Below are 115,343 nucleotides of genomic sequence, written 5' to 3' on the forward strand. Positions count from 1 at the left end.
TTACACGAAAAAGGGGGATGAAACCCGTGGGGAAGACCGCGATATGCCCGGGCAGCTTTGATCCGATTACAAACGGGCATCTGGATATTATTAAAAGAGGGGCAAAAGTATTTGACAAAGTTTATGTGGCAGTGCTGAATAATATTTCAAAACAGCCGCTGTTCGATATTGAAGAAAGAAAAGCGCTGATCCGGGAAGTGACAAAAGATATCCCGAATGTGGAAGTCGATTCCTTCCAGGGGCTTTTAATGGAATATGCGGAATCCAAAAAAGCGGATGTAATTATCCGGGGCTTACGGGCTGTTTCGGATTTTGAATATGAATTGCAGCTGACGTCCATGAACCGTGTGCTGAATGACAGAATTGAAACCTTTTTTATCATGACAAACAACCAATATTCTTTTCTCAGCTCAAGCATTGTGAAAGAAATCGCCAAATACCACGGCAATATTGCTGAACTTGTACCACCGGTTGTGCATGAAGCATTGAAAAAGAAATTTCAGGGGCAATAGAAAAGCGGGCGGAACCGGACATGCCGGAAGAGCTGGAAGAACACAGAAGTGTTGATACAATAGAAAAAGCAATGGGAACCGGACATACCGGCTGTACATAAAGTGCCGGAAAATCCCGGGCTGGGCCGGATGTACATTTTAAACCGGCTCCCCAAAACCGGACATGCCGTTTATACACCGCACTAAAAACTTTAAAAACAGGCCCAGTTTATTTATTGAAGAATTTGCAAAAGCATCAGAAAAAGCGGGAATGCTCCCCGCTTTTTTGCGCTTTTTTCAGGCCCGGTCTGCCCGGCAGGATCGGTAATAAAGGAAAATGTACAGCACAAGACAGGACAGGGTAAATAACGGCCCGTAAATTCCAAGCCAATCCGTCACGCGCGCGTACAAGCTGCGGCCTCCACCCGGCATGCTGAAAGCTTCCTGCCACGCGCTTTTTTCGGCAAAAAAGCGTAAGTAGACCGGATTCCAAACGAGCCGGATGATCATAGCTGACAGAAAGCCGTGCAGCACGCGGGCAAGAAAAAACGGCCGGAAACGGATATCCGTCTGGGCAAGAATACTGGCCACCTGCGCCTGGATGCTGAACCCGCCAAAGCCGAGGATAAAGCTTGCGGCGATGACCTGCTGAAGCAGGGGGGATTCCTGGACTTCACTGATCATTTGGATCCCGAGCGTCACTTCGAAAAGGCCGGAAATGAGCGGGATGCTCAGTTTTTCCGAAAAATGCGCGAGGTGAAGCAGCTGGGAGACAAGCGTGCCTAATACGGATGTGACATGCATATACAGAAGCAATTTATTAAAGACTGAAAACAGGATGATAAATCCGCCGATCATTAAGAGCGTCTGGATGGCGGACATTACCGCGTCCCCGAGCAGCTTCCCGATCGGCTTGCTGTTTTTAATTCTTGTCGCATGCAAAACGATAAGCGCTTCTTTTAAAAGAAAGGTATGTTTCTTTTTCGGCCTTTTTGTATCCTCGCCAGTTCCGTAAAAACGCATCACCAGGCCGACAATAATATTGCCCGCATAATGCGCCGCGGCAAACAAAATGCCGAGAGAAGGATTATGGAAAAAGCCGACAGCGACCGCTCCAAAAATAAAAAGGGGGCTGGAAGAACTGGTAAACGCTACAAGCCGTTCTGCTTCAATCCGGTCAATCTGTTTTTCCTGGCGGAGACGTGCGGTCAATTTTGCCCCTGAAGGATTGCCGGAAGCAAGCCCCATGGCCCAGGTAAACCCGCCAACACCCGGAACACGGAACAATGGCCGCATTAAAGGCTCCAGGAGGACACCGACGAAGCGGACAACTCCGAAGCCGATCAGCAGTTCGGAAATGACAAAAAAAGGAAAAAGTGAAGGGAAAACGACTTCCCACCACATATTCAAACCCTGAATGGAGGCTTTAAAAGATTCATCCGGCAATACAATCATGGAAATCGCCATTATCGAAACGCTGAAGGCCAAAATGGCGCTTTTGAGTTTAGACTGGTACAATCTGTGTTCCTCCCCTGTCTTTCAATCCGCAGCACTTGCTCGCTTGTCCTTATAAATCAAATATACTCATAGGTCTGTAAATTAGACCATAAACTGTACGAAAGAAGGACACGAGGAGGGGGACGATGGCGGGCCGCCCGAAAATCGGATTGGCGCTCGGCTCGGGAGGCGCCAGAGGTTTTGCGCATATCGGTGTATTGAAAGTTTTCGAAGAGGAAGGCATTCCGGTGGATATGATTTCCGGCAGCAGCATCGGGGCGCTGGTTGCGGCGCTGTATGGGGCGGGGCGGACTGTCCGCGAGATGGAGCTGCTTTCCGGCGCATTTAAACGCAAATATTATTTGGACTTTAAAATTGGCAAGATGGGCCTGATTTCAGGAAAAAGAATTGAAGATCTGATCCGCTTGCTCGTTCACGGGAAAAAACTTGAAGAATTGAACCCGCCTGTCGCCGTTGTCGCCGCAAATCTTTCAAACGGCGAAAAAACGGTGTTCAGAAAAGGGCCGGTTGCAGAAGCGGTACGCGCCAGCATTTCCATCCCCGGCATTTTTGTCCCGAAAAAAATCAAGGGCCATCTCTTTGTGGACGGCGGCGTGGCGGACCGCGTCCCGGTGTCTGTTGTAAAGGAAATGGGGGCGGAGCTTTTGGTCGGGGTGGATGTTTCCGCCATGAAAAAAGAAGCGGAAATCCGCCATATTTATGATGTTATTATGCAAAGCATCGATATCATGCAGATGGAACTGGCCGAAAGCCGGAAAACGGAAGCCCATGTTTCGATCCGCCCCGATGTCTCGATGTACAGTTCAATGGCTTTTACAAATGCCGGACAAATCATTAAGATAGGGGAAGAAGCCGCAAAACAATCCGTAATTGAAATACAGCAATTGCTGGAAAAATGGAAGGAGCCCGACAAATGAAACACCGAAACATCCGGCGGCGCATACTGATTGCGGCAGTGCTGATCCTTGCCCTCCTGTCGTTTGTGCCGCTGCCTTATTATATTGAAATGCCGGGGAGCGCCATGCAGCTTGCCCCGCTGATCAAAGTAAAAGGCGGCTATCCTGAAAAAGGCCAGTTGATGCTGACGACTGTCCGTATGGGCCGCGCGAATCCGTATACGTATCTTTGGGCAAAAGTGAGAAAACACGAGGATGTCGTGCCGGTTCGTGAAATTATGGATAAAAATATGACGGACGAGGAATACAATGTCTATCAGCTTTATTTAATGGAATCAGCAAAACATAATGCTATCCAGGCTGCTTTTAAGAAGGCGAAAAGGCCGTTTAGCTCCCGTTATGAAGGGATTTATGTCCTGAATGTATATGACGGGATGCCGGCCGCAAAAGTGCTCAAAGCCGGAGACAGAATTACAAAAGTGGATGGCCATGCATTCAAGTCTTCCAAACAGTTTATGCACTATGTCGCAAAGAAAAAAGCCGGGGACAAAGTGGAATTGACCTATGTGCGCCAGAAAAAGGCGAAGACGGCAACCGTTGCGCTTGCAAAATTTAAGGAAAACCACCATAAAACGGGAATCGGGATCAGCCTTGTCGATGACCGGACCATCAAATCCGACCCGGCCGTGAAAATGGATACTGAAAAAATCGGCGGCCCTTCCGCCGGGCTGATGTTCACATTGGAAATCTACAACCAGCTGACCAAACAGGACATTACAAAAGGCTATAAAATTGCCGGAACCGGAACCATTTCGCCAAACGGGGAGGTTGGCCGCATCGGCGGAATTGATAAAAAAGTGATTGCAGCGGATAAAGCGGGGGCGGACATTTTCTTTGCCCCGGATGATACGATTCCACCCGAAATGAAAAAAGCCGACCCTGGCATCAAGCCGAATGACGAAGAGGCAAGAGCGGCCGCGAAAGAAATCGGGACGAACATGAAAATTGTACCGGTCAAAACACTGGATGATGCACTCGCCTATTTAAACGCCCTGAAACAGAAATAACCGGAAAGCCGCTTGTTTTAGCGGCTTTTCCCTAATAAGGGGAAGGTCGTCACGCATTCCGGGTTTTACCTATAAGCCGGCATGTAATGTGTGATCCGGCTTGTTCGCTTTCAAAAAAGGTGCCAGCCTGCACGCATGCAGCTTTTTCCCCTGCAAAAAGCCGTCCTCATCATCTTGCGTTTCATCCGGTTATTCCCAGCCCCATGCCCGAAGCTTTCCGCCTGTAAAAAGGCAGCCTGCAGATTCACGCGCCATCCGTTTTTTCGTCTGCGAAAAAAGGCGGCTTGCTGAATTCCCGCGCCATCAGGCTTTCTCGTTCATTTGCCGGAAGCGGGAGGGCATATATCCGCGCGGCCTTTATGTCCGGTGCAAGCAGCGGGGCAGTTTGCAGCGAAAACTTTGAAATAACGGGAACCGGTACCGTTTTTTTCACGCTGTTCAAATAGCGCCTTCCCGTTTCGTTCATGGCGAGCAGCCGGATATACGCCGGTTTTGCCGCATGCCTTTTGATTTCTGTTTTTTTGGCATTGGTTAACAAATGGGTGCAAATTCGCTGTAGCCTTGTCCATGTGTATCGTTTTGTTTTCACTTTTCTCATGAAATCGGGAAAACTGTTGGCGGATACCGCGGCTTTTTTTAAACGGTATTCAATGCCTTCTTCCACTTCGTAAATGTCGCGCAGTTCCTCTTCAGAAGAGGAAAGCAGCCGGTAGTGCAAAAAAGGCCAGTAAAGCGCCCAATGCAGGAAGTGCCCGTTTCCGTTCCGGTGCCGGTTCAGCATAGTAAACGCTGATTCCGGCAGCGCCGGGCGGGCAGCGTTCAGATCTTCGGTTTGCATGATGGTTCTTCTGATGGCGCTCGCACTTGCAATTTCACCGGTTATCGCGGCGTCATGATGCCCGGCTGCTTTTCTTTGGACGGTAAAAGCCTCCATAGCCGGGTTTTGCCTGGCTGCCGCGAGCATATAATGAAAGCCGAGAATATTATTGGGCGAACGTAAATCGAGCGCACTGCCTGGGGCGAGCTTTTGAAAGCTGTTTGATAGCGCAGCCGGATAGCTGATGCCTTTTTTGACCTCGCGCTTGACGGATGCGTTAAATGCCGCCTCGTTTTGAAGCAGGGCGGCGGCCGCCTGGCGGAATGCTTCGATGTCGCCGGATTCGCTGCCGAAGCAGAAGCTTTTGCACTGCAAAGCGTCCAAAACGGCAATCCCGCCTGCCGCAAATGTTTCGGCAGGCTGCACGGCAAATGCATACGGCAGTTCGACAACGAGATCCGCGCCCGATAATACGGCCATCTCCGCCCGCGTCCATTTTGAAACAAGCGCCGGCTCGCCCCGCTGCGTAAAATAGCCGCTCATAACGGCAATGATGCACTCTGCGCCTGTCATCCGCCGCGTCTCGCTAAGATGGTGCAGATGGCCATTATGAAAAGGATTGTACTCCACAATGATGCCGGTACTTTTCAAATTGTGATTCCCCTTTCCGGAAGATTTGAATGTTTAAAGAAATCCGTTTGGGATAAGTTATTTTTAACATAACCGGCAAAAAAAGCAATCCTGCCGGCTGCAAAATTTTTTGAAAAAAACGGGGAGACTTGAGACGAAAGCGTAAAAAGGATGCGCCTAAAAAGCTTAGGCCGGTTTCTGTTTTGAAGAAAAATTTTCGTTTTGGACATAATGGTTGTAAAGCAAAAAATATTGACAAAAGGTATGAAGGAAGCTATAATTACCTTTGTTGTCTTGGGGTGATGAAAGTGAAATGGTCTGCCATTCAATTGCAAAAATTTCGGGACAAGCGCTTTGAGATAGATGAATCGGTTGATATTACAAAAGATTTAATGGAAACTGATTCCGAGATCCGCGGGGCCTCGCCTTTCCACGTAACGGGAACGGGGAGCGTTGCGCGGGGCAGGGTGACGTTTGACCTTCACGTTGAAGGGACGCTTGTGCTGCCTTGTGCCCGGACGCTTGTTGATGTACATTACCCGGTAGACTTGAAATCGACAGAAACGTTTCTTCTTGAGCCTTCCGATTATGAAGGCGCTGAAGATGAAGAAGTGCATGTTGCCGAAAATGAGGTCATTGATTTGATACCGGTTATGAAAGAATTGATTTTGCTCGACATTCCCATGCAAGTTTTCAGCGAGGAAGCTAAAAAAGGCGAACTGCCGCATACGGACAACTGGCAGGTGCTGACGGAGGACGAGTATTTGGAAATGGAGCAGAAGGCGGAAAAAGCGGTAGACCCGCGTATGGCCGGCCTTGCGAAATTTTTTGACCAGGATTCTGAATAACCGCCATCTTCGGCTAAAATGATATGCTGATCTCTTATAAGGAGGTGGGAAGAATGGCTGTACCTTTTAGAAGAACTTCTAAAACGGCAAAAAGAAAACGCCGCACACATTTTAAATTGCAAGTTCCCGGCATGGTTGAATGCCCGAGATGCGGTGAAATGAAAATGGCGCACCGCGTATGCCCATCTTGCGGTTTTTACAAAGACAAAGTTGTGGTAAATAAATAATAAAAGAGCACGGCGCAAACCCGTGCTTTTTTATTTGCCTAAAAAACGCGATCCCTTCCCGCCATAAGCCCCTGCCTGTTCTTCCCTTTTTCCTCGAAATTTTGCAGCGGCTTTTCGTCTATCTTTTCTATTAACGGCATATGAATAGTATTAAAAAGGATGGGGGGAAAGATATGCCGGCAGTCAGACAGGATGCCTGGACACAGGAAGAAGATTTGTTGCTATCGGACATTGTGTTGCGCCATATCCGCGAAGGCAGCACGCAGCTCCGGGCGTTTGAAGAGGCAGGGAAGCGGATGAACCGGACCGCAGCGGCATGCGGGTTTAGGTGGAATTCTTATGTGAGAAAGCAGTACGCCTCCGAAATTGAGGCCGCAAAAAAAGAAAGAAAGGAAAGAAAACAGCTTGTCCGGGATTCCGGGAGAGCGCCTGCTGAAGAAGGGCCGCAGGCAGAAGCGACGCTGTTTGATGCCATCCGTATCCTTCAGCAGCTTGCGGAAAAAAGCAGGCACGAGAACGGGCAGTTGTCCGCATCCCGGCGCGGTACAGAGGAATGGAAAACCAAATATGAGGCACTGCTTCAAAAGTATCTTGAAGAAAAGGAAAAGCATGAAGAGCTGCAAAAAGAATACAGTGCGCTTCTTTCCATTATGGAAAAAGCACGGCAGCTGGCTGAACAGGATTAAAGCGGCGGACATCCCCTGGACCTTAAAAGGCAGGGGACATTTTTTGTTCGTAAAAGGCAAAAAAAGAACCGGAATCCGGTTCTTTAAGAAGAGGTCGTTTTTTTGTCCTGTTTTGCGTCTTTCAGCTTCACGCCGTGCGGCAACCAGACAAACGGGTTTTCACTCAAATCGCGTTCGACATTATAAGGAACAGGTTTGAACCCCATTTTTTCCCAAAATCCCCGCGACTTCAGGCGGGCGTTTGTTTTAATCGGCAGCCCGAAGCTTTTGGCAAAATCAACAAGCGCCCGGCCGTAATTCTTATATTGATAGTTCGGGAGCACTTCCAGTTTCCAAAGTTCCAAAAATGTTTGCGGAGGGTCAAAATAGAGATCATATTTTGCATCCCGTTCGTAAAGGCTCATGCGCGCAACGAGTTTATCGGCAAAATAGATGCCGTAAAATGGCGAGTCGGCGTTGTCTTCAATAATATTGTCTTGCAAATCTTCGAGCATGGACAGTTCCTGCTGCCCGTACTCTTTAAACTGTTTGAATTCTTCGAGCGTTTTGTAGTTCACTTTCAGCCTTTCCACTTGATAAGCCATATCAATTCCCCCATCCCTCTTTATAGTGCTGTGTCGCGGCAGCATGGCGGCGATTCTTGCATAAAACCGGTTGATATTATCATTATATAACAAACAATTGGAAGAATGAAAGAAATACGTGTAAGCGGTCGCACCTCATTTTTTGTCCGGAATTTTCTTTTCCATTCCCTTATTGCCTGTTAAAATGGAGCAAAGAAAATGGAAAGGGGCGGGCAAAATGAAAATCGGGATTATTGGCGCTGGCGCGATCGGTTTATTATACGGGGGCTGGCTTGGAAAGTTGCATGAAGTGACCCTGTTTCCGAGGACGAAGGCACAGGCCGGGCAGCTGAATGAAAAAGGGATTACCGTAAAAGACAGCGCATCTTCGTTCAGGACGATTGTCAAAGCGGATGGCACGTTCTCTTCACTTTCCTCCCAGGATTTGGTGATTGTTGCCGTCAAGCAATATGACCTTCCCGCTGTTGCAGCCGTTTTAAAACACGAAGATGGCGGGGTGCCGGCCTTGTTTTTGCAAAACGGCATGGGCCATCTGGCTCTTCTTGAAAAATTGCCGCAAAAAACGATCCTTGTTGGCACGGTGGAGCACGGTGCATCCCGGCTTGACGGCACAACGGTGAAGCATAACGGGCACGGCAAAACGAATATCGCCGTCTACCACGGAAAATGGGATGAAAACGTGCAGCTGCATACAGATGCATTCCCGTTCACGATGCAGCCGGATTATGAGCTGATGCTTTTGCGCAAATGTTTTGCCAATGCCGTCATCAATCCGCTCACAGCCGTTTTAAAGGCAAAGAACGGGGAACTTGTCAGCAACCCGCATTATGCCCGTGTGTTCCGCGCGGTATTTGAAGAACTGGTGGCGCTATTCCCGAAACTTTCGCGGGAAAAGATGTGGGAGGAAGCCACCGGCATTTGCAAAAATACATGCGAAAATGAATCATCCATGCTGAAAGATGTGAAAAAAGGAGCACGGACCGAGATTGACGCGATTCTCGGTTACATGCTGGAAACGGCTGCCCGTCAAAACAGTCGGGTTCCGCTTGCGTCCGCCCTTTATGAAATGGTGAAAGGGATGGAAGAAAAGGGGTGAGGCGCGTTCCCGGTGCTGCCGCCGTGCCCGCAGCGGCCGGAAACATGGCTTCTGTTTTTGAAACGGGCAGCCTTGAAACGAGCAGGCAGGCTTTTTTTCTTTTTTTCACAAAAATGCTATACTCAATGAGAAAATCAATGAAAACGAGAAAGGAAGAATCATTTGATGGAACTGGAAAACTTTTCAATTCCAGCAACGAATCGGTTCGCTTCCCTCTATCTTGCGCAAAAATCTCCTGTAAAGGATTTTTTTCATTATGATATAACGGATGCTTCTGTTTTCCATAAAAGAGTGGAAGATTTAAAAAAACGGGCTTTTAACCGGGAAGGGCTGGCAGATTGTATCGGGCATTATATGGAAAAATTCGGAATCTACCCGGAGACGGCTCGTTCTTTAGAAAAATTAAGGCAGCCGAACGCTGCTGTTGTGATCGGCGGCCAGCAGGCGGGACTATTAACAGGGCCGCTTTATACCATCCATAAACTGATTTCCATTATCCGGCTTGCCAGTGAGCAGGAAGAAGCCCTGCAAATTCCGGTTGTGCCTGTCTTCTGGATCGCGGGCGAAGACCATGACTATTTGGAAGTGAACCATATTTATGCCGAACAGGAAAGACGTTTAAAAAAATTCAGTTATGCTGAAGGGCCGCTTGAGAAAAAAATGATCTCTGACACCAAACCGGATCCTGCCCATTTAAAAAAATGGATACATAAAGTTTTTGAAGCATTTGGCGAAACCGAACATACCAATGCCCTTCTTTCACAGCTGGAGGCGTTTGCAGACAGGGCACAAAGCCTTTCTGACCTGTTTGCCTGCATGATTCACGATCTTTTCAAGGCGTACGGGGTGCTGCTCATCGATTCGGCTGATGCACACTTGCGAAAGATCGAGGCGCCGTTTTTTGAACGGATGATCCGGGATTATGGCACGATTACGGAAGCGGTCCTCTGGCAGCAGCAGGAAATCGCGCGGTTTGAGTTTCCAAAAGCGATTGATATTTCCAGGCGGGCGCTGAATCTTTTTTATTATGACGGGAAGGAACGGATTTTGCTGGAGTACAGTCCGGAGCGCGGCGGATTTATCGGGAAAGGCGGCAGCCCTTTTTTTACGGAGGAAGCGTTGCGCGCGCTTTGTGCGAAAAGCCCTGAACGGCTGAGCAATAATGTTGTCACAAGGCCGCTTATGCAGGAATGGCTCTTCCCAACCCTTGCGTTTATCGGCGGGCCGGGCGAAATTGCGTACTGGGCCGAGCTGAAGCGGGTGTTTGAAGAAATGGGGATTCTGATGCCGCCTCTTGTGCCGCGGCTCAATATCACGCTGCTTGAGCGAGCGGTCCAAAGGGATATCGAGGAACTGGGACTCGATATCGGGCATGTATTAAAATACGGGACCCGGAAAGAGCGGGAAAAATATTGGAATGACGCAAAAGATGAGAATATGGACGCACTCATTGCAGAAACGGAAAACATGCTGAAAATGCAATACGATAAAATTTTTGCCGCAATTGGAAAGGGGGTGGAACCGCTTGCCCGCAAAAATCTCGATTTTCACCTCGGGCAGCTTGCGTTTTTGCAGCGGAAAGTGGATGAAGAGATTGCGGGAAAACATGATGTCGTCCTTGAAAAATACGCGCGGATCGAACGTGCCTTGCGCCCGGACGGCAATCCCCAGGAAAGGGTCTGGAACCTTTTTTATTTCCTTAACAAATACGGGACAGACTTTATCCACACCCTTGCCGCCCTGCCGTTCACATTTGACGGCACCCATAAACTCGTCAAAATTTAACCGGCTGACAGCGGCCGGCTTTTTTTATGCAAAAAAACAGGGGAGAAGGGGCGTTGGTTTGCGAAGTGAAAAAGCGGGCTGCCGGGGTCTGGCCATGCTGGAATCGGGTTTTACGGCCGGCAAGTTTTCAATTGATTTTTTCTTGCAAAAAGCAGGAAATCAAGCGCGCGGGGAGAATATAAAAATTAAAGTGGTGAAAGGTGGGGGATTGTGGTAAATTATTAATATGAAGTGGGAAGCGGGGGGCACGCGCCAATGTTCATGGGAGAATACCGGCACAATATCGATGTAAAAGGCCGTTTGATTGTACCGGCCAAATTCCGTGAACAGCTTGGCGATACGTTTGTCATTACCCGTGGGCTGGACCGTTGCATTTTCGGTTACCCTGCGGATGAATGGAAACAGGTGGAAGAAAAACTGAAGTCCCTTCCGTTAACGAAAAAAGATGCCCGCGCATTCACACGTTTTTTCTTTTCGGGGGCGACCGAATGCGAGCGGGATAAGCAAGGGCGCATTCTGATTCCCGCACCGCTCCTTTCCTACGCGAAACTCGAAAAAGAATGCGTGGTGCTCGGCGTTTCCAATCGAATTGAGATTTGGAGCAAAGATTTATGGGAAGAATATTTTCAGGAATCGGAGGCCTCTTTTGCCGATATTGCGGAAAACCTCATCGATTTTGACCTTTAACATGTTCGATTGGATAGGAGATTCAGTATGTTTGCACACAAGACCGTTTTGCTGAAAGAAACCGTTGACGGGCTACATATCAAACCGGACGGGATTTATGTTGACTGCACGCTCGGCGGCGGGGGTCACAGCGCTTATTTGCTTAAGCAGCTTACCGGCGGGCATTTATACGCTTTTGACCAGGATGAAACGGCGATTCAGCATGCCAAAGAAAAGCTTGCCCATGACCAAAACAGGATCACTTTTATTAAAAGCAATTTCCGCTATTTAAAATCTGAACTGAAAGCGCGCGGTGTGCAGGCTGTCGACGGCATCTTGTATGATTTGGGCGTCTCATCCCCGCAGCTGGATACACCGGAACGGGGATTCAGCTACCAGCATGATGCGCCGCTCGATATGCGGATGGACCTCGATGCCCCGCTTACCGCATATGAAGTCGTCAATGAATGGCCGTATGAAAAACTGGTCCGGATCTTTTTCCGTTACGGGGAAGAAAAGTTTTCAAAACAAATCGCCCGCAAAATCGAGGCGTCCCGTGCCAAAAAACCGATAGAAACAACCGGTGAACTGGCCGATCTAATTAAAGAAGCGATTCCCGCACCCGCACGAAGAAAAGGCGGGCATCCGGCAAAAAGGGTCTTTCAGGCGATCCGGATTGCCGTGAATGATGAATTATCCGCTTTTGAAACTTCTTTAACGGATGCCATTTCGCTTTTAAAACCGGGCGGGCGTGTCTCTGTCATTACCTTTCATTCCCTGGAAGACCGCATTTGTAAAAATATATTGAAAGAATTCAGCAGTGCAGGAGATTTGCCGCATGGGCTGCCTGTCATCCCAAAAGAATACGAGCCCGTATTAAAACTCATTACGAAAAAACCCATTATCCCGGATGATGAGGAAGTGGGCTGGAACAACCGGTCAAGGTCGGCTAAACTGCGCATTGCGGAAAAACGCTAAGAAAATAGAGGAGGGAGTTTTTTGAGTAATTTAGCAAGGCAGCCGAAACGTGCGCCGGAACAACAGCAACAGGTTGAAAAAAGAGTAGCCCCGGTCACAAGACGCGCGCAGATCACTTTAGGGGAAAAGATTATCGCAAGCCTTTTTGCTTTGTTCGTTCTGATTATGGCCGTGAAGATCGTATCAACGGAAGCTGCGATTTATAATGCCAACCGGTCGATTGAAGATACGAAAACCGCGATCCAGAACAAAAACAAGGTGACCGATGATTTGAAAATGCAAGTAAGCGAATTAAGCCGCTACGACCGTATTTACGAAAAGGCAAAAAAACTCGGCTTGAAATTGGACGAGAATAATGTCAAGGTTGTTGAAAATAAATGAAGTCTAGAAAACTGAATACAAACAGGGGGGCAGCGATATTATTTATCATATTCGGTCTGTCCTTTTTTATTATCGCCGTAAGGTTTTTGACGATTGAAATCACAGGGCAGGCAGACGGGAAAGTGCTCGCGGCAAAAGCGGCGAAAAAGTATTTGCGGACAAGCACCATTCCCGCTTCCCGCGGCAATATTTACGATGCAAGCGGGGAAGTGATCGCCGAAAATGTTGTTTCGTACAATCTGGTTGCTATTTTGGACCCGAAAGCCACGATTGATCCGGAACATCCGAAACATGTTGTCAACCCCCGGAAAACCGCCCAGGCCCTTGCAAAATATATTGACATGCCCGAATCAAAAATCTATTCGCTTCTGACACAAAAAGGGCGGTTTCAAGTGGAATTCGGGAAAGCGGGGCAGGATATTCCCTATCAAACAAAAAATGAAATTCAAAAACTGAACCTGCCGGGCATCCAGTTCGAAGCGGTGCCGAAACGCACGTATCCGAACGGTTCGTTTGCCTCCCATCTGGTCGGTTATGCGCAGAAAAATGAGACGGGCGGCCAAATGGCAGGCGTAATGGGAATCGAAAAAAGCATGAATGCCGCTTTGGAAGGGAAAGACGGAAAAATCAGTTATGAAGGCGACTTTTGGGGGTATATTCTGCCAAACGCGCATAAAAAAGTCACCAAACCGAAAAACGGGGAAAATGTCTATTTAACGATTGACAAGAAAATCCAGTCTTTCGTTGAAGATGCGCTTGGCAAAGTCCAGAAGCAATACAATCCGAAAAAAGCGTTTGTTGTCGTGGCAGATCCGAAAACGGGTAGGATACTGGCGATGGGGCAGCGACCGACATTTGACCCGGAAACGCGGAAAGGTTTGAGCGTCTGGCAGAACGAAGCAGTCGAAACCGCTTATGAACCGGGCTCGACGATGAAAATTTTTACCTTGGCGGCGGCCGTCCAGGAAGGCGCTTTTCACCCGTATGCGACCTATAAGTCAGGGGAATTCCATGTAAAAAATGTGCCAAACCCGATTAAAGACCATAACGGCGGGGTCGGCTGGGGCAGGATCACCTTTCTGGAAGGGCTGCAGCGTTCTTCGAATGTCGCATTTGCCACATTGCTTGATTATATTAAGCAGGATAAACTTAAGCAATATTTGGAAGCGTTCGGGTTCGGGAAAAAGACGAAAGTCGGCTTGCCAAATGAAGCTTCCGGCAAAATTTTATACGATTATCCGGTCGAACGGTATACGACGACATTCGGTCAGGGCACAACCGTGACCGCAATGCAGATGATTCAGGCGGCAACAGCGGTTGCCAATGACGGGAAAATGATGAAGCCGTATGTAGTCGACAAAGTGGTCAATCCCACAACCGGAAAAACGGAAAAAACAAAACCAACCGTTGCCGGCAACCCGATCAGCGCGGACACCGCGAAAAAAGTCCGGGATTATTTGCGGACGGTTGTGACGAATAAAAAAACCGGGACCGGCACGGCCTATAACATTCCGGGCTATGAGGTGACCGGCAAAACCGGTACCGCCCAGATCCCGAATCCGAACGGCGGCGGTTATTTAACCGGTACCGATAACTATATCTTTTCTTTTCTCGGCATGGCGCCGAAAGACAATCCGAAATTAATCGTTTACGCCGTTGTCCAGCAGCCGCATTTAAAAGCAGGCGAGCTTGGTGGCGAACCGGTTAAAGCGCTGTTTAACCCGATTATGAGGAACAGCCTGCAATATTTAAATATTAAACCGGCAAAAGGGAAGGCCGTACGCCTTGCCAAGCTTCCTGATTTTACGGGTGACAGCCGGACAGAAGCATCATCTGCCGTAAGAGCACTGGGGCTTACCCCTGTTGTGCTCGGCGATGGCGATACCGTGACAGCCCAGGAACCCGAGGCACAGGAAAAACTACTGCCGGGCGCAAAAGTATTTTTGAAAACAAATGGCAATAGGGTAATGCCGGATATACGCGGCTTTTCGAAACGTGACGTGGCGGGCGCTGCCAAACTGCTCGGCCTCCGCCTGGCCATAAGCGGGGAAGGCTATGCCGTATCACAAAGCATTCCGGCAAAGTCAAAGGTGAAATCCGGGCAGGCCCTTACTGTAAAATTTAAGAATCCATAGGCGGGCGACAGAAGGGATGCCGAAAAAAAGCAAGCACAAGGCTTGCTTTTTTTCATGCGCGTGAAAAGGTACTAGCCGGATGCGTACAAGCATATAAATGGGTGTAAAGACAACAAAGGGCTTGTTTCGCCCGGAGCGGATTTGCAGGATTTCAGAAAGCCTGCAGGGGTGAAACTTTTCATATTTCCTGCGCCGTGGAGTCTGCTGCTTTGAGATTTAAATAAAGGAGGCGCGCTCGTGAAACGTGTATCCAATGTTACGGTGAGAAAGCGGCTTGTTTTTATATTGCTTTGCGGGATTGTCATTTTCAGCATTATAGATGTGCGGCTCGGTTATGTCCAGTTCGGGCTCGGGGATATGCTGACGGACAGGGCAAAAGCGCTATGGAGTAGAAGTATCCCTTTTGAAGGGGAGCGGGGAAAAATCGAAGACAGAAACGGCGTGCCGATCGCCTCCAACCAAAGCGCCCCGACGATTTTCATCATTCCGAGGCAGGTCAAGGACCCGGCGAAAACGGCAGAAAAACTGGGGAACGCCCTTGATGCAGACAAAGAAAAGATCTATAAAGAGATTACACAGGTCAGATCGATTGTCAGAATAAAAGAAGGGCGGAAAATCAGCAATGAAAAGGCAAATGACGTACGCCGCCTCGGGCTTTCGGGGGTCTATATCGCGGAAGATTCCAAGCGGTATTATCCGTTCGGCCGCTACCTTTCGCATGTACTCGGATTCACCGGCGCCGACAATCAGGGGCTGACCGGGCTCGAACTGTATTATGATGATGCGCTGAGCGGAAAAAAAGGGGCAGTCGAGTTTTATACGGACGCAAAAGGGAAGAAAAAGATGAAGGATATGGCGGATGAATATGAAGCGCCAAAAAACGGGCTTGACCTGAAGCTAACGGTTGATACAAAAGTCCAGACGGTCATTGAGCGCGAACTCGATAATGCTGAAAAAAAATATCATCCGGACGGGCTGATTGCGATCGCCATGGACCCGGACACCGGGGAAATTCTCGGGATGTCAAGCAGGCCGAGCTATACGCCTGACAATTATAAAAATGTGCCGCAGGAAGTGTATAACCGGAACCTGCCGATCTGGAGCACATACGAACCGGGATCGACATTTAAAATTATCACACTTGCCGCCGCCCTTGAAGAAAAGAAAGTGAATTTGACAAAAGACAAATTTTACGATTCCGGCGCGGTTGAAGTCGGAGGTTCGACGCTGCACTGCTGGAAAAGGGGCGGGCACGGCAGCGAAACGTTCCTTGAGGTTGTCCAAAAATCATGCAACCCGGGTTTTGTCGAACTCGGTGAAAGGCTCGGGAAAAATACATTGTTCAAATACATCCGCAATTTCGGGTTTGGCACAAAAACCGGCGTGGATCTATCCGGCGAAGCTTCCGGCATTTTGTTCAACCTTGATCGCGTCGGGCCGGTTGAACTAGCGACAACGGCTTTCGGGCAGGGGGTTTCTGTTACGCCGATCCAGCAGGTGGCGGCGGTCTCGGCTGCCGTAAACGGCGGGATCCTCTACAAACCGTATATTGCAAAGGAACTCGTCGACCCCGAAACTGGGGAAACGGTCATGCGAAAAAACCCGGTTGCCAAAAGAAGGGTGATCTCGGAAAACACGTCAAAACAAATCCGCCATGCGCTTGAAACAGTTGTCACACAGGGGAGCGGAAAAAATGCTTATGTGGACGGTTATCCGGTCGGCGGGAAAACCGGGACGGCGCAAAAAGCAAAAAACGGCCGCTATCTCGAAAACAATTATGTTTTATCCTTTATCGGTTTCGCCCCGGCCAATGATCCAAAAATCGTCGTCTACTTGGCGGTCGATAATCCGAAAAATACGATCCAATTCGGCGGCCAGGTGGCAGCCCCGATCGCGGGCACGATCATCGGCGACAGCCTGCGTGCCATGGGCGTCAAGCCGGTGAAAAACCAGGCGGAAAAAGAAAAAAGTTATTTTGAAACGCCAACGGTGAAAGTGCCGAATTTAATCGGGGAGACGAAAAAAGAGATGATGAACGACCAATACAATCTCAAACTTGACGTCAGCGGATCCGGAAACAAGGTGATCCGGCAGTCCCCTGAACCAGGCGTGAAAGTGGAAGAAGGCTCAACGATCCGGGTTTACATGCAGTAAAACAGACTTTCCAGTTCCTTATTTACTTGGGCCCCGCCAGGCCCGACAATCCGGATTTGCATGCAGGAAAACAGGGCGGCGCCGTATGTCCGGCCGCCCGTGTTTTTGTTTCAAGGGGCATAAAACAGGGCTGCTCCGGCTTACATTTTAAAAATCAGCAGGACTTCATAGCTTAATGGCCGTTTTTTTTGTACAATAGAAAAGGACTGTATTTACATGTATACACAAAAAAGATGCAGCAACAAGGGTTTGGAACAGGAAGGGTTGGAAGCAAATGAAGTTACATACATTGTTAGAGGCATTGTCGTTTGTGAAAATGCCTGCTGTGAATCCGGAAATTACGGAACTTGTCCAGGATAACCGGCTTGTCACGAAAAACAGTCTGTTTATTTGCATCAAAGGCTATACGGTTGACGGGCACAAGTTTGCCGTTGATGCGGCAAAACGGGGCGCAGCAGCCATTTTAGCCGAAAAGCCGGTCGATGTGGATGTACCGGTCATTATCGTCCGCAATACAAAACGGGCAATGGCGCTCCTTGCAGACCGGTTTTACGGGCAGCCGTCCCGCAAGCTCCGCCTTGTCGGGATTACCGGCACAAACGGAAAAACAACAACGAGCCATATTATCGAAAAAATATACCGGGATGCAGGCAGAACGACCGGCCTGATTGGCACGATGTATATGAAAATTGGCGATGAAACGCTGGAAACGAAAAACACAACGCCGGACAGCCTGACATTGCAAAAAATATTTCATGAAATGAACGCGCGCGGCGTCACCGACTGTGTGATGGAAGTTTCTTCGCATTCGCTTGTTGAAGGCCGGGTGCACGGCTGCGACTATGATATTGCCGTTTTCACAAATCTCACGCAGGATCATCTCGATTACCATAAAACAATGGCAGAATACCGGCGCGCTAAAAGTTTATTGTTTTCGCAGCTCGGGAACTCCTGCCCGCAGGATAAGCCGAAATATGCCATTTTAAATGCAGATGACGCCGCATCAAAAGAATTTGAACAAGTAACAGCGGTGCCTGTCATAACGTACGGGATCGACCGCGATGCGGATTTTATGGCCGAAAACATTGACATGCACGCCCGCGGGACGACATTCACGCTTGTGACGCCGTTTGAAAAACGGGAAGTCCGTCTGCAGCTTGTCGGGAAGTTCAGCGTCTATAATATGCTCGCAGCGATCGCAACCGGGGTTGTTTCCGGGGTGCCGCTTGATTCGATCATTAAAACGGCGGAAGCGATGGAAGGCGTGCGCGGCCGGTTTGAGCTCGTAAACGGCGGCCAGGATTTTTCCGTGATTGTCGATTATGCGCACACGCCCGACAGTCTGGAAAATGTCCTGAAAACGGTCCGGCAGTTTGCCAAGAAAAAAATCTTTGTCGTTGTTGGCTGCGGCGGCGACCGCGATAAAACAAAGCGGCCGGTGATGGCGCAAATTGCCTGTAAATATGCGGATTATCCGATTTTTACATCGGATAATCCGCGCAGCGAAGATCCGCTTGCCATTTTGCGCGAGATGGAAAAAGGGGTAGAAGGCGAGCGGTATGCATGCATCCCCGACCGGAGGGAAGCAATCAAAACAGCCATTTTCCGTGCAAAGGCGGGGGATGTTGTCCTGATTGCCGGAAAAGGCCATGAAACTTATCAAATCATTGGAAATGAAGTGCATCATTTTGATGACAGGGAAGTTGCACTGGAAATGATAAAGGAGCGGTGAAGCATATGTTATCATTCGGGGATACAGCCCGCCTTTTCAGTTTGGGCCGCGGCATGGAGATGGCGCTCGAATTTGCAACAGTCAGCGTGTTTGCAGATGTAAACCAGCCAAAGGGATTATACGTCCCTTTTTCTGAACCGGACATTAACCGGGCAATTGCACACGGGGCAATCGCGGCGCTTTGGAAAAAAGATGCGCCCGTGCCCCGCTATATACCGACTGATTTTCCACTGTTTATGGCAGAGGATGTTTCTTTTGCTTTTACACAACTGGTACAGTTTTATCTAAAAAAAATGGAAAGCAAGGATTTGGATATGAAGACAACTTTTATTTTTTACGGCTCGGAATTGCGGGACAAAAACCCTCATACATATGATTTGGCGGATGCGGAAAACAGGAAGCGGCTGCTTTGTGCATGCAGGCGCCACGGGAGGGAAAAAGCATGATCGAGCAGGTAATTTTTTTTACAACGCTGATGGCTTTTTTAATTTCCGTGCTGCTTTCGCCCGTTTTTATCCCTTTTTTAAGGAGACTGAAATTCGGCCAGAGCATCCGGGAAGAAGGCCCGAAATCGCACCAGAAAAAATCCGGTACGCCGACAATGGGCGGCTTGATTATTTTGGTATCGATCATTGCATCCACGCTGGTCATGGCCGGTAAATTCGCTGAACCGACTGTCAGAATTTACCTGCTGCTGCTTGTTACGATCGGATTCGGGCTGCTCGGATTTTTGGATGACTTTATAAAAGTGGTGATGAAGCGGAATCTTGGTCTTACATCGAAGCAGAAACTGCTTGGCCAGATTCTCGTTGCCGTCATTTTTTATGTCGTTTTCCGCCACTTCCATTTATCTTCGGAAGTCTCGATTCCGTTTACGGACAAATCGGTTGATTTCGGCTGGTTTTACTTTGTCATCATTCTTCTCTGGCTTGTCGGGTTTTCCAATGCGGTCAATCTGACGGACGGGCTTGACGGCCTTGTATCCGGGACGGCAGCGATTGCTTTCGGGGCATTCGCCGTTTTGGCATGGAACCAGTCACAGGCGGATGTCGCCCTGTTTTCGGTTGCCGTAGTTGGGGCCGTGCTTGGTTTTCTCGTCTTTAATGCCCATCCGGCAAAAGTTTTCATGGGGGACACCGGATCGCTTGCATTGGGCGGGGCGATTGCCGCCATTTCGATTCTGACCAATCTTGAGATTCTTTTAATTGTGATTGGCGGTGTTTTTGTCATCGAGACTTTGTCTGTCATTCTCCAGGTGATATCATTTAAGACAACAGGAAAAAGAATTTTCAGGATGAGCCCGCTGCACCACCATTATGAGCTGGCGGGCTGGTCGGAATGGCGTGTTGTCGTGACGTTCTGGGCGGTAGGCCTTTTGTGTGCGATTTTAGGAATTTATATCGAGGTGTGGATGTAACATGAAAAATATCACGGAATATGAACATAAAAAAGTATTAGTGCTCGGGCTGGCAAAAAGCGGGGTGAGCGCGGCTTCCCTGTTGCACCGGCTCGGGGCGTTTGTAACGGTGAATGATTATAAACCGCTTGAAGAGAACCCGGAGGCGCAGGGGCTTTTGGAACAGGGCATCAAAGTCATTTGCGGCAGCCATCCGATCGAACTGCTGGATGAAGGCTTTGAACTGATTGTGAAAAATCCGGGTATCCCTTATTCGAACCCGCTTGTTGCAGGGGCGCTTGAAAAAGGGATCCCGGTCATTACCGAAATCGAGCTGGCCTATAAAATTGCAGAATGCCCTATGGTCGGCATTACGGGAACGAACGGGAAAACGACGACCACCACTTTGATTTATGAAATTTTCCAGGCGGATCCGCATTTTGATCCGTTAATTGCCGGAAATATCGGCAAAGTGGCTTCCACGGTGGCGCAAAAAGCAAGCGCGGGCCAGCAGATGGTGGTGGAGCTGTCTTCTTTCCAGCTGATGGGCGTGCAAACGTTCAGGCCGCATATTGCCATCATCACGAATATTTATGAAGCCCATCTCGATTATCACGGGACAAAAGAAGCTTATGCAAAAGCAAAATCAAATATTACCCGGAACCAGACAGAGGATGATTTCCTGATTCTGAACCATGCCCAGCCGGAACTGTGGGATCTGGTCTCCTTCACAAAAGCAAAAATTATTCCTTTTTCAACGAAGGAATATGTTGAAGACGGCGCATCGGTAAAAGACGGCAGCATCATGTGGAAAGGCGAAAAAATCATGGACCGCGCTGAAATTGTGCTGCCGGGAGACCATAATCTGGAAAATATTTTAGCCGCTGTCGCCGCTGCCAAGCTGATGGGGGCAAGTAATGATGCTATCCGCGGCGTGCTCGCAACGTTCAAAGGCGTCAAGCACCGGACGCAATATATTGGCGAAATCAAAGGGCGGAAATTTTACAACGATTCAAAAGCGACCAATATCCTGGCCTGCAAAGCCGCACTCGCTGCTTTCCATCAGCCGGTCATTCTGCTTGCCGGAGGGCTCGACCGCGGCAACGGCTTTGATGAACTGATCCCGGCTTTGAAGTACGTCAAAGCATTGATTACTTTTGGGGAAACCGCGCCGAAACTGGAAAGCACCGCGAAAAAAGCAGGCATTCCGGTCATCCGCACGGTGGAAAACGTGGAAGAAGCCGTCCCGGTCGCGTGGGCATTATCCGAACCGGGCGATTGCATTTTGCTGTCGCCGGCATGCGCCAGCTGGGACCAGTACAAATCTTTTGAAATTCGTGGTGATATTTTCATCGACGCCGTGCATAAGTTAAGATAAGGGCTTGGACCGCTTTTTTACCGGTGCGGTTTGCCGGTTTTTGCGGGAAGCTCTAAATCTTTTCTGGGGTGGGCACGGATGCCGTCGAAAAAAACGAATCCCGACTTTTTATTAATCATTGTGACCCTGGCGCTGCTTGCAACCGGGCTCCTGATGGTGTTCAGCGCGAGTGAGATCGTGGCGGAGTACAAATTTAACGATGCATTTTATTTTTTGAAGCGGCAGCTGCTTTTTGCCGGGCTCGGCGTGGCAGCGATGTTTTTCGTGATGCGCATTGATTACTGGACGTGGCGGGCATGGGCGAAAACCATCCTGGTCATTTGTTTTGTGCTGCTCGTCCTTGTGTTGATTCCCGGCATCGGGCTTGAACGGAACGGGTCGCGGAGCTGGATCGGGGTCGGCGCATTTTCCATCCAGCCTTCCGAATTCATTAAAATGGCGCTGATCGCGTATTTGGCAAAATTTTTATCGGAAAACCAGAAATACATTACGACTTTTAAAAAAGGCATGCTCCCGGCCTTGGCGCTCGTTTTTGTTGCTTTTGGGATGATTATGCTGCAGCCGGATCTTGGAACGGGAACGGTGATGCTTGGGACATGCATCATCATGATTTTTGTTTCCGGCGCCCGCATTGCCCATTTTGCCATGCTCGGGCTCCTTGGTGTGGGCGGTTTTGTCGCTCTTGTTTTATCGGCTCCATACCGGATCGCACGGATTACCTCTTTCCTTGATCCATGGTCCGATCCGCAGGGGAAAGGATTTCAAATTATCCAGTCGCTTCTTGCGATCGGCCCGGGTGGCCTGTTCGGCATGGGGCTTGGGGAGAGCAAGCAAAAATTCCACTATCTGCCTGAACCGCAAAATGATTTTATCTTTGCCATTCTTTCCGAAGAGCTCGGTTTTATCGGCGGGACTTTTGTCCTGATTTTGTTTGCGCTGCTGCTTTGGCGCGGAATCCGGATCGCGCTTGGCGCACCCGATCTGTACGGAAGCCTGCTCGCAGTCGGCATTATTTCCATGATCGCGATCCAGGTGATGATCAATATCAGCGTCGTCATTGGCCTAATCCCGGTTACAGGCATTACGCTTCCGTTCATCAGTTACGGCGGCTCTTCTTTGACGTTGATGCTTGTCGCAGTCGGCGTGCTCTTAAACATCAGCCGCCATTCCCGGCTGTAACGGAAGGAGAACCTCATAAAGGGGTTCTTTTTTCGTTTGACAACTAGTCAACATTTTGATAATAATCGTTTTACTGTGTACCCATTGTCGTTTAAAATATAGTAATATAGGAAAATGAATGGTTCAAACATCATATATTGATACCCGTGCAACCCAGCACGGCGTCCTGAGGTGGAAAAAATGAAAATCATTGTCAGCGGGGGCGGAACAGGCGGGCATATTTATCCGGCCCTGGCATTGATCAGAACGATCAAACAGAAACATCCTGACACGGAATGTTTGTATATCGGCACGGAAAAAGGGCTCGAATCCCGGCTTGTGCCGCGGGAAAGCATTCCGTTCAAATCGATTCATATTACGGGGTTTAAACGCTCCCTTTCGTTTGAAAATGTCAAAACGGTTGCCCGCTTTCTAAAGGGCGTGAGCCGGTGCAAAAAAATCATCCGGGAATTCAAGCCGGATGTTGTCATCGGCACAGGCGGGTATGTATGCGGGCCGGTTGTCTACGCCGCCGCCAAACTGCACATCCCGACCATTATCCACGAACAAAACAGCGTGCCGGGGCTGACGAATAAGTTTTTAAGCCGGTACGTTGACAAAGTGGCCATTTGCTTTGAATCCGCAAAATCTTTTTTTGATGAGAAAAAAGTAGTACTGACCGGCAATCCGCGCGCATCGGAAGTGATCGGGGAGAAAAGGCGCGACGTCCTTTCCGGTTTCGGCCTGAAAACTACGCTTCCAACCGTTCTCATTTTCGGCGGGAGCCGCGGGGCACGCCCGATTAATGAAGCGGTTGTGAAATCTTTTTCCAATTTTGCACAAAAAAATTACCAGGTCATTTATGCGACAGGGGATGTGCATTATGAGGCCGTCAAAAAAGAAATTGCACTGATCGGCGAAAAGGGAAATATCAAAGTGGTGCCGTTTATCCACAATATGCCGGAAGTGCTGCGTGCGGTGGATCTTGTCGTCTCAAGGGCGGGCGCAACCACATTGGCCGAACTGACGGCGCTCGGCCTGCCTAGTATTTTAATTCCGAGCCCTTATGTGACAAATAATCACCAGGAAAAAAACGCGAAAACACTCTTGGAAAACGGTGCAGCTTTTATGCTGCTTGAAAAAGATTTATCTTCCGCGAAGCTCGTGTCCCTGATCGATAAAATTTTACTGGATCGGGAACAAATGGAGAAAATGCAGGCGGCCGCCCGCAAGCTCGGCATTCGTGACGCTTCGTGGCGGCTTTATGAAGTGATGGAAAATCTGGCCGCAAAAGCCAAATCATGATGCGGCAAATAAAAAGGGAGGAACAAAATGGCGCGGTCTGACAAAAACATCGTTTCGCTGGAAGACCGGATCCCGAAATTAAAGCAGCAGCGCCGCCGAAAAACGAACCGGCGGCTCATCATGCTGCTGACGGTTTTTTTTATGCTGGTGATGCTGATCATCTACCTTGAGTCCCCGCTGAGCCGCGTCCATCGCATTCAGATAGAGGGGAATGAGGCGGTCAGCAAGCTGTACATCCTGAAAAAAAGCGGTATTGCCACGGGTGAGAATATATGGAATATCCGTAAAGGCGCAGTCCGGAAAAGAATCGCATCCATCCCTGAAATTGATTCGGTGAAAATGGGCATTTCCTTGCCGAATACGCTTTACATAAAAGTGAAAGAGCATCAAAAAATCGGATATTTACAGCAGAAAAATGGTTTTTTGCCGGTTTTGGACAACGGTTCGGTCGTCAAAAGAACGGTGAAAGAAATTCCGGCCGCAAGCCTGATATTTACCGGCTTCAAACAGGATACGCATTTGCATGAAATGATCCGCCAGATGCAAAAATTGCCGGATTCGATTACAAATGCCATTTCGGAAGTCCGCTATACCCCTTCAAACGTTGACCGTGACCTTGTCACCCTGTACATGAATAACGGTTTTGAAGTACGCGCCAGCATTCCGTCATTCGCAGAAAAGATGGCGCATTACCCTTCGATCATCAGCCAGCTTGACCCGAAGAAAAAAGGTGTGATTGACCTTGAAGTCGGTTCGTATTTTAAAGCTTACGATTCGAAGTGAACATGAAAAAATTTCGCTTTTCTCCGTGTCCATCTTAGTGTAGACTTATGATGAAACCAAATTTTAGGAATTGCTATATTTTGAGGCTGGAAATATTTTGATAACCAAAAGAAAATGAAAAAAGTCCGATTGAAAAAAAGGGAATTTCACCATGACGAAGAATACTTTCTTTATACTCACCTTTTTAAATGGAGGCTTCAGGCGGGCTCACGGACGGAACGGCAAAAAGAGCCCGCCTCAGAAGAGACGAATTGGAAAAATGGGGCTTTAACATAGGCGGATTGCGTTTGATCGAAAGGCAAAGGGAGGTGCCGCAGTATGAACAGCAGTGAAATATATGTGAGTCTTGACATCGGTACATCTGCCACGAAAGTCATCATTGCCGAAATGGGCAATGATTCATTAAATATTATTGGGGTTGGCAATGTCAGGTCCGAAGGCATTAAAAAAGGATCGATTGTAGATATAGATGAAACCGTACTGTCCATCAGGCGGGCAATTGAGCAAGCGGAAAGAATGGTCGGCATGAAAATTGACCACGTGATCGTCGGCATTGCCAGCAATCATGTGATGCTGCAGCCGTGCCACGGGGTGGTGGCGGTCCAGAGCGAAAACCGTGAAATCACGGACGGGGATGTACAAAGAGTGATGGATGCGGCGCAAGTGCTTTCTATTCCTCCCGAAAGAGAGATTGTGAATGTCATTCCGAAGCAATTCATTGTGGACGGTTTAGATGAAATACATGATCCTCGCGGGATGATCGGTGTCAGATTGGAAATGGAAGGCATCATTGTCACGACTTCCAAAACGATCTTACATAATACATTGCGCTGTGTGGAAAAGGCTGGTCTGACCATTGCGGAAATTGTCCTCATGCCGCTTGCAGCCGGCACCATTGCACTGTCAAAAGATGAAATGGAACTCGGGACGGCACTCGTTGATATCGGCGGCGGGTCGACGACGCTGGCTGTTTTTGAAAACGGCCATATCCGGACAACGAGCGTGCTGCCCGTCGGCGGAGACCATATCACAAAAGATTTGTCCATCTGTCTGAGGGCTTCAACGGAAGATGCGGAAAAAATCAAACTGAAACACGGGCACGCGTTCAGCGAGAATGCGCTCGAAGACGATGTTTTTGATGTGCAGATCATCGGCAGCGAACAAAAAGAACAATTTAACCAATTACAAATTTCTGATATTATAGAAGCTAGATTAGAAGAAATCTTTTTGCTTATCCAGCAGGAACTCAGGAAAATCGGCGTTCATGATTTGCCGGGTGGGATTGTGCTGACAGGGGGCACTGCAAATATGCCCGGAGTACCGGAGCTTGCAGAAACGGTCTTTCAAAACCGCGTAAGAGTCGCCATTCCGGATTATATCGGCGTCCGTGAGCCGCAATATACGACGGCGGTCGGCCTGATCCAGTACGCCGCGAAAAATGCGCGACTGGAAGGGAAAAATGTCAGTTCCCGCCTGGTGGCAGCCGGAATGGAGCATGTGGAACCAAAACCGGCGAAAAAACTGCAGTCCAAACCGAAACAAGCATCCGGCCAGGAAGAAAAAATTTCATCGAAAATGAAAAAATTCTTTGGTTTGTTTTTCGAATAGCCTGCCGGCATCATGTGCGGAAAACCGGAGCCCGTCCGGCAGCAGGACCGGGATAAGATACGCAATACGAATTAGGAGGATTAGTGAATGTTAGAGTTCGATACCAATGTAGACGCTTTGGCAACGATAAAAGTTATCGGCGTTGGCGGCGGCGGCAACAATGCCGTGAACCGCATGATTGAACATAATCTGCAGGGCGTTGAATTTATTGCCGTAAACACGGATGCCCAGGCATTAAACCTTTCCAAAGCTGAAATTAAAATGCAAATTGGCGCAAAGTTAACGCGCGGCCTCGGTGCCGGCGCAAATCCGGAAGTAGGGCGGAAAGCGGCCGAAGAAAGCAAAGAACAAATTGAAGAAGCGTTAAAGGGTGCGGATATGGTGTTCGTGACAGCCGGGATGGGCGGCGGCACCGGAACAGGGGCGGCGCCGGTCATTGCCCATATCGCAAAGGAACTCGGGGCGCTGACGGTCGGGGTGGTCACAAGGCCGTTCACATTTGAAGGTCGCAAACGGGCAAACCAGGCGGCCGGCGGCATCAGTGCCATGAAAGAGGCGGTCGATACGCTGATTGTTATCCCGAATGACCGCCTGCTGGAAATTGTGGATAAAAGCACGCCGATGCTGGAAGCATTCCGGGAAGCGGATAATGTGCTGCGCCAGGGCGTACAAGGGATTTCCGACCTGATCGCGGTGCCGGGTTTGATCAACCTGGATTTTGCGGATGTCAAAACGATTATGACCAATAAAGGTTCGGCGCTCATGGGAATCGGGATTGCTTCCGGGGAAAACCGTGCGACAGAGGCGGCAAAAAAAGCCATTTCATCGCCGCTGCTTGAAACGTCCATTGACGGTGCACAAGGCGTGCTGATGAACATCACCGGCAGCGCGAATTTAAGTTTGTATGAAGTGCAGGAAGCGGCCGATATTGTTGCGTCCGCATCAGACCAGGAAGTCAATATGATTTTCGGATCCGTCATCAATGAAAGCCTGAAGGATGAAATTGTGGTCACGGTCATTGCAACCGGCTTTAATGAAGAAGCACAGGCCCAGGGCAAGCAGCGCCCGCCGCTCGGACAGTCGAGGCCGGCGCTGAATCAGCAAACAAAGCGCGAAACAAAGCGTGAAGAACCCCAGTCTGAACCGCAGCGCACCGTTCAGTACAGTGAAGATACACTCGATATTCCGACTTTTTTGCGGAACCGGAACAGAAGAAAATAATGAAAGAGCCCGTCTCTGTTTTCCAGGCCATCGCCTGAAAGCAAAGACGGGCTTTTTTGCGCTTGAATACTTTTCAAACCCGGTTTGGATTCGCAGAGGGTGCCTGCTTATCCAGCCGGGTTTTTTCTTTTCGGATGCATACCGACGTGACTACAGGACTACCCGGAAAGCACGCCTGACACTTTTCGGTTAAAAAAATGAAAAGTTCTGTTTTTTTGCCAGCAGAAACTGACACACTTTGATGCTCCAGGTGCGTTATACTAGCCATAAATCAAATTAAGAAGGGCAGATGCAGCAATTGCGCAAAGCGGCCCGCCTGGCAGCCGGGGTATGCCGGAACTGCGACGGCCGGTTTGTGCCATGATTCATTCACCGGATGGGAGCCCTTAAGGCCGCAGCAGATGTACCTTTCAGCCACAATCACCGGGTTGGAGATCCTAAAGCCTTAGTGGATGTACCCTTCAACAACGTCACCGGGTTGGTGCACGAAAACCGACACAGCATGCATTGCGGCAGCATTCCGCAGGCTTTGGGCGCGCGGCCCGGGCAGAAGCGGCCGTTTTTGGGGGGGGCAGGTTCATTTGAGGCGGAGACAGGGGGGATGCGTTTGGTTGTATATATGGATGCCATCTGGCTTTTGAATTTTCTCGCCGACAGCCTGCTGTTATGGCTGACAAGCATTGCCTTAAAACGGCCGGCCCGCCTGCTCCGGATTCTTTCAGGCGGGCTTATCGGTTCAGTGATCATCATCATGGGCTTTATGCCGCAGCTCTCTTATTACGCCGGCAACCCGGCCGTAAAGTTGCTTTTTTCCGGCGCCATGGTGTTTGCGGTTTTCGGCTATAAGAGGTGGCGCTATTTTTTTTCAAATCTCTTAACCTTTTATTTTGCCACGTTTCTGATGGGCGGCATTTTAATGGGGGCCCACTACTTTTTAAGCTTTCGTTTTGACATGCAGGTGAAAATGCTGAAAGCTGCGGCGGGGGGATTCGGCGATCCGGTCAGCTGGGCGTTTGTTGCGCTTGGTCTTCCGGCAGCATGGCTGTTTTCAAAGAACCGGATTCAGGGGCTTGAAATGGCGAAAATCAAGTATGACCAGCTTGTCGATGTTTATATCCGCATCGGGGAAAGTGATTTTACAGCAAAAGGGCTGGTGGACAGCGGCAACCAGTTATATGATCCGCTGACAAAGCTGCCGGTGATGATCCTTTCCATCCTGCCCGTCCGTGAGCATCTCCCCGAAGAAATTGCGGCGCTTGCGGAAGATGCGACCCGTCTGCTGGACGGAAGTATTGCACTTCCTGACGAATGGGCCGGCCGCATCCGGTTCGTTCCGGCAAAAACGGTCGGGAAACAATCGCTTCTTTTGGCGTACAAGCCGGATGAGGTGCAACTGACGAGCGGAAACCGGACATGGCCTGTAAAAAAAGTGCTGGTTTCTTTTTCGGCACAACGTTTATCCGGGGATGATGCATTCAGCTGCATTGTCCACCCGCAAATGATGGCAGAAGCTGCGCAATCCGCCTGATGGTGACTTTAAAGTCCTACGGTGTGATGTCAAGGGTTAAAAACAAGTGAATTGGAAATTTTGTTGGCTCTATGTCGTAAAAATGGCAATACTGAACTAAGCCTCCAGACAATTGGAATAATCTGGAAGTTTTCAAGTTCAGGCTATCGATGATGGTTACCTGGTTACCTCATCGCGTCACCTTCTTTTTCGGCGCATAAATTTGATCGTTGCGGAGCAGCGCATCGATCAGGCGCACCAGTTTTCTTGCCGTTAAGACGAGGGCGCGTTTGTGTGAGTGCTTATGCACCTCACGATATTTCTTTTGGTAAAAGGCGCGGTACTCAGGTTCGTGTCGCCGGACCAGATTGGCAGCCTCAACCAGGTAATACCGGAGATAACGATTGCCTGTACGCGCAAGCATTTTGTCATCAGCCTCAAAATCACCCGATTGGTGGCGGGGCCAGAACAATCCGGCAAATTTTGCGATCGCGGCTTGGTCGTCAAAGCGCTCAATGTCGCCGATTTCAGCGAGAATCCCAGCACAGCTCACCGGGCCTATTCCCGGAATGGTCTGGAGGGTATTCGGGATTCCATCAAGAACGCGGGCAATCGCCTTATCCAAATCCTTGATTTGGCGTTTAAGATGCCGGATGATCTCAATAGAACTGCCCAGGACCAAGTCAATCGAATCCTCCACACATTTAGAAAGCCGGTAAGAGGACCGGGCAGCTTTTTGGATGGATGCGGCCAAATCCTCGGGATCGCTAAAGCGGCCATGGCCTTTGGTCTGGAGATACATCGCTAAGTCCTCCAGAGGCATTTGGGCAATTTCATCGAGGCTATAGGCCTCAAGCAAAAATTCCGTTATGGCATGGCCGAAGACCGATGTATCCACTTCAAGGTTAAAGGCACTGAATTTGAAAAACAGATGATTCAAAAATACCTGTTGTTCCCGGGTTAAACTTTGAATCAGGTGATAGCGCATCCGTGTTAACCGTTGAAGGGCAAGGTATTGTTCTGACTGAATCACGGATTTCGGCAATCTCCCGAAACGCAAGCGGTCCGCAATTACCCAGGCATCTTTGGGATCGGTCTTGTCCATCTCGGCATAAGCCTTTTTGAAATTTCTCACCAGCTTCGGATTCAGGGTAAACACCTTTGTACGACGCTGTTTCAGCTCGGGATCTTCATGGAAAAACATTGCCGGGTGCCAACTATACACAGATGTGGCCTCCATGGCGATCTGGATGGTGTCATCCGCCTCCGCATGTTGGAGGATGGTGTCTCTTAACTCAGAGGCACCGGGAAGATTGTTTGTCACCGTTTGGGTGGCTAACGTTTCCCCCATTCCATCCATCAGGCAGGCATCGAGGTTTTTGGAGCTCACGTCAATACCGACAAATAAGGGCATATGATTTCCTCCTCTCTGTATTGGGATCGATGGAATCGGACGCTTCGGGATATCCCCAGATGGCTTGCCGATCTGTCAGCCTCGCGTATGAGAACTCATCCGGGCCGTGGGCTGCCTGGAACTGCTCATTTCCAGCACGGAGATCCGGAGGAACGGCCTACGGGTTAGACGTTCAAGCAAGAACCTGGGGATGCAGACTTTTCGAGTAGTCAGGCTACAAGGAGGGGAAGCATTGACCCAAACGATCCTAAGACCATTATCCGGGAACATCGCGAAGCGTCCAAGTCCGAACTTGTATTCCGGGCTCGCCCGGAATACAAAATCTTATATTCACTTGTCAATGAGCAGCAGAATGAACTGGAAATTGACATCCACTTTGGATTTAAACTTATTATACGAGGAGGATGAATGTGAAACATTTACGGTTGAAACTCTCTTATTTTTGGTACAAACTCCTGTTCAAGCTCGGGCTGAAAGCGGATGAAGTGTATTATATCGGCGGGAATGAAGCCCTGCCGCCCCCGCTTTCCAAAGAAGAAGAAGAAATGCTGTTAAAAAAACTGCCGGCAGGGGATAAGGCAGCACGTTCGCTCCTCATTGAACGCAACTTGCGCCTTGTCGTTTACATTGCGCGCAAATTTGAAAACACCGGCATCAATATTGAAGATTTAATCAGCATCGGCACAATCGGCCTCATTAAAGCCGTAAATACGTTTAATCCGGAAAAGAAGATCAAACTGGCGACATACGCTTCCCGCTGTATTGAAAATGAGATTTTGATGTATTTAAGGCGGAACAATAAGCTCCGGTCCGAAGTTTCGTTTGATGAACCGCTAAATATCGATTGGGACGGCAATGAACTGCTGCTTTCGGATGTGCTCGGCACAGACGATGATATCATCACAAGGGACCTTGAAGCAAATGTCGATAAAAAATTGCTTTACAGCGCCCTGCACCGTTTGTCGGACCGGGAAAAGCAGATTATGGAATTGCGTTTCGGCCTTAAAGGGCAGGAAGAGAAAACACAAAAAGATGTCGCCGATATGCTCGGCATTTCCCAGTCCTATATTTCACGGCTTGAGAAAAGAATAATTAAAAGATTGCGTAAAGAATTCAATAAAATGGTATAGCAGGAAAATTTGCAGGCGGGCGGGAAGCAGGAACGGCAATGTCCGGGCATCTTCCGCAGGCAATTCCCGCTTTTTGCGCAGTGCATAAATTTCCCACCCGGGGAGATACTGTTTTTTGAACAGCAGCTCCTGAGTCCTGAAGGGGGGAAAAGATTTGAAGCGCAACAAAGTGGAAATTTGCGGGGTGGATACCTCCAAGCTTCCCGTTTTGAAAAATGAGGAAATGAGGGATCTTTTAAAGAAAATGCATGCCGGCGATACGTCTGCAAGAGAAAAGCTGGTCAATGGCAATTTGCGCCTTGTGTTAAGCGTCATTCAGCGCTTTAACAACCGCGGCGAATATGTGGACGACCTGTTTCAAGTCGGCTGTATCGGACTCATGAAATCCATCGATAATTTTGATCTGAATCAAAATGTCCGCTTTTCAACGTACGCCGTGCCGATGATTATCGGCGAAATCCGGCGTTATTTACGGGATAATAATCCGATCCGCGTATCGCGCTCCTTGAGGGATATTGCTTATAAAGCCCTGCAAGTAAGGGAAAAGCTGATGAGCGCCACTTCGAATGAACCGACAACAGAAGAAATCGCCAGAGAGCTGGATGTTCCGCACGAAGATATTGTATTTGCACTTGATGCCATACAGGATCCCGTATCGCTGTTTGAACCGATTTATAACGACGGCGGGGATCCGATTTATGTCATGGACCAGGTGAGTGACGAAAAAAACAAAGATTCGCAATGGATTGAAGAAATCGCCTTGCAGGAAGGGATGCGGCGCCTGAACGAGCGGGAGAAAATGATCATCCGCAAACGGTTTTTCCAAGGAAAAACACAGATGGAAGTCGCAGAAGAAATCGGCATCTCCCAAGCCCAAGTCTCCCGCCTCGAAAAAGCAGCCATCAAACAAATGAACAAAAATATACAGTAGTAAGAAAAGCGGAGGGCGCTTGCTCGTCGGCGTATGAATTTCATAGTCCCCGAACTGAGATAAAGGAAACACGGCGAGGAACGAGCCGATGTTGACTTATCGTAGGGGAGGGGACTGGAAATTCACTAGCCGACAGCGCCCGCAGCTGGACAAAGAAAAGCGGAGGCGACTGTACAGCGGCGTACGGATTTTGTAGTCTTCGACCGAGATAAAGGAAACACGATGAGCCGACAGGTGAATCGATGCCCGCTTATCGAAAGGAGAAGACGTAAAAATCCGCTAGCCGCTAGGAGCCGGAGCTGGACAATAAGAAAAGCGGAGGGCGTTTGATTATCGGCGTACGGATTTTATTAGGCCTCTGACTGAGATTGAGTGAAACTGCAATCATCAGGGCTATTGCCCTGATGATTGCAAGTTGAACCAATCGGACATGTACGGGCAGTTGCCACCGTCTAACTTACTAGGATGTAATTTCTGAGTGCCCATGGCGGGGGTCTTACTGCCCGTTAATGTGGGATAAAGGAAACACGGCGAGGAACGAGCCGATGCCCGCTTACCGTAGGGAAGAGGCCGGAAAATCCGCTAGCTGATAACGCTCGCTGCTTTTCTATTCGTAAAATGCTCCTCCCGTGCATAAACTTGTATTACATGGCGGAAAGACAGCAGGGGGGAGAGCAGATGGTCCGGATTTCGGATTTTCAAGTGAAGGATGTTGTCAGCATATCGGACGGCAGAAAACTCGGAAACGTGGAAGATATTGATATCAACCTGGATAATGGCACAATTGAAAGTATCATTGTCGGCGGCTCATCGGGGAAAATGTTCGGCTTATTTGGAAAAGAGGACGAAGTGGTCATCCCGTGGAGCAACATCGTAAAAATCGGCACCGACGTTATCCTCGTCAGGTTTAAAGAGTCGGCCTATACACAGCAGCTGCAGGAACCGAAAAAATAAGCGCGGCCTGGAAAAGAAAAAAAACGGCCGCGCAGCCGTTTTTTACTTATACACTTTAATTGTCACTGTTTTGCGGCCCCACTGAAGGGCTTTCTTTTTACTTGAAATAAATACATCAATTTTTTTCCCTTTGATAGCCCCGCCGGTATCACCGGCAACCGCCATACCGTAACCCGGAACGTACACTTTCGAACCGAGCCGGATCACCTTTGGATCGACCGCAATCACTTTTGCGGAAGGATGCCTTTTCAAGTTGATGCCGGTGGCCGTAATCCCGCCGCCGGAACCCGCTGTGTAAGCCGTTGCTTTCACCGTCATCGTGCGGTAAGAAGAAGTTGTTACCGCAAATGCGTGTCCCGTTCCAATTGACAACATACATACAGTCAGTAATGATACCAAAGTTTTCTTCAAATTCATTACCTCTTCTATGTAAGTGATTTATTATCAATAGAGTAGCAGTTTAATATAACAGAAAAGTAACAGCCATTTATTAGTTTCGTTACAAACCCGTTACATCCGGGAAATTTCCGGATTATCCCCCGTTTTTAAGCTAAAAAGTAGAGAATTTTGATGAAATTTGCTATAAATAAAATCAGTACGGAAGAAAACGCATTCAATGCGAAAATGTATAGAAGACATATGGATAAAAAGGTATAATAGTACAAAAGAGAAACCGGGTGAGGGTGTGATGAGAGAACCGTTTGTAAAAACACAGGCATTGTATTATGCTGTCGGCGCCTGGCAAAAAAACGGGATATGTGCCGGATTTACAGTGAAAAACGGCGGCACAAGCATAAATTTTCCCGGCAGTTTAAACCTTGCTTTCCATGTGGACGACGATCCTGAATCGGTCAGGAAAAACCGGGAGATCGTTGCAAGTGCAACCGGATTCCCTTTATCAAACTGGATCGGCGCCGAACAGACGCACGAAGACCATGTTGAACGGGTCACGCGCAAAGATGCCGGCAAGGGGGCGGCTGAATACCGTTCCTCTTTTCCGCATACGGACGGATTGTACACCGATGAAAAAGAAATCTTGCTTGTGCTGGCGTTTGCGGACTGTGTGCCGGTTTTCTTTTTCGCATCGAAGTACGGCCGCGTCGGGATCGCACATGCGGGGTGGAAAGGAACCACCCGCGGGATTGCGGCTAAAATGGTTGAAAAATGGGTAAAGGATGGGGTGCCACTTGATGAAATAGAAGCCGTCATCGGACCGTCCATTTGCGGCAAGTGCTATCTTGTCGATGACCGTGTCATCCAGGCTGTCCGCCCCTGGACCGGCAAAGGAGAAAAATTGCCGTACGTGGAAAAATCACCCGGCCAGTATGCGCTCGATTTAAAGCAGTTAAATAAAATCATATTACAGCAGGCAGGCATTCCGGAAAGCCGGATCGCAGTCAGCAGCCTGTGCACAAGCTGTTGTGAAGAAGACTTTTTTTCGCACCGGCGTGATCACGGCTCTGCCGGGAGAATGCTTGGCTTTATTGGTATAAAAGGAGCACCGGAGAGATGAAAGTATCGGAAAACCTCGCGCACATCAACAAAAAAATTGAAAAAGCGTGCCAAAGGGCAGGAAGAAGCCGCGGGGATGTGGAAATCATTGCAGTAACGAAATATGTCACAACAGAAAGGGCAAAAGAGGCACTGGAAGCAGGCATTCGGCATCTTGGCGAGAACCGAGACGACGGCCTTCTGGCAAAATACGAGGCGCTCGGAAACCGCCCCGTCTGGCATTTTATCGGGACGCTGCAGACAAGGAAAGTTAAAAACATTATTGATAAAGTCAGCTACATACACTCTTTGGACCGACTGAGCCTTGCGGAGGAAATCGAAAAAAGGGCGGCAAAATTGGATAAAGAAATCAAATGCTTTATTCAGGTGAATGTTTCCGGGGAAGAATCGAAACACGGGATGGCGCCCGGGCAAGTGGTTGATTTTGTCCGTAAACTGAAGGATTTTCCGCATATTTGCGTTGCGGGCTTGATGACGATGGCGCCGCTTACGGAAGATCAGGACGTCATCCGGCGCACATTCCGCGGGCTGAAAACTTTGCAGCGGGATATTGAATCGCTGCATTTGGATTACGCTCCGTGCCGTGAATTGTCGATGGGAATGTCCAATGACTTTGAAATTGCAGTAGAAGAAGGGGCGACTTTTGTCAGAATCGGCACTGCGCTTGTCGGATAAGGGAAAACAAACGGAGGTGTAATGGAATGGGACTGAAAACGAAATTTAAGTCATTCTTTTTGCTTGATGATGAATACGAAGACCAGGAAGAAGAAATGATGGAAAAAGAGTATGAAGAACCCGAGCAACCCGCTGAGAAACCGGTCCGGCATGCGCGGCAAAATGTGGTCAGCCTGCAAAGCGTCCAAAAGTCTTCAAAAGTCATTCTGGTGGAACCGCGGGTTTATGCCGATGCACAGGAAATTGCCGACCATTTGAAAAACCGGCGCGCGGTGGTCGTCAATTTGCAAAGCATGCCGCATGACCAGGCGAAGCGGATTGTCGATTTTCTGAGCGGGACGGTGTACGCCATTGCAGGCGATATCCAGAGAGTCGGCAGCAATATTTTTCTTTGTACGCCGGATAACGTGGAAGTTTCCGGAAAAATTTCTGAATTCCTGCAGGGGCAGGAATATGACGATACGAGGTGGCCATAAACCGGATGGATCCAATTTTAGTCTCAATTTTAAACATCATTCTGCTTCTCATGAGAATTTACTCTTACATTCTCCTGATTTATATCTTTATGTCGTGGTTTAATCTCAGGGACACCGACATCGGGCGTTTGTTTGCGCGCGTTTCGGAACCTTATCTTGACCCTTTCCGCAGAATCATTCCGCCGATCGGCATGATTGATATTTCTCCGATCGTCGCTTTTTTTGTCCTGGATTTGGCAAGAGCCGGCATTGCGCAAATTTTTTCTTGGTTCATGTAAAAAAGCCATTTTCAGAAAAAGGGACTGTGCAGTTCCTTTTTTTAAAAGGAGCAAAGACAAATGGATTCGATTTACCAGCATTTCCGGCCGGATGAAAAGGAATTTATTGACCAGGTGCTGGCCTGGAAACAATACGTGGAAGATGCGTATGCCCCTGAACTGACGGATTTTTTGGATCCGCGGATGCAGCAGATTGTCAACACGGTGACCGGAAATCACGGCGCGGTCTCCGTCCGGGCTTTTGGCGGATACAAAGAGAGCGAGCGGAAAAGAATACTGCTTTTTCCTGACTATTTTTCTCCGGATGAGGACGACTTCCATCTTGCCTTATTCGAAGTACATTACCCTGCCAAATTTGTTTCCTTTGAACATAAACATGTGCTTGGTTCGCTGATGGCGCTCGGCCTGAAACGCGAAAAATTCGGGGATATTTTAATCGGGGAAGGGCGCATTCAGTTTTTCGCTGCGGCCGAACTTGCGGACTTTATTCAAATGGAATTCCGGCAGATCGGAAAAACGCCGGTCACCCTTACGAAAATGCAGTTGGATCAGGCCATCCGGCAGCAACAACACTGGCTTGAAAAACAGGCCACCGTCAGTTCGCTCCGCCTTGACGTGATTTTGTCCGCCGTTTATAACATTTCAAGGCAGAAAACGCGGATGCTGATTGAGCACGGGCTTGTGAAAGTGAACTGGAAAACAGTGGAAGACCCGTCATTCCAGTGCGGGGAAGGCGATACTTTTTCAACCAGGGGATACGGGAGAAGCCGGCTCATCCGGGTGGAAGGCAAAACGAAGAAAGAAAAATGGCGAATGGTGGCAGGGATTTTAAAATAATTTGATTGATTAGCAGGATTTTCCCAAAAAATCGTCGAATTCCATTATAATATAAAAAAGAAGGGGAATCTTGCAATCGAAAGGCAAATTGAACAGGAGGTGGCCACATGCCTTTAACGCCTTTAGATATACATAATAAGGAGTTCAGCAAAGGGTTTCGCGGCTATGATGAAGATGAAGTAAATGAATTTCTTGACCAGCTGATAAAAGATTATGAAATGCTGATCCGCGAAAAGAAAAACCTGGAAGATAAGGTGGCGTCATTAAACGAACGGCTGAGCCATTTTACTTCCATTGAGGAAACTTTAAATAAATCGATTGTTGTTGCCCAGGAAGCGGCGGAAGAAGTAAAGGGCAATGCCCAGAAAGAAGCGAAACTGATCATTCGCGAGGCGGAAAAAAATGCCGACCGGATTGTCAATGAAGCCCTTTCGAAGGCAAGAAAAATTGCGCTCGAAATCGAAGAGCTGAAAAAACAGTCGAAAGTCTTCCGGACGCGCTTTAAAATGCTGATTGAGGCGCAGCTTGACCTGATTGATAACGATGACTGGGAAAAGCTGATGGAATTTGAAGTCGATGCCACGGACTTTGAGCTGGAAGAAGAAGAAGCAAATCAGACTTGACGAATCCGAAAAGGGTCAACTATAATGGAATACATTCAATACTGTATACGAAAAAACGATGACAGGGCAGTAGGGTTGTGAAAGCTTTCCAAGCGAGCCGGGGACAGTGCGAGCCCGGCAAAGCGCGCAGCCTGAACATCCCCCTTGAGTTCTTGCCTTGAACGCCGAAAAGGCCAGTAGAGTTAAGCGGGACCTTCCACGTTACGGATGTCGAGCGGGCATATTGGATGCCTACTAGGGTGGTACCGCGGGAACCTTCTCGTCCCTATTTTGGGGATGGGAAGGTTTTTTTATTGGATTTTTGGCAAGGCTGAACATAACGAAAAATTCAAAATACAATATGCAAAAGGCAGGAGGATCAGCATGGATTACAAAGATACACTTTTAATGCCGAAAACGGATTTTCCGATGCGTGGAAATTTGCCGAAAAAAGAACCGAAAATCCAGGCAAAATGGGAAGAAATGGATATTTATCAAAAGGTGATGAAACGCACGGAAGGAAGGCCGCTGTTTGTGCTCCACGACGGGCCTCCGTATGCAAACGGCGATCTCCATATGGGCCACGCCCTGAATAAAACATTGAAAGACATCATCAACCGGTTTAAATCGATGACGGGTTACCATGCCCCTTATGTACCGGGCTGGGATACGCACGGGCTGCCTATTGAGCAGGAACTGACAAAAAAAGGCGTAGACCGGAAATCAATGTCGGTTGCCGAATTCAGGAAACTGTGCGAAAAATATGCCCATGAGCAAATCGATCGCCAGCGGACAGCGTTTAAACGGCTCGGCGTGCGCGGCGACTGGGAAAATCCGTATTTAACGCTCCGGCCCGCATATGAAGCCGAGCAAATCAAAGTATTCGGGGAAATGGCGAAAAAAGGCTATATTTACAAAGGCCTGAAGCCGGTATACTGGTCCCCTTCCAGCGAATCCGCGCTTGCAGATGCAGAAATTGAGTACAAAGACATCAAATCGCCATCGATTTATGTTGCGTTCGACGTAAAAGACGGAAAAGGCGTGCTTGACACGGACACAAAAATCGTCATCTGGACGACGACCCCTTGGACCATTCCGTCAAACCTCGGCATTGCCGTCAATCCGGAGATCAACTATGTGGTCGTAAAAACGGGCGGCAACAAATATCTGGTTGCCGAAGCCCTGCTTGAAGAAGTAAGCAGCGTTTTGGAATGGGAAAACGCGGAAGTCGTTCAAACAGTTCCGGGGAAAAAGCTGGAGTACATTGTCGCAAAACATCCGCTGTACGGCCGCGATTCGCTCGTCATGCTCGGCGACCACGTTACAACCGACAGCGGGACCGGCTGCGTCCACACCTCGCCCGGACACGGGGAAGATGACTTTCTCATCGGCAAAAAATACGGGCTTGATGTGCTTTGCGCGGTAGATGACAAAGGCATGATGACAAAAGACGCGCCCGGTTTTGAAGGGCTGTTTTACGACAAAGCCAACAAACCGATCTGCGAAGCACTGGATCAGGCAGGTGCGCTTTTGAAACTGAAGTTTTTAACGCACTCGTACCCGCATGACTGGCGGACGAAAAAACCGGTAATTTTCCGGGCAACATCGCAATGGTTCGCATCGATTGACATGTTCCGCGATGACATTCTGAAAGCTGTTGAAGATGTCAAATGGACGCCTGTTTGGGGCGAACTCCGGATGCATAACATGATCCGCGACCGCGGCGACTGGTGCATCTCCCGCCAGCGTGCATGGGGCGTGCCGATCCCTGTTTTTTACGCGGAAAACGGCGAAGCGATCATCACGGAAGAAACCATCCGGCATGTGTCCGACCTGTTCCGCAAACACGGATCAAACGTCTGGTTTGAACGGGAAGCGAAAGACCTGCTTCCGGAAGGCTTTACGCACCCGGGCAGCCCGAACGGCGTATTTAAAAAAGAAACGGATATTATGGACGTCTGGTTCGATTCCGGTTCTTCCCATCAGGGCGTGCTGGCTGCACAAGAAGGCTTGAAACGGCCGGCTGATTTGTACCTTGAAGGTTCCGACCAGTACCGCGGCTGGTTTAACTCGTCGCTCATTACCAGTGTGGCGGTAACAGGGCGCGCCCCGTACGACGGCGTTTTAAGCCACGGGTTTGTGCTGGACGGCGAAGGCCGGAAGATGAGCAAATCGCTCGGCAATACGATTTTGCCTGGCAAAGTGGTTGAACAGCTGGGGGCTGACATCATCCGCTTGTGGGTCGCTTCCGTTGACTATCAGGCGGATGTCCGGGTTTCCAATGAAATTTTAAAACAAGTGTCCGAAGTCTACCGGAAAATCCGCAATACGTTCCGGTTTATGCTGGGCAATCTGAACGACTTCGACCCGGCCCGGCACCAAGTTGCCTATGAAGATTTGCGCGAGGTCGACCGGTTTATGCTTGTCAAATTGAACAAGCTTGTAAAAGAAGTGCGGGAAGCTTATGAACGGTACGAGTTTGCCACGATTTACCATGCGGTGAACAATTTCTGCGCCACAGACCTCAGTTCGTTCTATATGGATTTTGCAAAAGACGTGCTGTACATCGAACTTGCAGACAATCCGGAACGCCGTGCGATGCAAACCGTTTTGTATGAATGCCTTGTTGCCTTAACCAAGCTATTGTCGCCGATTTTGCCGCATACAGCTGATGAAGTCTGGCAGTATATTCCGGGTGTGACGGAAGAAAGCGTCCAGCTGACCGATATGCCGGAATATGTGGATTTGCCGGATGCTAGTGCGCTTGAAGAAAAATGGAATGCGTTTATGGCGCTCCGGGGAGACGTTTTAAAAGCATTGGAAGAAGCGCGAAATGCAAAAGTAATCGGGAAATCGCTGACGGCAAAAGTAACCTTGTATGTGAATGAGGAGACGAAAGCACTGCTTGACAGCATTTCGGAAAGCAAAAAGCAATTGTTCATTGTATCGGGATTTGAAGTGGCAGGCGCCATTGAAGACGCGCCGGAAAATGCGCTGAAGCTTGAACACGCGGCTATTGTCGTCGAAAAAGCGGAAGGCGAAACATGCGAACGGTGCTGGGTTGTAACGCCGGAAGTCGGCCTGGACCATGACCATCCGACGCTCTGCCCGCGCTGTGCACAAGTTGTGAAAACATTGATGCGGGAAGTGTGAAGCTTTAAGCCGGGGCTTGCATGAAGACATGCAGCGCCGGCTTTTTTAACGGATTTCAGCCCATTGCCAGCGCCGGATTTTAACTGGCAAAAACCGTTTGCCGCTGCATGATTTTGTTACTTTTAGAAAACGTTTTTCCGCAAACAAGCCTTGCCTGCGGGAATGCTAAAACCAACAAAGAAGCGGGGAGGCTGTTGGAAGATGCGTAAAGATCCGAAAATTTGGCTGCAATCGCTACGGGCTGAATTATCCGTGTACGAGGCGAAACATGAGCTTGTGCAACATCTGGTTCAGGAGGAACTGAAAGAGATTGAGGCGGCATTGGACGGGTTCCACGGCACCCGGAAAGTTGCCCCGGGCCTTGCGGAAATCCCTTCCCTGTTGCCTGCGGACCGGCAAACCATCCTGTCATACGGCAAAGTAACCGTCCCGTATGATCTTATTCACTAGAAAAGGGCATTGCTTTTGCGCAACTTCAATCAGCAAGAATCCGCCTGAAAAAGCAGGCAGGGACGGGCGGACCGGGATCCGGCCGTCCGTTCTTTTCACTGCCTGTTGTTTATGCTAAAATGCAGGAAGAAATATATTCCGGGCCAGGCGGCATTTTGCGCCTGCCGTAAACACAGGCGGAGGAAAAGCGATTGGTTATTTTTTATTATGCGGTTGCACTCATTGTGGTCATCCTGGACCAGCTGGCAAAATGGCTCGTTTTAAAAGGGATGGCGCTCGGGGAAAGCATTGAAGTGATTCCGGGTTTCTTTTTTCTCACATCGACGCGCAACACAGGCGCTGCCTTCAGCATACTGGAAGGGCAGATGTGGCTGTTTTATCTCATCACCCTGGTTGTCATTGCCGGCATTCTTTATTACATACAAAAATACGCAAAAAACAGGGCGCTGCTTGGCACGAGCCTCGGCCTCATATTAGGGGGGGCAATCGGCAACTTTATTGACCGCCTGTTCCGCGGCGAAGTTGTTGATTTTGTCCATTTGCGTTTCGGCAGCTACGATTTTGCCATTTTTAACGTGGCGGACGCCAGTTTAACGATTGGCGTTGTACTGTTGCTGATTTCAATGCTTTTGGAAGACAGAAAGACAAAGGAGAAAACCGATGGAAAAAATGGATCACACCATTCTTGAACACGAAGCAAATGAACGGCTTGATAAAATTGTCTCATCCATCCGGGAAGAATGGTCGAGATCACAAGTCCAGCAATGGATTAAAGATGGCGATATTACCGTAAACGGCAAAAAAGAAAAAGCAAATTACAGATGCCAGGCAGGGGACCTGGTTGAAATTGAGGTGCCGGAGCCGGAATTGCCGGATATTGAACCGGAAGACTTGCATCTTGATATATATTATGAAGATGCCGATGTGCTTGTCGTTAATAAACCAAAAGGCATGGTTGTCCATCCGTCAAACGGGCATTTTACAGGGACGCTTGTAAACGGCCTGATGTACCACTGCAAAGATCTATCGGGCATTAACGGCGTGCTCCGCCCTGGGATTGTCCACCGGATCGACAAGGACACATCCGGGCTGTTAATGGTGGCCAAAAATGATTACGCGCACGAAAAGCTGGCGGCACAGCTCAGTGAAAAAACGGTGACCCGCAAATATTTTGCGCTTGTCCACGGCAATATTCCGCATGAAGCCGGCACCATTGACGCCCCGATCGGAAGGGACCCGGCTGACCGCCAGCGGATGGCCGTGGTCGATAACGGAAAAGACGCGGTGACCCATTTCCACGTGCTGGAACGGTTTGACCGGTATACATTTATCGAATGCCGGCTTGAAACGGGGCGCACCCACCAGATTCGCGTCCATATGAAGTATATCGGCCATCCTTTGGCAGGCGACCCGAAATACGGGCCGAAAAAAACGATTGATTTCGGCGGCCAGGCGCTCCACGCCGGGGTACTCGGTTTTTGCCACCCGCGCACCGGCGAAACGCTCACATTTGAAGCGCCGCTGCCGGATGATTTCGCGCATCTTTTAAACACAATGAGGCGCGGTTTGTGAACATCACGGTATAAAAAATATTGACAAACGGATGAAAAACGGGTAAGGTAAAAATAACTTCATAAGCCTTTTAAAAACAGTCCCGTGAGGCTGGCAAGGGAACGTTCATTTTACAAAGCCTTCCTGCCTTCGGTGCGGAAGGCTTTGATTTTTCCCGGGAGGAGACACCATGGCCCAAAAAGCGGTAGTAATGGATGAAATCATGATCCGCAGGGCGTTGACGCGGATCGCCCACGAAATCATTGAACGGAATAAAGGCATTGAAGACACGATGCTCATCGGGATTAAAACGCGCGGCATTTATCTCGCTGATCGCCTGGCAGAAAGGATTGAGAGAATCGAAGGGCGCAAAGTCGAAGTCGGCGAGCTGGACATCACGCTGTACCGCGATGATTTATCGAAAAAAACGGCAGACGGCGAACCGGAAGTGAAGGGCGCGAACCTGCCATCCAGCATCACCGGTAAAAAGATCGTGCTTGTCGATGATGTGCTCTATACAGGCAGGACAGTGCGCGCGGCGATGGACGCGCTGATGGATATCGGCCGCCCGAGCCGGATCCAGCTCGCGGTGCTCGTTGACCGCGGCCACCGGGAATTGCCGATCCGCCCCGATTTTATCGGGAAAAATATCCCGACGAGCCAGTCGGAAAGAATCGTTGTACAATTGACGGATGTGGACGGGCGGGACCTGGTCACAATCCATGATGTGTAATCCTTTTAAGCAAGCCCTGTGAGGTTTGCAAAGGAGTTTTGAAAGCCCCTTTGCACCCTTGAGGCAAAGGGGCTTTTCTATTGAAATGAATACGGAACACCTTTTAACTGCAAGTCCGGAGAGGCTTGGAAGGGTGCCGGCCGCGCAAGGCTTTTGACTTGCGTGCCATTTCACGCACCCTGCCATCAGCAGGGTGCTTTTTTTGGGTTAAAAACAAAGGAGGATGGAAAATGCAGCATTTTCTGACGATATCCGATTTGGGCAATGAGGAAATTTTGGAACTTCTAGATGAAGCCGATGCCTTTTCAAAAGGGGCCGTATGGAAAGCACCGGAGCCGGTTTTTGCAGCCAATTTGTTTTACGAGCCGAGCACGCGGACAAAATGCAGCTTTGAAGTGGCAGAACGGCGGATTGGCCTTGAGCTGCTTCGGTTTGAAGTCGGGGCTTCAAGCGTGCAAAAGGGTGAGACATTGTACGACACCGTGAAAACATTGCAGTCGATCGGCGTCAAACTTGTTGTGATCCGCCACCAGGAAGATGAATATTACAAGCAGTTCGCCGGAAATGTGGCGCTTTCGATTGTCAATGCGGGAGACGGCAGCGGCCAGCATCCGTCCCAGAGCCTCCTCGATCTGCTGACGATCAAACAGGAATTCGGCGGCTTCCGCGGTTTAAAGGTGTGTATCATCGGCGATATCGTCCACAGCCGTGTTGCCAGATCAAACGCCGAAGCATTGAAAAAGCTCGGTGCCACCGTCACTTGTTCGGGGCCTACAGAATGGTTTGACCCGACCATGCATCTCCGGTACGTCCCGGTCGATGACGGCGTAGCGGAGGCGGATGTCGTCATGCTGCTCCGCATCCAGCATGAACGCCATAAAGAAACCGCCCATCTGACAAAAGAAGCGTACCACCGTGCATTCGGCCTGACGGTGGAACGGGAACGGATGATGAAACCGGGCAGTATTATTATGCACCCGGGGCCGGTCAACCGCGATGTCGAGATTGCAAGCAGCCTTGTGGAGTGCAGCCGGTCGCGGATTTTCAAACAAATGGAAAACGGCGTGTTTGCCCGGATGGCGATTTTAAAAACGATTTTACAGAAAGAAAAAGCGGTTTTCCAGACAGCTTGAAAAATGAAGGTTGCTATGGAGCGGGATTTTAACAAAAAAGAAAAGGTGGTTTGCCAAGTGGACTGGTTGATTAAAGGCGGAATGGTTTTAGATGAAAAGGGAAAACCGGCAAAGCGGGATATCCGGATCAAAGATGGAAAAATCGCGGAAACCGGCCCGGAACTGAAAGAAGCGGGCGAGCAGGTATATGATGCAACCGGGCTCACGGTTCTCCCCGGGTTTGTCGACTTGCATGTGCATTTGCGGGAACCGGGGTTTGAACAGAAAGAAACGATCCGCACCGGGACAATGGCCGCGGCAAAAGGCGGGTTTACAACGATAGCTGCGATGCCAAACACCAAACCGGTTACCGACCGGCCGGCGCGCCTTTTATCCCTGCAGGAAAAAATCAGCCGGGATGCGGTTGTGCGCGTGCTTCCTTATGCTGCAATTACCCTTGATGAAAAAGGCGGCGAACTCGTGGATTTTGCCGGCTTAAAAGCAGCAGGCGCCTTCGCGTTCACGGATGACGGCGTCGGCGTGCAGGAAGCGGGGCAGATGCTGGCTGCGATGGAGCGGGCAAAAGCACTCGGCATGGCGGTCGTTGCCCATTGTGAAGACAATTCGCTTACCCGGGGCGGGTGCGTGCATGCCGGATCTTTTGCGGCGGCGCACGGGTTAAAAGGGATCCCTTCCGTATGCGAGTCGGTGCAGATCGCCCGCGACGTGCTGCTTGCAGAACATACAGGCTGCCATTACCATGTCTGCCATATCAGCACGAAAGAATCCGTCCGGGTTGTCCGTGACGCAAAACGGGCCGGCATTCCGGTGACAGCGGAAGTAACACCGCACCATTTGCTCCTTTCTGAAGACGACATCCCGGGCCCTGATGCCAACTGGAAAATGAACCCGCCGCTCCGGTCGAAAAGAGACCGCGATGCCCTTATTGAAGGCCTTTTGGACGGCACGATTGATTTTATCGCCACTGACCACGCCCCGCATACCGCGGAGGAAAAAGAAAAAGGCATTGAACGGGCGCCATTTGGCATCACCGGATTTGAAACAGCTTTTCCGCTTTTATATACACATTTTGTTGAAACCGGCATATTTACGCTAAAACAGCTTGTTGACTGGATGACAAAAAAACCGGCTGGTGCGTTCGGGCTTCCATACGGGACGATGAAAACCGGGGCGCCCGCCGATATCACGGCAGTGGACCTGGCGGCAGAAAAAACAATTGACCCGGACCGTTTTTTATCGAAAGGAAAAAATACCCCGTTTCAGGGGCGCGTGTGCAAAGGCTTCCCGCAAGCCACATGGGGGAGCGGAAAACTGGTATGGGAAAAGGAGCTGGCATTGAAATGAAAAGGCAACTGATCTTGGAAGACGGCACCGTTTTTAGAGGGGAAGGTTTTGGCAGTGCAAAAGAGGCTTATGGGGAAATCGTTTTTACAACCGGGATGACCGGCTACCAGGAGACATTAACCGACCCGTCTTTTTACGGCCAGATCGTCACTTTCACCTACCCGCTCATCGGGAACTACGGCATCAATCGGAACGATTTTGAAGCAGCTAAGCCGTATGTGAAAGGGGTCGTGGTGAAAGAAGCGGCTTCGTACCCGTCAAACTGGCGGAGCACTTTAACGCTCGATACCTTTTTAAAAGAAAAAGATATTCCCGGCATATCCGGCATTGATACCCGCAAACTGACAAGACAAATCCGCGCTTTCGGTACGCTCAGGGCCGCCCTGTGTGCCGAAAACGAAGACCCGGCAGCTGTTGTCAAACACCTTCAAGCCAAACGTGCCGTTCATGATGCCGTTGCAAGAGTATCCACAAAGAAGCGTTACGAAATGGAAGGGCCCGGCAAACATATTGCCCTTGTCGATTTCGGCGCGAAAAAAAGCATTTTAACCGAACTTTCAAAACGGAACTGCCGCGTTACCGTGCTGCCGTACGATACAACAGCGGCGGACATTTTACAGCTCCGGCCGGACGGGGTGATGTTGTCAAACGGCCCCGGCAACCCGAAAGATGTCGCCTGCGCGGTTGACATGGTAAAAGGATTGCTCGGGAAAGTGCCGCTTTTCGGGATCTGCCTCGGGCACCAGCTGTTTGCGTTGGCGTGCGGCGCCGATACGTTCAAATTAAAATTCGGCCACCGCGGGGCGAACCATCCTGTGCAGGACATCCAAACGGGGAAAACGGTGATCACCTCGCAGAACCACGGCTATGCAGTCGATGAAAAGTCGCTTGCCGGAACAGGCCTTATCGTAACGGAACGGGCATTGAACGACGGCACGATTGAAGGGCTGGCACATCGCAAATACCCTGCTTTTACCGTCCAGTACCACCCGGAAGCATCGCCGGGCCCGCACGATTCGAACCCGTTATTCGACAAATTTTTAACCATGGTTGAAAAACAAAAGGAGGAACAAACCTATGCCAAAACGCACTGATATCGAAAAAATTCTTGTGATCGGGTCCGGCCCGATCGTGATCGGCCAGGCTGCTGAATTTGATTACGCTGGCACGCAGGCCTGCCTTGCTTTAAAAGAAGAAGGGTATCATGTCGTTTTGGTCAATTCCAATCCGGCAACGATTATGACCGATACGGAAATGGCGGATAAAATCTATATCGAACCGCTCACGCCGGCATTTGTCGCCCGCATCATCCGCAAAGAACGCCCGGATGCCCTCCTGCCGACGCTTGGCGGCCAAACCGGCCTGAACATTGCAATGGAACTGGCGAAATCCGGCATCCTTGACGAGTACGGCGTCGAAGTGCTCGGAACAAGGCTTGGCGCCATTGAGCAGGCGGAAGACCGGGAAGCGTTCCGCGAACTGATGGGAAAACTTGGCGAACCGGTACCGGACAGCATGATCATCCATACACTTGAAGAAGCTTACCGGTTTATCGAAAAAACGGGCTACCCGGTCATCGTCCGGCCAGCTTACACGCTGGGCGGAACGGGCGGCGGCATCTGCTGTAACGAAGAAGAGCTGATCGAAACCGTGTCAGGCGGATTGCGCCAGAGCCCCGTCCACCAGTGCCTGCTTGAAAAAAGCATTGCCGGTTTTAAAGAAATCGAATACGAAGTGATGCGCGACAGCGAAGACCATGCCATCGTCGTCTGCAACATGGAAAACATTGACCCGGTCGGCGTCCACACCGGCGATTCGATTGTCGTCGCCCCGAGCCAGACGTTAAGCGACAAAGAGTATCAGATGCTGCGCAATGTATCATTGAAAATCATCCGCGCCCTCGGCATCGAAGGCGGCTGCAATGTGCAACTCGCGCTTGACCCGGACAGTTTTCAATATTATGTAATCGAAGTCAATCCGCGCGTCAGCCGTTCATCCGCGCTCGCTTCGAAAGCAACCGGATACCCGATTGCGAAACTGTCAGCAAAAATTGCAGTCGGGCTCACGCTGGCCGAGATGAAAAACCCGGTCACCGGCACTTCTTACGCCAATTTTGAACCGGCGCTTGATTATGTCGTCACAAAAATTCCGCGTTTCCCGTTCGATAAGTTTGAACAGGCATACCGCAGGCTCGGCACGCAAATGAAAGCAACGGGCGAAGTGATGGCGATCGGCCGCACTTTTGAAGAATCGTTGTTAAAAGCGGTACGGTCGCTTGAAATCGGCGTCCATCATTTGGAACTCGGGGAAGCATCCGGTATGGACGTGATGGAAAAACGGATCAAAAACGCCGGCGACGAACGCCTTTTTTACATCGCAGAAGCGCTAAGAAAGGGTGTCACGGTCGGGCAGCTGCATGACTGGAGCAAAATCGACTTGTTTTTCCTTCATAAGCTGGAAAACATCATCCGCTTTGAAAACACGCTACGGGAGGCGCGATGGGACAAAGAGGCGGCCCGGAAAGCAAAAGAAATGGGCTTTGCCGATAAGATGATTGCCAGGCTGTGGAAAGCGGCAGAAGAAAACGTGTACGCATGGCGCAAAGAAAACGGCATTTTGCCGGTCTATAAAATGGTCGATACATGTGCCGGCGAATTCGCATCAGAAACGCCGTATTTTTACGGCACATATGAAGAAGAAAACGAATCGGTTGTGACAAACAGAAAAAGCATCATTGTCCTCGGCTCCGGCCCGATCCGGATCGGCCAGGGAATCGAGTTTGACTATGCAACTGTCCATGCGGTTTGGGCAATCCAGGAAGCCGGGTACGAAGCGATCATCATTAACAACAACCCGGAAACCGTCTCCACCGACTTCAGCATCTCGGACAAGCTCTATTTTGAACCGCTGACGATTGAAGATGTCATGCATATCATCGATTTGGAACAGCCGGAAGGGGTTGTTGTCCAGTTCGGCGGCCAGACGGCGATCAATCTCGCGGAACAGCTCGCAACACGCGGCGTGCGCATTCTTGGCACTTCGCTTGAAAATCTTGAGCGTGCCGAAGACCGCGACAAGTTCGACCATTTGTTAAACCGGCTCGGCATCAAACGCCCGCTCGGAAAAACCGGCACTTCGGCGGAAGAAGCCGTCCGAATTGCGGCTGAAATCGGCTATCCGGTGCTCGTGCGCCCGTCGTTTGTGCTCGGCGGACGGGCGATGGAAATCGTCTACCATGAAGAAGACTTGCGCCAGTATATGAAACATGCGGTGAAAGTCAGCCCGAACCAGCCCGTTTTGATTGACCGTTATGTGACAGGGCAGGAGTTTGAAGTCGATGTGATCGCGGACGGCCGGGACATTTTAATCCCGGGCATCGTCGAGCATATTGAACGGGCCGGCGTACACTCCGGCGACTCGATCGCAGTCTATCCGCCGCAGCGGCTTTCCGATGCATTAAAAGCGGAAATGGCGGAGACGTGCCGCAAGCTTGCTTCAGAGCTTGAAATCAAAGGGTTGATGAACATCCAGTTTATCGTCTCGCACAATGAACTCTTTGTTATCGAAGTGAACCCGCGCTCAAGCCGGACGGTTCCGTTTTTAAGCAAAATTACCGATGTCCCGATGGCAAAACTTGCGATGAAAGTGATTTTGGGCGAATCGCTTGAAAACCTCGGCTATGGCACTGGCCTTGGGCCGGAAAAAGCGGAAGTGTTCGTGAAAGTGCCGGTTTTCTCTTTTGCAAAATTGAAGCGGGTGGAACCGACACTCGGCCCGGAAATGAAATCGACGGGAGAAGTGATGGGTTGCGACCGTACATTTGAAAAAGCGCTGTACAAAGGACTCGTTGCAGCAGGCATGAAGCTTTCGCCGGATGGCAGCATCCTGTTTACGGTTGCCGATAAAGACAAACCGGAAGCCCTGCCGCTTGCAAAGCGCTTTGTCGAGGTCGGTTTTACTTTAAAAGCAACGGCGGGGACGGCAAAATTTTTAAGGGAAAACGGCCTGGCTGTCGAAGAAGTAGCAAAAATCGGCGGCGACGGGGAGACCGTGCTCGACTCGATCCGGAGGGGCGATGTGCAATTTGTCCTGAACACGATCACAAAAGGCCGGCAATACGAACGTGACGGGTTCCGGATCCGCAGGGAAGCGGTCGAATGCGGCATCCCGTGCCTGACTTCGCTTGATACGGCAGCGGCCATCGTGTCCATTTTGGAATCGATGAGTTTTTCGATCATGCCGATGGTGCAGGGGGCAAAGCAGGCGGTGCACGCATGATCCAGGAATATATGACCGTGAAAAGCAACCGGCTGATTGCACAGGATATTTGGGAAATGGTGCTTGCCGGCAGTTTGGTCCGGCAAATCGCCCGCCCCGGCCAGTTTGTTCATGTCAAAGCGGGAAGCGGGTTTGACCCGCTCCTGCGCCGCCCGATCAGCATCGCGGCGGTGGACCGCAAAAACGGCGCGCTCACCTTGTTGTACCGGGTACAGGGAAAAGGAACGCGCCTGATGGCAGAAATCGCACCCGGTGCACGGCTCGATGTGCTCGGCCCCCTTGGCAACGGGTTCCCGGTGGACGCGCTTCGCCCCGGGCAAAAAGCGCTCCTTGTCGGCGGCGGCATCGGGGCCCCGCCGCTGTACGAGCTGTCCCGGCAACTTAAAGCAGGCGGCGTTGAAGTCCGCCACGTGCTCGGATTTGAATCGGCAGCCCACGCTTTTTACGTGGAGAAGTTTTCAGCGCTTGCCCCGACATCTGTCGCAACAGTGGATGGTTCATGGGGGACGAAAGGGTTTGTAACGGATGTACTGGCAGCGGAGAATTGGGCGTTTGACTGTTTGTACGCATGCGGCTCGGCTGCGATGCTGCGCGCATTGGAAGCGGCATACCCGGCGCGGCACGGCTTTTTCTCGCTTGAAGAACGGATGGCATGCGGAACCGGTGCTTGCTACGGGTGCGTCTGCCGCCCGAAAAATGACCCGGCCGGCACCGCTTCGAAAAAAGTATGCAGCGACGGGCCTGTATTTGAAATGGGGGAGATCATAATATGACCGAATTACCTGAACACCATCCCGAAAGACGGGGCATAAAGCGCCGTGTTCTCCCAGATTTGCGCGTCGAACTGCCGGGCTTGTCCTTGAAAAATCCGGTCATGCCGGCATCGGGCTGCTTCGGTTTCGGGCGTGAGTACAGCCGCTGGTATGATTTGAGCGAACTGGGCGCAATCATGATTAAAGCGACAACAAGGGAACCGCGCTTCGGCAACCCGGTCCCGCGGATTGCGGAAACAGAATCCGGCATGCTGAATGCAATCGGCCTGCAAAATCCGGGGCTGGCAAGTGTGCTTGCGGAAGAGCTCCCGTTTTTACAGGCATATGATGTCCCGGTCATTGCAAATGTTGCGGGCTCCACTTTTGAAGATTATGTCTACGTGTCAGACCATCTTTCAAAAGCGCCGAATGTGCACGCGCTTGAACTCAACATTTCCTGTCCGAACGTGAAATCCGGCGGCATCGCGTTCGGCACCGATCCGGAGATGGCGTTTGAACTGACACGGCAAGTAAAAGCTGTCTCGGAAGTGCCGGTGTATGTGAAACTTTCCCCGAATGTCACTGATATTGTGGCGATTGCCAAGGCAGCAGCATCCGGCGGTGCCGACGGGCTCACGATGATCAACACACTCCTCGGCATGAAAATCGATTTTAAAACGGCGCGCCCGGTTCTCGCCAATGAAACAGGGGGGCTTTCCGGGCCGGCCGTCAAACCGGTTGCCGTCCGGATGGTTTACGAGGTGAGCCGGGAAGTGGATATCCCGATTATCGGCATGGGCGGCATCATGACGGCGGAAGATGCAGTGGAATTTTTATACGCCGGCGCTAGTGCAGTCGCAATCGGCACCGCGAATTTTATTGACCCGCTTGCCTGCCCGCGCATCATCCGCGAACTGCCGGCGGTGATGGAACAGCTCGGCGCCGGAAGCATTCAAGACCTGATCGGAAGGAGCCACAAGCAGCATGCATAAACCGATCATCGCCCTTGATTTTTCATCGGAAGAAGAAACGCTCACTTTTTTACAGCAGTTTGGCGGCGAACCGCTCTATGTCAAAGTGGGAATGGAACTGTTTTACCAGACCGGCCCTTGTTTGATTGCTGCCCTGAAAGAAATGGGGCATGATATTTTTCTTGATTTAAAGCTGCATGACATTCCGAATACAGTGAGGCGGGCAATGAAAGGGCTAGCCCGGCTTGGAGCGGATATGGTGAACGTCCATGCCGCCGGCGGTTCGGACATGATGAAAGCCGCTTTGGATGGTTTGGAAGCCGGCACCCCTGCATGGAAAAAGCGCCCGGCGATTGTCGCGGTAACACAGCTAACAAGTACTTCGGAAACGCAAATGCAAAAAGAACAAGGTATTTTAAAACCGTTGCGCGAATCAGTGCTGGATTACGCTGTGCTTGCTTATGATGCGGGGCTTGACGGCGTTGTCTGCTCCGCTTTTGAAGCCCCTGATATTACGGCCCGGCTCGGCGGGGCGTTTTTAAAAGTGGTGCCGGGCATCCGGCTGGCCGGGGATGATGCTTCCGACCAGAAACGCGTCGTTACACCGGCGAAAGCGAGGGAACTCGGTTCGACCGCAATTGTCGTCGGGCGTTCGATTACGAAAGCGCCCGACCCGTACGAAGCTTATGTAAAAGTGAAACAACAATGGGGGAACGAATAATGGAAAAATACATTGCCGGACAATTGCTTGACATTGAAGCTGTTTTTTTAAAACCCGGTGAACCTTTTACATGGTCATCCGGAATCAAATCGCCAATTTACTGCGATAATCGCATTACATTGTCCTATCCGAATCTGCGGAAAGAAATCGCCATCGGACTGAAAAAGCTGATCGAAGCACACTTCCCGGAAACGGAAGTAGTAGCAGGCACGGCAACTGCCGGGATTGCCCACGCCGCTTTTGTCAGTGACCTGATGAATTTGCCAATGGTATACGTCCGTTCGAGTGCAAAAACACACGGCAAGGGCAACCAGATCGAAGGGCGGGTTTCCACCGGGCAAAAAGTTGTCGTTGTCGAAGATTTAATTTCAACCGGCGGCAGCGTGCTCACCGTTGTCCGCGCATTGCGGGAAGCCGGCTGCGAAGTGCTCGGCGTTGTCTCGATTTTTACGTATGAACTTCCGGCCGGGGCTGCAAATTTTGCGAAAGAAGGCATCACCGCTTACGCTTTATCGAATTACGCCACGCTGCTTAAAGTTGGCGTGGAAAAAGGGCTGATCCGGGAAGAAGACTTGGCGACGCTCGAGGAATGGCGGCGGGCACCGGAAAAATGGGGGAAATCCAAAAAGGGCTGAACAAGATACTTTGGTTTGCTATTAAAATATGGCAAAAGTAAGCTTACTGTTGTTTCAGAGAGGCATTTAAAAGGACAAATGAAATCGCGGGACCATAGCAAATTTTTTTTGGAGTATTCAAGACAAAAAGGAGCCGCACCTAGGCCTGAAATGTTTTTTTCAAGCTGTCAAAAGGACAAAACACCCTGCATCCGGGCTCGGAATGTCTTTTTGAAGCTGCCAAAAGGACAAAACACGTTGCATCTGGGCTCGGAATGTCCTTTTGAAAGTCAAAAGGACAAAACAAGCTGTATCTGGGCCCGAAATGTCTTTTTGAAAGTCAAGTCCAGGTTATTGTGTAAATTTATGGGCAAATGTTTTCAACCACCCCTTCATTTTTTCGGCTTAACTTCCATGGATTTTTTTCTTCATCTCCGGGAAGGGATGTCAAATGCCTTTCAATTTGACATCCCTTCCCGGAGATGAAATCATCCATGATGGAAGTTAAGCTGAAAATGCTGCTAACTATTCTTTCCCATAAGTGACTTCCTCTTCGAGTATTCTGTATCTTGATACTGCATTAAAACGGCACCAACCAAACGAAAAGCAGATTGGGTATTAGGAAAAATGCGAATGACCCTTTCCCTTCTACGAACCTCTTGGTTAAGCCGCTCGAGGGAATTAGTACTCCGTATGTGCATACGGATATTCTCAGGAAAGTTCATGTATTGGATAGTATCTTCAAAACCTTCATCTAAAATGGCCAGGGCTTTTTCAAATCTTGCTTCTGTACCAAATTTGTTTATTAATTCATCTTTAAACTTGCGTATGTCCTCAATCGTAACGGCCTCAAACACGCGCTTAATCATCACCCGGATTTCTGCAGTATCTTTTTTGGGCAGTTTTTCAATGATATTGCGTTTAAAATGAACATTGCACCTTTGCCAAGCAGTGCCAATGAATTCCCGTTGTATTGCTTTCTGAAGGCCCATGTGAGCATCGGAAATAACGAGTTTTGGTGATTGGAGTCCACGTGATTTAAGTTGTTTAAAAAATGAACTCCAACTCTCCAAACTTTCTGCATGGTCAACGCTTAAACCCAGTATTTCACGTGTATTCTTCTCTGTAATGGCAGTCGCAATATAAACAGCCTTTGATACGACCTTATGGTGCTCCCGTACTTTTATATACATGGCGTCCACAAACACATAAGGGTAGTAGGTTGTATTCAACGGTCTCTCGGCCCAAGCATTCACAATGGGATCCAGTTTTTGCGTAAGGGAAGAGACAAACGACTTGGATACATTCTTACCGCAAAGCTGTTCTACGACATTTGTGACCTTACGGGTAGAGACGCCATTGATGACCATCTCCAACATAGAAAGGACGAAAGCTTGGTCACATCTGGCATACTTTTCAAATAAGGTAGTTGAGAATTCGCCATTACGTGTCCGGGGAACTTTTAATGTAACATTGCCGATGCTCATCAACAGCTCGCGTTCATAGTAACCGTTCCGGTAATCCCGGCGTTCAACAGCGCGTTCATAAGGGCTCGTTTTTAAATAGTCATCCCTTTCCTTTTCCATAAACTCGTTTAACACGAGGACAACCGCTGATTTAATTACCGCGTCAAGATCGGAAGTCATGATGGCTTCTTTTAAAACATCCAAATTTAGGTTAAACTGTAAGTGAGTCATTTTATCTCCTCTTTTCATTGTTTATTGTTGTTGAAAACAGTGTTGCCAAGAGTTGATAAAATGACTCCTTCTTTTTACACAATTATACGGACTTAATCTTTTTGAAGCTGTCAAAAGGACAAAACAAGCTGTATCTGGTCTCGGAATGTCCTTTTGAAGCTGCCAAAAGGACAAAACACGTTGCATCCGGTCCCGAAATGTCCTTTTGAAGCAGTCAAAAGGACAAAACGCGTTGCATCGGGGTCCAAAATGTCTTTTTGAAGCTGTCAAAAGGACAAAACAAGCTGTATCTGGGCTCGGAATGTCCTTTTGAAACTGCCAAAAGGACAAAAGGAGCCGTGAACTGAAACAAAATGTCCTTTTGAAGCTGTCAAAAGGACAAAAGGAGCCGTAGACCGGAGCAATCGTCCTTTTGGAGCATTCAAAAGGACAAAAGGAGCCATTGACCGGAACAAAGTGTCCTTTTGGAGTGTTCAAAAGGACAAAAATAACGGGGGAACAGAGCATATTTGGTCTTTTTGAAGTGTTAAAATACCAAATGCTTTTCCCCCGGTAGAATTTGTAATTCATAAGTTTGTGATCATCAATTACTCATAGTAAGACCACCTTCCACCTCTGAACTTATTAAAATTTTTTGCCAGTATCCTGCTCACCCTTTTTTTCGAGTCCACAATCCTGCACCAGTCAAAAATATCATTTGTTGTAATCTTCCGCTCTGGAAACAGCATCCGAAATTCTCTGACACTGCGGAGGACCGCGGCCTCAACAGATTCAGCATGTCCACAATCCTCACAAATCATTGAACGCCCTTTTACCGCACAGGAAAAAGAACTACAAGTGTCGCACACAATGCCTTTCCGCAATTGATCATACTCATATTTCGGCAAATGAAGAAAAGACGATTCTTCTATATGCAGCGAAGATAGCTTTTCTGCCAGCCTTCTATGCTTTCCGCTCAGCTTTGCAGAAATTGCATTCAAATCTTTCATATACCGTTTTAACTGATTCGGAAAAATAAATGGCGCACTTAGGGGTGCCTGGTACAGGGTAAATTCGGGGTTTACAAAAACAACGGAAGCCGAGACCGGCATATTGAAACCAAGCGAGAGAATCAACTGCCGGAAAAGCGATTCGCAACGTTTGACCTGAAGCAGTGGATTGTTGATTTCAGACTTATTATTTTTTGTAAAAATCCTGTCCCGCTCGTAATAAAAATCCCCTTTATAATTTTTCACTTCAAACAGGTAAATGGTTTCGCCGGTAATCATGAGGGCATCAATCTGGAACGTAGCATTGTTGCAGGAAAGGCGCAAATCATTCAGTACAAAACAATCACATGTAAGCGCTCCTGTTAAAGAGTCAAAATACCGCTCGCCTTCGTCACCTTTTTCCAAATTCCGTAGATACTGAAGGTCTTTTTCATGGAGTTTCATCCGGCTGCTCAGCGACTTTAAAAGAGCATACTCAAGTGAAGTTTTCCTTTCCTTGAAAAGCATCGTTCACATCCTTTCTAAAATTCAGACTTCATACCCATTATAAGCAACTTTTTGTATAATATAAATATCAATTTTCGTAGGTGAACAGATGAAAAATTTACGGATTGAGCAAACAAGTGAAAGAATAAGCGATCAATTCGGAATGGGCATCGTAGAATTTCTTATCAGCCAGACGCATCTCGCATCAAGGCTGAACAGTGCCAAGTCAGAAACGATTAAAAGGAATCCCGGCTATTCAAACGGGGACATCGCGAAGTCTTATATCGGGCTGCTTTGCCTTGGGAAAAATAAGTTTGCTGAAATTGAACCGTTGCGGAGCGATTGTGATTTCCGTACCTTTTTAAAATTGGAAAGAGTTCCCTCGCCGGCTGTCCTTGAGCACCGCCTGGATGAAGCAGCTTTATCAGAAGAATGGAAACAGATCATCCTTGATGAATCTCTTCACCTACTTCGCAAGGCTGGTGCACCTATCAACCCGGTGACCATACAAGGCAAAAGTTTTATCCCGGTAGATGTTTCAAAGCCGTTTGCTTTTATTGGAAAGGAAGGGTACTGCCTTTCCTTTGGACAAGAAACGAGCGTGACGGTCCGTGCTGCTGAACAATTGGCGGAAGGGCCTTTCCTTTGGCGGCTCGAGGCAAAAGAAGGATCCGAAATGATGGAAAAATTGTTGGACCGTAACATTGATTTTGTGATCAAACTGCAGACAGATGCCGGCACCTGGATGGAAACTGCACGGAAATACGGCACATGCTCAACCGAACGGGAAGGAAAAAACGTTTACTTTGGGTCTGTTGCGGAACCCATTACGGCAGCCGGGGCAAAAAAACCAGCCTATTATGTTTTTAAACTCATTGAAACAACCATTGATAAAAACGGGCAAATCCTTCTGATTCCAGAGTATGAAGCAGATGTGTACATGACAACGCTCGATACCCCGCCGGAAGCTGTGCCAAGGCTTTACGGCGAACACCTGAAAGCCTGTAAATCACTGAGACGGGAATTTATGTTTGATCTTGGTTTTAAACAGCCGCCTTCCCGGAATAAAAAAACGAATGCGCTTGCCCTGCATTTTGGCATATATGCTTACAACCTGCTCCGCTTTGCCGGCCAGGGGAAAATCCGAGCAAAACGAATCCGTGATGCGATCAGGGAACTGCCAAACATGGTGATTAAAGAAGTGGAAGAATAGCATTTTCTATCCTGAAAATATGCGCCGGCTGATTTTCACTCTTCTGCTGGTGCCGCATTCATTGCGGCATGGGCGTCTAATAGCATTTTCTTGCCGTTCCTCAGGCCCGGCCATTGCGATGGAAAAATGGAGCGGGCCACAAACTTCTCCCTGTTTCACTTGAATGCCATTCGAATGTTCCACGTCCGGCCTGCATGAATGTAAGGGCGGGAGTGGGCTCTGCGTTCAGGCACCATCCGTTATACAGCGCAAACAGCAAGGGAAATCCCATCCCACCAGCGTTGTGCCATTCAAACTGCAAAAAGGAACACTTGTCGATAGCGCAATCAAAATGAATCCCCGTCCGCTGACATTGTGCAAATCCAACCAGTATTACGACAACGCAAACAGCAGGGATCCGTCACCCGTTCCGCCTGTAAGCAAGCGGCGTCATCTCCGTTTTCCGTTTGAACAGCCGGTTGAAATAGGGGGTATCCGCAATGCCGACGTCAAGGGCAATTTCTTTTACGCTTTTATTGGAGTAGCGGAGCAGCCTTTTCGCGGTGTTGATCCGGAAATGGATTAAGTACTCAATCGGGGGGATGCCGATGTAGTGCGTGAATTCCTTGCTGAGCTGGTACTTGTTCAGGCGGCACACCCGTTCCAAATCCTTTAGGGTAATTGAATGGCAAAAAAAGAAGCGATCATCCGAAATTATGAAACCGCAAAACAGCGGTATGCCGAAATCGGCGTGGATACAGATGCGGCGCTTGAAAACTTGCAAAAGATTAAAATCTCGCTGCACTGCTGGCAGGGTGACGATGTCCGCGGCTTTTTAAATCCGGATGGCGACCTGACCGGCGGCATTATGGCAACCGGCAACTACCCAGGGGCGGCACACACGCCTTCCGAGCTGCGCAAAGACCTGGAAAAAACATTTTCTCTGATACCGGGCAAGCATAAATTGAATCTGCATGCCATTTATGCGGACACGGATGAAAAAATCGACCTTGACACCATTGAACCGAAACATTTTGCTTCGTGGGTGGACTGGGCAAAAGAACAGGGGCTCGGCCTTGATTTTAACCCGACATTTTTCTCGCATCCGATGTATAAAGACGGTTTTACGCTCGCCTCCCCTGACAAAACAGTGCGGGATTTCTGGGTGGAACACGGGAAAAGGACGCGGAAAATTGCCGAGTATTTCGGAAAAGAAACAGGGCAAACGAGCATCAATAATTTCTGGATTCCGGACGGTTATAAAGACAATCCGGTAGATACGCTCGGTCCGCGCCGGCGTTTAATGGAAGCGCTCGATGAAATTTTTGCGGAACCGCTCAATCCGGCTTATACGGAAGATGCGGTGGAAAGCAAATTGCTCGGTCTCGGTGCGGAAGCCTATACAGCCGGTTCCCATGAGTTCTATATGGGCTATGGCATCTCAAGAAACAAACTGGTCTGCCTTGATGCCGGCCACTTCCATCCGACAGAAGTGATTTCCAATAAACTAAGCGCCCTTTCTCTCTTTAGCAAAGGGCTTATGCTCCATGTCAGCCGCCCGGTGCGCTGGGACAGTGACCATGTCGTCATCATGGATGATGAATTGGCGGCAATCGGCAGGGAACTTGTCCGCAACAGTTTCGTGCCATTCTCTTAAAAAATTATATGATGAAATGAAAATGCCGGCATTCCAATTGCTTGATAACTCGGTGTCAAAGAAGAAGACATCCCGAATCTCGCAAAAGTTGTGTATGCAGATGTGTATACGGGCGGCAACCCGCGCGGCATAAGCGTGGAAGAAATCGAAGCATTGTACAAATCCATGCTGCATGATCCCAGTGAAAGCCTAGGGTAAAAAACGGGTGGTCCTGGAAAACGGGCCATTCGTTTTTTTTATAATATTATCGTATTATAGTAGTAACGTTATTTTTTGGAGAAGGGAGTTTTCCAGTTGAAAATTGCTTTTATTGCCCATGATAAAAAGAAAGAGGAAATTGTAAACTTTGCGGTTGCCTATGAGCCGGTATTCGACGGCCATGAATTGTACTCGACCGGCACAACCGGCAAGAGGATTATGGAAAAAACCAATTTGAAAATTACCCGCTTCAATTCTGGCCCGCTCGGCGGCGACCAGGAAATCGGCGCAATGATTGCCAAAAATGAAATGGATCTCGTTTTCTTTTTCCGTGATCCGCTCACGGCCCAGCCGCACGAACCGGACATTACCGCTTTACTCCGTCTTTGCGATGTCTATTCGATTCCGCTTGCCACCAACATGGGTACAGCTGAACTGCTCGTCCAGGGCTTAATGCGCGGCGATTTAAACTGGCGCATGATTGTGCATGAAAAGGAGAAGAAGAACAAGGGGGAATAAGAATTTCCGCCATATTCCATGCCAGCTTCCGGTGAAGGAAAATTAGGATTTCCGCATTTTGGGAATCCTTTTGGTTCCCCCGTCATTGGATTGGAATGCCAGGCACAGGCTGGGATAAATGGATGTTAGCCCCTGATGCGTTCCTGGATAGAGTGAAAGGGGGCTATCCGGGAACAGCAGGAAAGCGGTTCAGCAAGTACATTGAGCGGAACCGCCGCGAATACTACGAAAATGCGGGCGGCAGAATGATGAGCGGGCCGTTCTAAGGGCAGGGTCAAATCGAAAAAACCTGCCGGCACCGAAAGAGGTTTCCCCGAACCGGAGAAATGGGCGATGAACGAGCAGGAAGTGCTTGACGCAATCAAAGAGTGGGAAAATTTAAGTGCCAATCGGGAAAACAAAGTATTGTACGAAGCCCGGCTGAAATTTTTGCGCGACCAGCTTGCGAATATCCGCGGGGAAAGAGAGGAAGGGCTCAAAGAAGGGATACAAAAAGGGATTGAAGAAGGCAGGCAAAAAGGAATCGAAGAAGGGGTACAAATAGCAATCAAAAAAATGCTGAGCAAAGGCACCGCACCCGAAACGATCGCAGATATGCTCGATTATCCGCTTGAAGAAATCAAAAAAATCCAGCGGGAAATAGAACGGGGCCATTAATGAAAAAAGGGGAGAAGTCAGGCATCAGTTTGCTGCAACTAGTCAACATTTGATCACAATGGCAATCCGGCTATTCTATGAAATTCGGCCTGATTGCCGTAAACCGAAAAACGCAGGAACGGATGATAAAGGAAAGCGGGCGCTATCTCGGAGAAATGGCACAACTAAATGCAGGAAAAAGATAAGAAAAAGCCCCCATGCCGTATGCAGCTTGGGGGCTTTTTCTGTTGCAGCAAAGGATGCTAAGCAACTGTCATTGCCAGCGGGGTTCAGGAGCTTCGGTATCCCGGAAAAGCTGCCTCTTGCACCCGTTGAAAGTGGAATTCAACAATAATCTCGAATCACTTTGGCGTGGATAACCGGGGAATTTTAAAAAGTGAAAAAAGTACTTGCCATTCCCAAGGGAGCGAATCAGAAAATCCCCTCTGGTCTCATACACCCGGGGGGCATTTTCGTTTCCACTTCAGCCCAAACATGGTAAGATGGAAAAGCGCAAATTTTGATGGGTGTTCCGGGGTGAAGAAAATGGACAAGGCGGAAATACGAAGAGAAATGATCGGCTGGTTAAAGCGGCTGGATTTTAGCGAAAAGCAGGCCATAGAAGAAAAACTGCAACAAATTTTATTTTCCTCCGGTTTGTGGAAAAATGCCGGAACGGTTGGCGTGACGGTCTCCCAACATTTCGAATGGGATACGAAGCGGATCATTGAAACCGGGTGGGCGCAGGGGAAAACGATTTGTGTTCCAAAATGCGTGCCAAAAGAAAAAGAGCTCGTTTTTTACAGGCTGGATGATTTCGCGCAATTGGAAAAAAGCTTTTTTAACCTGCTCGAGCCGAAACCGGAAGAAACAGCAAAAATCGAGAAGCAGGCGATAGACCTGCTCATCGTTCCTGGCCTTGTTTTTGACAAAAAAGGTTTTCGCATCGGTTTTGGCGGTGGTTATTATGACCGGTTTCTTGCCGGTTTTCCCAATCAGACCGTGTCTTTGGTCCACTCGTACCAATTGAAGGAGCATGTCCCCAGCGAATCTTATGATATTCCGGTCCGGCAAATCGTGACAGAATCCGGAATGTTGAAAGTGAATGGAGGGGTTTCATGAAGAGCAGAACGTTTGTCATGGTCAGTATTGTCCTGGCAATGCTTGTGTCATCGATTGACGCAACGATTATGAACACCACAATGCCTGTCATTGCAAAAGAACTCGGCCACTTTGACTTGTACGCATGGGCATTTGCTTCCTATATGATCACGAGCACCATTTTATCCCCGATTGCGGGCCGGTTGTCCGACTTGTTCGGGAGGAAAAAAGTGTTCGGGTCCGGGATCGTGCTTTTTTTCGCCGGGTCGCTTTTATGCGGCATGTCATCCGGGATGATTGAACTGATTGTCTTTCGGGCTATTCAGGGCATTGGGGCAGGTTTTATGGTCCCGTTTCCGGCCATTATCGCAGGAGACCTGTTTTCTGTTGAAAACCGCGGAAAAATCCAGGCATTGTTTACTGGCATGTGGGGATTATCCGCTGTCCTGGCGCCGCTTTTAGGCTCGTTTTTTGTAACGTATTTAACGTGGAGATGGATTTTCTTTGTCAACCTGCCAGTCTGCCTCATTTCGTTTTTAACGCTTTTGCCGTATAACGAGCATTACGCGCCGAAAAAAGCGCGTGTCGATTACATAGGAGCTGCATTATTTGCGGTTGCGATCACACTCTTGCTTTTGGTCACGGTCGTACACCGCAACTACTGGTTGTTTGCGGCAGCCGGAATCCTTTTTCTTCTCCTTTTTTATTTTTATGAAAAAAGGCAGGATTCCCCGATTGTGCCGCTTTCGATGTTTAAAAATAAGACATTTGCCCGGATGAATGCCAACTCCTTTATCGGGACGGTGGCATTGTTTGGCGCTTCCAGCTATGTGCCGCTGTTTTTGCAGAAAGTAACAGGGCTGTCTCTGCTCATGAGCGGGGTTGCGCTGCTCGGGTCATCGATCGGCTGGATGGCCGCTGCAGTCCCCGCCGGAAAATGGATATTGCGGTACGGCTACCGGCGGCTGCTTTTAATCGGGAACGGGCTTTTGCTTGTTTCTGGTTTATGCTGGATCTTTTTAAATCCGGGCCACGGGTTCTGGTACGTCTTTCTCGTCATGATTGTCCATGGCGCTGCGTTCGGGTTGCTTTCGACGGTCGGGATTATCGGTTCCCAGCAAATGGTGAGCGCCTACGAAAAAGGGATAGCTACTTCCTTTTTCATGTTTTGCCGGAACATGGGAACGGCGATCGGCGTGACCGTAATGGGTGCCTTTCTGACAAGCGGGTCTACTTATATGCAGGGCATTCACCATTTGTTTCTATTCGGCTTTTGCGGCAGCATTTTGGCCTTTTTAACTTCTTTTCTGATTCATAATAATGCGGGTGAAAGCGGAAAAACAGCAGCAAATCAATAGGGCTTGCTGAATCAGCCGGTGCCTGGCAGGGGATCTGGCAGCTCTGGGCGAACTTCACGTTTTACTCGAAAACAGGCTCTTTCGCAGATCCATGATTTGGTAATATTGAGGCAGAGCTTGCCGGCAAATCGGATTTAATCAGCAAACCTTAATAAACCCGTCTTAGCTTATCAGGCTAAAACGGGTTTTCTGCTCCTCAACAGGGGGAGTCCGTTTCTTTTTTCAACTGCATTTTCCTTTGCTGGTCCTGCGGTTTTTCAAATACCCCAACGGTTCGAACGGTAAAGGAAAGGGCAAATCCGATGACTGCCAGGATGAGCGTGAACATAAAACCGTACTGGACGCCGTTTGTTAACGCTGCTGCGGCATGTTGTCCGCCGGCTCCTGTATAAGCGTGTTCGCCTGCAGCCAGCAATGTGGCAGACAAGGCAGTGGCAATTGCGCCGCTCACTTGCTGGGCGGTATTCATAATTGCGCTGCCGTCAGGGGACATCTCTTTCGGCAATGCGTTCAGCCCGTTCGTTTGCGCCGGGGACATAACAAGCGGAGCGCCGACCATGAGCAAAAGATTCGCTGCAATCACAAAAAGAAAAGAAGATGTTGTTTGGACACAGATAAACATTGCACCAGCTGCGATGCAGATCAGAAACCCGATTCTGACAAGCCATTTTGCGCCGTATAGATCATAAAGCTTGCCCGAGACAGCCGACACAATCCCGTTTACAATTCCCCCTGGCAAAAGAAGGATGCCGGTAAGCGCGACAGCTACCAGTTTTCCGCTCTGCCAGTACATCGGCAGCAAAAGCATGGATGACATGATAATACTGAAGACGATCATAATCATCAGCGTGCCAATGGCGAACATTTTATGCTGGAAGGCACGCACATCAGCATCGGTTTTTCCATTCGCAATTGCCGGATGGAAAAAATCGCCTGTTTGTTTTCATTTGACAGCCAGGGATAAATTTGGTTGCTGAAACGGCGCCAACATCCGGGCTCGTTTTAGCATGCCTGTTTCCAACAATAATCACTTTCCCTGAATCCGGCGCCTGAAAACCGGCAATCACGTTCAGAAGGGTAGTTTTGACGCAGCCGGAGGCCCCGGGATACAAACAAAATTTACCGGCAGTTCACTGTTTGGGGAAACCTGGTCACTTAACCTGCTCTCCTTTGGCAGCACTTGGCCTGGCCCGGACTTTTGGCTTCTCCTGCCCGTCTTCCTGAGCAGCCTGAAAGCAGTAATACAATCAGCAATAGAAAAGCGCCAATTTTAAAGTAATTTTTCGTAAATAACATATGCCATCCCCTGTTTTATTCATTTTTCATTTTCCCACCCAAGAGAATTTCACGTGCTGGAACCATCTGATCAGGCCTCATCATGTATAACACAGAAAAAATGATAAAAATTGGTCTGCTGCAATCCTTTATTTTCAAGTATAATCAAGTTAAATGGATTATAAGACAAACGGACGCATCAGACGGAGGGATTAAATGAAAGGAATAAAACTTAGTTTATGGATCAAATACATACTGCTGGCGGTTGTGGCCGTGCTTTTTGTAAAATATTTCAGCACGATTCTGGATGCGCTTGGGGCGGTTTGGCATGTTGCATTCCCACTTGTGCTCGGGGCTGCGATTGCCTATGTGCTCAATATTTTAATGAAAAAAGTGGAACGCGTTTATTTTCCGAACGCGCAAAACAAATTTATCCGTGCAACGCGGAGGGGCGTCAGCATTCTTTTTTCGTTTGTGGTGATTTTCGGCATTGTTTCCATTCTGGTTTTGATCATTGTGCCGCAATTGATCCAGGCTTTTACAGTGTTGATTGATGCCATTCCGCGCGTTTACACGAAAAGCTTGGACTATTTCCAGTCAAACAGCGGCAAGTACTCCAGTCTCGGAAAGTTCATCTCCAGCCTGCAGGTCGATCTGGATGCAGTCACAAAAAAATTGACCGCATCTCTTTCCAAAGTGGTGACCGGCATTTTGAATTCGACGTTTTCCATCGCCGGCGCCTTAACAAGCGGCGTAATGAACCTGGTCATTGCCATTATTTTTGCCATCTATATTTTGGCGGCAAAGGAGAAGCTGGCTATTCAGGCGGATAAAGTGGTCCGTGCTTTTTTGAAAAAGCAGACGGCGGACAGATTGTATTATGTGCTCAAGGTGGCAAACCGGACTTTTTCAAGCTTTATTGTCGGGCAATGTGTAGAGGCCGTGATTTTAGGCTGCTTATGTACGGCAGGCATGTTTCTTTTACATTTTCCATATGCTGCCATGGTCGGGGCATTTATCAGTGCAACGGCCTTGATTCCGGTTGTCGGCGCGTATTTGGGTGCCGCATTTGGCGCATTTATGATTTTAACGGTGGATCCGATGAAGGCGCTGTTCTTTCTGGTTTTCATTATTGTGCTTCAGCAAGTGGAAGGCAACATTATCTATCCGCGGGTAGTGGGTTCGTCGATCGGGTTGCCAGGTTTGTGGGTCCTGGCGGCGGTGATCATCGGGGGCGGCCTTGGCGGGATCGTTGGCATGCTTTTCGGTGTGCCGGTTGCCGCCACATTGTATAAGCTGCTAAGCGACCAGGTGGAGAAACGGCTGCAAACGCCACCGGGAGTGGAGGAAACAAACAGGAGCGGTACTGTATAATCACCCGGATGGAGACGGAAGTTCTTTGCACGAAAAGATGAAACATTGGGCTGCCGTCCGAATGATAATTGCGGGAATAGAAGTGAGATTTTCGGCTTCTATTCCCTTTTAGGGAGAAAAACAATGAGAATTGGATTCAGCGGAGGGATCCTTTACGGAGCTGTCATCTTGCTCTTTCTTTTGTTGTTTGTGATGAAAGCGTTTTATAATTTGTAAAACAAGATACAGCTGAATCCTTTGTTGGAATACATTTATCACATAGCCGGGTAGCCTTTTCACACTCCGCTTTCTCCTTCCCGGTCTGCGCCGGGCGCGTTGGCCGGAGAGTTTTTTTATCGCCTGTTGTTTTTCTATCTTAATTTAAAAAGGATATTCCGATTTCGTGTCGAATGTTAGCATCAATGTTATGCCGGCCGGAAGAAGAAAGGTGTCTCCTTTTTGCCGGCTGCAGGTACCCGCATCGATGAAATACTTTACAACGGCAATCCGGGGCCATCGGAATTATTTGGGGGATAAGTGGATTCGCGTTGCCCCGCCGCATAAAATACTCGATCATAAAAATGGCCCGCTCATCGCCGTGCGCCTTCATATTATAAGCAGAAAAACATTAGGCGGCCTGCAAACCGATTTATCCGGAAGAGTACTGGATTCCGCAGGCCATGCCATACCCGGGTTGTATGCAGCGGGGGAGGTTTCCGGATTTGGCGGCGGCGGTGTCCATGGCTACAGGTCCATTGAAGGAACATTTCTGGGCGGCTGCCTTTTCACAGGAAGGACGGCCGGCCGGGCGATTATGCCGGGGTCCAAAAGCCGGTAACGCAAACAGGAGAATTGCAGCGGAAGGAAAAAATCGCATACGGTGCTGGGGATATCGGGTATAATTTTCTGTTTGACCTCGGGCAAATCTATTTGCTCAAATTCTATACGGATACGCTCGGGCTCCCGGCCTCTATTGCAGGAATGGTATTTTTAGTGACGAAAATTTGGGATGCTTTTTCGGATTTTACCATCGGCACGGTTGTGGACCACCGGAAAAAAATCGGGCCAAAGGGGAAATTCCGGCCCTTCATTCTGTATACCGCAGTTCCGCTGGCGCTCATGACGGTGACGAACTTTCTTTCACCGGATTTTTCATTAAACGGAAAAGTGATTTGGGCCTTTGCTACATACATGGTTTTCGGCACCATCTACAGTATTTCCAGCATACCATACGGTTCAGTGGCCCCGGCGATGACGAAAAATGCCAATGAACGGGCTGAATTGTCCGCTTTCAGGCAAGCCGGCGCCAATCTTGGATTGCTCATTACGACGGTTGGCTTTATGCCTGTTGTCTTCCTGTTTGGCAATCCGAAAATCGGTTATCCGGCGGCGGCTGCAATTTTTGCAACGGTCGGCATATTGCTGCAAATCTATTCTTATAAGCATATAAAAGAGCGCCATGTTGACCTGGAACCGAAAAAAACAAGCCATACGGTTAAAGACAGCTACAAGGCGCTTGCCAAAAACGGGCCCCTTTTCATTGTCAGTCTGGTCAATTTATTTACCATTTCAGCCTACAATGTGAAACTGGCCGTCCAGGTGTATTACTGCCAGTATGTCCTGCACGATGTCGCCATCGTTTCTTATATGGGCTTTTTCAGTATAGGTTTCGCCTTTTTCGGGATTGCCCTTGCTCCTTTTGTTCAACGAAAAATCGGGAAAAAGTACACGTATATGTTTGGTTGTGCCATTTGGGCGGTTGCCGATCTGCTTGCTTTGTTTTTTGCCCATAATGCCGTTCTGTTTATTGTATTTGCCTGCCTCGCCTTTTTCGGAAACGCTTTTGTCAACAGCCTGAACTGGGCATTGATTTCCGACTGCGTGGAATACGGGGAATGGAAAACCGGAAAGCGGACGGAAGGTATTGTCTACTCCTTTTTTACATTCTTTCGCAAATTGTCACAGGCTGTCGCCGGGTTTATTCCCGGGTTTGTGCTGAGCATTTCCGGATATGTGCCGAATGCCGTCCAGTCCGCAAGCGCCATTTTTGGTATCAAAGCGCTTATGTTTATCTATCCGGCAGCACTGTCCATTTTAACGATTGTTGTCTTCGGCTTTTTCTACCGCTTGACGGAAAAGAAATATAAAGAAATCGTGACGGAGATGAATAGCAGGTAATGCAGGTTGAAGGTCAATTTGGGGAGTATTTTCAACAAAAGCTGGCTCTTTGTTTTCCTACACATGCCGGCTTGCGGCCAGATTCATGTCTGTATTTTCTGCCTTTTCTCTAACGGCTTGGGCATCCCTTGTCCATTTTAAATGCCAAGGGATGCGTTTTTAAACATCATAATGATCATCATCGTTGCCCTTTCCCTTAGATGCTTCTTCCAATTGGCGTTTTTGTTCTTCTGGAACGATCCACTCATTCAGTTCGTTGATGATTTTTGCATTCAAACGCTTTCTAAATCGAGTCATCAAAGAATCAAAAGTAGCAGAAATCCTTGTCAAACTTGAAGTTTTTGCTTATTCAGCAAGCCCTGTTTACTTTTCTTGATAGTATTTCCTGTATACGTTAGGGGTAATATTTTCATATTTTTTAAATGTCTTAATGTAGTATCCTGGTTCGTTGAATCCCAATTCATCACTAATTTGTGCAATAGATAGGTCTGTTTTCTCTAACAATGGTTTAGACCATTCTATTTTTTGAAGGGATATAAAAGTAGAAAAATTAATTCCCGTTTCTTTCACAAATAACCGGCTGAAATAACCGGTGCTGATGTGGCATAAACCGGCTAACATTTGTTGCGAAAATTTTTCGCCTTTATTTTTGAAGATATAGTCAAAGGCAGGTTGTAATGTTTTGTTTTTACAAACAAGGTGATCATTGAGCGATGTTTTTACATAAGCGCTCGTAACCGTATTTGCCAATTCTTTTTTTATATGTTGAATATTATCTAAAGAATATCCGGTTGCAACGTCATCCATTGCAGCTTTTTCTTTAAGCGGAGCTATTTTCTTATACGCTTCTAAAATTAAATTTTTATTCATCGCCTCCTCGACGATATAGTTGGACAGGCGATAGAGCATTTGAGCAGCTTCTTTAATTTCGGAATAAGAGAGAATCGGGATTGAATCGTATAATCGATTTATCTCTTCTTTCTGATCAACTTGTGCAAGTCTTTTTGCCGGAACGGTTAGCATTTGTTCAAGCGTTTGCTGTTCTCCGCTGTCAGCGAGCCTTACTTCCCCCGCCATGATAGCGCCTACATACTGATCATCAACAATAATCGGGATGGCCATGTCAATAATATTCCAATGACATAAATAGATATAAGGAGCATTTGTTCTGACAGCTTCCAGTCCTCCTCTTGCATCACATTTTTCACAAAGCTTTGCTGTATTTGGATTGTCACGCATCATTTTACAGAAAGGGCGAACATCACTATGACGCGTAATGGGTGTTCCTTTATAGTCAACGATGATGATCGCCAGTTTTGTAACAATGGAAAGAGAATCTTGAAGGTTTTTCCACTTCTTTAAATCCAGTATTTTATCCAAATTCATGTAACTCGTATTCATCGTGTTTCTCCCTTCCTTATTTTTAATGGAAAAACAGGTTTGTGTTCGAAGACAGAGATCATCCGCTGTACATGAAGTTAAATATTACAAAATTGCCCGAATATCAGAACGTACATTATAAGATTGAAATGATATTTAACCAGTCTTTATATCAAAATAATACCACTTTAATAGAAAAAGCAAAATAATACTATGAATAATTGTAAAAAGTCGTTATTTAAGTCCAATGTTTTCCCGGGGGAAGGATGGTAAGCTTAATTTGTGTAAGGGATTACAAAATTTGATTTGGAGGGAATATCCATGAGAAAAGCATTTATTAGTCCTACCAAATATGTCCAAGGCGAAGATGAAATTTTAAACTTAGGTTATTTTGTGAAAACATACGGTACCTCAGCATTATTAATCGCACATCCAGATGATGCAAAACGGGTAAGGGAAAAATTGGATGCAACGGCAGAAAAATTTGGCATTACATTTATAGAAAGCGGATTCAATGGCGAATGTTCGCGACAAGAAATTGCCAGATTAAAAGAAGTGGCGAAAGAAAACAAATGTGACTGTACAATCGGTTTAGGCGGCGGGAAGGCGCTTGACACATCAAAATGTGTGGCAGAGGGAGATGCATTAATCATTGTGCCGACGATTGCAGCTACAGATGCGCCAACCAGCCATTCTGCAGTTATGTATACACCGGAGGGGGTTTTTGATGATTACGCATATTTTAAACAAAGCCCGAGTGTCATCTTAATTGATACGACGGTAATTGCCCATGCGCCAACCAGATTCCTGGTTTCCGGAATGGGGGATGCGTTGTCCACTTATTTTGAAGCAAGAGCAACAGCACGCTCTTTTTCTAATGTGAATGCAGGTTTACCTTGTGGCGTCAGGGAAGGCTTATGTCCGCCAGCAAAAGGAACAAATGCAGCATTGGCGTTAGCCACACATTGTTATCAGACATTGTTAGAAGATGGGCTGAAAGCGAAAGCTGCGAGCGATTGTAATACCGTAACGCCAGCCTTGGAAAATATAATTGAAACCAATATTTTATTATCAGGATTAGGTTTTGAAAGTGGCGGATTGGCAGGCGCACATGCGATTCATGATGGTCTAACAATTTTAGAAGGAGCGCATGCGTATTATCATGGTGAAAAAGTAGCTTTCGGTACATTGGCACAGTTAGTACTGGAGGACGCACCAAAACAGGAAATTGAAGAAGTATTAAATTTCTGTTTGGCAGTAGGGTTGCCGGTTTGTCTTGCTGATATTGGAGTAGACCATATTACGCAAGAAGAGTTAATGGAGGTTGCCAATAAAACTTGTATCCCGGAAGAATCCATCTATTCTATGCCATTTCCTGTTACACCAGAGTCAGTAGCAGCAGCAATCATTGCGGCTGACAAAATCGGAAGCGATTATAAAGCTGAAAAATTGCAGAAAGCGTGATCAATAAGGAAAAACTTTAAAAATATCAGCCAGGCAATATAAGCATGCATGCCTGAAGCATGCATGCCCGCCTGTGCTTAAAATGTTCCATTTTACATATAAAGAGACGGGGGAGCAGCCATGAAAAAAATTTTGAATGACCCGAAAAATGTGCTTGATGAAATGCTGCAAGGCTTTGTGTATGCAAATGAAGACAAGGTCGGACGAATAGAAGGAACCGGCGTCATCTACCGCAAGTATAAAGATGAAGGTAAGGTCGGGCTGGTGAGTGGCGGAGGCAGCGGCCATGAACCGAGCCATGCCGGTTTTGTAGGAAAAGGCATGCTGAGTGCGGCTGTCTGCGGGGAAGTGTTTACTTCGCCAACGCCGGATCAGATTTTTGAAGCGATAAAAAAAGCGGACCAGGGTGCCGGCGTATTTTTAATTGTAAAGAATTATACGGGTGATGTGATGAATTTTGAGATGGCCGAGGAACTGGCTGAAATGGAGGACATCAAAGTCAAAAAAGTGATTGTTGATGATGATATTGCCGTGGAAGACAGCACCTATACAGCAGGAAAACGCGGAGTTGCAGGAACTGTGCTAGTCCATAAAATTCTCGGGGCCGCGGCTGCATCCGGCTATTCTCTGGAAAATATCAAAACATTGGCAGACCGCTTAGTGCCAGCTATTAAAACGATCGGTGTCGCGATTTCTCCGGCAACTGTCCCGGAAGTCGGCAAACCGGGTTTTGAATTGGGGGCAGATGAAATGGAGTACGGTGTCGGGATCCACGGCGAACCGGGTTACCGGCGCGAAAAAATCAAGCCGTCAAAAGAAATTGCACATGAACTGGTTACCCAGCTGAAAAAAGCATTTGATTGGCAAAAAGGCGACCATTTCGCTTGCCTTGTCAACGGGCTGGGTGCAACGCCGCTGATGGAACAATATATTTTTATCCATGATGTGCAGGCCATACTGGAAAAAGAGGGGCTGGTTGTCGATTTTAAAAAAGCCGGGAATTTGATGACGTCCATTGATATGGCAGGCCTCTCGCTGACCCTTTTAAGATTGGAAGACGCGTCTTGGGCGGACGATTTAAAACAGCCTGTAGAAACGCCGGCATGGGTGTAAAAAGGAGGAGTTACCGGGATGTTAACAGTAGATACTGCCGTTGATTGGCTGAAAACCTTTGCGGCCCAAGTGGAAGAACAAAAAGCATATTTGAGCGATTTGGATTCCGCAATCGGGGACGGTGACCATGGGAGTAATATGGCACGCGGCACGAAAGCGATGGCGGAAAAACTGGAGGAGGGCGGTTTTAAAACCGTCCAGGATGTATTCAAAACAGCTGCGATGGCGCTGTTGAGCAAAATTGGCGGCGCATCCGGACCACTTTACGGATCGGCGTTGATCGCGATGGCCAAACAAGCCGGTGAAACGGAAACAGATGTAGCGGGTATCGTAAAAGCAGGCCTTGCCGGCATCCAAAAACGCGGGAAGGCAGAGCAGGGCGAAAAGACAATGGTTGATGTCTGGATCCCGGTCTGTGAAGCACTCGACTCAGGGAACTTGTCAAAAGAAGTAATCCAAAGCGCCGTCGCCCGCACCAAAGACATGAAAGCGACAAAGGGCCGGGCTTCTTATCTTGGCGAACGGTCTGTCGGACACCTGGATCCGGGCGCTGTATCGAGCGGTTATTTATTTGAAGCACTCCTGAAAGGCGGGGTACTTCATGCGTAAAAAAGCTTGTGGCATTGTTGTCGTTTCCCATATTCCGGAATTGGCAGCAGGGGTTGCCCGTTTACTGGGCGAAGCAGCCAAGGATGTTTCGATTACGTATGCGGGCGGTACAGATGAGGGTAAAGTGGGCACCAGCTTTGAAAAAATCTCGGCAGCGATTGCGGAAAACGAAGCCGATGATCTATTCGGGTTTTACGACCTCGGCAGCGCGAAAATGAACTTGGAAATGGCTATAGAAACGTCGGACAAAAATATCCGGCTCATGGATACCGCCTTCGTAGAAAGTGCTTATACTGCCGCCGCGCTGATCCAAGCTGATGCGGATGTGGAGGCTGTTCTTGCACAGCTGGATCCGCTAAAAGTGAAATAGCGAAGGGACAGGACAGCCATTTTGAACACCCTTTCCTTGGGAGACATGAATAAAGTGAAACTTCCCCCACTGATCGTTAGTTGAACCAATCGGACTTTACAGGCAGTTGATCTCCCACCTATTTTTTCATACCTTTAATCTTTAGGTGGAAGCCTTATTGTCCGATAAGAAGTGGGATAAACCAAACTGGAGGTTATGACATGTACGATTTTTTTTATGCCGAATGTTAACTATTTTGGTCGCGGTGCCGTAAAAGTAACCGGGGAACGTTGTAAAATTCTTGGAGCCAAAAAAGCTTTCATTGTAACGGATCGATTTTTGAACAAATTAGATGGCGGGCCGGTAGAAAAAGTCATCGCAACATTAAAGGAAGCGATGATTGATTATGTGATTTATGATGGAGTTGAACCCAATCCAAAAGATACGAATGTAGCAGATGGACTAAAGGTATATCAGGAAAATCATTGCAACCTCATTTTAACCGTTGGGGGCGGCAGTGCACATGACTGCGGGAAGGGAATTGGTATTGCTGCCACTCACGAAGGAGATTTATATGAGAACTATGCCGGAATTGAAAAATTAACACAACCTCTGCCTCCTATTATTGCTGTAAACACAACCGCAGGAACAGCAAGTGAAGTAACACGCCACTGTGTGCTGACGAATACGGAGAAAAAGATTAAATTTGTTATTGTTAGCTGGAGGAACACGCCGTTAGTATCTATTAATGATCCGGAATTAATGGTAGGAAAACCAGCAGCCTTAACTGCAGCAACAGGAATGGATGCCCTAACTCATGCGGTTGAAGCCTATGTATCACTTGGTGCAAATCCAGTAACAGATGCTCAAGCCATTCAAGCGATTCAATTGATATCGGAAAATTTGCGCCAAGCAGTCGCTTACGGTAAAAATATTGAAGCACGTGAGAATATGGCAAGTGCTTCTCTGTTGGCTGGAATGGCATTTAATAACGCAGGTTTAGGTTACATACACGCGATGGCCCATCAATTAGGCGGTTTATATGATATTCCGCATGGCGTTGCAAATGCAGTATTGTTACCGCATGTTGAAAAGTTTAATATTATCTCTAATCCCCGCAAATTTGCTGATATCGCTAAATTTATGGGTGAAAATATAGAAGGGATTTCCATTCGTGACGCCGCAGATAAAGCCATTGATGCAATTAGAAAATTATCTGAAGACATTCATATTCCTTCTAATCTGCGGGAATTAGGAGTAAAGGAGAAAGACTTCAAATTAATGGCAAAATTGGCCCTTGAAGATGGGAATGCGTTTAGCAACCCAATTCAAGGAAATACGCAAGATATAATTGATATCTTTAAAGCGGCTTACTAAAATACGATTTTGATTGTGAAAGAAGTTCAAATATTTTCTTTTTTGATGGCAAAAAAATTGCGGTAAGACGTGAATTGCGGTCATGTCTTACCATTTTTTTGTTCTCTAACTGAAGTTCCAATACTATAGAGCGTTTGTCTACATTTACCATAAAAATTCCCCACCCTTATGGAATCAAAGCGCTGCTAAACATAAGCAGGAAATCATTTTTTCGAAGATAATGGGTAATTAAATGTTGAATCTCCGTAAAAAAAGACCGAAACGCCATCCATTTAATTTAAAAAGGCTGCCACTTTAATTTCACTGCTTCTTTGAAACGATTCTCCACCTCTTGCCAATTGACAACATGCCACCAGTTTTCGATATATTTCTTTCTTTCGTTTTTGTATTGGAGGTAGTAGGCGTGTTCCCACACATCCAGAACAAGTAGCGGTATGACATCCCATTGGCTGAGATTTTGATGTTTTTCAGCCTGCAGAATTTCAAGCCGCCTTGCACGTGGGGACCAGACCAATATGGCCCATCCGACACCTTCCACCTGATTTGCTGCCTCTGAAAAATGTTTTTTAAAATGAGCAAAGCCACCAAACGTTTGCCGGATTGTTCTCTCTAAATCTCCCTTCGGCTCCCCTCCGCCATCGGGGCTCATTATATTCCAAAAAAGGGTGTGCAAATAATGGCCGGCACCATGGAAGGCAGCTTCTCTTTCCCAATGCTTAAGGAGCCCGTAGTTATTGGTTGCCCGGGCTTTTTGCATTTCTTTTTCTGCTCTGTTTAAACCATCCACATAGCTTTGATGATGTTTATCATGATGCAGCCTCATTATTTCACGCGCGATATAGGGTTCCAATGCATCATAAGCGTACGGAAGCGGCGGAAGGGTGTGCCCGCCAATTGGTACCACATCCTGCAGGGCCGCTGCACCGCCATTTCCATCCGACTTAGCAGCACTGCTTTTTCCCAAAAAAGAATTGAATTGCGTATACAATTTGTTCGCCCGGTTGTAAATATCTGCATACTGCAAAGGTTCTTTGGTTGAAAGAAGTTTTTGGAATTCACGGAGATTTTCCTGCCATTCATCCAACCTTTCTTTCTGGATGTTTTCCCGCAATACATCTTCGGATTTATGAAAAGTCTTTTCGATCTCTTCACTCCACTGTTTTAATGACGCTCGATATTCTGACAATGAAGGCCCTCCCCATTATTAGTCGTTCATAATATATGCCGGATAACGGAAAGGTTGAATGCCTTTCAAACATTCAATCTGTAAGAACAGGCTTCTGATTGCGCAAGGCGGAACCGCTTGACATTTTCATATCGAGATCGTTTTGATAAATGGAGATTGTTTTTTCATTAAATTGTAGAAAAGGAGAGCAGAAAGGATATTGCTATTTTTTTAAAAAAGAAATACCATTAGCCTTGGTATATGTTGGTAAGCGGGGAGTATTCATATAGAAAGAAGGTTCATCACATTTTGGACACACATTATGTTCCATCAAGATTTAACGTATTATCCCGTACGGATGATCATGGTATGATTTTATACAATAGTTATACAGGAGCTATTATCAGTTTTTCAGAAGACGAAAAGCCCGAAGTCATGGCTTGTCTGAAAAGGGCCGGGATTACGGAATTGGATTCGGATGTTAAAAAGTCTTTATATGATCATGGTTTTATCGTTCCCGGCCATGTGGATCAAAAACGGAGGGCATTGTTCCTGCATGAATCCATGCACCGAACAGATATGATGCACCTGATTCTGTTGGTAACGGAAGCCTGCAATTTCCGTTGTACATACTGTTATGAAAAATTTGAGCGCGGGAAAATGAAACCCGGGATTGTTAATGGCGTAAAAGCACTCGTAAAAGACAGGGCCGGCACATTGTCAAACTTGCATGTCAGCTGGTTCGGCGGTGAACCGCTGTTGCAAATGCCTTTAATTGAGGACTTGTCCCATACGTTTTTATCCATTGCGCAGGAAAACCAGATTCAGTATTCTGCCGATGTTGTCACGAATGGCTATTTTTTAACAAAAGAAGCATTTGAAAAATTGCTTTCCTGGAATGTCCGGCAGTTCATGGTGACCATTGACGGTGTTGGTGAAATGCATGACCGGACCCGGCATCTGGCTGGCGGCGGCGGTACTTTTGATCAAATTATCGAAAACCTGAGGGCGGTAAAAGAATGTAGTGCGGATTTTGATTTCACGATCCGCGTGAATTTCGACCAGGAAAATATAAAGGAAGTCAGCAATCTGATTGCCTGCTTAAAAGCTTACTTTGCACATGATAAGCGCTTTGGCCTCTTTTTCCATCCGGTGGGCAGATGGGGAGGGGAACATGATGATGAACTTCCGATTTGCAACCACATTATTTCCAATCAAAAGATTTGGGAATTTACCGAAGAAGCTGTCGATGGAGGGCTTGGCATGAGTTCCCTTATATCAGGATCCATGATGCCAACTGCTTCCGTCTGCTATGCAGCCAAACCAAATTCATTTGTGATCGGTGCTGACGGACAATTATATAAATGTACGACCTGCCTTGATGAGGAGATCAATAAAGTGGGCAAACTTCATGAAGATGGCAGCTTAGCAATTGATTTTGACAAACTTGCCACATGGGTAACATCAGGAGAAGAAACCGACTCCGGCTGCCAGTCATGCTTTTTCCGGCCGGCATGCCAGGGAAACCACTGCCCGTACTACCGGATGTTAACCGGAGAAAAACCTTGTCCATACGAAAAGAAAAATATTAGAAAAGTATTATCTCTGATTTGGAAGGATAGTTTACAAGAAACATCATACAGTGTTCCGGCAAGTTCCGTCTCATCTGAAGCGGTGAAAGGTGGTGAGAAAGAATGAAAGTGATTCGTCCTGCAAAATCTCCTGTTGAAAATACTGCATCCGGCAGAATTATGAAATCCATACCGGGAAACTTAAAATAAGTTAGTTCCCGACCTCAATGGGTGCATTATCTGTATCATATTGATGCAGTAAATGTGTCCAATGTAAAAAAGAAACCTGTTACAGCAGAATCTATGTCTGACAGGTTTCTTTTTTTATAGTTTCAACAGGAAGAAAATGAGTTTAAACACATAAGAGTGGATAGTGGGGTTTTGAGAGGGGGTATGCATGAAAGCCTACAGCGCGAATGATTTAATAATTTTTGTCCCACTCACCGATGTAAGGCATTTCTCAATAATTCTTGTTTTTCTGTCAGGTCAAAATTCATGGGCTCAGCCTCCTAAATCATTTGTTTTATGTTCACTCGAATCAGTTAATTTATCCCCGGTGATGCTCATCAGCCTGTACATCGCTTGGATGATAAAGTCATAGCCAGGCAAATCTTTGTACGGACCTGTTTTCCCAAACCCTGTGATTGAACAGTAAATGATTCTGGTTTACAGCCAAAGGCCCAGGAGAATGGGGAAAGATGCTCGGCGATCGCACTCACGACAGCAATATTGGGCCGTCTCCTGCATTGACGTGAGATTTTTCCCTTCAGCCTTTATTGCCAGCATTTAAAAAATCTCCGTTAGTTTCAAGTTCGGAAAGCACAATATGCGTAACTGTTCCAGCATAAGTTGTTACTGCATTAATAAACTCCTCTGCATCAGACAAATGTTTTAATCGCAGTTTTACTATGTAACAAGCACTTCCTGCAATTCGATAGCAGAATTCTGCCGTAGGATAATCAGAGATGAACTCTTTAAATTTTTTGTAATCCCCATACCTTAAAGTTACTTCTACAAAACATTCAATTTCATATCCTAATTTCTTATAATCTAATTCAATAGTATAATTTTTAATAATACCGAAAGATTCTAATTTCTTTACTCGCTCAGCTACAGACGGTGCAGAAAGGTGAATACGTTTTGAGATTTCTCGCATAGACAGTCTAGAATCGTTCTTTAGTATATTTAATATTTCTCTATCAGTATCATCAATTTTCAAATGGAAAGAACCTCCTATCCGTTTTGTGCTAAATGTTAACTATCCTATGTAAATAGCTTAGTACATTTAATATTTCTTTGTCAATTCCATCAATTTTCAAATGAAAAGAATCCCCTATTAACTTTATGCTAAATGCTAACTATCATTTGTAAAGAGGTTACAGATGAAATACCAAAGTTTAGATGTTTTATTTATAATTATATATAGAGAAACACGATATGTTAATTAATTTAATATGATATATTAACATAGTATTTTTTAGGATTCTAAAGATGTTTCTTCAAAGTCTAATAACGTTATTAGCATAAAAAACTTTAACTGGAGGGGTAGATATGTTTGAAAAAAGCGAAATTATGGAATTAAGCGAAAAAGATTGGAGGAGAAAGGTCTTTTATGATTTTTCCAGGGACCTGACAAGTAAGGATCCTAAGTTCCCGTGTGTATTTGGAGCGAGTGGATTTCAAAGAAACGAATTAAAGTTTGATTTCTTTCCGGATGTTGATACTGAATCAATCAAACTTTTAGGTGGTTCTTTATTAAATTATCTAAGAATAGCAAAGAAATTAGGAAATTATACGTCATTCGTATCGTTCTTTAACATTGATACGGATAAAAGTATTGAAGAATACGAAGCGATATTTTGGAATATACTAAATACTCTACATAAAATTGATCCACAACATTGGCCAGATAATATTCCCCAAAATACAAATGATGCACATTGGGAATTTTCATTTGGTGGGGAACCAATTTTTGTTGTATGCAATACTCCGGCACACTCATTAAGAAAAAGCCGCCATGCTGGTACTTTTATGATTACTTTTCAACCAAGATGGGTTTTTGACAAGATGGGTTTATTAACTCCAAAAGGAGAGAAGTATAAGAAAATTGTAAGAGAACTTATAAGTAAGTATGATAGCATACCTGAATATCCATGCTTAGGAACATATGGAAATAAAAACAACAAAGAATGGTTGCAATATTTTATTCCGGAAAGCAATGATGTTCAAAATATTGATAAATGCCCATTCCATCATTTACAAAAAGAGGAGAGAGTAACATTGGAACAAGTAAAATATTTAAAAGGAAATAAAGTTGATTTAGAAGCTGCTGTATTCGAACTCCTACCTGAAACTGGCTCAGTAGAGGTACAAAGAGACACTCCTTATAGAGAGCACAAGACACATACTCATCCAACAAATGAAACTTTATTAATCATAAAGGGAGATATAATCTTCCGTGTAGGTGAAAAAGAGCTACATTGTGAGCCAAGAGACAGAATACTCTTACCTGCTAATACGAAACATTCCTCAATTGCAGGTTCAAATGGTTGCTTATATATTATTGCATTAGAGTACGTTACTCCAAACAATGAGAAAGTAGGAATTGAAGCATGAACGGACGAAAAATAGGTTTGATTATGCGTAAGGGATATAAGATCCAAGAAGATCACATTGAAACATTAGGACGTTTGGTAGAAGAAATTCACATATGGACTTCTATTCACAATGCTTTAGATGACCCCAGATTTCAATATGTGCATCTCATCGAAGAAGAGGATCAAGAAGTTTTATTAGAAGAAATATATAAAGTTGCAAAACAATATGGTGTAAGCAAATTTGTCACATTTCAAGAAACGGATATTGTTCTTACTGCACAACTCAATGAACGTTTTGGAAATCAATTTATCCCTGCTGATGCCGCTAAAATCTGCAGAGACAAATCAAAGCAAAGGGCATTCATGTCAAAGTACAATCTACCAACACCGTATTATTATAAAGTGGATACCTTAGAGGATGCTATATTAGTATCAAAAAAAATTAAATTTCCATTTATATTAAAGCCTACTTTGGCAGCATCTAGTTCAAACGTTTCTTTAGAGCCTCTGCCAAAATAAAAAATATACCCTTGAGCGAGGCTCTGGAAAATTAATTATCTCGTTTTTTGCCTTTTCTTCCAGATTTTTAAATTTAATAAAAATAAAATGGCTATTTTTCTCCAAAAAAGGGCATACGTATCCTGCCTTCACAAAATGGGTTTTTTTCACTACCCTTTGTGGAAAGGAGACGCTGCATTTGACTTATTCACATATCCACCTGTGAATAACTTAATTCAGTCGATGGCGTGTCCATCCACAATTGGCCTTTCCTGTCTGATGATACGCCATATTTGCCATGATATGCATAGATATCATGCAACGATCCACATGCGCTTCAACTGCCTGTTTTCCACGCTTGTGAACACGACGGAGACTATATCCGTCTTTTAGAATGCCAAAGATTCGTTCGATGATCGTTCTGGCACTATATAACACTTTAAATTTCCGCCCATGTTGGGGCAACTCGACGTCTACTTGAGGCGCTTGATCAAAGTCCAGCCGAAATACTCTTCCTTGTGCTGCCCCATTACAACATTCCACGTGATTCGACAGCGGGCAGGTGAGTCCTTCTTGCCTAGCATTTGGATGAAATACAGGACAAGTGTAAATATATTGCCCCTTTTCCCGATCAGATCCTCTAAGGTCCATTTTATGTTCACTGATACAGATGGGGGTGCCGTACCGATTGATTTTTTCAATTCCCCGGGCGGAAGTTGGTTTATCTTTACGGTTCCGTGGGTTGATGGGTGCCACCAATTTCGCCTGTAATACGTCCTTTGTCACTTTTTGATTTTCCGGCGTTTGGTAGATTCCATCTGCCAAGATAAAGTCCAACTGCTCAGCCATCTCGGGGTGCTCCGCCTTAAACGTCTCCAATGTCGTTTCTAATGTTTTCCCATCAGGTGTATTTCCTTTGAATACTTCCCGCGTCAAAGGCAAGCCGGATTTCACCCCGCATACCATTGATAATTTATGCGCAATATAGGAAACTGCATTACTTTTACGCATTACCCCTACATTGTCGTCCGTAAGGACTTTGGGGCAATCGCAATCACCCTCACAAGAACACGTCTTCCTTGTTTTATTCAAGGTTGCTTCTGCCTCTATATGCGATGTATCCACGGCGGCTGCTTCCTCATTCGTTTCAACCACGCCTTCCCCTTTATTATATTCAACAACCAATAGCCGGGCTTTTTCCCAAAGACCATTTGTTGTCATGATTTGATCAAAACGAGCAAAGGAACGGTAGCTCGGAATTTTCTCCGTAAATCCACACATGGTGGCAAATAGCGGGTTTGATTTCACTTGCAAATAGACACTCTCCACCATCACTTCAATATACTGTAAAGAGGCCAGTTCAAAAGCACGAAAAAAGGGCATGAAAGGATGCGGTTTTCTCCCTGCGGGAGAGGGACGAAATAATGAAGACGCAGACTTGTCTTCTTCCTCCGTTATTGAAAATAGTGCCGGTTGTATTTCATTAGAAGGATCATGTGCTCTTTCATTTTTTAGGTGCAAATATAAAAGGGTGTAGTATTCTCGTTCAATCGGCTTAAAAATCTCCCATGGGAAACACATGGCTGGAATGACAAATGGTATATCGGCATAGTCTTGCCAATTGTGGGGAATCAAATTTTGTTGTATTGATAAATCTCTGGTTTGTGTTAGAATAGAAGTAGTCATGAAATCACTCCTTGGATACTGGATATTGGGTAGTACTTATATCTTACCAAAGGAGTGACTTTCATGGCACTTTTTTTTCAAAAATAATTATGTTTTTCCATTTTACAATATTTACCAGGGGAATGAGTAGCCTAATCTATTAAAACTCGTCTAAAACCGACTGAAATGGAAAAATTCAGATATTGATAATAAGCGAATTTATCCACTGAAATTAAAACTCACCATTTTTTCTTTTATACTTGTCATAATATTCGTGCAAATACCTTTTTCTATAGTGGAATAAATCCACGATCTTTAATTGTCTGACTGCCTACTGCTTCAGGAGATACAGCATTTTGGCAAAGGCTCTTAATAAAAAGTGAACAACAATTAAAAGAGGCTTTTAAAGATCTAGAAAATCTTAGGCAAACTAAAAGAGGCTTTTATTATAACAAAAATTCAGAGTCACTCGCTTTAATTGAGGAATTTTTATCGGGAGATGAAGTCACAGTTGACGGAGTCGTGATAAATGGAGAATTCCATTTGGGAGGTATACACAATAAAAAGAGAATGGAAGGTCCATATTTCGAAGAAGACGAATATACACTTCCTTTTGCGGGGACCGCTGAAAGCGAAAAGGAAATTGTTACTATTCTAAAAAGGATAACAAAATTTCTGAACCTAAGGGAAACTTTATTAAATGTAGAATTGAGAAAAGACAATGAGGGTCGTTTTAAAATAGTAGAATTTAGCGTAAGAATTAGTGGGGGCCATGTATATCGGAATATCAGAGATGTATACAACATTGATTTAGTTGGATCACATATTTCAAGTATATTCGATGATAATCAAGGTATTCATCTATTCAGTAGACGCTTAAACTCTCCGAAAGCTAGTACCTGTATTAAATTTATTTATAAAAATGGGCTTGTTAAAAAGAACAATGTTGGGAAAGCTGGAGACTCTCCCTATTTTCGGGCTTATTATCCAACAGCCTCAGTCGGTCAAACCATTTCTTGTGCTCCGAATGGATTTGATATTACAGGTTTACTCTCAGTGAGATATAAGTACAGCTCTCCAGAGGATAGATTGAAAGTGATTGAAATAGCCAAAAATATGGAAAAAGAACTTGATTTAGAGGTGGTAGCTGAAAAGGAGGAAGGTGAGACATTTGTATATTAAAAATATTCCGTTTATCATTGTTTTAGCCCTTACTTTAAGTGGAGAAGGAATGCTGACCGTTACTCTTACTTGGACAATATTAGACAGAGGAGGATCTGTAACCCAACTTGGTATTATTTTAGCTCTAATGAGTATATTACCGTTTATTCTACAAAAATATTTCTCGAAATTGAGAAAGTTAATAGAGAACTCTCCACTTCTAATTTTTAGCATATGTAGGGGGATCGGTATTATTGTAGCTTTGTATAGTCTGTTTAACGCTAAACATATTGGCGTTAACAGTCTATATATATTTGCTGGCATTTTTTCCGTCATACTATTTTTATCTACTCAGAGCCTAGAAACATTCATGTCTCAATTAGTTTTAAAAGGAAAAATAACATCTAAAAAAGCATCCAATTTACTTCAAACTTCAATCCAATTTGGTGCTTTTGGAGGGAACGCTATTGCAGGGTTTTTGCTAAATATGGGTGGATTTACTTATATTCTTTGTGCATTAATTTTTTCTCTTGGCATCGGTATATTTGTTTCTTTCTTTACAAAGAGATTAGAGAACAATCAGAATGACAATGGTGAAAAACAACAATTACATATTGAGAGAACGCCAATAACTAATTTAAAAAGTAATACTCTAGTATTAACATTGACGATCGTTGCGATAGGGATACTCACTGTCCAGTTAGCCTCATTTAACTTTCTTATTCCAATTATTTATCACGATGTTCATAAGTGGGATCCCTCGGAATATGGTATGGTAAGTTCGGCAGCGGGGGTAGGAGCGTTGCTTGCCACTTTAATTGGAAAATACGAAAAGTATATTCCTACTTATATATTCTTATTACTTGCTCTTATTGACTTGTCTCTTGGTTTTGTTAACTCATGGTTTATATCTATCCTGTGTGCATTATGTCTTGGGTTTGTATTTAATCGTTCTCGAATATTTCAAAGACAAATTATGTTTGATCACATTTTTATAAAAGAAGAAACCGTCGTTTGGACTGGTCGGTCAACTCTTGTATTACAAATTACTAAAGCGGCCACTCCTTTAATTCTTGCTATTCCCCTTGAATGGATAGGAAATAATCATTCCGGCGCTTTGTTTGGGATTATGGGAATAAGCGTTGTCCTACTTTTAACAGTTGTATACTATTTTGAAAGTAAAAATGTGGAAAAAGTAAAATTAGATATAGAGTCTTTAAAAACGACGGTTTAAGGCTTACGCTAAAGAAACTGCGAAGGAAACAAACAGTCCAAAATGAGCAAGGTGGGTCTGCTTGGCACAAAGTATCCCATGGACGAAATTTTTTACACATCGAGAATAGAAGCGAATGACATTCAAATCTTGTTGCCGGATAAACTGGACCGTGCGGAAGTCAACCGAATCATTTATGAAGCGCTCTGTGTTGGTGAATTGCAGAAGACGAAAAAAGTGATTTAAAGCCCGCAAAATTAGGGGTGGAATGCATTATTTTGGGCTGTACGGAAATTGGGCTATTAGTCAAACAAGAGGACGCAGAGATTACGTTTCTTGATACAACTGTGATCCATGCATCAAGACCACAGTTGCTGCTACAATTAAGGCAACCTTTTTATTTAATTTCTGCAAAAGTTTGGTAACCGATGCAGTTGCGTGCTGCGATGGCTGTGTTTGCCCGGGCTCCACCGGTTTACCGCAACTCGGACAAAACTTGTCTACTTGCGTGCCCCAATAAAAGACCAACAAGATGAAGAATATACCGTTGTAATGAAACTGGAAGACAGTTCGCATATGTCGCTATCCTATGTAGATGAAGACGGTGAACTCGCAGATGACGTCATACATCTTGTAAAGACGGACAAGTAAACTGAACAGTTGCACAGAGGACTAAAACAATGCTCAAGAGGTTGCAAAAGCTTCTTGTGCATTGTTTTTTTAAGAAAGATTTTTTTCGCTTTCCGCTTTACCGCAGCCCAGGTTCCTACCGCCATAACAGCTACACCATTGGATGGTTGTTTGCCTGCATATATTAACTATTAACTTTCTCCGCAGCCAGTCTTTGTTCGTGCTTAAAAGGATTTCTCGTTGTATGGCATCTAATAAAATTCCTATTTTTGATTGTCTTCATTTAGATCCCTCTTATTTATTATGATGGTTAAAGTGGGCTTTTTCTTTGAAGCAACGAATGTAATGCTTTTTTCTATTTGAGCATTGTTACTTGATTTTCCAGCCAGCTTATCTTTATTCTGCAAATTCTTTCTATAATCCTTACGAGTCATATTTGTAGGCCAAACGCTTAATGTATATTTGATACCATCTTTGACCCGGATATTAAACTTATCGTCTACAATTTGGGTGGATGCTGATGGAAAGACAGCGATTTTAGAGTTTTCAAATCCATATCTATCTATACCTAACAAAAACCTATTTTGATCTGTTGCATGATTAATGATTTTTACTTTTAAAGTGAATTCAGGAAAAGAACCTTCAGTTTTTAATTGACCACTGCCAATACTACCCGTCTTTAGTTTAGAGGTAGTACATCCATTTGTCATTAGCATTATTAATCCCAAATTAAGAAAGTGCAAAACTTTACTAGATTGATGCAGGTAATTGGAATCATATGGAAAATAAATGGATAATATTATCAAAAATGGAATCACAACTGCCTATTTTTGGGTTATTAAGGCCACAGTTGCCCCCTCCCCACATTTGCGGGCGTTTCAATTTCCAGTATTCTGTTTCAGCCTTCACACTCAGTCAATCAGCCGTACACTTTGAATCATTTGCCGGAATGCCTTTTTATGGGCGTATGTTTCACAAATATTTAAAATGACACTTCGGCTGTGATAGACCAGCACGCCAGCCGCGTAGATGAATTCCCTCCGGAATCTCCTGATCGTATAAGAGCGATACGCTGGCGGACAGTGTTCTTTTTTAAAGATCTCGAATAAATTGTATGCCAGCAGTTTAATCAGCAGATCCATTTGGTTGGCGTCAAATGAATGCGTTGAAATCTTGCCCATCGAGAATCCATATTTTGACTCTTTGATGTAGTTTTCCATGCAAGCCCTTTGGTTATAGAATCTCCAAATATCAATGGGTTCCCAGTCCATGTTCGTCACAATCGCTTCATACTTCCATAAAAAATCACAAGCTTGAAGCTGACTTTCCTCATATTTGTCAGCTTTACGAATTACCGCAACTCTTCTTGGCTTCTTCCAGGAACTTGCCTGGTAATCAACGGCTTTTCCCTCTATCACGGTCAATTCGTCGTCAACATAGCGGATCCACGGTGAATCATCGTTTTCAACCCTTTTTTTAAGTCTCGAAGTCCACCTCAGTTTGCCGGTATAGCCAATCCCACCGTTTTCCCAGTAACTGTAGAAATCTTCTCCACCAAATCCTTTGTCAAAACGGGTATAACGAATAGGGTAATGGGGAGAAAGCAGCTGATAGGTCTCTTCTGCAAAACCGAGTACCCCTTGAGAAGAATGGGAATTTCCCTCCCTCAGCCTGGCGTTTAAACAAAGACGGGATTTCCCTTCAAATACAAGAAGAGGGTGATAACTTTTTCTTCCCGGCTTGTAGGGATTTACTCCGACCCCTGCTTTTTCCTGGCCCCCATAGACGGTTTCCACGGTTGAATCAAAATCCAGAATGAGCTCCTTGTCAAGCCAGGGTTCAATCAAATCCATCATGCGTTCTTTGAATTCAAGATCAGCGCCCTCCAACTTTTCAATTCTTAGCAGGTCTTTATTTAAAAGGGTATAGTGCGGGCATTTCCCGCCCATAAATGCCATGATTAAAGGATCATCCTGCAAAGTCCGGAAATGAGATAGCCGGGAACAATTGGACAGCCAGCCAATCACCAGGTATATAAAGATTTTGCTTAAAGGATATTTGGCATTGTATTTTTTCAAGCAGTCAAAATCCCGGAAGGTCTGTTCAATCTTCATTCTTTCCAGAAACTGCAAAATCGGGAGCAGCCCGCTAAAATTCGTACTCTTCTTTAAACGAAACGCATATTTGATTTTCGAGACAGAAGTGATATAATTCACCTTAAAGGTGCCCTCCTTTCTGGTTTGGTAGTTCTATACAAACCCAATTATACCAGAGATTCGGGGCACCTTTTTATTTTAAGCTTCTGCTTTACTCTCGTAATCCAGGTTAATGATATAGAGGTTAAAAATATCAAAAATGCTTTAATTGTAAATCCTCCTTCTTCGATATAAATGGTTTTACTGTGCATTAATACTATACGAAATTGAATGAATTTTATAGTTTAAAGTCCCTGCGCTCCAAGGGTTTCAGAACACAAAAAAGGAAGTACCTCCCCAAGTCTTGTTTAATGGTAATTGTCGAGAAAACCAAAAAGACAGGAGGGACTTCCCTTTGACCATTATACGACAAATAAGTTTTTTTGGCATCCAGGAATTATATGAAATGGAGCCTACCCATCGTTACGATGCCATTTTTTCAGATATAAATTTGGATAAAATCTGCCATGCCATCTCTAAGAAATCCAATCTTGGCGCCCCTGAAGAATTAAACTATGCAGCCGTGGTGATCTCTGTTTTTATTCGGAGTGTTGAACGAATCCCAACGATCAAAGACCTTGTGAAACAGCTAATGAAGATATTGCTTTTAAACTAAACTGTGGCTTTCTTCTATCAGACCATATAAAGGTTTACTTGTATGGGAACCAATTCGTAATTGCGTACAAAGCCGGAATCAGAGGGCTTTGATAAAAATATTCTTATCGTTATGACACTACGACGCCAAGTATGAAACACTGAAGTACACCCGGCAAAAAAATGCGCAGACTAGTCTATGGTTTCCGAGCTTAGAAAAAGACAAAGGTGAATTCCAAAATCTTTCTGGTTTTCCAGAATACCATTATAATAGAGAAATAAGCAATGATCAGGAGAGGATGTTAACGTTGAGTGAATATCACATTCCGGAGAAGGTCCAGATATTTGGAAAAGATATTCGGAAAGAGCAATTGAAGTATCATCATAAGAGAACAGCTGTAACAAAGGAATTTACTTTCGATGCTGCCCATCATTTACATTTGTATGAAGGAAAATGCAAAAGCCTGCACGGCCATACATACAAAGTAAAAATAACATGCAGTGCGTACTTAAATGAAATTGGTATCAGCATAGACTTTGGCGATCTGAAAAAGATATTTCAGGAAGCGGTTGAGGATAAACTGGATCACCAATATTTAAACAACGTCCTTCCGCCCATGAACACCACTGCGGAAAATATGGTAGTCTGGATGTGGGAAGAGATTGAAAACCGGCTCAACCGGCAAAAAGATTACAAAGACCGGGGAGCGAGATTGGAAGAACTGGTACTCTATGAAACACCAAAAAGTTATGCAACAATGAAACGGGAATGGATGGAGGAAGAAACAGATGGCAAGTAAAATTCCGGTGATTGAAATATTTGGCCCGACGATACAAGGGGAAGGAATGGTCATCGGAAAGAAAACCATGTTTGTCCGCACGGCCGGGTGTGACTATGCCTGTAGCTGGTGCGATTCTGCTTTTACCTGGAACGGGAAGGAAAAAGAACGGATTGTGCTGATGACGGCGGAGGAGATCTTCCAGAAGCTGAAAGAAACAGGAGGGGAAAACTTTAGCCATGTCACGATTTCGGGAGGCAATCCACTTTTGTTGAAAGGCCTTGGTGAACTGGTTGATTTGCTTAAATCCCATCAAATCCGTACAGCAGTTGAGACACAGGGATCGCGATGGCAAAATTGGCTTCCGGACGTCAATGATGTGACCATTTCGCCAAAGCCGCCGAGTTCCGGCATGCACACAGATCTTGAGACTTTGGATAGGATGATTGAACAGTTAACACTGGCGGGAAGCCATTTTTGCTTAAAAATTGTCGTTTTCGACGAGGAGGATTTTGATTACGCCAAAAAGATCCATAAACGCTATCCGCCTGTTCCCTTCTATTTACAAGTCGGCAATCCGGATGTTACTTTGCCTGACCGGGATGCATTAGCGAAAATGCTGACCGGAAGATATGAATGGCTGATCAATCTGGCCTTGCAGGCAGAAGAAATGAATGATGCTTATGTCCTTCCCCAATTGCATGCATTGGTGTGGGGGAACAAACGGGGCGTATAAGAGAAAAGGGCCGGCCTGCGCACGCAGGGCAGCCCCTCTTTTTCTCACACATGCTGGCTTGCGGCCGGGTTCGCGTCGGGTTTTACTGCCTTTTTATCTTTCATCCGGCTGTAGATGTTTGCGAGCAACGAACCAGACAAATTATGCCAGACGCTGAAAATCGCGCTCGGGACGGCGGCAAGCGGGGAAAAATGCGCGGTAGCAAGCGCTACCCCGAGCCCGGAATTCTGCATGCCGACTTCCATCGAAACCGCTTTTTGCTTGGCAAGGTCCATCCCGCACAAACGGGCGAAGAAAAAGCCGATGATAAACCCGAGCAAGTTATGCAAAATAACGACGGCAAAAACGAGTAAAGCCGTTTGTGCAATTTTTTCGGCGCTTCCGGCGACCACTCCCGCTACAATCAGCACGATCGCCACAACCGAGACAAGCGGCATCGCTTTTGCGCCGGCGCGCGCCTGTTTGCCGAAAAACCTTTTCGCGATAAATCCGAGCAAAAGCGGCACAATGATCACTTGCACAACCGAAAGGAATAAAGACCATACACTGACATGCACCCATTTGCTGGCAAACAGCAGGATTAACAGCGGTGTGACAATCGGCGCAAGAATCGTGGACACGGAGGCGATCGCAACAGCAAGCGCCACATTTCCGCGCGCGAGAAACACCATCACGTTCGAAGCCGTTCCGCTCGGGCAGCAACCGACAAGAATGACGCCGTTGGCAATATCTTTCGGCAAGTTGAGCCCGACTGCAAGCAGAAAAGCAATAAGCGGCATGATGACAAAATGGCCGATGACGCCGAGCGCCACCTCAAGTGGCTTTTTGAAAACTTCTTTAAAATCTGATAATTCAAGCGTCAGCCCCATCCCAAACATGACAATGCCCAATAACGGTACGATATAATTCCCGATCCACGCAAAATGCTGGGGCAAAAAATAAGCGATGACTGCAAAAATCAGCACCCATACGGTGAACGTTTTCCCTGCAAACGCGCTGATTTTTTCTAAAGTTGCCATGTGAAGACCTCCAAATATAAATTGTTTTCTAAAATGATAGAATATCTAACAAAATAAATCAAGGCAGCCATTTCGATATTTTGGGATTTATTTAGATCATTCGTTTCCGAAAACATTTTTTTCACCAAAAAAAACAGCGCAATGCCTGGGCCTGCGCTGTTTACAACATATTCCGTGTTTTTCATGCATCCTTCGTTTTTTTCATGGCCAGCACTTTGTCGGTATCCGGTGTGACATAAACGGTTTGCTGGTTCTCGTAAATGACAAATCCGGGTTTTGCGCCGTTCGGTTTTTTCACGTAGCGCACTTTCGTATAATCGACCGGGACGGAAGCGGACTGGCGCGCTTTGCTAAAATAGGCGGCGAGTGATGCGGCTTCCAAAATCGTCTCCGGCGCCGGGTTTTTGCTGCGGATGACAACATGCGACCCGGGAATGTCTTTTGTGTGCAGCCAGATTTCATCGCGGGCGGCTACCCGGTTTGTCAAATAATCGTTTTGCTTGTTGTTCTTTCCGACAAGAATTTCCGTGCCGTCCGAAGCCTCGTATTTTTCGAGGGCGATTTTGTTTGCATTTTTCCGCCGGGCGCGGCTGTGCCGTTTTTTCAAATAGCCTTCTTCTTCCAGCTCTTCGCGGATTTCCCCGATATCTTTCGGTGAGGCTGTTTCAAGCTGCTGGAGGAGGTTTTCAAAATACAGCACTTCATCCCGGGCTTTTTTGATCTGTTCACGCACTGCGACTTGCGCATGCTTCGCTTTCTGGTAGCGGGAAAAATAGCTTTGCGCATTTTCCGCAGGGGTTTTCAGTGGATCAAGCGGAATCTCAACCATTGCCCCGTTCTCATCGTAATAGTTTTGCACTTTCACTTTGTCCATTCCTTTTTTCACGGCATACAAATTTGCTGTCAAAAGTTCGCCGTACAGCTGGAACTGTTCGGCATTTTGCGCCTCCTCAAGCGTGGCTTCCAGCTTTTTGATTTTGCTTTCGTTTTTCTCCAGTTCATTTTTCACAAACCGCTCAAGATCATGGCCTTTTTGCTTGACGCGGTCACGTTCGGCTTTCCCGGCATAAAAACGGTCAAGCAGCGCGCTTAAAGTCGGGAAAGTTTTGGTTTCGCCCTCAAGGGACGTAAGCGGGATCATGTAAAATGATTCTTTTTGTGCACCCATGATCATCACCGGCTGGAGGTCAAACTTTTTAATCGGCTCCATAACGGACAAGAACGCGTCCGTCACCGCTTCCGGATTCGAAAATTTCGCCCGGTGCATGATCTCTTTTGCCAAAAGAGGGGAGACCCCGGCGAATTGCGCGACAATCTGCTTGTCCATTTTCCCGCTGTTCCAGTCGAGCGCTGCGATGACATCCTCTTTTGTTGCTTCAAGCGGATTCCGTTTGTGCTGCTCAGGGGGCATGACATATTCATGCCCGGGGAGAATCGTCCGGTACGTATTCACAGCCGGCGGGACGTGTTTGATGCTGTCCATGATCAGGTTCCGCTCTTTGTCGACCAAAATGATATTGCTGTGGCGGCCCATGATTTCAACGTACAGCTGTTTATAGGAAATATCCCCGATTTCGTTGCGGCTTTTGATGTCAAAGACAACAACGCGGTCAAGGCCGGCCTGGCGGATATCCTCGATCACGGAGCCTTCCAGATGTTTCCTTAAAAGCATGCAAAACATCGGCGGGTCCTGCGGGTTGTCAAACGGTTCATCCGTCAGCTGAATGCGCGCATAGGCCGGGTGTGCTGACAAAAGCAGCCGCCGGTTTTTCCCGTTTGCACGCACGATCAGGACCAGTTCATTCTGGTACGGCTGGTGGATTCTGTTCATCCGCCCACCCTTTATCGTATCAACAAGTTCTTTTACCATCGCTCTTGTAAATAATCCGTCAAATGACATATCGCATTCCTCAATTCTTTCGCGCAATGTTTTAAGCATTGCGCCGGTCGTTGGCATGTTAAATTATATCATTTTTTTGGACAGGGCTGAATATGTTGCTATTAAGACAATAATGGGCAGAAGCAGGGGAGAGTGTATTTTCATGATGTTTCACGAAATGAGTGAAAAAGAAGTAGAACAGGAATTCGGAACTGATCTGGAAAAAGGGCTCACCGAAAAAGAAGCGGAAAAAAGAGTCAGGCAGTACGGCTTTAATGAACTGGAAGAGGCGGAAAAAGAATCTGCCCTTATGCTCTTTCTCAGCCAGTTTAAAGATTTTATGACGCTCGTCCTGCTTGCCGCAACCGTGATTTCCGGATTTTTAGGCGAATATGTCGACGCGGTCGCGATCATCGCCATTGTATTGATTAACGGGTTTCTCGGCTTTTTTCAGGAGCGGCGGGCCGAGAAATCGCTTGAAGCATTAAAAGAACTTTCCGCACCGCAAGTCAATGTGCGAAGAAACGGGCGATGGGTAAAAATCCCTTCGAAAGAAGTGACGCTTGGCGATATTTTAAAATTTGAAAGCGGGGACCGGGTTGGCGCCGATGTCCGGATTGTAAAGGCTAATAATCTTGAAATTGAAGAGTCGGCGCTGACGGGAGAATCCATCCCTTCCCCGAAATCAACGGAACCGATTCCTGTGGAAAATGCGGGCCTCGGCGATTTGCATAATATGGCGTTTATGGGGACGATGGTAACGCGCGGCAACGGCATCGGCATCGTCACCGCGATCGGGATGCAGACGGCAATGGGGGAAATTGCCGATATGATTCAAAACGCCGAATCGATGGCGACCCCTTTGCAAAGAAGGCTCGAGCAGCTGGGAAAAATTTTAATCGTGGTGGCGCTGCTTTTAACCCTCCTTGTCGTCCTTGTCGGCGTCTGGCACGGGCATGACTTGTATTCCATGTTTCTGGCGGGAGTTTCGCTCGCGGTTGCGGCGATTCCGGAAGGCCTGCCGGCGATTGTGACAATTGCGTTATCGCTCGGCGTCCAGCGCATGATCCGGAAAAACGCGATCGTCCGGAAACTGCCGGCGGTGGAAACGCTCGGCTGTGCGTCAGTCATCTGCTCGGATAAAACCGGCACCATGACGCAAAACAAAATGACAGTCACCCATTTATGGAGCGGCGGAAAGACGTGGAAAGTGTCCGGGACGGGCTATGAGCCGAAAGGGATTTTTACGGACAATGGAACGGAAATCCACCCTTTAAAGGAAAAAAGCGTCTACCAGCTTTTGACGTTCGGGCTATTATGCAACCATGCCGAATTGAAAGTGAAAAACAAAGAATATGTGATAGACGGCGACCCGACGGAAGGCGCGCTCCTCGTTTCCGCCCTGAAGGCCGGTTTAACGAGGGAATTACTGCTGAAAGATTTTACAATTGAACAGGAATTTCCGTTTGATTCAACGCGGAAAATGATGAGCATGGTAATCCGTGACAAACACGGCAAACGGTTTGTGATCACAAAAGGCGCGCCGGATGTGCTGCTCGGGGTAAGCCGGTCGGTGCTCTGGAACGGAAGGGAACAATCGTTTGATCTGGAAACACGAAGGAAAGTAGAGAAAGCGGTCGAATCTTTGGCTGCCCAGGCACTCCGGACGATCGCCATCGCGTTCAAGCCGCTTGCAGCAGGAGAAACGGCAAAAAGTGAACAAGAGGCGGAGACAAATTTGATTTTTATCGGCGTCCAGGGGATGATCGATCCGCCGCGGCCAGAAGTCAGACAAGCCATTAAAGAATGTAAGGAAGCGGGCATCCGGACGGTGATGATTACAGGCGACCATGCTGTGACCGCAAAAGCAATTGCGAAGCAGCTCGGGATTTTGCGCACAAGCCGTGAAAAAGTGGTGGACGGCGCGATGCTGAACGAACTGACGGTGGATGAGCTGGAAGACGTGATTGACGAAGTTTCCGTGTTTGCGCGCGTATCGCCGGACCATAAACTGAAAATCGTTAAAGCTTTCCAAAACCGCGGGGCAGTCGTTGCCATGACAGGGGACGGCATCAATGACGCACCGGCCATTAAAACAGCCGATATCGGCATCTCGATGGGCATTACCGGAACCGATGTCGCAAAAGAAGCCTCCTCGCTCATTTTGCTCGATGATAATTTCGCGACGATTAAAGCGGCGATCCAGGAAGGCCGCAATATTTATGAAAATATCCGGAAATTTATCCGTTATCTGCTCGCCTCCAATGTCGGTGAAATCCTTGTGATGCTGTTTGCAATGCTTTTGTCCCTGCCGCTTCCGGTCGTTCCCATCCAAATTCTTTGGGTCAATCTCGTGACGGATGGGCTGCCGGCGATGGCGCTCGGCCTCGACCAGCCGGAAGAAGATGTGATGAAGCGGAATCCGCGCCATCCGCGTGAAGGGGTGTTTGCGCGCGGGCTCGGCTGGAAAGTGATTTCGCGCGGTTTTCTGATCGGGTCCGCGACACTTGCCGCTTTTGTAACCGTATATTACCAGCACCCCGACCGGCTTGCTTATGCACAAACGATTGCATTTGCAACACTTGTCCTTGCCCAGCTGATCCATGTGTTTGATTGCCGCAGCGAACGCTCGGTGCTCGCGCGCAACCCGTTTGGAAATGTCTATCTTGTGCTTGCTGTTTTGTCATCGGTTTTGCTTATGCTTGCCGTGATTTATGTTCCGGCCCTCCAGCCGGTTTTCCATACGCTACCGATATTGCCGAAAGACTGGCTGCTCGTCCTCTGCATGAGTGCAATTCCGACATTTTTGCTTGCGGGGACATATTATTTAAGAAAAAAACCTTGAATTATGCTATAATCTTAAAAGTAATAGGGGATCCTCTATTACTTTTTCTTTTGGCGAAATTTCCCCAGGCGCTCCGGTTAAGATTTCCTTTCCTAAATGGGCGGGGCGCGGTATAATCTCCGTAAAAGCTATTATCACCGGGCCGGGGACAGGCGCGATGAAAATCGTGAAGGTTAAAACTTGCGTGATGGTAGATGTAAGAAGAGATTGGGCGTGAGAAGATGGTCTTAAGCATGACGGGATATGGCAGAGGCCGCCGGGAGACGCGGCAGTTCAGTGTGACGGTGGAGATCAAGTCTGTCAACCATCGCTTTTGCGAATATCAGATCAGGATGCCGAAGCAGCTTGTCAAAGTGGAAGAAGAGTTGAAAAAAATCATCGGGAACTATGTGCAGCGCGGCCGTATTGACGTGTTTGTCACCATTTTCGGTGAAGGGCTTGTCAAACGCAGGCTGCGGGTCGACTGGGATTTGCTGGACGAATACCACCGGTTTTTAAGCCGGATCCGTGAGCAATACGGAATTGAATCAGGTTTTGGCATTCGCGAGTTATTAAACCGCGAAGATTTAGTTACAATAGAAGAAATAGAGGAAGATAATGAAGAAATCCTCACCCTTGTCCTGGAAGCCTGCAAAGAGGCGGCCGGGCAGTTGCGGCTTATGCGCGAAAAAGAAGGTTCCCTGCTCAAAACTGATTTGGAAAAACACCTCCAAACGATTTCAAAGCAGGTGGATCATATCAAAACAGAAGCGCAGTCGCTCGTTTCTACATACCGATTCAAACTTGAAAAGCGGATGCAGGAGCTATCAGGCGGCCGGCTGGATGAAGCGAGGCTCGTCCAGGAAGCGGCGCTGTTTGCCGACAAATCCGATATTCATGAAGAAGTGACAAGGCTTGAAAGCCACTTGATTCAATTTGGCGAAACGTTGGCGCTTGATGAGCCAATCGGCAGAAAACTGGATTTCATGATCCAGGAGATGAACAGGGAAGTGAACACGATTGGATCGAAAGCAAATACTTCCGGTATTTCAACAGCCGTTGTTGAGCTCAAAACGGTCCTTGAGAAGATGCGCGAGCAAGTGCAGAATATAGAATGATTCGCGCAAAGTCAATTGTATGCGAGCGGGAGAGGATGCAGGTGGTGAAACTCATTAATATCGGCTTTGGAAATATCATTTCGGCAAACCGCATCATTTCCATTGTAAGCCCGGAATCAGCGCCGATTAAGCGGCTCATCCAGGATGCACGCGAGCGCGGCACTTTAATTGATGCGACTTACGGCAGAAAAACCCGGGCAGTGATAATGATGGACAGCGGCCATGTGATTCTCTCCGCAGTTCAGCCGGAAACAGTGGCGCACCGTGTCACGGACGGGGAAACAGATGGCGAGGAGGTATAGCGTTGAAGAAAAAAGGATTACTCATTGTGTTATCCGGTCCGTCCGGTGTCGGGAAAGGGACCGTACGGAAAGCCGTTTTTTCGCAGCCGGATACGAAATTTGAATATTCCATCTCGATGACGACAAGAAAACCGCGGGAAGGCGAAATCGACGGGGTGGATTATTTTTTCAAAGAACGCGAAGAATTTGAAGAACTGATCAGGCAGGGAAAACTGCTGGAGTACGCGGAATATGTCGGCAATTATTACGGGACGCCGGTCGATTATGTGAAGGAAACATTGGAAGCGGGAAAAGATGTTTTTCTCGAAATAGAAGTGCAGGGCGCGCGGCAGGTCCGCGAAAAATTTCCGGACGGCTTATTCATTTTTCTTGCGCCGCCAAGTTTGTCCGAACTGGAATCGAGGATCACGCAGCGCGGGACGGAATCTGCCGAAAGGATCCGCGACCGGATGGAAAAAGCCCGCAAAGAAATTGAAATGATGAATTTATATGATTACGTTGTGGAAAATGATACAATAGAAAACGCCTGCGAAAAAATCAAAGCCATTGTCGTCGCGGAACATTGCCGGACGGCACGCGTTGCGAAGCTGTATAAAAAAATTCTGGAGGTTGAATAAGATGCTTTATCCTTCCATTGATGAACTGTTGAAAATTATCGATTCGAAATATTCCCTTGTCACGATCGCGGCAAAACGTGCCCGCCAGCTGCAGGACCAGCATAACGAAGTGCTTGAAAAATATGTTTCCGATAAAAATGTCGGCAAGGCGCTTGAAGAAATTTATGCCGGCGTCCTCCGGATCAAACACGATGGAACGGCTTCTTAAGTTATCTTGGTACGGTTATACGGAAAATCACAGAGCAGGGACTGGCGGATATGGCGTCAGCCCTTTTTCTTATATTTGCTTTTTTGTTAGAATGGTCGTAAGGATATTGACTGAGACTTTACAGGGGGCATACGGATGCTTGGGAAAAATATATTATTGTGCGTAACCGGAGGGATTGCCGTTTTTAAAGCGGCTGCGCTCACAAGCAAGCTGGCGCAGTCCGGCGCACATGTGAAAGTCATCATGACGGAATCCGCCTGCAAGTTTGTGGCGCCGTTAACGTTTCAGGCGCTTTCCCGGAATGAAGTGTACACCGATACATTTGATGAGAAACACCCGGAGAAAATCGCCCATATTGATCTTGCAGACTGGGCGGATCTTGTCCTCATTGCGCCGGCCACCGCGAATATGATTGGAAAATTGGCGAACGGAATAGCGGATGATATGGTCTCGACTACGATCCTCGCCACGACTGCGCCGGTATGGGTGGCGCCGGCAATGAATGTCCATATGTACGGCCACCCGGCTGTCCGGCGGAACCTGGAAACGCTCAAAGGCTTCGGCTACCGGCTGATCGAGCCTGCGGACGGGTATCTCGCATGCGGATATACCGGAAAAGGAAGATTGGAAGAACCGGAGAACATCGTGGCGCTTTTGAAAGATTTTTTCAGCGGCGGGACGAAACCGCTGTCCGGGAAAACGGTTTTAGTGACAGCCGGCCCGACGATTGAAAAAATTGATCCCGTCCGCTTTCTTTCAAACCGTTCGTCCGGAAAAATGGGATTTGCGCTTGCCGAAGAAGCGGCCAATATGGGGGCAAACGTTTTGCTTGTCACAAGCGTGGACACGCTGGCACCGCCCGCCGGAACGGAAATCATCAAAGCGGAGAGCGCAGAGGAGATGTATCATGCGGTCATGGGCCGCTACAAGGAAGCGGATATCATCATTAAAAGCGCGGCCGTGGCAGACTACACGCCGGTCCGTGTTTTCGATAAAAAAATGAAAAAGCGGTCAGGCAACCTGACGCTAGAACTGAAACGGACAAAAGATATTTTAAAAGAACTTGGCGAAAGGCTGGACAAGCCTTTTCTCGTTGGCTTTGCCGCGGAAACTGATCATCTCGAAAACTATGCGCGCGGCAAAATGGAACGGAAGCGTGCGGATATGATTGTCGCCAATGATGTGAGCCGGGAAGGCGCCGGATTTGCCGGCGATACGAATATCGTGACCATTTTTAAACGCGACGGCTCGAAACGGGAACTCCCGCTGCTTTCCAAGCATGAGGCGGCAAGGGAAATTTTGCGCGAAATCTGCCGCGAGATCGAAAAGGACGAAAAGAAATGAAGATTGCAAGTGTGATTGTCGATATACCGGCAATGCAGACGGATAAATATTTTGATTACCGGATCCCGGAAAAATGGGGAACGGCCATCCAACCGGGAATGCGCGTCATTGTCCCGTTCGGCCCGCGCACGATCCAGGGATTTGTTGCGGGCATAAAAGACCGTTCGGAAGTGAAGAACTTGCGTGAAATCATTGCGCCGCAGGATTTGGCCCCGGTTTTGAATGCGGAGCTGCTTGCGCTCGGGGACTGGCTTGCGAAGGAAACGCTTTGCCTGAAAATCTCTGCTTACCAGGCGATGCTGCCGGCCGCGATGAAGGCAAAATACGAAAAACGCATCAAAAGGCAGGACGGGGGCGCCAACCCTTTTCTTGACGAAGTGTTCGGGGATAGCGGCGAAATCGGCTGGAAAGAAGCGCAGCAAAAGGGCTTTCTGCCGTTTCTGCAAAAAGAAGCGAAAAACGGGTTGGTGGAAGTCGTATATGAAGTCAAAAGCAAAGCCAACAAGAAAACGGTCCGGCTCATTTCCTGCCCAAGTTCCAAAGGCGAGCTCGAAAAACGGATGGAAAAAGTGCCGAAAAATGCCCCGAAACAAAAGCAGGTGCTGCAATTTTTCCTGGAAAATCCGGATGCAAAGATACCTTCTCCCGAACTGGCGGAAACAGCCGGCGTATCGCGGGCGGTTATCAAAACATTGCTTGAAAAAGGATGGCTGGCAGAAACACAGGAAGAATCGTACCGCGACCCGTATGCTGGCCGCCAATTTCAAAAGAGCGTGCCGCATGCTTTGACTGCGGAACAGAAACAGGCAATCGGCCCGGTCCTTTCCGCGGTCCGCGAAAACAGAAACGAAACGTTTTTGCTTTTTGGCGTAACCGGCAGCGGAAAAACGGAAATTTATCTCCAGTCGATACAGGAAGTGCTGAACCAGGGGAAAGAGGCGATTGTCCTTGTCCCGGAAATTTCTCTAACGCCGCAAATGGTGAACCGTTTTAAAAGCCGTTTCGGCAAAGATGTGGCGGTTTTGCACAGCGGCTTATCGGTCGGTGAAAAATACGATGAATGGCGGAAAATTACCCGCAAAGAAGCGAAAGTGGTGGTCGGGGCGCGGTCGGCGATTTTTGCCCCGTTTGAAAATCTTGGCATCATTATTATTGATGAAGAGCATGAAAATAGCTACAAGCAGGAAGACAACCCGCGCTACCACGCGAGGGACGTCGCCCTTTTCCGGAGCAAAAACCACCATTGCCCGGTTATCCTCGGAAGCGCCACCCCGTCGCTTGAATCATTTGCCCGCGCGCAAAAAGGGGTCTATACGTTGCTGAAAATGGAAAAACGGATGAACAACCACCCGCTTCCCGAAGTTTCGATTGTCGACATGCGCGAAGAATTGCGCGCAGGCAACCGTTCCATGTTCTCAAGAGAGCTTTTTGAAAAACTGAAAGACCGCCTGGAGAAAAAACAGCAAACCGTGCTGCTGCTAAATAAAAGGGGATATTCCTCCTTTGTCATGTGCCGGGACTGCGGGTATGTGCAGCAATGCCCGAACTGCGATATTTCGCTTACCTATCACCGCTCCACAAACGAAATGAAATGCCATTACTGCGGTTACGAGACGTTTGTGCCCGCAACATGCCCGGAATGCGGGAGTTCCCATATCCGCTATTTCGGGACAGGGACGCAGAAAGTGGAAGAGGAGCTCGGGCGGCTGCTGCCTGAAGCGCGCGTGATCCGGATGGATGTCGATACAACCGGCCGGAAAGGGGCGCATGAACGGATGCTTCAAAGCTTTGCAAACGGGGAAGCCGATATTTTGCTCGGCACGCAGATGATTGCAAAAGGGCTCGATTTTCCGAATATTACGCTTGTCGGCGTGCTGAATGCGGACACGATGCTCCATTTGCCCGATTTCAGGGCGTCCGAAAAAACGTTTCAGCTTTTAACACAAGTAAGCGGGCGCGCGGGGCGGCACCAGCTGGAAGGCGAGGTTGTTGTCCAGACATATACCCCCGAACATTACAGCATCCAATTTGCAGGGGAGCAGGACTATGAACGCTTTTACCGCCAGGAAATGAGAATGCGGAAAGTGGGCGCCTACCCTCCTTTTTACTATCTCACCCTGATTACGGTCAGCCATGAAAATGTGATGGAAGCCATGTCCGCATCCGAAAAAATCGCAGGCTTTATGCGGAATCGGGTGTCGGGCGGAAGTGTGATTTTAGGCCCTTCGGCATGCCCGGTCCCCCGTGTGAAAAATAGATATCGTTACCAATGTCTGATAAAATACAAACGGGAACCGCGGCTCAATGAAACATTATCTGTTTTGCTGGAACATTTCCAGCACCAGATTGCCTCGGAAGGATTAAGCATCGCGGTCGATGTCAATCCTAATATGATGATGTAACAGGAACGAGTGATTCGAAATGATGGAGATTGTAAAATATCCTGCCGCTGTTTTGGAGGAAAAATGCAAACGTGTCATGGCATTCGGCCCGTCTTTAAAAGCGGTACTGGATGAAATGTATGAAACGATGCTTGAAGCGGACGGGATCGGACTTGCCGCTCCGCAAGTCGGCATCAGCCAGCAAATCGCCGTTGTCGATACCGGCGATGGGACAGGCCGGATTGACCTCATCAATCCAAAAATCGTAACAAGGCGCGGGGAACAGACCGATGTCGAAGGCTGCCTGAGCTTTCCCGGCGTTTACGGCACGGTTCAACGCGCCCGTTATGTGAAAGTAAAAGCACAGGACGCAAACGGAAAGGCGTTCACGATTGAAGCGGAAGATTTCCTTGCCCGCGCTTTGCAGCATGAAATCGACCATCTGCACGGCGTTTTGTTTACGTCCAAAATCATCGATTATGTGGATGAGGAAGACTTGGTTTTTGAGGAGGATGATACCGAATGACGAAAGTGGTGTTTTTAGGGACGCCGGACTTTGCCGTGCCGGTTTTACAGACGCTGATCCGCGACGGGTACGAGGTCATTGGGGTTGTGACACAGCCGGACAGGCCGGTTGGCAGAAAACAGATCTTAACGCCCCCGCCTGTAAAACGGGAGGCGGAAAAGCACGGCATTCCGGTTTTTCAGCCGGAAAAATTGCGCCAGCCGGAAAGCCTCGCCCGCATTTTGGCACTCAAGCCGGATGTTGTGGTTACATGCGCGTACGGGCAGATTTTGCCGAAAGCATTGCTTGATGCGCCCCCGTTCGGCTGCATTAATGTCCATGCGTCACTGCTTCCGGAACTGCGCGGCGGGGCGCCGATCCATACAGCCATTTTACAAGGGAAGAAAAAGACCGGCGTAACCATTATGTATATGGCGGAAAAACTCGATGCCGGCGACATCTTCAGCCAGCGGGAAGTCGAAATTGAAGAAACCGATGATGCCGGCACCCTCCATGACAAGTTGAGCAAAGCGGGTGCTATGCTTTTATCCGAAACGCTTCCGAAAATCCTGGCAAAAGAAATTGTGCCGGTGCCGCAGGATGAACAGAAGGCGACGTTTGCCCATAATATTACGCGCAGCCAGGAAAAAATCGATTGGAAAAAACCGGGGGAATCCATTTACAACCAAATCAGGGGCCTGTGCCCGTGGCCGGGTGCCTATACCGTACATGGCGGAAAAACGTTTAAAATATGGAAGAGCGAAAAAGTGCCGCTTTCCGTTCATGCGGAACCGGGCACCATCGTCACGATAAAAAAAGACGGGATCGTGGTCGCAACGGGCAGCACAACTGGCATTAAAATTACGGAACTGCAGCCTGCCGGGAAGAAACGGATGGCGGTTGCGCAATTTTTAAACGGTTCAGCGGGCGGCCTTGCACCCGGGATGAAATTTGGAGATGAAGATGAGTAAAGACCGGAAAAATGTTCGCGAAGCGGCGCTTGAACTTTTGGAGGCAGTGGAGAAAAACGAGTCGTACAGCAATTTGCTGCTTGACCGCTATATTGAAAAATACCGGTTCCACGGCCCTGACCGGGCGCTGCTTACGGAAATCACTTATGGCACGTTGCAGAGAAAGCAGACACTGGACTATTTTCTCGCCCCGTTTTTGCGCAAAAAAATTGAAAATTGGGTGCGGATTTTGTTGCGCTTGTCTATATATCAAATGGTATACTTAGATAAAATCCCTGACCGCGCGATTATTTTTGAAGCGGTGGAAATCGCCAAAAAACGCGGCCACCGCGGGATTTCCGGAATGGTCAACGGCGTTTTGCGCGCCATCCAGCGCGGGGGGCTCAGAAGTTTAAAGGAAATAGAAGACCCGCTTGAAAGATTATCGGTGGCAACGAGCCATCCTCACTGGCTTGTGGCAAGATGGGCGGAAGCTTACGGCTATAAAACAACGAAAGAAATGTGTGAAGCAAACCTGATTCCGCCGTTACAGACAGCAAGGGTGAACCTGAACCGGGCATCCGTGGAAGAAGTCATCGAAAAACTGGTACGGGAAGGGTTTACCGTTGAGCGGAGCCCGGTTATTCCGGAAGCTGTCCGGTCGCGAAAAGGTAATCTTGCCCGCTCGGCATGCTTTAAAGAAGGGCTCTTCACCATCCAGGATGAAAGTTCGATGGCGGTTGCCTATGCGCTTTGCATCCAGGAAGGCCAGCGGATTTTGGACGCTTGTGCGGCACCGGGCGGAAAAACCACCCATATTGCGGAAAAGTTGGAAGGAACGGGGGAAGTAATCGCGCTCGATCTCCATCCCCATAAGGCCAAACTGGTCCGGGAAAACGCAGAGAGGCTCGGTACCGGACAGGTCGAAGCGGTTGCGATGGACAGTCGGGATGCAGGCGCCCATTTTGAAAAAACCACTTTTGACCGCATTCTTGTCGATGCGCCGTGCACAGGTTTTGGGGTTCTGCGGCGGAAACCGGATATCAAATATGCGAAAACCGTTGACGATATCCATGCGCTAAAGCAGGTCCAGCTTTCAATTTTATCGGGCGTGTCGGGACTGTTAAAACCGGACGGCATCTTAGTTTTCAGCACCTGCACCGTCGACCGGGAAGAAAATGAAGGGACGATTGAAACATTTTTGCAGGAACATCCGGAATTTGAACCGTATCCGCTGCACGTCCCTGAAGCAATGGAATCTTTAGTTGACGGATACCGGATGCAGATTTTTCCGCAGGACTTCGGCGGGGACGGTTTTTTCATAGCCAGTATTCGCAAAAAGGCCGGTAAAGCATAGGCTTGCCCGATGATAAACACGTCAAAGAGTATGAAGGTGGGGGTATAATGGAATCTGTCTATAAAACGGATAAGGGTAGAGTAAGGCAGCATAACGAAGACAATGGGGGAGTCTTTGAAAATGCCGGCGGCGATCTCCTTGCGATTGTTGCAGATGGCATGGGCGGCCATCGTGCGGGTGACATTGCGAGCGGCATGACGGTGCAATGTTTTAAAGAAGCGTTTGAAAAATTCGGCCCGGTTGCCGATGCGGAATCCGCAGAGGCGTGGCTTTCTGAGACGATCCGCGAGGTGAATGCCCGTTTATTTGATCATGCCGCCCATCACCCTGAATGCGAAGGAATGGGCACCACACTGGTTGCAGCGGTCTGCACCGAGCGCTTTATTTCCATCGCCAATATCGGAGACAGCCGCGGCTATATTTTTAATGAAAACGGCTTCCAACAGCTGACGGAAGATCATTCGCTGGTCAATGAACTCGTCAAAACCGGCCAGATTTCAAAAGAAGATGCCGAAAATCACCCGCATAAAAATGTGATTCTGAAGGCGCTTGGGACGGAAGATTCGATCTCGCCCGACTTAAAAACGATTGTATTTGAAGAAAATGATACTTTGCTGCTTTGTTCAGACGGCCTGTCGAATAAAGTGCCGACGGAAGTGATGAAAGAAGTGCTTGAAAAAGATCTGCCGCTCGGGAAGAAAGCGGAAATGCTTGTGGATTATGCCAATGAAAACGGCGGGGAAGACAATATTACGATTGTGCTTCTGGCGTCCGGCCGCAATAAAGGCGGGTGCCATTCATGCTAATCGGAAGACGGATCAGCGGCCGCTACAAAGTCAAAAGCCTGATCGGCGGCGGCGGCACGGCAAACGTCTATCTGGCCCACGATATGATTTTGGACCGTGATGTGGCCGTCAAGGTGCTGCGCCCGGATTTTGCAAATGAGCCGGAGTTTATCCAGCGTTTTCACAGGGAGGCCCAATCGGCAACGAGCCTGGTCCATCCGAATATTGTCAGTATTTATGATATCGGCGAAGAGGATGATTTAAATTATATCGTCATGGAAAATGTCGAGGGCATGACGCTAAAACAATACATACAGCAAAACGGCCCGGTTTCCGTTGAGAAAACGCTGGACATTATGGGGCAGCTTGCGGCGGCGATCGCACATGCCCATGACAACCATATTATCCACCGTGACATTAAGCCGCAAAATATTTTAATCAGCCATGACGGTGTTGTGAAAATTACGGACTTCGGGATTGCCATCGCTCTATCCGCTACTTCGATCACCCGGACAAATGCCGTGCTCGGTTCGGTCCATTATCTTTCCCCCGAGCAGGCAAGGGGCGGTGTTGCCACATATAAATCGGATATATACGCACTCGGCATCGTGATGTTCGAGCTTTTAACGGGAAGGATTCCTTTTTCGGGGGAATCTGCCGTTTCCATTGCTTTAAAACATTTGCAAAGCGAGACGCCGTCGCTGAAAAGGTGGAATCCCGATATTCCCCAAAGTGTTGAAAATATTGTTTTAAAAGCAACGGCGAAAGATCCGTTTTACCGTTATAACAGCACCGAAGAAATGGGGGAGGATATCCGGACCGCACTCCTGCCGGAAAGGCTCAATGAACCGAAATTTGTGATTCCGGAAGACGAAGATCAGACGAAAATTATGCCGGTGATTTCCGAAGTGGCTGCCGGCCCCGACCGGAATGAAGAAACCATTATCGCAAATCCGGCCGGAGAAAATGAAAAAGAAAAGAAACCGGACACAAAGCGGGACAAAAAAGAGAAAAAACGGCGAAAAAAATGGCCGTTCGTTGCCGGCGCTCTCGCCTTTCTGCTCGTGCTTGCCGGCCTTGCCGCCTTGCTGCTGCCGTCCCTGCTCGGCCCGAAAACCGTCAGCGTCCCGTCAGTATCAGGCAAAACGGCTGATGCTGCCGCCGCCGTGCTTACGGCGCACGGCCTGAAAACCGGGGAGAAGATTAAAACAACAAGCGAAACGGTACCAAAGGGGCAGGTCATCAAAACGGATCCCGAAGCCGGGGAAAAAATCAAAGAGGGGACAAAAGTTTCCCTTTACATTAGCACGGGAAAAGAAACATTTGCCCTGTCCGATTATACCGGCAGGCAGTTTGACGACGTCGTGAATTTATTGAGCGGGGAACATTTTAAAGACATTGATAAAGAAGAAGTGTACGATGACAGTGCACAAGGGACCATTTTGTCGCAGGATCCCGCGCCCAATAAAAAAGTGGTGCCGGAAAGCACGGTGCTTACCTTTACTGTGAGCAAAGGCCCGGAAACTTATGCAATTGGGGATTTAACCGGGTTTTCAAAAAAACAGTTGGACGCATATGAAAAAACATCCGGTTTTTCCATTGAATATGCCGGAAAAGATTATTCGGATACCGTGAAAAAGGACCATGTCATTTCGCAATCCCCGCAGCCGGGAACCGAGCTGAAGAAGGGCTCGGTAGTAAAAGTGACCATCAGCAAAGGACAGAAAGAAATGCCGCCAAAGACGGTTACAAAAGAAGTAACGATCCCGTATGAGCCGGATACGGATTCCGCCGGGAGCACAAATGAAAACCACAGCGAAAGTTCCGGTTCAGACGGAAACAGCCAGCCCGGTGACAGCAACGGGCAATCAAGCGGAAATGATGCCGGCAGCAAAACAGATGCAACTGCACAAGAAGACCCGAAACAGGAAGTGCAAATTTATATTGAAGACATGAACCATTCGATGTCCGCACCTGTTCAAACGTTTGAGATTACGAAAACGGTGAAAAAGCAGCTGGAGTTTACCATTGATTACGGGAAAGAGGCAACATATAAAATCATGAGGGACGGCAAAGTCATCGCCGAAGAGACCGTTCCGTATCCAAACTGAGAAAGCGCCGGGCCTTACCCCGGCGCCTCCCCGATTTGAAAGTGCCGGAGAGATGGAGGTGGATGTATGGCAGAAGGAAAAATCATCAAGGCTTTAAGCGGATTTTACTATGTGAAAAATCGTGAAGACGGCGAAATTTACCAATGCAGGGGCAGAGGCGTCTTCCGGAAAAAGAAAATCACTCCGCTCGTCGGGGACCATGTCGAATTCCAAAAAGAAAACGGCCGGGAAGGTTATATTTTGGACATCGGCGAAAGAAAGAATGAACTCGTGCGCCCGCCGATTGCCAATGTGGATCAGGCTGTTTTGGTTTTTTCCGCAAAAGAACCGGACTTTCATACGCTGCTTTTGGACCGTTTTTTAGTCCCAATTGAAAAGAACCTGATCCGCCCGCTCATTCTGATTACAAAATGCGATCTCCTGGGCGCGGAGGAAAGAGAAAGGCTGCACGGTACGCTTGAAGTATACCGGCAAATCGGTTACCCGGTTATATTCTCATCGGCGAAAACAGGCGAAGGGATAGATGCTTTGCTTTCGGCATTGAAAGGAAACATCACCGTCTTTTGCGGTCAGTCTGGAGTGGGGAAAACGTCCATTCTCAACCGTCTGGACCCTGCTTTGGATTTAAAAACAAATGAAATCTCCACGCATCTGGGCAGGGGGAAGCACACCACCCGCCATGTTGAACTGCTGCCGGTCGGAGGCGGGCTCGTGGCGGATACGCCGGGTTTCAGCTCACTGGACTTCACTGGTGTGGAATTATCCGAGCTCGGGGACTATTTTCCTGAAATCAGTGAAAAATCGGCCGGCTGCAAGTTCCGCGGCTGCCTGCATGAAAACGAGCCGCATTGTGCGGTAAAAGCTGCTTTGGCCGAAGGGGAGATCGCTTCATTCCGGTACAGCCATTACATCCAGTTTCTTCAGGAAATTAAAAACAGAAAGCCGAGGTATTGACGATGGTAAAAATCGCACCCTCTATTTTGTCTGCAAATTTTGCGAAATTGGGAGAGGAAATTAAAGATGTGGAGGAAGGCGGAGCGGACTGGATCCATATTGATGTGATGGACGGCCATTTTGTGCCGAACATTACGATGGGGCCGCTTGTTGTCGGGGCGGTGCGGCCGGTCACAAAGCTTCCGCTCGACGTCCATTTGATGATTGAAAATCCGGACCAGTATTTGGAAGCTTTTGCGAAAGCAGGGGCTGACACGATTTCTGTCCATGTGGAAGCGTGCAGGCATCTCCACCGGACGATCCAGGAAATCCGGTCTCTTGGGGTAAATCCGGGCGTTGTCTTAAATCCCGCAACACCCATCGAATGGATTGCGCCAATCCTGGGGGATGTCGGCCTTGTATTGCTGATGACGGTCAATCCCGGGTTTGGCGGACAGGCTTTTATTGAATCCGTTGTCCCGAAAATTGAGAAACTGTACCGTTTAAAAGAAGAACAGGGGCTTGCATTTGACATTGAAGTTGACGGCGGCATCGATCCGGAAACAGCGCAAAAATGCAAACAGGCCGGTGCAACGGTGCTGGTTGCGGGCTCCAATATTTTTAAAAGCAAGAACCGGAAACAAGCGATCCGAGCATTAAAATACGGGCAGTAAAACAACAGCCGGGGTTCATCCGGCTTTTTCCGCATGAAAAGCCTGCGGGGAGCGGACAAAGATTGTCTTAAATCCATCGTATAAAAGGGGAATGAGGCATGGAAAAGAAAATCTATATTTTAGCAGGCGGCCCGCCCGAAAATGTGCCGGATCTTGCGCCATATGCGGAGGACAAACGGGCGGCATGGGCAGGTGTGGACAGGGGCGTGCTGCATTTGCTTAAACAAGGGATCATCCCGGAAATGGCCTTTGGCGACTTTGATTCCGTCAATCAGGAAGAATGGGGCTGGATCAACCGGAAACTTCAGCATATCCGGAAATTCCAGCCCGAAAAAGATGAGACCGATATGGAGCTGGCCTTGATGTGGGCCATCAGCCGGAACCCGGAAGTGATCCGCATTTTCGGCGCTACCGGCGGGCGGCTCGACCATGCTTTTACCAATGTCCTTTTACTTGTGCATGAAAAAGTTTTGCAATTTAAAGGGAAAATAGAGATGATCGACAGGCAGAACCGCGTGGAAATGTTTTTGCCCGGAACTTATACGATTGAAAAAATCGATGCGTATCCGTATGTTTCCTTTCTCCCGTTGACGGAAGAAGTAGAAGGGATCTCATTAACCGGATTTAAGTATCCGCTTGAAAATCGGCATATTGTAAGGGGCACCACCCTTTGTGTCAGCAATGAACTAATCCGGGATTTTGGTACTTTTTCTTTTTCAAGCGGCATATTAATGATGGTAAGAAGCCATGATTAATGATATTTCATGAACAAGCAGGCTGTATCCTTTTCGCTTACGCATGAATATAATGTGCGGGAGACCCGGATTGTATTTGAATGGGGAGGGACATACATGAAATTTTATACGATTAAACTGCCTAAATTTTTGGGCGGTATTGTAAGGGCCATGCTGGGGACTTTTAAAAAAGGGTAAGAGATAAAATCGACGCATGGCGGTTAGAAGGGGCAGTTCATTTTATACAGCGGGAAAATCGGCGGCGCGCCGGTTTTTTTTGCCGCAAATTACAAAAAAACAGGAAACCGGATACCCGGTTTCCTGTTTTTGCATTATACACGTTCGACTTTTCCGGATTTCAAAGCGCGGGCGGAAACCCAGACGCGTTGCGGTTTGCCGTCCACCAGAATGCGCACTTTTTGCAAGTTCGCTTTCCAGGTGCGTTTGTTTGCGTTCATGGCGTGAGAACGTTTATTGCCGGATACCGTTTTACGTCCTGTAATTGCACATTTTTTCGGCATTTTATTCCCTCCTCCTGTTGCGAAGCAGAAATAGAACATATTTATGCTTTCATCTCTTCATTTTTCGTTAAAAATTCACTATAATAATTTATCATATTGGAAGGCACAATGCAAGTCCTGCCAGAGAGCATACATGCAGGGCACCCTGTTTTGTGGTAAACTATAACAATGCAGGCCTGCTCTGCTTTCCATGTACCCTGTCTTATAGTACAATGGCGGTAGCAGGTCAAATCCGGTTTGGAAACAGTGAAGATAAGGGGGAGCGATTTATGCCGATTGAAATAAATACGCATTACGGACAAATTGATATATCGAATGAAGTCGTCGCCACAATTGCAGGAGGTGCCGCCATTGACTGCTTCGGCATTGTCGGAATGGCCTCGAAAAATCAAATTAAAGACGGCATTACAGAAATCCTGCGCAAAGAAAACTTCTCGAGGGGCGTCATTGTGCGTCAACAGGATGAAAGAGTGGAAATTGACATGTATATTATTGTGGGCTACGGGACAAAAATTTCCGAAATCGCCCGCAACGTCCAGCAAAAAGTAAAATATACGCTGAATCAAACAGTCGGCTTATCAGTTGACGCCATTAATATTTACGTTCAGGGCGTGCGTGTCGCGAACCCGTAACGAGGAGGAAATTTTGTGGTTACATCACTGGATGGAAAGCGTTTTGCAGAAATGGTCATACAAGGGGCGAACCATCTTGCGGCAAACGCCAAGACGGTTGACGCCCTGAATGTATTCCCTGTCCCTGATGGCGATACGGGAACAAATATGAATTTAACGATGACTTCCGGTGCAAAGGAAGTGCAAAAAAATGTCCAGGCACATATCGGTGCGGTTGCCGCAAGCTTTGCAAAAGGGCTGCTGATGGGCGCGCGGGGAAATTCGGGCGTGATTCTGTCCCAGCTGTTCCGCGGCTTCTCCAAATCGATTGAAACAAAAGCGCATATCTCCGCAAAAGAGTTTGCAGCGGCTTTTCAGGCCGGTGTCGAGAGCGCTTTTAAGGCAATCATGAAGCCGGTTGAAGGAACGATTCTCACGGTTGCAAGGGAAGCGGCCAAAAAAGGTGTGCAAACGGCGAAAACCGAAAAAGATCTGACGGCAGTCATGGAAGCGATCCTCGGGGAAGCGAAAACGACGCTGAGCCGGACGCCGGACATGTTGCCGGTGTTAAAAGAAGTCGGCGTGGTCGACAGCGGCGGCCAGGGGCTTGTTTTTATTTATGAAGGTTTTCTTGCCGAGTTAAAAGGGGAAGAGCTGCCGGATACACCGTCCGTCATCCCGTCAATGGACGAGCTCGTAAACGCCGAACACCATAAGCATGTGCAGGACTTTATGCGTACGGAGGATATCAAATATGGGTACTGCACGGAAATCATGGTCAGGCTCGACCGCTCGAAACCGTCCGCCAAGGCATTCTCGGAGGAGCGGTTCCGCAGTGATATGAGCCGCTTCGGGGATTCCCTCCTTGTCATTTCGGATGATGATATCGTGAAAGTCCATGTCCACACTGAGCGCCCGGGGGATGTTTTGAACTATGGACAGCAATACGGCAGCCTCATTAAATTAAAAGTGGACAATATGCGTGAGCAGCACAGCGCGATCGTCGGCGAAACGCATCATGCGCTTGTTGGCGAAAACGGAGCGGAACGGGAGAAAAAAGAAAAGAAAGACTACGGTGTGATTACGGTTGCCATGGGGGACGGAATCGCTGCGCTGTTTAAAAGCATCGGCGCCGATGTTGTCATTGAAGGCGGCCAGACGATGAACCCGAGCACCGAGGACATATTGAAAGCCATTGAAGAGGCGAACGCAAAACAAATCATCATTTTGCCGAACAATAAAAATATCATCATGGCAAGCGAGCAGGCAGCTGAACTGGCGGAAGAAAAAGTAGCCATTGTCCCGTCTAAAACCGTGCCGCAGGGAATGGCGGCGCTGCTCGCATTTAACCCCGGGCAGCCGCTTGACAAAAACGTCCAAGCAATGGAAGAAGCGCTCGGCCGCGTGAAATCCGGCCAGGTCACCAATGCGGTCAGGGATACGAATATTGACGGCATCTCCATCAAAAAAGGGGATTATATGGGCATTTATGAAGGGAAAATCGTCAAAACGAGCCCTGCCCTGTTGGAAGCATCCGGGCAGCTGCTTTCGCACATGATCGGCGCAGAAGATGAAATTGCCACCGTCATATACGGAAAAGATGTCAGCAAGGAGCAGGTTGGCGAACTCGTTTCCTATATCGAAACCAACTGGCCGGAGATGGAAATTGAAGTCCATGAAGGCAGGCAGCCGTTATATTCCTTTATTTTTGCAGTGGAATAAGGGTGCTTGCCTGCATACTATAAAGAGAGCTTGCTGAATACGAAAAAGTGCACCATTTGCTGCCGTTTGTTTTCATCTGTTGCAGCGCTTTTAAAAGTGCAAAGCTTTCACCCATCTTTTGCTCCATTGTTGTAAAAAGGCTTAGGATGCCTGGCAAACCGGCCAAACCAACATCCGGTTTTGCCCGGCAAGCTTTAAAATCAGCACAACGGCGGGTGCGGCCTGAAAAACGGCGCGCGCCCGCCGGCAATTGAAATTACGAAAAAAGCACAATAATGTGGGTGTGATGCGCAATGAAATATAAAAGTGTTTTTGATATTATCGGCCCGGTTATGATCGGGCCCTCAAGCTCCCATACGGCAGGTGCCGCGCGCATCGGCCGGGTGGCGAGAAGCTTATTCGGCAGGCAGCCAAAATGGGCAGACATCCATTTTTACGGATCGTTCGCGAGCACCTATAAAGGGCATGGCACAGACGTTGCCATTGTCGGCGGCCTGCTTGATTTTGACACGGATGATGAACGGATCAAATCTTCTCTTCAGATTGCGGAACAGCTCGGGCTTACAGTGAAGTTTCTCGTGGAAAGTGCCGTCCCGGACCACCCGAATACGGTTAGGATCCGGATGGGCGACGCATCGGGAGATATGGAACTGACCGGTATCTCAATCGGCGGCGGAAAAATTGAAGTGACAGAACTGAACGGCTTTGAGTTGCACTTATCCGGCCACCACCCGGCCATTCTTGTCGTCCACCAGGATCGCTACGGGGCGATTGCGGCCGTATCCAATATTTTATCGGCACATGAAATCAATATCGGCCATATGGAAGTGTCGCGCAAAGAAGCCGGAAAGATGGCATTGATGGCCATCGAAGTGGACCAGAATCTCGATGATGCCGTCATTGAAGAAATCAAGCGGCTCCCGAACATTACCCAGGTTGCAAGAGTTGTAGATTAGATGTGAGAAAAAGGCGCAGCTGCTAAGCAGGCGGCGCTTTCTTTTGGCTGTCTTTTGAAATGTGCGTGCATCCTTGCCTGTGCCAGGAGAAGCAGCATGGATATTGAAGGAGGGTAATGATGTTTCGGAATGTTGCTGAGCTTGTAGAACTGGCCGAACAGAAAAATAAAAAAATTTCGGAAATTATGATAGAGCAGGAAATGGAAGTAACCGGAAAATCCAGGGAAGCCATCATAAAAAAGATGGATGAAAATCTGGCTGTTATGGAAAAAGCAGTTGAAAAAGGAATTGCCGGTGTCCGCTCCCACTCGGGGCTTACGGGCGGCGATGCCGTGCTGCTGCAAAAATATATTGAAAAAGGCAATTTCTTATCTGGCGCAACCATTTTGGATGCCGTCAGCAAAGCCGTTGCGACAAATGAAGTGAACGCGGCAATGGGAACGATTTGCGCAACGCCGACGGCCGGTTCTGCCGGCGTTGTGCCGGGAACGCTCTTTGCGGTCAAAAACAAGTTGCACCCGACGCGTGAAGAAATGGTCCGTTTCTTATTTACATCCGGCGCATTCGGATTTGTGGTGGCCAATAATGCGTTTATTTCCGGCGCAGCAGGCGGCTGCCAGGCAGAAGTCGGATCAGCTGCCGGGATGGCTGCCGCGGCCATTGTCGAGATGGCGGGCGGCACACCGGAACAATGCGCCCATGCAATGGCCATTACTTTGAAAAATATGATCGGCCTGGTGTGCGATCCTGTGGCCGGCCTTGTGGAAGTGCCATGCGTGAAACGGAATGCAATGGGAGCAGCCAATGCGATGGTTGCGGCAGATATGGCGCTTGCCGGCATTAAAAGCCGGATCCCTTGCGATGAAGTGATTGATGCGATGTACCGCGTCGGGCAGCAGATGCCGACTGCGCTCAAAGAAACGGCGCGTGGAGGCCTGGCGGATACGCCGACCGCCCGGAAACTGGAAGCAAAAATTTTCGGTATGCCGCTTGATCTGCATGAATAGCCCGCTTGATCAGTCGGTAACCGTCTTAAAAGGGATCGGCGAAGAAACGGAAGCAAGTCTCGGGCAGATGGGGATTTTCACCATTTATGACCTGCTTACTTATTTCCCTTTCCGGTATGAAGATGACCGGCTCAAAGATTTGCGTGAAGTCCGGCATGATGAACGGGTGACGGTGACGGGGAGGGTGCATAGCGAACCCTCCCTCATCTATTATTCAAAAAAACGGTCACGCCTGTCGATGAAAGTGTTCGCAGGCGATTTTCTCATTACGGTTGTCTGTTTTAACCGGCCGTATCTGAAAAAGAAAATCCATATTCATGATGAAATTACGGTTACCGGAAAATGGGACATGCACCGGCAGACGATTACGGCCCAATCCTTAAAAACAGGCACGGCCGATCAAACGTCCGGATTCGGGCCGGTCTATGCTGTGAAAGGAAAAATGACGGTAAAAACGTTACGAAAATACATCGAGTCTGCTTTTCGCGCGTTTGGCGGCGAAATCGAAGAAGTTCTGCCGGCAGAAATGCTTGCAAAATATAAATTAATGCCGAAAAAGCAGGCCATGTATGCGATGCACTTCCCAAAATCGGAACAGGAAGTGAAAATGGCAAGAAGGACCATTGTATACGAAGAGTTTTTGGCTTTTCAGCTGAAGATGCAGGCGTTAAGGAAATTCGAGCGCGAACATTCAAACGGCCGGGCCATCCGCTATGATGTGCGGAAATTAAGAAATTTTATCGGCTCCTTGCCGTTTCCATTGACGGACGCCCAGAAAAGAGTGGTAAACGAAATTTGCGCGGACATGAAGTCGCCGTTCCGTATGAACCGTCTGCTCCAGGGGGATGTCGGCTCCGGGAAAACGGTCGTCGCTGCGATAGCACTATACGCTGCGGTGACGGCGGGATTTCAGGGGGCGTTGATGGTACCGACGGAAATTCTTGCCGAGCAGCATGCCGAATCGCTTTGCCAGCTGCTCGAACCGCACGGCGTCCGGGTCGCTTTACTGACGAGCACTGTAAAAGGGAAACGGAGAAAAGCGCTTTTGGAACAGCTCGGTACAGGCGGCGTCGATATTTTAATCGGCACGCATGCTTTAATCCAGGAAGATGTGGCATTTTCCCGGCTCGGCCTTGTGATCACAGATGAACAGCACCGGTTCGGGGTTGAGCAAAGACGGATCCTCCGCGAAAAAGGGATGAATCCGGATGTGCTTTTTATGACGGCAACGCCCATTCCGCGGACGCTTGCCATCACCGTGTTTGGCGAAATGGATGTTTCTGTTATTGACCAGATGCCGGCCGGCCGCAAAAAGATTGAAACGTACTGGGTGAAAAACAATCAGTTCGAAAGGGTGCTCAGCTTTATCGAAAAAGAGCTCAAAAAAGGCAGACAGGCGTATGTCATCTGTCCGCTCATCGAGGAATCCGATAAGCTTGACGTCCAGAACGCGATTGATGTGTATGCCATTTTAAACCAATATTTTAATGGCCG

At 47.7% G+C, this 115,343-nt stretch carries 110 protein-coding genes, 4 pseudogenes and 1 other annotated feature (2 of these 115 cut by a window edge); of the genes and pseudogenes, 94 read left to right on the forward strand and 20 right to left on the reverse strand.

Annotated elements, in window-relative coordinates; all coding sequences use genetic code 11:
• Together rsmD and coaD are read left to right on the forward strand one after the other, a co-directional pair.
• A protein-coding gene (gene rsmD, locus NST20_RS05255) for a 16S rRNA (guanine(966)-N(2))-methyltransferase RsmD (RefSeq protein ID WP_342400214.1) crosses the window boundary here: on the forward strand, nt 1-61 show its end. The gene continues 536 nt to the left of window position 1, outside the view; only the last 61 of its 597 coding nucleotides appear in the window; its start codon lies beyond the left edge, outside the window; the stop codon is at nt 59-61.
• Complete coding sequence (gene coaD, locus NST20_RS05260; RefSeq protein ID WP_014095579.1) at nt 27-512, forward strand: pantetheine-phosphate adenylyltransferase; 486 nt, start codon at nt 27-29, stop codon at nt 510-512. The genes rsmD and coaD overlap by 35 nt, the downstream gene beginning before the upstream one ends.
• 276 nt (nt 513-788) lie before the next feature.
• Here the strand turns inward: coaD and ylbJ are convergent, their stop codons facing one another.
• Nucleotides 789-2,009 carry a sporulation integral membrane protein YlbJ gene (gene ylbJ, locus NST20_RS05265; RefSeq protein ID WP_342400215.1) on the reverse strand — a complete coding sequence of 407 codons (1,221 nt, stop codon included), beginning with the start codon at nt 2,007-2,009 and terminating at the stop codon, nt 789-791.
• Nucleotides 2,010-2,134: 125 nt separating this feature from the next.
• Between ylbJ and NST20_RS05270 the strand changes: the two genes are divergently transcribed.
• Nucleotides 2,135-2,926, forward strand: a complete 792-nt coding sequence (locus NST20_RS05270; RefSeq protein ID WP_013858956.1) for a patatin-like phospholipase family protein — start codon at nt 2,135-2,137, stop codon at nt 2,924-2,926.
• Nucleotides 2,923-3,972, forward strand: a complete 1,050-nt coding sequence (locus NST20_RS05275; protein ID WP_342400216.1) for a SepM family pheromone-processing serine protease — start codon at nt 2,923-2,925, stop codon at nt 3,970-3,972. The genes NST20_RS05270 and NST20_RS05275 overlap by 4 nt, the downstream gene beginning before the upstream one ends.
• A 244-nt stretch (nt 3,973-4,216) precedes the next feature.
• Here NST20_RS05275 and NST20_RS05280 read toward each other — a convergent pair whose 3' ends face one another.
• Nucleotides 4,217-5,440, reverse strand: coding sequence for a nucleotidyltransferase (locus NST20_RS05280; RefSeq protein ID WP_342400217.1), 1,224 nt, complete (start codon nt 5,438-5,440; stop codon nt 4,217-4,219).
• A 281-nt stretch (nt 5,441-5,721) separates the two neighbouring features.
• On the opposite strand from NST20_RS05280, the gene NST20_RS05285 reads away from it, so the two are divergent.
• The 3 genes from NST20_RS05285 to NST20_RS05295 all read left to right on the forward strand — a co-directional run bounded on the left by NST20_RS05285 (nt 5,722) and on the right by NST20_RS05295 (nt 7,180).
• Nucleotides 5,722-6,267, forward strand: coding sequence for a DUF177 domain-containing protein (locus tag NST20_RS05285; protein WP_237349142.1), 546 nt, complete (start codon nt 5,722-5,724; stop codon nt 6,265-6,267).
• A gap of 53 nt (nt 6,268-6,320) precedes the next feature.
• The gene (gene rpmF / locus NST20_RS05290; RefSeq protein WP_017553868.1) at nt 6,321-6,494 is read left to right on the forward strand and encodes a 50S ribosomal protein L32; all 174 of its coding nucleotides are present in this window, start codon (nt 6,321-6,323) and stop codon (nt 6,492-6,494) included.
• Between the two features lie 173 nt (nt 6,495-6,667).
• Nucleotides 6,668-7,180 (forward strand): RsfA family transcriptional regulator, encoded by a 513-nt coding sequence (locus NST20_RS05295; protein ID WP_342400218.1) that lies wholly within the window; start codon nt 6,668-6,670, stop codon nt 7,178-7,180.
• An 83-nt stretch (nt 7,181-7,263) separates the two neighbouring features.
• Here the strand turns inward: NST20_RS05295 and NST20_RS05300 are convergent, their stop codons facing one another.
• Entirely contained in the window at nt 7,264-7,764 is a 501-nt protein-coding gene (locus NST20_RS05300; RefSeq protein WP_013858962.1) for an N-acetyltransferase, read from the reverse strand.
• A gap of 217 nt (nt 7,765-7,981) precedes the next feature.
• Here NST20_RS05300 and NST20_RS05305 point away from each other — a divergent pair, with 217 nt between their 5' ends.
• The 17 genes from NST20_RS05305 to spoIIGA all read left to right on the forward strand — a co-directional run bounded on the left by NST20_RS05305 (nt 7,982) and on the right by spoIIGA (nt 29,068).
• Nucleotides 7,982-8,860: a 2-dehydropantoate 2-reductase gene (locus NST20_RS05305; RefSeq protein WP_342400219.1), complete on the forward strand. Its 879-nt coding sequence runs from the start codon at nt 7,982-7,984 to the stop codon at nt 8,858-8,860.
• A gap of 165 nt (nt 8,861-9,025) precedes the next feature.
• Nucleotides 9,026-10,645 (forward strand): bacillithiol biosynthesis cysteine-adding enzyme BshC, encoded by a 1,620-nt coding sequence (gene bshC / locus NST20_RS05310; RefSeq protein WP_342400220.1) that lies wholly within the window; start codon nt 9,026-9,028, stop codon nt 10,643-10,645.
• Nucleotides 10,646-10,900: 255 nt separating this feature from the next.
• Nucleotides 10,901-11,332: a division/cell wall cluster transcriptional repressor MraZ gene (mraZ, locus tag NST20_RS05315; RefSeq protein ID WP_029142125.1), complete on the forward strand. Its 432-nt coding sequence runs from the start codon at nt 10,901-10,903 to the stop codon at nt 11,330-11,332.
• Nucleotides 11,333-11,359: 27 nt separating this feature from the next.
• Complete coding sequence (gene rsmH, locus NST20_RS05320; RefSeq protein ID WP_342400221.1) at nt 11,360-12,289, forward strand: 16S rRNA (cytosine(1402)-N(4))-methyltransferase RsmH; 930 nt, start codon at nt 11,360-11,362, stop codon at nt 12,287-12,289.
• Nucleotides 12,290-12,310: 21 nt separating this feature from the next.
• On the forward strand, nt 12,311-12,670 hold the full coding sequence (gene ftsL, locus NST20_RS05325; protein WP_013858968.1) for a cell division protein FtsL: 360 nt from the start codon (nt 12,311-12,313) through the stop codon (nt 12,668-12,670).
• Nucleotides 12,667-14,805 (forward strand): penicillin-binding protein, encoded by a 2,139-nt coding sequence (locus tag NST20_RS05330; RefSeq protein WP_328195911.1) that lies wholly within the window; start codon nt 12,667-12,669, stop codon nt 14,803-14,805. Before ftsL ends, NST20_RS05330 begins: the two co-directional genes overlap by 4 nt.
• 237 nt (nt 14,806-15,042) lie before the next feature.
• Complete coding sequence (locus tag NST20_RS05335; protein WP_342400222.1) at nt 15,043-16,959, forward strand: stage V sporulation protein D; 1,917 nt, start codon at nt 15,043-15,045, stop codon at nt 16,957-16,959.
• Nucleotides 16,960-17,233: 274 nt separating this feature from the next.
• Nucleotides 17,234-18,691 (forward strand): UDP-N-acetylmuramoyl-L-alanyl-D-glutamate--2,6-diaminopimelate ligase, encoded by a 1,458-nt coding sequence (locus NST20_RS05340; protein WP_013858971.1) that lies wholly within the window; start codon nt 17,234-17,236, stop codon nt 18,689-18,691.
• Nucleotides 18,692-18,696: 5 nt separating this feature from the next.
• Nucleotides 18,697-19,137 carry a hypothetical protein gene (locus tag NST20_RS05345; protein ID WP_342400223.1) on the forward strand — a complete coding sequence of 147 codons (441 nt, stop codon included), beginning with the start codon at nt 18,697-18,699 and terminating at the stop codon, nt 19,135-19,137.
• Complete coding sequence (gene mraY / locus NST20_RS05350; RefSeq protein ID WP_013858973.1) at nt 19,134-20,108, forward strand: phospho-N-acetylmuramoyl-pentapeptide-transferase; 975 nt, start codon at nt 19,134-19,136, stop codon at nt 20,106-20,108. Before NST20_RS05345 ends, mraY begins: the two co-directional genes overlap by 4 nt.
• Before the next feature lies 1 nt (nt 20,109).
• Nucleotides 20,110-21,465, forward strand: a complete 1,356-nt coding sequence (murD, locus tag NST20_RS05355) for a UDP-N-acetylmuramoyl-L-alanine--D-glutamate ligase (RefSeq protein ID WP_133537036.1) — start codon at nt 20,110-20,112, stop codon at nt 21,463-21,465.
• Between the two features lie 78 nt (nt 21,466-21,543).
• The gene (spoVE, locus tag NST20_RS05360) at nt 21,544-22,644 is read left to right on the forward strand and encodes a stage V sporulation protein E (protein ID WP_013858975.1); all 1,101 of its coding nucleotides are present in this window, start codon (nt 21,544-21,546) and stop codon (nt 22,642-22,644) included.
• A 180-nt stretch (nt 22,645-22,824) separates the two neighbouring features.
• The gene (gene murG, locus NST20_RS05365; protein WP_013858976.1) at nt 22,825-23,928 is read left to right on the forward strand and encodes an undecaprenyldiphospho-muramoylpentapeptide beta-N-acetylglucosaminyltransferase; all 1,104 of its coding nucleotides are present in this window, start codon (nt 22,825-22,827) and stop codon (nt 23,926-23,928) included.
• A gap of 27 nt (nt 23,929-23,955) precedes the next feature.
• Nucleotides 23,956-24,711 carry an FtsQ-type POTRA domain-containing protein gene (locus tag NST20_RS05370; protein ID WP_342400224.1) on the forward strand — a complete coding sequence of 252 codons (756 nt, stop codon included), beginning with the start codon at nt 23,956-23,958 and terminating at the stop codon, nt 24,709-24,711.
• Nucleotides 24,712-25,029: 318 nt separating this feature from the next.
• A complete protein-coding gene (gene ftsA / locus NST20_RS05375; protein WP_342400225.1) occupies nt 25,030-26,319 on the forward strand; it encodes a cell division protein FtsA in 1,290 nt (429 codons plus the stop codon).
• Between the two features lie 87 nt (nt 26,320-26,406).
• Nucleotides 26,407-27,540 carry a cell division protein FtsZ gene (gene ftsZ, locus NST20_RS05380; RefSeq protein WP_013858981.1) on the forward strand — a complete coding sequence of 378 codons (1,134 nt, stop codon included), beginning with the start codon at nt 26,407-26,409 and terminating at the stop codon, nt 27,538-27,540.
• A 601-nt stretch (nt 27,541-28,141) separates the two neighbouring features.
• Nucleotides 28,142-29,068, forward strand: a complete 927-nt coding sequence (gene spoIIGA, locus NST20_RS05385; protein ID WP_265115428.1) for a sigma-E processing peptidase SpoIIGA — start codon at nt 28,142-28,144, stop codon at nt 29,066-29,068.
• Between the two features lie 169 nt (nt 29,069-29,237).
• Here the strand turns inward: spoIIGA and NST20_RS05390 are convergent, their stop codons facing one another.
• Nucleotides 29,238-30,461, reverse strand: a complete 1,224-nt coding sequence (locus tag NST20_RS05390; RefSeq protein WP_237349286.1) for an IS110 family transposase — start codon at nt 30,459-30,461, stop codon at nt 29,238-29,240.
• A 232-nt stretch (nt 30,462-30,693) separates the two neighbouring features.
• Here NST20_RS05390 and NST20_RS05395 point away from each other — a divergent pair, with 232 nt between their 5' ends.
• The 4 genes from NST20_RS05395 (at nt 30,694) to NST20_RS05410 (ending at nt 33,476) form a co-directional block, all read left to right on the forward strand.
• Nucleotides 30,694-30,945 carry a hypothetical protein gene (locus NST20_RS05395; RefSeq protein WP_342400226.1) on the forward strand — a complete coding sequence of 84 codons (252 nt, stop codon included), beginning with the start codon at nt 30,694-30,696 and terminating at the stop codon, nt 30,943-30,945.
• Nucleotides 30,872-31,591 carry an RNA polymerase sporulation sigma factor SigE gene (gene sigE / locus NST20_RS05400; protein ID WP_019721956.1) on the forward strand — a complete coding sequence of 240 codons (720 nt, stop codon included), beginning with the start codon at nt 30,872-30,874 and terminating at the stop codon, nt 31,589-31,591. The genes NST20_RS05395 and sigE overlap by 74 nt, the downstream gene beginning before the upstream one ends.
• A gap of 154 nt (nt 31,592-31,745) precedes the next feature.
• Complete coding sequence (sigG, locus tag NST20_RS05405) at nt 31,746-32,522, forward strand: RNA polymerase sporulation sigma factor SigG (protein WP_013858985.1); 777 nt, start codon at nt 31,746-31,748, stop codon at nt 32,520-32,522.
• Between the two features lie 678 nt (nt 32,523-33,200).
• On the forward strand, nt 33,201-33,476 hold the full coding sequence (locus NST20_RS05410) for a YlmC/YmxH family sporulation protein (RefSeq protein WP_265115427.1): 276 nt from the start codon (nt 33,201-33,203) through the stop codon (nt 33,474-33,476).
• Nucleotides 33,477-33,518: 42 nt separating this feature from the next.
• On the opposite strand, the gene NST20_RS05415 is transcribed toward NST20_RS05410, so the two are convergent.
• Nucleotides 33,519-33,887: a 3D domain-containing protein gene (locus NST20_RS05415; protein WP_340703521.1), complete on the reverse strand. Its 369-nt coding sequence runs from the start codon at nt 33,885-33,887 to the stop codon at nt 33,519-33,521.
• A 277-nt stretch (nt 33,888-34,164) separates the two neighbouring features.
• Between NST20_RS05415 and pgeF the strand changes: the two genes are divergently transcribed.
• The 19 genes from pgeF (at nt 34,165) to pyrE (ending at nt 53,577) form a co-directional block, all read left to right on the forward strand.
• Complete coding sequence (pgeF, locus tag NST20_RS05420; RefSeq protein WP_013858988.1) at nt 34,165-34,989, forward strand: peptidoglycan editing factor PgeF; 825 nt, start codon at nt 34,165-34,167, stop codon at nt 34,987-34,989.
• Nucleotides 34,986-35,663 (forward strand): YggS family pyridoxal phosphate-dependent enzyme, encoded by a 678-nt coding sequence (locus NST20_RS05425; protein ID WP_265115423.1) that lies wholly within the window; start codon nt 34,986-34,988, stop codon nt 35,661-35,663. The genes pgeF and NST20_RS05425 overlap by 4 nt, the downstream gene beginning before the upstream one ends.
• Nucleotides 35,664-35,689: 26 nt before the next feature.
• Nucleotides 35,690-36,139 (forward strand): cell division protein SepF, encoded by a 450-nt coding sequence (locus NST20_RS05430; protein WP_013858990.1) that lies wholly within the window; start codon nt 35,690-35,692, stop codon nt 36,137-36,139.
• 5 nt (nt 36,140-36,144) lie between these two features.
• Nucleotides 36,145-36,417 (forward strand): YggT family protein, encoded by a 273-nt coding sequence (locus NST20_RS05435; protein ID WP_017554172.1) that lies wholly within the window; start codon nt 36,145-36,147, stop codon nt 36,415-36,417.
• A gap of 60 nt (nt 36,418-36,477) precedes the next feature.
• Nucleotides 36,478-37,254, forward strand: a complete 777-nt coding sequence (locus NST20_RS05440; RefSeq protein ID WP_342400227.1) for an RNA-binding protein — start codon at nt 36,478-36,480, stop codon at nt 37,252-37,254.
• Between the two features lie 107 nt (nt 37,255-37,361).
• Nucleotides 37,362-37,877, forward strand: a complete 516-nt coding sequence (locus NST20_RS05445) for a DivIVA domain-containing protein (protein ID WP_035189233.1) — start codon at nt 37,362-37,364, stop codon at nt 37,875-37,877.
• Between the two features lie 49 nt (nt 37,878-37,926).
• Nucleotides 37,927-38,147 (forward strand) — a binding site (T-box leader).
• A gap of 93 nt (nt 38,148-38,240) precedes the next feature.
• A complete protein-coding gene (ileS, locus tag NST20_RS05450) occupies nt 38,241-41,009 on the forward strand; it encodes an isoleucine--tRNA ligase (protein WP_029142301.1) in 2,769 nt (922 codons plus the stop codon).
• Nucleotides 41,010-41,210: 201 nt separating this feature from the next.
• Nucleotides 41,211-41,459, forward strand: coding sequence for a hypothetical protein (locus tag NST20_RS05455; RefSeq protein WP_013858995.1), 249 nt, complete (start codon nt 41,211-41,213; stop codon nt 41,457-41,459).
• Nucleotides 41,460-41,650: 191 nt separating this feature from the next.
• Nucleotides 41,651-42,148, forward strand: a complete 498-nt coding sequence (gene lspA, locus NST20_RS05460; protein WP_013858996.1) for a signal peptidase II — start codon at nt 41,651-41,653, stop codon at nt 42,146-42,148.
• On the forward strand, nt 42,120-43,031 hold the full coding sequence (locus NST20_RS05465) for an RluA family pseudouridine synthase (RefSeq protein WP_019721964.1): 912 nt from the start codon (nt 42,120-42,122) through the stop codon (nt 43,029-43,031). The genes lspA and NST20_RS05465 overlap by 29 nt, the downstream gene beginning before the upstream one ends.
• 169 nt (nt 43,032-43,200) lie before the next feature.
• On the forward strand, nt 43,201-43,743 hold the full coding sequence (gene pyrR, locus NST20_RS05470; protein ID WP_017552910.1) for a bifunctional pyr operon transcriptional regulator/uracil phosphoribosyltransferase PyrR: 543 nt from the start codon (nt 43,201-43,203) through the stop codon (nt 43,741-43,743).
• Between the two features lie 230 nt (nt 43,744-43,973).
• Nucleotides 43,974-44,876: an aspartate carbamoyltransferase catalytic subunit gene (locus tag NST20_RS05475; RefSeq protein WP_342400228.1), complete on the forward strand. Its 903-nt coding sequence runs from the start codon at nt 43,974-43,976 to the stop codon at nt 44,874-44,876.
• Nucleotides 44,877-44,891: 15 nt separating this feature from the next.
• Nucleotides 44,892-46,220, forward strand: coding sequence for a dihydroorotase (locus tag NST20_RS05480; protein ID WP_328004692.1), 1,329 nt, complete (start codon nt 44,892-44,894; stop codon nt 46,218-46,220).
• Nucleotides 46,217-47,314: a carbamoyl phosphate synthase small subunit gene (locus NST20_RS05485; RefSeq protein ID WP_342400408.1), complete on the forward strand. Its 1,098-nt coding sequence runs from the start codon at nt 46,217-46,219 to the stop codon at nt 47,312-47,314. Before NST20_RS05480 ends, NST20_RS05485 begins: the two co-directional genes overlap by 4 nt.
• Nucleotides 47,298-50,498, forward strand: a complete 3,201-nt coding sequence (gene carB, locus NST20_RS05490) for a carbamoyl-phosphate synthase large subunit (protein ID WP_342400229.1) — start codon at nt 47,298-47,300, stop codon at nt 50,496-50,498. Before NST20_RS05485 ends, carB begins: the two co-directional genes overlap by 17 nt.
• Complete coding sequence (locus NST20_RS05495) at nt 50,495-51,271, forward strand: dihydroorotate dehydrogenase electron transfer subunit (protein ID WP_342400230.1); 777 nt, start codon at nt 50,495-50,497, stop codon at nt 51,269-51,271. The genes carB and NST20_RS05495 overlap by 4 nt, the downstream gene beginning before the upstream one ends.
• Nucleotides 51,268-52,242, forward strand: coding sequence for a dihydroorotate dehydrogenase (locus NST20_RS05500; protein ID WP_342400231.1), 975 nt, complete (start codon nt 51,268-51,270; stop codon nt 52,240-52,242). Before NST20_RS05495 ends, NST20_RS05500 begins: the two co-directional genes overlap by 4 nt.
• Nucleotides 52,235-52,942 carry an orotidine-5'-phosphate decarboxylase gene (gene pyrF, locus NST20_RS05505; RefSeq protein ID WP_342400232.1) on the forward strand — a complete coding sequence of 236 codons (708 nt, stop codon included), beginning with the start codon at nt 52,235-52,237 and terminating at the stop codon, nt 52,940-52,942. Before NST20_RS05500 ends, pyrF begins: the two co-directional genes overlap by 8 nt.
• Nucleotides 52,942-53,577, forward strand: a complete 636-nt coding sequence (gene pyrE, locus NST20_RS05510) for an orotate phosphoribosyltransferase (protein WP_342400233.1) — start codon at nt 52,942-52,944, stop codon at nt 53,575-53,577. Before pyrF ends, pyrE begins: the two co-directional genes overlap by 1 nt.
• A gap of 500 nt (nt 53,578-54,077) precedes the next feature.
• Here the strand turns inward: pyrE and NST20_RS05515 are convergent, their stop codons facing one another.
• A complete protein-coding gene (locus tag NST20_RS05515) occupies nt 54,078-55,253 on the reverse strand; it encodes an IS256 family transposase (protein ID WP_104851116.1) in 1,176 nt (391 codons plus the stop codon).
• Between the two features lie 587 nt (nt 55,254-55,840).
• Entirely contained in the window at nt 55,841-56,749 is a 909-nt protein-coding gene (locus NST20_RS05520) for a nuclease-related domain-containing protein (RefSeq protein ID WP_237349162.1), read from the reverse strand.
• Between the two features lie 88 nt (nt 56,750-56,837).
• On the opposite strand from NST20_RS05520, the gene NST20_RS05525 reads away from it, so the two are divergent.
• Complete coding sequence (locus tag NST20_RS05525; RefSeq protein ID WP_265115413.1) at nt 56,838-57,941, forward strand: transposase; 1,104 nt, start codon at nt 56,838-56,840, stop codon at nt 57,939-57,941.
• Nucleotides 57,942-58,341: 400 nt separating this feature from the next.
• Here the strand turns inward: NST20_RS05525 and NST20_RS05530 are convergent, their stop codons facing one another.
• Complete coding sequence (locus NST20_RS05530) at nt 58,342-58,578, reverse strand: helix-turn-helix transcriptional regulator (protein WP_041818925.1); 237 nt, start codon at nt 58,576-58,578, stop codon at nt 58,342-58,344.
• 27 nt (nt 58,579-58,605) lie between these two features.
• Here NST20_RS05530 and NST20_RS05535 point away from each other — a divergent pair.
• The 7 genes and pseudogenes from NST20_RS05535 to NST20_RS05565 form a co-directional block, all read left to right on the forward strand.
• Nucleotides 58,606-59,556 (forward strand): annotated as a pseudogene (locus NST20_RS05535) (L-rhamnose isomerase); the annotation flags it as partial.
• A 315-nt stretch (nt 59,557-59,871) separates the two neighbouring features.
• On the forward strand, nt 59,872-60,294 hold the full coding sequence (mgsA, locus tag NST20_RS05540) for a methylglyoxal synthase (RefSeq protein ID WP_013859011.1): 423 nt from the start codon (nt 59,872-59,874) through the stop codon (nt 60,292-60,294).
• Nucleotides 60,295-60,416: 122 nt separating this feature from the next.
• Nucleotides 60,417-60,560: a hypothetical protein gene (locus NST20_RS05545; RefSeq protein ID WP_164931347.1), complete on the forward strand. Its 144-nt coding sequence runs from the start codon at nt 60,417-60,419 to the stop codon at nt 60,558-60,560.
• Between the two features lie 67 nt (nt 60,561-60,627).
• A complete protein-coding gene (locus NST20_RS05550) occupies nt 60,628-60,951 on the forward strand; it encodes a hypothetical protein (RefSeq protein ID WP_035181861.1) in 324 nt (107 codons plus the stop codon).
• 77 nt (nt 60,952-61,028) lie between these two features.
• The gene (locus NST20_RS05555; protein ID WP_110139056.1) at nt 61,029-61,136 is read left to right on the forward strand and encodes a hypothetical protein; all 108 of its coding nucleotides are present in this window, start codon (nt 61,029-61,031) and stop codon (nt 61,134-61,136) included.
• 289 nt (nt 61,137-61,425) lie between these two features.
• Complete coding sequence (locus NST20_RS05560; RefSeq protein ID WP_328013617.1) at nt 61,426-62,052, forward strand: 5-formyltetrahydrofolate cyclo-ligase; 627 nt, start codon at nt 61,426-61,428, stop codon at nt 62,050-62,052.
• Nucleotides 62,049-63,389, forward strand: coding sequence for an MFS transporter (locus tag NST20_RS05565; RefSeq protein WP_237349167.1), 1,341 nt, complete (start codon nt 62,049-62,051; stop codon nt 63,387-63,389). Before NST20_RS05560 ends, NST20_RS05565 begins: the two co-directional genes overlap by 4 nt.
• Before the next feature lie 196 nt (nt 63,390-63,585).
• On the opposite strand, the gene NST20_RS05570 is transcribed toward NST20_RS05565, so the two are convergent.
• Entirely contained in the window at nt 63,586-64,275 is a 690-nt protein-coding gene (locus NST20_RS05570; protein WP_342400234.1) for an MFS transporter, read from the reverse strand.
• A gap of 605 nt (nt 64,276-64,880) precedes the next feature.
• Between NST20_RS05570 and NST20_RS05575 the strand changes: the two genes are divergently transcribed.
• The 3 genes and pseudogenes from NST20_RS05575 (at nt 64,881) to NST20_RS05585 (ending at nt 68,195) form a co-directional block, all read left to right on the forward strand.
• Nucleotides 64,881-66,038, forward strand: coding sequence for an AI-2E family transporter (locus NST20_RS05575; protein WP_342400235.1), 1,158 nt, complete (start codon nt 64,881-64,883; stop codon nt 66,036-66,038).
• A 478-nt stretch (nt 66,039-66,516) separates the two neighbouring features.
• Nucleotides 66,517-66,855: pseudogene (locus tag NST20_RS05580) on the forward strand (FAD-binding protein); the annotation flags it as partial.
• A gap of 14 nt (nt 66,856-66,869) precedes the next feature.
• Nucleotides 66,870-68,195: a glycoside-pentoside-hexuronide (GPH):cation symporter gene (locus tag NST20_RS05585; RefSeq protein WP_342400236.1), complete on the forward strand. Its 1,326-nt coding sequence runs from the start codon at nt 66,870-66,872 to the stop codon at nt 68,193-68,195.
• A 159-nt stretch (nt 68,196-68,354) separates the two neighbouring features.
• On the opposite strand, the gene NST20_RS05590 is transcribed toward NST20_RS05585, so the two are convergent.
• Both NST20_RS05590 and NST20_RS05595 read right to left on the reverse strand, forming a co-directional pair.
• Nucleotides 68,355-68,492 (reverse strand): hypothetical protein, encoded by a 138-nt coding sequence (locus NST20_RS05590; RefSeq protein WP_218832535.1) that lies wholly within the window; start codon nt 68,490-68,492, stop codon nt 68,355-68,357.
• A 66-nt stretch (nt 68,493-68,558) separates the two neighbouring features.
• Entirely contained in the window at nt 68,559-69,596 is a 1,038-nt protein-coding gene (locus NST20_RS05595; RefSeq protein WP_342400237.1) for a PocR ligand-binding domain-containing protein, read from the reverse strand.
• A gap of 300 nt (nt 69,597-69,896) precedes the next feature.
• On the opposite strand from NST20_RS05595, the gene NST20_RS05600 reads away from it, so the two are divergent.
• From NST20_RS05600 to NST20_RS05620, 5 genes are all read left to right on the forward strand, one after another.
• Nucleotides 69,897-71,039 carry a glycerol dehydrogenase gene (locus NST20_RS05600; protein WP_342400238.1) on the forward strand — a complete coding sequence of 381 codons (1,143 nt, stop codon included), beginning with the start codon at nt 69,897-69,899 and terminating at the stop codon, nt 71,037-71,039.
• 120 nt (nt 71,040-71,159) lie between these two features.
• On the forward strand, nt 71,160-72,152 hold the full coding sequence (gene dhaK / locus NST20_RS05605; RefSeq protein WP_026684550.1) for a dihydroxyacetone kinase subunit DhaK: 993 nt from the start codon (nt 71,160-71,162) through the stop codon (nt 72,150-72,152).
• 18 nt (nt 72,153-72,170) lie between these two features.
• The gene (gene dhaL, locus NST20_RS05610) at nt 72,171-72,761 is read left to right on the forward strand and encodes a dihydroxyacetone kinase subunit DhaL (protein ID WP_110133936.1); all 591 of its coding nucleotides are present in this window, start codon (nt 72,171-72,173) and stop codon (nt 72,759-72,761) included.
• Nucleotides 72,754-73,131, forward strand: a complete 378-nt coding sequence (gene dhaM, locus NST20_RS05615; protein ID WP_110133937.1) for a dihydroxyacetone kinase phosphoryl donor subunit DhaM — start codon at nt 72,754-72,756, stop codon at nt 73,129-73,131. The genes dhaL and dhaM overlap by 8 nt, the downstream gene beginning before the upstream one ends.
• A 195-nt stretch (nt 73,132-73,326) precedes the next feature.
• Nucleotides 73,327-74,487 (forward strand): iron-containing alcohol dehydrogenase, encoded by a 1,161-nt coding sequence (locus tag NST20_RS05620; protein WP_342400239.1) that lies wholly within the window; start codon nt 73,327-73,329, stop codon nt 74,485-74,487.
• A 277-nt stretch (nt 74,488-74,764) separates the two neighbouring features.
• On the opposite strand, the gene NST20_RS05625 is transcribed toward NST20_RS05620, so the two are convergent.
• Nucleotides 74,765-75,673, reverse strand: a complete 909-nt coding sequence (locus NST20_RS05625; protein WP_342400240.1) for a superoxide dismutase — start codon at nt 75,671-75,673, stop codon at nt 74,765-74,767.
• A gap of 348 nt (nt 75,674-76,021) precedes the next feature.
• Here NST20_RS05625 and NST20_RS05630 point away from each other — a divergent pair, with 348 nt between their 5' ends.
• Nucleotides 76,022-77,350, forward strand: a complete 1,329-nt coding sequence (locus NST20_RS05630; RefSeq protein WP_342400241.1) for a radical SAM protein — start codon at nt 76,022-76,024, stop codon at nt 77,348-77,350.
• Between the two features lie 422 nt (nt 77,351-77,772).
• On the opposite strand, the pseudogene NST20_RS05635 reads toward NST20_RS05630, so the two are convergent.
• Together NST20_RS05635 and NST20_RS05640 are read right to left on the reverse strand one after the other, a co-directional pair.
• A pseudogene (locus tag NST20_RS05635) lies at nt 77,773-77,886 on the reverse strand (CoA transferase); the annotation flags it as partial.
• 103 nt (nt 77,887-77,989) lie between these two features.
• Nucleotides 77,990-78,442 (reverse strand): Lrp/AsnC family transcriptional regulator, encoded by a 453-nt coding sequence (locus NST20_RS05640; protein WP_026684344.1) that lies wholly within the window; start codon nt 78,440-78,442, stop codon nt 77,990-77,992.
• Nucleotides 78,443-78,774: 332 nt separating this feature from the next.
• Between NST20_RS05640 and NST20_RS05645 the strand changes: the two genes are divergently transcribed.
• Nucleotides 78,775-79,839, forward strand: coding sequence for a YqcI/YcgG family protein (locus NST20_RS05645; RefSeq protein ID WP_342400242.1), 1,065 nt, complete (start codon nt 78,775-78,777; stop codon nt 79,837-79,839).
• Entirely contained in the window at nt 79,836-80,339 is a 504-nt protein-coding gene (locus NST20_RS05650) for a hypothetical protein (protein ID WP_342400243.1), read from the forward strand. Before NST20_RS05645 ends, NST20_RS05650 begins: the two co-directional genes overlap by 4 nt.
• Before the next feature lie 210 nt (nt 80,340-80,549).
• Here NST20_RS05650 and NST20_RS05655 read toward each other — a convergent pair whose 3' ends face one another.
• Nucleotides 80,550-82,004, reverse strand: a complete 1,455-nt coding sequence (locus tag NST20_RS05655) for a transposase (RefSeq protein ID WP_342399540.1) — start codon at nt 82,002-82,004, stop codon at nt 80,550-80,552.
• A gap of 351 nt (nt 82,005-82,355) precedes the next feature.
• Here NST20_RS05655 and NST20_RS05660 point away from each other — a divergent pair, with 351 nt between their 5' ends.
• From NST20_RS05660 to NST20_RS05675, 4 genes are all read left to right on the forward strand, one after another.
• Complete coding sequence (locus NST20_RS05660; RefSeq protein ID WP_342400409.1) at nt 82,356-83,165, forward strand: ATP-grasp domain-containing protein; 810 nt, start codon at nt 82,356-82,358, stop codon at nt 83,163-83,165.
• Complete coding sequence (locus tag NST20_RS05665; protein ID WP_237342293.1) at nt 83,155-84,378, forward strand: MFS transporter; 1,224 nt, start codon at nt 83,155-83,157, stop codon at nt 84,376-84,378. Before NST20_RS05660 ends, NST20_RS05665 begins: the two co-directional genes overlap by 11 nt.
• Before the next feature lie 42 nt (nt 84,379-84,420).
• On the forward strand, nt 84,421-84,603 hold the full coding sequence (locus tag NST20_RS05670) for an aspartate/glutamate racemase family protein (RefSeq protein ID WP_207368482.1): 183 nt from the start codon (nt 84,421-84,423) through the stop codon (nt 84,601-84,603).
• Between the two features lie 192 nt (nt 84,604-84,795).
• Nucleotides 84,796-85,008 (forward strand): hypothetical protein, encoded by a 213-nt coding sequence (locus NST20_RS05675; RefSeq protein WP_340702524.1) that lies wholly within the window; start codon nt 84,796-84,798, stop codon nt 85,006-85,008.
• 242 nt (nt 85,009-85,250) lie between these two features.
• Here NST20_RS05675 and NST20_RS05680 read toward each other — a convergent pair whose 3' ends face one another.
• Both NST20_RS05680 and NST20_RS05685 read right to left on the reverse strand, forming a co-directional pair.
• Nucleotides 85,251-85,697 (reverse strand): hypothetical protein, encoded by a 447-nt coding sequence (locus NST20_RS05680; RefSeq protein WP_342400244.1) that lies wholly within the window; start codon nt 85,695-85,697, stop codon nt 85,251-85,253.
• Nucleotides 85,698-85,898: 201 nt separating this feature from the next.
• Entirely contained in the window at nt 85,899-87,203 is a 1,305-nt protein-coding gene (locus NST20_RS05685) for an IS1380 family transposase (RefSeq protein ID WP_342399525.1), read from the reverse strand.
• 334 nt (nt 87,204-87,537) lie between these two features.
• Between NST20_RS05685 and NST20_RS05690 the strand changes: the two are divergent.
• The 3 genes and pseudogenes from NST20_RS05690 to queE all read left to right on the forward strand — a co-directional run.
• Nucleotides 87,538-87,827, forward strand: a pseudogene (locus NST20_RS05690) (IS5/IS1182 family transposase); the annotation flags it as partial.
• Nucleotides 87,828-88,084: 257 nt separating this feature from the next.
• On the forward strand, nt 88,085-88,576 hold the full coding sequence (gene queD, locus NST20_RS05695; RefSeq protein ID WP_340702526.1) for a 6-carboxytetrahydropterin synthase QueD: 492 nt from the start codon (nt 88,085-88,087) through the stop codon (nt 88,574-88,576).
• Nucleotides 88,566-89,291, forward strand: a complete 726-nt coding sequence (gene queE / locus NST20_RS05700; RefSeq protein ID WP_342400245.1) for a 7-carboxy-7-deazaguanine synthase QueE — start codon at nt 88,566-88,568, stop codon at nt 89,289-89,291. Before queD ends, queE begins: the two co-directional genes overlap by 11 nt.
• Nucleotides 89,292-89,335: 44 nt before the next feature.
• Here queE and NST20_RS05705 read toward each other — a convergent pair whose 3' ends face one another.
• Nucleotides 89,336-90,310: a bile acid:sodium symporter family protein gene (locus NST20_RS05705; RefSeq protein WP_342400246.1), complete on the reverse strand. Its 975-nt coding sequence runs from the start codon at nt 90,308-90,310 to the stop codon at nt 89,336-89,338.
• Nucleotides 90,311-90,491: 181 nt separating this feature from the next.
• A complete protein-coding gene (locus tag NST20_RS05710) occupies nt 90,492-92,210 on the reverse strand; it encodes an NFACT RNA binding domain-containing protein (protein WP_029142530.1) in 1,719 nt (572 codons plus the stop codon).
• Nucleotides 92,211-92,352: 142 nt separating this feature from the next.
• Here NST20_RS05710 and NST20_RS05715 point away from each other — a divergent pair, with 142 nt between their 5' ends.
• The 16 genes from NST20_RS05715 (at nt 92,353) to spoVM (ending at nt 109,230) form a co-directional block, all read left to right on the forward strand.
• On the forward strand, nt 92,353-95,034 hold the full coding sequence (locus NST20_RS05715) for a cation-translocating P-type ATPase (RefSeq protein WP_019721994.1): 2,682 nt from the start codon (nt 92,353-92,355) through the stop codon (nt 95,032-95,034).
• A 221-nt stretch (nt 95,035-95,255) separates the two neighbouring features.
• Entirely contained in the window at nt 95,256-96,131 is an 876-nt protein-coding gene (locus NST20_RS05720; protein ID WP_017552941.1) for a YicC/YloC family endoribonuclease, read from the forward strand.
• A 35-nt stretch (nt 96,132-96,166) separates the two neighbouring features.
• Nucleotides 96,167-96,433, forward strand: coding sequence for a DUF370 domain-containing protein (locus NST20_RS05725; protein WP_013859031.1), 267 nt, complete (start codon nt 96,167-96,169; stop codon nt 96,431-96,433).
• A gap of 2 nt (nt 96,434-96,435) precedes the next feature.
• Nucleotides 96,436-97,050, forward strand: a complete 615-nt coding sequence (gene gmk, locus NST20_RS05730) for a guanylate kinase (protein ID WP_017552942.1) — start codon at nt 96,436-96,438, stop codon at nt 97,048-97,050.
• 1 nt (nt 97,051) lies between these two features.
• Nucleotides 97,052-97,258: a DNA-directed RNA polymerase subunit omega gene (gene rpoZ, locus NST20_RS05735; protein ID WP_013859033.1), complete on the forward strand. Its 207-nt coding sequence runs from the start codon at nt 97,052-97,054 to the stop codon at nt 97,256-97,258.
• Nucleotides 97,259-97,393: 135 nt separating this feature from the next.
• The gene (gene coaBC, locus NST20_RS05740; RefSeq protein ID WP_342400247.1) at nt 97,394-98,602 is read left to right on the forward strand and encodes a bifunctional phosphopantothenoylcysteine decarboxylase/phosphopantothenate--cysteine ligase CoaBC; all 1,209 of its coding nucleotides are present in this window, start codon (nt 97,394-97,396) and stop codon (nt 98,600-98,602) included.
• Nucleotides 98,599-101,004 (forward strand): primosomal protein N', encoded by a 2,406-nt coding sequence (gene priA / locus NST20_RS05745; protein WP_342400248.1) that lies wholly within the window; start codon nt 98,599-98,601, stop codon nt 101,002-101,004. The genes coaBC and priA overlap by 4 nt, the downstream gene beginning before the upstream one ends.
• A 19-nt stretch (nt 101,005-101,023) precedes the next feature.
• Complete coding sequence (gene def, locus NST20_RS05750) at nt 101,024-101,509, forward strand: peptide deformylase (RefSeq protein ID WP_342400249.1); 486 nt, start codon at nt 101,024-101,026, stop codon at nt 101,507-101,509.
• Nucleotides 101,506-102,459, forward strand: coding sequence for a methionyl-tRNA formyltransferase (gene fmt / locus NST20_RS05755; RefSeq protein WP_342400250.1), 954 nt, complete (start codon nt 101,506-101,508; stop codon nt 102,457-102,459). Before def ends, fmt begins: the two co-directional genes overlap by 4 nt.
• A complete protein-coding gene (gene rsmB, locus NST20_RS05760) occupies nt 102,452-103,795 on the forward strand; it encodes a 16S rRNA (cytosine(967)-C(5))-methyltransferase RsmB (RefSeq protein WP_013859038.1) in 1,344 nt (447 codons plus the stop codon). The genes fmt and rsmB overlap by 8 nt, the downstream gene beginning before the upstream one ends.
• Before the next feature lie 47 nt (nt 103,796-103,842).
• Nucleotides 103,843-104,601, forward strand: coding sequence for a Stp1/IreP family PP2C-type Ser/Thr phosphatase (locus NST20_RS05765; RefSeq protein WP_041818939.1), 759 nt, complete (start codon nt 103,843-103,845; stop codon nt 104,599-104,601).
• Nucleotides 104,595-106,691, forward strand: coding sequence for a Stk1 family PASTA domain-containing Ser/Thr kinase (gene pknB / locus NST20_RS05770; protein ID WP_342400251.1), 2,097 nt, complete (start codon nt 104,595-104,597; stop codon nt 106,689-106,691). The genes NST20_RS05765 and pknB overlap by 7 nt, the downstream gene beginning before the upstream one ends.
• A gap of 66 nt (nt 106,692-106,757) precedes the next feature.
• On the forward strand, nt 106,758-107,645 hold the full coding sequence (gene rsgA / locus NST20_RS05775) for a ribosome small subunit-dependent GTPase A (RefSeq protein ID WP_017552949.1): 888 nt from the start codon (nt 106,758-106,760) through the stop codon (nt 107,643-107,645).
• A gap of 2 nt (nt 107,646-107,647) precedes the next feature.
• Entirely contained in the window at nt 107,648-108,298 is a 651-nt protein-coding gene (gene rpe, locus NST20_RS05780) for a ribulose-phosphate 3-epimerase (RefSeq protein WP_029713840.1), read from the forward strand.
• 98 nt (nt 108,299-108,396) lie between these two features.
• Entirely contained in the window at nt 108,397-109,053 is a 657-nt protein-coding gene (locus tag NST20_RS05785) for a thiamine diphosphokinase (protein ID WP_013859044.1), read from the forward strand.
• Nucleotides 109,054-109,149: 96 nt separating this feature from the next.
• Nucleotides 109,150-109,230: a stage V sporulation protein SpoVM gene (gene spoVM, locus NST20_RS05790; RefSeq protein ID WP_017551496.1), complete on the forward strand. Its 81-nt coding sequence runs from the start codon at nt 109,150-109,152 to the stop codon at nt 109,228-109,230.
• Nucleotides 109,231-109,364: 134 nt separating this feature from the next.
• On the opposite strand, the gene rpmB is transcribed toward spoVM, so the two are convergent.
• The gene (rpmB, locus tag NST20_RS05795) at nt 109,365-109,553 is read right to left on the reverse strand and encodes a 50S ribosomal protein L28 (RefSeq protein ID WP_013859045.1); all 189 of its coding nucleotides are present in this window, start codon (nt 109,551-109,553) and stop codon (nt 109,365-109,367) included.
• 269 nt (nt 109,554-109,822) lie between these two features.
• On the opposite strand from rpmB, the gene NST20_RS05800 reads away from it, so the two are divergent.
• The 5 genes from NST20_RS05800 to recG form a co-directional block, all read left to right on the forward strand.
• A complete protein-coding gene (locus NST20_RS05800; protein WP_013859046.1) occupies nt 109,823-110,185 on the forward strand; it encodes an Asp23/Gls24 family envelope stress response protein in 363 nt (120 codons plus the stop codon).
• Nucleotides 110,186-110,200: 15 nt separating this feature from the next.
• Entirely contained in the window at nt 110,201-111,886 is a 1,686-nt protein-coding gene (locus tag NST20_RS05805) for a DAK2 domain-containing protein (RefSeq protein ID WP_017552955.1), read from the forward strand.
• Nucleotides 111,887-112,179: 293 nt separating this feature from the next.
• Entirely contained in the window at nt 112,180-112,842 is a 663-nt protein-coding gene (gene sdaAB / locus NST20_RS05810; protein ID WP_013859048.1) for an L-serine ammonia-lyase, iron-sulfur-dependent subunit beta, read from the forward strand.
• A 119-nt stretch (nt 112,843-112,961) separates the two neighbouring features.
• The gene (sdaAA, locus tag NST20_RS05815; RefSeq protein WP_133535935.1) at nt 112,962-113,849 is read left to right on the forward strand and encodes an L-serine ammonia-lyase, iron-sulfur-dependent, subunit alpha; all 888 of its coding nucleotides are present in this window, start codon (nt 112,962-112,964) and stop codon (nt 113,847-113,849) included.
• Nucleotides 113,842-115,343, forward strand: partial view of an ATP-dependent DNA helicase RecG gene (gene recG / locus NST20_RS05820; protein ID WP_029142346.1) — the 5' portion only. 547 nt of this gene lie beyond the right edge of the window; 1,502 of the gene's 2,049 nt are visible here — the first part of the coding sequence; the start codon lies at nt 113,842-113,844; its stop codon lies off the right edge, out of view. Before sdaAA ends, recG begins: the two co-directional genes overlap by 8 nt.

The sequence above is a fragment of the Weizmannia sp. FSL W8-0676 genome (assembly GCF_038593015.1).
Lineage (GTDB): Bacteria > Bacillota > Bacilli > Bacillales > Bacillaceae_C > Weizmannia > Weizmannia coagulans.

Bases quoted from the DNA above. Each gene is read 5' to 3' on its own strand.
- NST20_RS05270 (WP_013858956.1), top strand. From the start codon at position 2,135: ATGGCGGGCCGCCCGAAAATCGGATTGGCGCTCGGCTCGGGAGGCGCC.
- NST20_RS05275 (WP_342400216.1), top strand. From the start codon at position 2,923: ATGAAACACCGAAACATCCGGCGGCGCATACTGATTGCGGCAGTGCTG.
- NST20_RS05285 (WP_237349142.1), top strand. From the start codon at position 5,722: ATGAAAGTGAAATGGTCTGCCATTCAATTGCAAAAATTTCGGGACAAG.
- rpmF (WP_017553868.1), top strand. From the start codon at position 6,321: ATGGCTGTACCTTTTAGAAGAACTTCTAAAACGGCAAAAAGAAAACGC.
- NST20_RS05295 (WP_342400218.1), top strand. From the start codon at position 6,668: ATGCCGGCAGTCAGACAGGATGCCTGGACACAGGAAGAAGATTTGTTG.
- NST20_RS05300 (WP_013858962.1), bottom strand. From the start codon at position 7,764: ATGGCTTATCAAGTGGAAAGGCTGAAAGTGAACTACAAAACGCTCGAA.
- NST20_RS05305 (WP_342400219.1), top strand. From the start codon at position 7,982: ATGAAAATCGGGATTATTGGCGCTGGCGCGATCGGTTTATTATACGGG.
- bshC (WP_342400220.1), top strand. From the start codon at position 9,026: ATGGAACTGGAAAACTTTTCAATTCCAGCAACGAATCGGTTCGCTTCC.
- mraZ (WP_029142125.1), top strand. From the start codon at position 10,901: ATGTTCATGGGAGAATACCGGCACAATATCGATGTAAAAGGCCGTTTG.
- rsmH (WP_342400221.1), top strand. From the start codon at position 11,360: ATGTTTGCACACAAGACCGTTTTGCTGAAAGAAACCGTTGACGGGCTA.
- NST20_RS05330 (WP_328195911.1), top strand. From the start codon at position 12,667: ATGAAGTCTAGAAAACTGAATACAAACAGGGGGGCAGCGATATTATTT.
- NST20_RS05340 (WP_013858971.1), top strand. From the start codon at position 17,234: ATGAAGTTACATACATTGTTAGAGGCATTGTCGTTTGTGAAAATGCCT.
- NST20_RS05345 (WP_342400223.1), top strand. From the start codon at position 18,697: ATGTTATCATTCGGGGATACAGCCCGCCTTTTCAGTTTGGGCCGCGGC.
- mraY (WP_013858973.1), top strand. From the start codon at position 19,134: ATGATCGAGCAGGTAATTTTTTTTACAACGCTGATGGCTTTTTTAATT.
- murD (WP_133537036.1), top strand. From the start codon at position 20,110: ATGAAAAATATCACGGAATATGAACATAAAAAAGTATTAGTGCTCGGG.
- spoVE (WP_013858975.1), top strand. From the start codon at position 21,544: ATGCCGTCGAAAAAAACGAATCCCGACTTTTTATTAATCATTGTGACC.
- murG (WP_013858976.1), top strand. From the start codon at position 22,825: ATGAAAATCATTGTCAGCGGGGGCGGAACAGGCGGGCATATTTATCCG.
- NST20_RS05370 (WP_342400224.1), top strand. From the start codon at position 23,956: ATGGCGCGGTCTGACAAAAACATCGTTTCGCTGGAAGACCGGATCCCG.
- ftsA (WP_342400225.1), top strand. From the start codon at position 25,030: ATGAACAGCAGTGAAATATATGTGAGTCTTGACATCGGTACATCTGCC.
- ftsZ (WP_013858981.1), top strand. From the start codon at position 26,407: ATGTTAGAGTTCGATACCAATGTAGACGCTTTGGCAACGATAAAAGTT.
- spoIIGA (WP_265115428.1), top strand. From the start codon at position 28,142: ATGCGTTTGGTTGTATATATGGATGCCATCTGGCTTTTGAATTTTCTC.
- NST20_RS05390 (WP_237349286.1), bottom strand. From the start codon at position 30,461: ATGCCCTTATTTGTCGGTATTGACGTGAGCTCCAAAAACCTCGATGCC.
- NST20_RS05410 (WP_265115427.1), top strand. From the start codon at position 33,201: ATGGTCCGGATTTCGGATTTTCAAGTGAAGGATGTTGTCAGCATATCG.
- pgeF (WP_013858988.1), top strand. From the start codon at position 34,165: ATGAGAGAACCGTTTGTAAAAACACAGGCATTGTATTATGCTGTCGGC.
- NST20_RS05425 (WP_265115423.1), top strand. From the start codon at position 34,986: ATGAAAGTATCGGAAAACCTCGCGCACATCAACAAAAAAATTGAAAAA.
- NST20_RS05430 (WP_013858990.1), top strand. From the start codon at position 35,690: ATGGGACTGAAAACGAAATTTAAGTCATTCTTTTTGCTTGATGATGAA.
- NST20_RS05435 (WP_017554172.1), top strand. From the start codon at position 36,145: ATGGATCCAATTTTAGTCTCAATTTTAAACATCATTCTGCTTCTCATG.
- NST20_RS05440 (WP_342400227.1), top strand. From the start codon at position 36,478: ATGGATTCGATTTACCAGCATTTCCGGCCGGATGAAAAGGAATTTATT.
- NST20_RS05445 (WP_035189233.1), top strand. From the start codon at position 37,362: ATGCCTTTAACGCCTTTAGATATACATAATAAGGAGTTCAGCAAAGGG.
- ileS (WP_029142301.1), top strand. From the start codon at position 38,241: ATGGATTACAAAGATACACTTTTAATGCCGAAAACGGATTTTCCGATG.
- NST20_RS05455 (WP_013858995.1), top strand. From the start codon at position 41,211: ATGCGTAAAGATCCGAAAATTTGGCTGCAATCGCTACGGGCTGAATTA.
- NST20_RS05465 (WP_019721964.1), top strand. From the start codon at position 42,120: ATGGAAAAAATGGATCACACCATTCTTGAACACGAAGCAAATGAACGG.
- pyrR (WP_017552910.1), top strand. From the start codon at position 43,201: ATGGCCCAAAAAGCGGTAGTAATGGATGAAATCATGATCCGCAGGGCG.
- NST20_RS05475 (WP_342400228.1), top strand. From the start codon at position 43,974: ATGCAGCATTTTCTGACGATATCCGATTTGGGCAATGAGGAAATTTTG.
- NST20_RS05480 (WP_328004692.1), top strand. From the start codon at position 44,892: ATGGAGCGGGATTTTAACAAAAAAGAAAAGGTGGTTTGCCAAGTGGAC.
- NST20_RS05485 (WP_342400408.1), top strand. From the start codon at position 46,217: ATGAAAAGGCAACTGATCTTGGAAGACGGCACCGTTTTTAGAGGGGAA.
- carB (WP_342400229.1), top strand. From the start codon at position 47,298: ATGCCAAAACGCACTGATATCGAAAAAATTCTTGTGATCGGGTCCGGC.
- NST20_RS05495 (WP_342400230.1), top strand. From the start codon at position 50,495: ATGATCCAGGAATATATGACCGTGAAAAGCAACCGGCTGATTGCACAG.
- NST20_RS05500 (WP_342400231.1), top strand. From the start codon at position 51,268: ATGACCGAATTACCTGAACACCATCCCGAAAGACGGGGCATAAAGCGC.
- pyrF (WP_342400232.1), top strand. From the start codon at position 52,235: ATGCATAAACCGATCATCGCCCTTGATTTTTCATCGGAAGAAGAAACG.
- pyrE (WP_342400233.1), top strand. From the start codon at position 52,942: ATGGAAAAATACATTGCCGGACAATTGCTTGACATTGAAGCTGTTTTT.
- NST20_RS05515 (WP_104851116.1), bottom strand. From the start codon at position 55,253: ATGACTCACTTACAGTTTAACCTAAATTTGGATGTTTTAAAAGAAGCC.
- NST20_RS05520 (WP_237349162.1), bottom strand. From the start codon at position 56,749: ATGCTTTTCAAGGAAAGGAAAACTTCACTTGAGTATGCTCTTTTAAAG.
- NST20_RS05525 (WP_265115413.1), top strand. From the start codon at position 56,838: ATGAAAAATTTACGGATTGAGCAAACAAGTGAAAGAATAAGCGATCAA.
- NST20_RS05545 (WP_164931347.1), top strand. From the start codon at position 60,417: ATGTTAGCCCCTGATGCGTTCCTGGATAGAGTGAAAGGGGGCTATCCG.
- NST20_RS05550 (WP_035181861.1), top strand. From the start codon at position 60,628: ATGAACGAGCAGGAAGTGCTTGACGCAATCAAAGAGTGGGAAAATTTA.
- NST20_RS05555 (WP_110139056.1), top strand. From the start codon at position 61,029: ATGAAATTCGGCCTGATTGCCGTAAACCGAAAAACGCAGGAACGGATG.
- NST20_RS05560 (WP_328013617.1), top strand. From the start codon at position 61,426: ATGGTAAGATGGAAAAGCGCAAATTTTGATGGGTGTTCCGGGGTGAAG.
- NST20_RS05565 (WP_237349167.1), top strand. From the start codon at position 62,049: ATGAAGAGCAGAACGTTTGTCATGGTCAGTATTGTCCTGGCAATGCTT.
- NST20_RS05575 (WP_342400235.1), top strand. From the start codon at position 64,881: ATGAAAGGAATAAAACTTAGTTTATGGATCAAATACATACTGCTGGCG.
- NST20_RS05590 (WP_218832535.1), bottom strand. From the start codon at position 68,492: ATGACTCGATTTAGAAAGCGTTTGAATGCAAAAATCATCAACGAACTG.
- NST20_RS05595 (WP_342400237.1), bottom strand. From the start codon at position 69,596: ATGAATACGAGTTACATGAATTTGGATAAAATACTGGATTTAAAGAAG.
- NST20_RS05600 (WP_342400238.1), top strand. From the start codon at position 69,897: ATGAGAAAAGCATTTATTAGTCCTACCAAATATGTCCAAGGCGAAGAT.
- dhaK (WP_026684550.1), top strand. From the start codon at position 71,160: ATGAAAAAAATTTTGAATGACCCGAAAAATGTGCTTGATGAAATGCTG.
- dhaL (WP_110133936.1), top strand. From the start codon at position 72,171: ATGTTAACAGTAGATACTGCCGTTGATTGGCTGAAAACCTTTGCGGCC.
- dhaM (WP_110133937.1), top strand. From the start codon at position 72,754: ATGCGTAAAAAAGCTTGTGGCATTGTTGTCGTTTCCCATATTCCGGAA.
- NST20_RS05620 (WP_342400239.1), top strand. From the start codon at position 73,327: ATGACATGTACGATTTTTTTTATGCCGAATGTTAACTATTTTGGTCGC.
- NST20_RS05630 (WP_342400241.1), top strand. From the start codon at position 76,022: ATGATTTTATACAATAGTTATACAGGAGCTATTATCAGTTTTTCAGAA.
- NST20_RS05645 (WP_342400242.1), top strand. From the start codon at position 78,775: ATGTTTGAAAAAAGCGAAATTATGGAATTAAGCGAAAAAGATTGGAGG.
- NST20_RS05650 (WP_342400243.1), top strand. From the start codon at position 79,836: ATGAACGGACGAAAAATAGGTTTGATTATGCGTAAGGGATATAAGATC.
- NST20_RS05655 (WP_342399540.1), bottom strand. From the start codon at position 82,004: ATGACTACTTCTATTCTAACACAAACCAGAGATTTATCAATACAACAA.
- NST20_RS05670 (WP_207368482.1), top strand. From the start codon at position 84,421: ATGAGCAAGGTGGGTCTGCTTGGCACAAAGTATCCCATGGACGAAATT.
- NST20_RS05680 (WP_342400244.1), bottom strand. From the start codon at position 85,697: ATGACAAATGGATGTACTACCTCTAAACTAAAGACGGGTAGTATTGGC.
- queE (WP_342400245.1), top strand. From the start codon at position 88,566: ATGGCAAGTAAAATTCCGGTGATTGAAATATTTGGCCCGACGATACAA.
- NST20_RS05705 (WP_342400246.1), bottom strand. From the start codon at position 90,310: ATGGCAACTTTAGAAAAAATCAGCGCGTTTGCAGGGAAAACGTTCACC.
- NST20_RS05710 (WP_029142530.1), bottom strand. From the start codon at position 92,210: ATGTCATTTGACGGATTATTTACAAGAGCGATGGTAAAAGAACTTGTT.
- NST20_RS05715 (WP_019721994.1), top strand. From the start codon at position 92,353: ATGATGTTTCACGAAATGAGTGAAAAAGAAGTAGAACAGGAATTCGGA.
- NST20_RS05720 (WP_017552941.1), top strand. From the start codon at position 95,256: ATGGTCTTAAGCATGACGGGATATGGCAGAGGCCGCCGGGAGACGCGG.
- NST20_RS05725 (WP_013859031.1), top strand. From the start codon at position 96,167: ATGCAGGTGGTGAAACTCATTAATATCGGCTTTGGAAATATCATTTCG.
- rpoZ (WP_013859033.1), top strand. From the start codon at position 97,052: ATGCTTTATCCTTCCATTGATGAACTGTTGAAAATTATCGATTCGAAA.
- coaBC (WP_342400247.1), top strand. From the start codon at position 97,394: ATGCTTGGGAAAAATATATTATTGTGCGTAACCGGAGGGATTGCCGTT.
- priA (WP_342400248.1), top strand. From the start codon at position 98,599: ATGAAGATTGCAAGTGTGATTGTCGATATACCGGCAATGCAGACGGAT.
- def (WP_342400249.1), top strand. From the start codon at position 101,024: ATGATGGAGATTGTAAAATATCCTGCCGCTGTTTTGGAGGAAAAATGC.
- fmt (WP_342400250.1), top strand. From the start codon at position 101,506: ATGACGAAAGTGGTGTTTTTAGGGACGCCGGACTTTGCCGTGCCGGTT.
- rsmB (WP_013859038.1), top strand. From the start codon at position 102,452: ATGAGTAAAGACCGGAAAAATGTTCGCGAAGCGGCGCTTGAACTTTTG.
- NST20_RS05765 (WP_041818939.1), top strand. From the start codon at position 103,843: ATGGAATCTGTCTATAAAACGGATAAGGGTAGAGTAAGGCAGCATAAC.
- pknB (WP_342400251.1), top strand. From the start codon at position 104,595: ATGCTAATCGGAAGACGGATCAGCGGCCGCTACAAAGTCAAAAGCCTG.
- rsgA (WP_017552949.1), top strand. From the start codon at position 106,758: ATGGCAGAAGGAAAAATCATCAAGGCTTTAAGCGGATTTTACTATGTG.
- rpe (WP_029713840.1), top strand. From the start codon at position 107,648: ATGGTAAAAATCGCACCCTCTATTTTGTCTGCAAATTTTGCGAAATTG.
- NST20_RS05785 (WP_013859044.1), top strand. From the start codon at position 108,397: ATGGAAAAGAAAATCTATATTTTAGCAGGCGGCCCGCCCGAAAATGTG.
- spoVM (WP_017551496.1), top strand. From the start codon at position 109,150: ATGAAATTTTATACGATTAAACTGCCTAAATTTTTGGGCGGTATTGTA.
- rpmB (WP_013859045.1), bottom strand. From the start codon at position 109,553: ATGCCGAAAAAATGTGCAATTACAGGACGTAAAACGGTATCCGGCAAT.
- NST20_RS05800 (WP_013859046.1), top strand. From the start codon at position 109,823: ATGCCGATTGAAATAAATACGCATTACGGACAAATTGATATATCGAAT.
- sdaAB (WP_013859048.1), top strand. From the start codon at position 112,180: ATGAAATATAAAAGTGTTTTTGATATTATCGGCCCGGTTATGATCGGG.
- sdaAA (WP_133535935.1), top strand. From the start codon at position 112,962: ATGTTTCGGAATGTTGCTGAGCTTGTAGAACTGGCCGAACAGAAAAAT.